The sequence below is a fragment of the Nocardia noduli genome (genome assembly GCF_019038455.1).
Lineage (GTDB): Bacteria > Actinomycetota > Actinomycetes > Mycobacteriales > Mycobacteriaceae > Nocardia > Nocardia noduli.
In genome coordinates this window covers 1-115,343 of record NZ_JAFMPL010000003.1, presented here as the reverse complement: position 1 = coordinate 115,343, position 115,343 = coordinate 1, and the positions used below count along the sequence as shown (strand labels likewise).

The window sequence follows — 115,343 nt, the reverse complement described above, 5'->3', positions numbered from 1 at the left end:
GCACGACATCGCGGTGAAACGGGCGGATCCGCCGCAAGGTTTGTGAGTTGTCACGAATTGTCGCGGAAATGCGGGCGCCGACCCCGCGGGAACTTCGGCGCAATATCCGGCGCGGAACGACCGGAGATAATCGAATAGTGTCCGAGCACAGTCCGATTCGAGCCGCGTCGTGACCGCCGACAAGCCTTCCACCAGCCCTGATCATGGCTGCTTGACCGCAGTTGAATCCAGGGTTACAAATGAATTCTCCGCCGACCCGAGCTGTTCGAACCGGCCGACGAGAATTGCACGCCAGTGGTTACCGATGTCATCGACGTGGTCGCGGAGTTCGCGATCGATCGCACCGCAGTATGGGATCTGTTGCTGGAGCCGCAGACGTATCCCAGGATTTTCCCCGGCATCGGAGCGTGCGAACCGCTGGAGAGCGTCGACGGACACACGATGCTGCGCTTCCGGGTCGGCACCGCCGAACTCGGCATCCGCACGCACACCGTGCGGGTCGTGATCGGCCGCATCCGCGACGGGTTCGAACTACAGTGCCCCACCGAGGGCAGTTTCGCCTCCGTGCGATTACTCGGAGACGACCAGCGCACCCGCGTGATCATCACCTTCTTCGCACCGACCCGCATGCATCCGGCGCTGGCGGACATGTCCAACGCCGTCGTCGCCGACTGGACCCACAACGGCTTACAGCGGATCGAGGATCTGGTACTCGGCGCGAACACCTCCGTCGTGGTCAACGGCGAGGATTCGCCGGTGCGCAGGCGTGCCGAGGTCGCCAAGCAGATCGTGTCGAGCGGAGTGATGCGCACCTACCGGATCGATCGCGGCATCAAACAACTGCGGCGACTGTCGGAGTGGGGTTTCAATCTCGCGGGCGGCTACGCGGCCGCGGCGGCCTACTCCCCTGCCCGGGCCGCGATGGTCGACGGACATGTCACCAGGACATTCGACGAGATGCACCGTCGCACGAACGCGCTCGCCGCCGCCATGCACGCGAACGGACTCGCCGCGGGCGACGCGATCGGCCTGCTGGCCAGGAATCACGGCGGCATGGTCGAGGTGATGGTCGCCGCGGGCAAACTCGGCGTCGACGTCGCCCTGCTCAACACCGGTCTGCCCACCCGCCGCATCGAGGAAGTCGTCCAGCGCGACAAACTGTCCGCACTGTTCGTCGATGCCGAATTCGATCACCTCGTGCAGTACCTGCACTCCGATATCGCACGCTACGCCAGCGATATCAGGGCACCAGGCACCGGCCACCTCACGGTGGACGACCTGATCGAACAGCGACACGAGACCTTTCCCAGGCCGACGCACCCGGGCAAGCTGATCGTGCTGACCTCGGGCACCTCGGGCACCCCGAAGGGCGCGCGCAGGCCGCATCCCAAGGGTTTCGCCACGGTCGCCGCCCTCCTGTCGCGCATACCGATGCGCATCGATGACACCATGCTCATCCCCGCCCCGCTGTTCCACACCTGGGGTCTGGCCGCGTTGCAGCTGAGCACCGCGCTGCGCGCGACGGTGGTACTCCCCGCCCAGTTCGATGCCGAGGACTGTCTGCGGCTCATCGCCGAACATCGGGTCACCACCTTCATCGCGGTGCCGATCATGGTGCACCGCATTCTCGAACTGCCGGTGCACATCCGAGAGCGCTACGACACCTCGAGTCTGCGGGTGGTCGCCAGTTGCGGTGCGCCGCTGGCGGCGAACACGGTGTTGCGTTTCATGGACGGCTTCGGCGACATCCTCTACAACGTCTACGGCTCCACCGAGGTGTCGTGGGCTTCCGTCGCGGACCCGTCCGATCTGCGCGCCGCGCCGACCACGGCGGGCAGACCTCCGCTCGGCACCAGGGTCGCGGTACTCGGCCCCGATCTGAAGCCGCTCCCGGTCGGCGCGACCGGCCATATCTTCGTGAGCAACCACATGCTCTTCGACGGCTACGTCAACTCGGCGCCGCCGAACGAAGCGGACGGCATGATCGACACCGGCGACCTGGGCTATCTCGACGCCACGGGTCGGCTCTACATCGACGGCCGCGATGACGAGATGATCATCTCCGGCGGCGAGAACGTCTTCCCGCGACCGGTGGAGGAGGCGCTCGCCTACCTGCCCCAGGTGAGCGAAGTCGCCGTGGTCGGCGTTCCCGACCTGGAGTACGGTCAACGTCTGGCCGCGTTCGTCGTCAAACACGAAGGTTCGGGCCTGGATTCGGATATGGTCCGCAGTTACATCCGGCATCGGCTGAGCAGATTCTCCGTGCCGCGCGATGTCACATTCCTCAGTTCGCTGCCGCGCGGTGAGACCGGCAAGATCCTCAAGCGGTTGCTCATCGGTCCCGGTGCCGCCGACCCGCCCATCATCGGCACGGTCGCGCCGGGCACACCCTGAGCGAAGGGCCGCCGCGCGCAGGCCGCGGCCTCCGGCATCCGTTGCGCTACTGTACATTTCATGACGCTCGAGCAGTGTCGCTGTGAGTACGACGAAAGTGTCCCGAACAGCGCCGATTCGACGGAACCGGCCTTAATCTCGAGATATGTCAGCCCTCGACCAGCTCGAAACATGAACGCGCACAGCTCACCGGGCATCATCGTCCGGAGCAACGAGATACTCAACTTCTTCGGCAAATGCCCGGCGTGCGGATATCCCGCGCGAGCGAGCGACGCCAGGGGCGTGCGGACCGTCAGCCCGCTGCGCGCGACGGTGTCGGCCACCTGCGAGCTGCCGTGCGGCTGGTCCGGGCAACTGCCGCTCACGATCATGACCTGATCGGCATGCGGTTGCGTACCTCCTTCGCGCAGCGGGTACTTCGCGTCGCGCTGCTGATCGGCTGCGTCGCGCTCGCCGGGTGCGGCGCCGCCACCGCACCGACCGCCGCGTCCGGCGCAGGTCCGTCCTGGGATCCCTGCGCCGAGATCCCCGACGCGATGATCGGCCGGGTCGGGTTGGACCCGGCGTCCGAGCGCAGGGATATCGCCATCGCGCCGGGACCGAAGTGGGCGGGGTGCGGCTGGAGCGGCGCGAGTACGGCGCTGCGGATCTTCTCGGCCGACCGCGAGTCGGCCCGGGATGTGCGCGAGGCACCCGGCGCACACGACTTCGCCGAGGTCACGGTGGCGGGACGCGCCGGGGTGCGCTACCGGCCGGACTACGCCGACCCCACCGCGGACTGCGGTCTGGCCTTCACCACGGCCACGGGCGGTCAGATCCGGCTGCGGCTGGACGTGCGGCCCGATCCGGCGACCGCCACTCCGGCCTGTGATCTGCTGACGCGCACCGCCGAGGTGCTGGTTCCCGTCCTGCCGTGATCGGGCCGGATCAGCGCAGCAGTACTTCGGCGGTGGCGCGTCCGAACAGTTTGCGCCGTTCGCACGTCGCCGTCAGTGCGATGGTGGCCGAGCGTCTGCCGACATCGATCGCCTTCACCCTGCCGCCGAATTCGATCGTGCTGTGCCGGTCCGATTCGACCGGAACGAATCCGGCGAACCGCACCGAGTACCCGGTCACCGCGGCCGGATCCCCGAGCCAGGACGTGAGGTAACCCGCGCCGAGACCCATGGTGAGCAGACCGTGCGAGATCACCGCGGGCAGTCCGGCCGCCTGGGCGACCTCGTCGCTGAAATGGATGGGGTTGGCATCACCGGAGACACCGGCGTAGTTGACCAGGTCACCACGGGTGAGCCGCACCCGTAGCGGTGGCAGCTCGGTGCCGACGGCGAGATCCTCGAAGGTGGGCATACTGCGTGAGCGGCGACCGGGCGGCAGCGCGAACAGCCGATCCGTGTCGACCTGCTCGTGATACTCGAGCAGGCCTGCCGCGCTCAACGGATCGATGTCGGCTCGCGCGTCGCGCCGGTCGCTCGATGATCCGCCGCTCAGGATCACCCCGTCGACGGCACGGGCGAGTTCGCCTGCCACGGTCGCCCCGGTCTGCGCGACCACGGTCGTGTGCGCGGATTGCACCGTTTCACCGTAGTGGTCGGTGAGGAGGTTCTCGACGACCATGAAATCCTTGTCGCCGAATCGCCGGAACGACTCGACGTGGGAATCGCAACGCAGCCGATCACCCGCGACGAGCGGGCGCCGCATCCGTATCCGCTGCTCGGTGTGGAGCACCTGGCCGAGGTCGTAGCCGGTGAGTACCGACTCGAACAACATGCGCTGCAAGGTGATCCAGAGGATCGCCGGAAAGGTCAGCGGCGCGATCAGGCCGTCGTACCCCAGCGCGGCGGCCGCGCCCTCGTCCCGGTGCGCCGGATGCTCGTCGCGTACCGCTCTGGCGAACTCGCGGATCTTCTCCCGGCCCACCTCGTAGTGATCGACCATCCGGTAGCGACGTCCGACCAGGGCTGCTGCCTGCTCGGACGGGGTCATGGCTGGGGTGACGGTGGTAGAGGCGCTCACGTGGGTAGATCGCGCGCCGACGCTCGAACGCAACGATCCACCCCGTTATCGGCCGTTCCGATCAGCACTCGTTCGGCGCGGGCACCCCTCGCAGACGCTCGTCCATCCAGAGGATCGCCTCGGGGAAACCGAGCCCGCCCGCGATGACGTGCTCCCCGAGCACACTGCGATAGACGGCGCTCACCCCCAGTGCGCACTGCTCTCGGAAAAGGTTCCGCGCGCCCTCGGCGGGGATCCACCACTCCTGCTCACCGTTGTAGATATACAGCGGCACCGGCGATTTGATGCCCTCCATCCTGGTCTCCCGATAGATCTGCGCCGCGAATTCCGAATTCAGCGGATCGGGGAAATTCGCCGCGACGTCGATCGGCAACAACAGCAGGCCAGCGGCGCCGAAGACGTCGGCGCACAGATCCTTCACCGGCGAGGTCGCGATCCATTGCGCGAGATTGTTCATCCGGCCGAGAATCTCGGTGCGCTCGCGGGCGATGCCGAGCACCGCGCCCATGAACACCCCCGAAGCCAGATTGGCGTTCATACTGCGCGACAGGATCTCGTAGTCGGCGGGCACTCCGCCGACGACGGCACCCACGACGACGTCGACCAATTCCGGTGCGTAGTCGGGCATCACCTTCACCGCGCCGTGCGTCGCGATCGCGCCTCCGGAGTAGCCGATCAACCCGAAGCCGCTGTGCCCGAAGTCGTCCGGAAGCAGTCCGCGCACCGCGCGAATCGAGTCGAGGATGGCGTGACCCGCGACGACCGGTTCGGCGTAGGCCATCCGCGGTCCCTCGTGGTCGGGAACCAGGACCGCGTATCCACGCAGCAGGGCGAGTTGGATCGCGGGCGGAATGTAGTCCGTCACGCTGATATCGCTGTCCCAGCCATTGGCCATCGTGTAGCCGGGCGTGCAGTCCCGGCCCAGTCCGTTGATCGGCAGATTGTTCACCAGCACCGGTCGACCGCCCGGCCCCGGCCACGCGCCCAGGGGCGTGACGAGTGTCGCGGTGGCGAAGGAGGGTCTGCCGTAGACATCGGTCGTACGGAATTTCAACAGCAGCGCCCGATCGAACGGCATCAGGACGAGCGCGCCCGCGGTGGCGCTGACATCACGCACCTCGATCAACTGTCCCGGCGCGAAAGTGTCGAGATCGGCGGGCCATTCGTCGAAGATCGGATCGCGCACCGGGGACGGCAGCACCGCCGCCCGCAGGGCCGCCAACTCGGGTTGGCCGTCCGCCACCTCCACCTGCGGTGAATTCGGTGGTGCGGCCGCGACGACGGGCGGTGCGGGAATCACCGCGTCGATCCACTGTTGCAGGCCCGGCAGGATCGAACCCGAGGTGTCGACCAGCGGCGGCAGGCCCGAAAGGTCGGGCAGCGCGGGCAATCCGGGAATCACGGGCGGCGGCGGCTCGGCATGGGCTCGACCGGACACGGCCGGGACGACGAGCAGCATCGTGAGGAACAGGACACGCAGAAATCTCATAGCACACGCCTCTGGGTGCGATTGCGGGTTCGCTGCGCCCCGGCGTGTGCGGATTTCGACCTCGAAATGCCCCCTTGTCGTGCCGGTCGCAGAGCACTCAGGCTAACCCGACACGCCCGGGCGCAGGCCCGACCGTTTTCGAGTTGTGCGTGTCACGACGCCGAATCGCAACAAGGAGAACCGAATTCCCGAAAACTGTGTCCCCAACAGTTACTCGGCGCACTCAACAGTTGGTCGGTGCCGACTCCCCCCGGAATCTGGCGTCCAGCCAGCTCAGCGCCGAGGGAATGCCGATGACGGCGGCGGTGAGATGGTCCGGCACCGGAATCTGTTCGGACTGCACCCGTACTCCGGCGGCACACCAGCGCCGATCGGTGTTCACCACCGAGTCGACCGGGATGAGGGCATCGATGGGCGAATGCCATTCGAAGACCGGGGTTCTCGGCACCCCGTCGTAGAGTTCGAGACTGTTCTCCTCCACCACCGCACGGGCGGTGCTGTTACCGATCATCGTGGTCGTCTTCGCGAAATCCACTGCGCCGTGTCCGGCGCCGGTCGCGATGATGTCGTTGGTGCAACTGTTCGCGATGGCGTCGCGCGCGGCCAGACCGCGTTCGTTGAGCTGCTCGCTGAGCGGAAACCGTTCGGGATATTCGCGTTCCAGTCCGAGACCGGCGGCCAGCGCCAATCCGAAGACCGGATGCGCACCGAGCCCGAGTCCTTCCATCATCTTCACCAGGTTCATCGGCACGCCACCCATCGCCGCGCCCGCGATCTCCAACTCCGGCGCGTAGCGCGGCGCCATGGCCGCCGCCCATGCCGTCGCCATGCCACCGCCGGAATAGCCCGCCATGGCGACCCGACTCTTCGCGACCCGCAATTCGGCGACCTGCTTGACCGCCTTGATCCCGTCGAGGGTGATCTGTCCGCCGAGTCTGGCCGCGCCGTAGGCGAATTGGGGCCCCAGATGGTCGGGTAGCGCGACACTCCAACCGCGCGCGAGCAGGACGTTCCACCCGGGCGCCTCGCGGACGACCAGATTCGGATCGCCGGTGTAGAGCACCCGCGACACCGAGCATTCCGCGCCGAGTCCGTTGATGATGTGCTGGAACGACAGCAGCGGACCGTCTTCGCGGTGCGCGCGTGGCGTGAGCACCGTCGTGGTCGCGGCGATCGGCTTGCCCTCGGAATTCGTCGAACGGAACCGCACGACGGTCACGCTGGTCTCGGGAAAGATCGACAGGGGCGGCATCGGGCGCACCGCGATCACATCGCCGGGCTTGCGATCCGCGAGATCCGCGGGCACCGCGTAGAAGGGATCCGGATCGGGCGCCGGATACAGCGGTGCACCGTGCCCGGGTGCCGCCGAGGCGATGAAGAGCAGCACGCCGAGAACGAATACGCGCAGAGCCCGCCGCCGACCACCGCGGCGCACATCACCGAATCGCACGACGTGCACCTCCCCATCGGCCGACGTCGTGGACAATCCTCGGTACCGGCCCACCCGAACGCCAGTGTTCGTGGGGTATGTGTTGACAATTCACAAGACGTCGCCGGTTCGATTGTGTGGATCGAAGAAGGGCCGCTGGTGAGTCTCCCAGCGCTCGCGGAGACGCGCTGTGACTTGTCAAGCGCTCCGGCAGGAACATGTTCCTCACCATGGTGTCGACCTACCTTCGTAGACAGCGGGCGATATCACGCCTGGTCGGAAGGGAGACCGTGGCATGGACGGCACTGCGACAACCGAGGCGACGAACGGCACGGCGATGATCAGCGCGGCGACGAACGGCGCGCGGGAAGTTCCGACCCAGCGGGTGACCGTCTACTTCGATGGCACGACTCCCGAGGACGCCCTCGTCCTGGAATACGCGGCGACCCGGACCGAGGCGTGGGAGTTCACCACGGCCGCGGTGCACGCGGGCCTCACCGTCACCGTGGACGGCATGATCCGCCCCGATCTGCGACGACTACCGTGCCGGTCGCTCTGGCGCTGAACACCTCACAGCCGGTCGAACAGCCCACGCAGGAACGCGAGCACATCGGGAAAGGCCTGGCTCGCGCCCCCCAGATGATCACCCGAATAGATGCCGACCCGCAGGTCCGCGCCGCCCGCCGTCAGGTCGGCGATCAACTTGGCGCCGAGCGGGGCGGGTACCTCGAGATCCGTCAGCCCCTGCCCGACGAACAACGGCGTCGCGTACCCGGTCGTCGGAATCTCCAGCATCGCCCGCACCGCCTCGAGCAGGGCCGGATCGCGAAGCGGACGCGCGAGCATGTCGCCGATGGCGATATCGCGGACGAGCGCGTCCGCGTCCGCGACGCAGTTCTCCTCCACCACGCGCACCACCGCGGCGCCGGTGGGCGTCAGATAACCATCGATATCCAATTCGGGCGCGGTCGCCCGTAGTCCCGCGACGATCATGGCGAAATAGGCGGTCGTGTTGCGCAGCGGCAGTCGCGGTATCCACGGACCGAACAGCGGGGCGAGCAGTTCCAGATTCGACGGGGCCCCGGTGGCTGCCGCGCCGCGGAAATCGAGTTCGGGGGCGTCGGCCGCGGCGGAATGCGCGGTGAACAGGGCGGTCTGGCCGCCCTGGGATTGTCCGAGCACCGCCCAGCGGGAACTCAGCTCGGGCGCCGTCGCGCGGGCGGCCCGCACCCCGTCGATGACACTGCGCGCCTGCGAAGGACCGTCCAGGTAAGGGTGCGTGCCCGGTGTGCCGAGACCGACGTAATCGGAGATCACGACGGCGTACCCCGCCGCCAGCAACGCCGGATAGACCGACTTCAGATAGTAGTCGCGCGGGCGCAGCGTGAAAACGCAATGATCGGCGATGCCGACGGTGCCGTGCGCGTAGGCCACGATCGGCCATCCACCCGGTGGCGGCGTTCCGGTCGGCAGATAGACCGCGCCTGCGCTCAGCATGGGACCGCGCGGACCGCGCGATCGGTAGATCAGGCGGTGCGCGGTACTCGCCTGCGGCACCGACGCCTCGTCCGGCAGCGGTCCCACCTCGATCACCGAACCCGGGTTGTCGGCCGGATCCGCCGACACCTGGCCGGACAGCGCGACCGTCACCGCCAGCGCCGTCGCCGCAGTGCCCGAAATTCTCCGAGTCCACTTCATCGATCGACTATCACCACCGCGAGCCCATTTCGGCAAGCCACCACATACTGTGGCTCGGCGTCGACGTTCACGGGTATGCCGGGGAATGGCTACGCTCGAGTAGGCACCGCCAGGATCGAGAGGATGGATGTGACACCGAGAGCCCGGGGCCGAGCCGGAACCCCCCGAACCCGCTCCCCGCGAGTTACCGCCGTGATGATGGCAGCGCTGGCGATGTCATCGGTCGCCGCCGGATGCGGTACCGGGAATTCCCACGATTCCGTCGCCGCCCCGGCACCGACGACAACGACGATCGTGGCGACGACATCGGCCGCCGCTCCCGTCGGCACCGACACGGTCGCCCTGCCGACATTCGACCCGTACGCCGACCTTCCGCTCGTCGATCACGTGGAGTGGACCGAGAGCGTGGACGGCCCCCGACTGCTGGTCTACCCGACCACCGCGGGTAGGCGCACCACGTCGGCGGGCAACGAGGAACGCGCATGGCAGGAAGTGCTCGCGCACTCACCCGACGCCGAAACCCCCGGCATGCGTGATCAATTCGTCTGCCATTGGGACTGGGCGAGGCTGGTCCAGCCGAACAAGCCGAGCTGGAATCTCGAACCGTGGCGACCGGCCGTCGGTTATCAGGGCACCGTTGCGGCGTCGTGTAATCCCGGCGGTCCCGAACGCTGAGCCCGGCGGCGCGGTCGATCCCCGGATACCGGAAGCACCGAAACCTACGACAGGAAGGATCGATCGATGCATATCGTCATCGCAGGCGGCCACGGAAAGATCGCGCTACTGCTGGCCGAGGCGGCCGCGCGGCGCGGGGACACCGTGGACGGTCTCATCCGCGACCCACGCCACGCCGACGAGGTCCTCGCCACCGGAGCCAGGCCCGTCGTGGTCGACCTGGAATCGACCACTTCCGCCGAACTCGCTGCGCTCGTGAAGGGTTCCGACGCAGTGGTTTTCGCGGCGGGAGCCGGTCCGGGCAGCGGCGTGGCGCGCAAGTACAGCGTCGACCGCGACGGTTCGGTACTGCTCGCCGACGCCGCCGAGGCGGCAGGTGTTCGCAGGTTCGTGCAGATCTCGTCCATGGGGGCGGGCGAGCCGCCCGCCGCGGGCACCGACGAGGTGTGGGCCGCCTATATCGACGCGAAAACGCAGGCCGAGAACGATCTCCGGCGCCGCGATCTCGACTGGACGATCGTGCGGCCGGGCCGCCTGGTCGATACCATCGGGACCGGACTGGTCCGGCTCGGTGCGCCGCCGATCGGCCGTGGCGATATACCGCGCGCCGATGTCGCCGCCACCATCGCCGAATTGCTGCACACCCCCGCGACCGCCGGCGCCACGCTCGAACTCGTCGGCGGCGACACCCCCTTCGCCGATGCGATCGCCGCAGCCATTAGCTGAAAGATAGCCATAGCCGTTGAGGTGGTGTCGGATTGCGGATGCCCCGGCATCGGCGTCACGCCGCCACCTCACCCGACGGACGGTCACCACCCTTCGGAGCCGGACGTCGCATCGACAGCGGCGGCGCAGCGCCCTCCTCCCGATCCACCCCCTGCCGGACAGGGTTATGTCACAAATCGACAGTCGATATTTCGACGAACCGTCCGGTTCGGCTGAGCAGACCTCATAATCCGCCCCGAAAAATGGTTCGTGCGAATGCAATCGATCGTGCAGATGCACTTGCATACCCACGGTCGACGGTCCTAAACTCAGTCCCGCAGAGCTTTACAGGGGACAACCAGGGGAGGCCGTGTGTGCGAACCGACGGCCGAGTCGCCAATGGTTTGCTGCCGCCACATGTCAGGGGTTTTCAGATGGACCGACCACTTTCCGGCGGCAGGCTCGGGTACGCCGACGCCGCACTGGCCGACCAGCCAGCGAACGGTATGACAACTATGAGCACATATGCGGCCCGCAACGGCCACAGGAATATCGCGTACTCGCGGGAGACCGCGGTCGCCTTCGTCATCGACGCGGTCGAATCCACCGGTGCCGCCACCCGGAACGATTTCGATATCGACCGGATCGTCTCCATCGCGCACGCGATGGCCGACGATTGGGATATGAAGGCCTTGCAGCCGGCCACGTTCTGGCGCATCGCCTCCAGTTTCATCAAACAGTAGCGTCATCCGACGCCGCCGCACGCCGTCGGGCTTCCACACCGCCGTGGAGGCCGATGAGCCTTTTCGTGTCGACATATCGACTATCGACGCGTCAGAGGCACGCGGAATAGCGCCGCGAGAATTTCGGCGGGACCGTTGTATGTCCCCGTTGCCCTGTGCAGCCACACGGTCCGAGAAAGTCGACGTGTGCCAAGAAAACCTCGCTCGTCACCGCACAAAGAAATTGGGTGTTTGCCGATTCGATCGGCAAACACCCAATTCTTTCAGGCAGGTATCAGCGCTCGGTCGCGTACTTCCGCAACATGTCGATCGACTTCTCCGGCGGCAATGCCTGGACGCTCAACCGGTCCATCACCGACAGATACTGGGCGAGATCCTGCCTGCGATCCAGATACAGGGCGCTGGTGAGATGTTCCAGGTAGACGATATCCGGAAGTTCCGGCTCGGCGAAACGCAGAATGCTGAATGAGCTTCCCGCGGCGGCATGTTCACCGGCCGAGTACGGAAGTACCTGGATGGTGATATTCGGAACGTCGGCCAGCTCGATGAGATGTTCCATCTGTTTGCGGTGCACGGCCGCGCCGCCGACGGGCCGTTGCAGCGCCGCCTCGTCGATGACCGCCCACACGATGGGCGGTTCGATGGGGCGGAACAGCAATTGCTGCCTGCGTTGGCGGACGGCGACGCGACGATCGGTGTCGGCGTCGTCGGTGCCCAGCGTGAGGACCGCCTTGGCGTATTCGGGCGTCTGCAACAGGCCGGGCACCAAATGCGCTTCGTAAGTACGGATCTTGCCCGCCGCCTGCTCCAGCCCCAGATAGGTACTGAACCAGGATGGCAGCAGATCGCTGTAGCGATGCCACCAGCCGGGTTCGTTCGCTTTCCGCGCCAGATCCAAGAATGCTTCGCGCTCTTCTGGATCGATGACGCCGTACAGCGTCAGCAGGTCGCGGATATCACGCTCTTTGAAGCCGGTGCGGCCCAATTCCAGGCGACTGATCTTCGCGTGCGATCCACGGATGGACTCACCGGCATCCTCTCGGGAGATACTCTTGCTCTCCCGGAGTCTGCGTAGTTGTCCACCGAGCGCGATCCGAAGCACTGTCGGACCACGTTCCGCGACAACTGATTGCGCACGACCGTCGTCATCGGGTTCTGCGATCATGGAGTTCGTCTCCGATACTCGAGGTTGCCCATCAGTGTGTCACATACGCACCCCTGTAGGACACACCGCACCGACCGCAATGTTACCTCTCAGCTAGTCAAATCGTCGAACTCTCCCGCTTTGGCACCGCGAACGAACGCGTCGATCTCCGGCCGGGTATAGAACAGCACGCTTCCCTCGGGATCGCGCGAGTTGCGCATGGCGACCATGCCACCCGACGCCTCGGCGACCTCCACGCAGTTCCCACCATTCGGACCGCTGAACGAACTCTTGCGCCAAGCGCTTTCGATCTTGCGCACAGATGTATCGGGCATTTTCCACTCCTCGGATCACACCGGTGTAGTGACGAATCATGTTTTCGGACTTGCAGATGCACGCTCAAACGTTCTTGCATCCGCACGGACGCGAGGACGATAGCACGGAGTTCACCGTGGCGCACCGAATAGATCAGACCTACCGGTCGGCTTTATTGGGCTATTCCGTTGCGGCCACACGAATCCCGTGCTCAGGTCACCGATCCGGGCCGCTCGAGTGACCCGAATCTTGTACTGTCACAGTGCACATCGGATGTACCAGCCATTCGCGACACCCTTCACGGCGTGCCGCCGAACACGCTTGTTGAGGAGCCAGAAGAATGTCAGAAGACAACTCCCCCTTGATCAGAACCGATATTCCCCATTCGGCCCGCATCTGGAACTACTGGATGGGCGGCAAGGACTACTACGAAATCGACCGCATCGCAGGTGATGCCGGCATCGAGGTCGACCCCGACATCACCACCATGGCGGTGCAGTCGCGCCAGTTCCTCATCCGCGCGGTCACCTACCTCGCGGGCGAGGTGGGCATCCGCCAGTTCCTCGATATCGGCACCGGGCTGCCGACCATGCAGAACACCCACCAGGTGGCGCAGAGCGTCGCACCCGAATCGAAGGTCGTCTACGTCGACAACGACCCCCTCGTCCTCACCCACGCCAGGGCGCTACTGACCAGCACCACCCCCGAAGGTGTGACCACCTACGTGGATTCGGACTACCACTTCCCCGAGCAGATCATCGCCGACGCCCGCAACGTGCTGAATTTCAACGAGCCGATCGCCGTCATGTTCATGGGCGTGCTCGGCCACGCCAAGTCCTACGACGAACTGCTGCGCATCGTGCACACCGTGCTCGACGCCGTCCCCGCAGGCAGCCATCTGGTGATGTGGGACGGCAGCGACGACAGTCCGGCCTACGTGACGCTGTGCGAGAACTACACCGGAACCGGTGGCACACCGTATGTTCCACGGCCTCAGGCCCAGATCCGCGCCGTCTTCGACGGCCTCGACCTGGTCGAGCCCGGCTTCACCTCGATCACCCAGTGGCGTGCCGCGGACACCGAAGTCGGCGAGACCCGTCCCATTTCGGCCTACGGCGCGGTCGCCCGCAAAGTCTGAGCTGCTTTCCCGCGAATTCGAAGCAGCCCGTGGCGGTTTCCGACCGGTAGGTCGGAAACCGCTATTTTCATACCAGGAGGTTTTTTCCGAATACCGTGGGCGTTCTTGCAAATGTACTTGCATCCGCAACGTGCGAACGCATAAACTCGTTCTCGTGAAACGGGGAGATAACGCCGAGACAACTCTCCGGCGTCATCGCGCACTTCGACTCCCCCGAGCCGCAAGCGAGGGGCGGTCGATATGAGCCAGGCATTTCGTGCTCCCCGTTCGTCCGGAATCAACGGCGTCGGTATTGATGTAGCACGGACCCACACCGTCGCGGAACGAGCGGTGACCGACTGCGGCGCCGAACCGGGCGGCCTCACCTACCGTCGCGCTCGCGAAATCCTCACCCTCCACGAGGTTCACGGACCACAGTGTCGCCAGTGGCTCGCGGCGGCCGCGTATCTCTCCGCCGGCCTCGACGACGAGTAGCTCGCAAATCCACTTGTGCACACCGATGTTCGTACAAATGTGCTTGCATTTGTACCACACACGGCCCTACACTCGAGCGCGTTAGATCAGGGGATTTCGCATCCGGAGCCCGCGCCGACGTCGCCGAGCGGATTTCGGGTGCGCCAGTAGTCCAGAGGCGCGCATGGACCAGTCACCACACCGTTCCCGCAGGCTCGGCATCGCCGACATCGCCGCCGTTTACGGCACGGAGGCCTTACATCACCGCATCGCCCAGTTGCGTGCGAGCGGTCAGCACTATGCCGCGGTAGCCATCGAGCACGAAATCCGCAGCGGCGGAGCGGCGGAGCGCGCCGGCGGGTAGGCCACACCCACCCCCTCGAGGGCCTCGGCGACCGCGGCAAGCCCGCGGCGCCGCGCTCTCGTCGGCGACGCCTCGATCCGATTCCCCCGCAACGGGTCCCGGGGGCCCTGCGAGAACTCTCCAGTACCAGAAGATGTCCCATGAACCCTCGCCAGGTTCATAACTATTTCGTATAGTGATGTAACAATTCGGACGCAGATGTATTACGCCCGAGAATCACTGGAGCGACGTATGACCTTCTCCACGCTGGACCTGTCCGCTGAAACGCCGGACTCGGCGCTCGAAATCGGCGGCCGACCCGCGTCGGTGCCGCTGCAGAACACAGACCGGGTCGCCTCACGCATGGTCGGATACTTCGCCACCTGTATGGCGCCGTGCCGAACCCTGCCGGGTGAGCAATTGCGCGGAGACGTCACCAAGATGACCAGGAGTTGTCTGGCATTGGCCGCCGAGATGTTCGACCGGCGCTCGGTCCCCGATGACGCGCGCCTGGGCGAAGTGCGCGAGGCCGCCGCGCAATGGGCGAGGGAGGCGGTACCGCTCGGCACCATCCTGCGCGCATACCACCAGGGCCTACGCATAGCGTTCGGCCTGGTCACCGCACGTGCCAAGGCCGACGACGTCGACGAACTCCTCGTCGCGACCGATCTCATGCTCGAACTGCTCGAGGCGATCACGGTCGCGGTGTCCGATGCCTACGTCGACGAACAGCACCTGGTCGCCAGGGAACATCAGACGGCATCCCAGACGCTTGCCTCGGCATTGCTGAGTGGGCGCCGCAGCTCGGCGCTGGCACGGCAGGCCGGAATTCCGATCGCGGACTCCTACGAGGTGGTGGCGCTGTCCATCCCCGAACACCCCGACGAGCGTGACCCGCGGGTGGACTCCCAGGTCGCCGCACGGCGCAAACTGCGCAGGTTACAGTCCGAACTCGCCACCTCGTTGGAATCGCGGGCGCTGACCCTGCTCTCCACCAAGGGCGGGACACTGCTCATCCCCGTCTCCGACGCGGGCCCGACCCTGACGGCCGAGGTCCTGGCCAGGCTCACCGAGGCCGCCGGGGTGCCGATCACCGCGACCGTGGTGGTCACCGAAACCGATCAGGTACCCGAGTCCGCGGATCAAGCCCACGAACTGCTCAATCTGGTGCGGGTCGGCGGACGCGAACCGGGCCTGTACCAGATGGACGATCTGGCGGTGGAGTATCAACTGACGCGCGGCGGACCCGCGGTGCGGCGGATCGCGACCATCCTGGAGCCGCTCGACGCCCACCAGGAATTGTTCGACACCATGCGCGCCTACCTCGGCAACGACATGAACCGACAGCTGACCGCGCGTCAGCTCTACGTCCATCCCAACACCGTCGACTATCGACTGCGCCGCATCGCCCAGCTCACCACGATCGACCTGGCGACCTCGTCGGGTATCTCGCAGGCGGCCATCGCGTTGCTCGCCCGCGACCTCGACCGCAGCGTGACCCGACGTCTCTGAGATATACCGTCTCGCTATACCGTGTCGAATTCGTGCTGGACGGCCACGGCGTAACGGGGGATCCTGGAACCCCGTGCCCCTGGATGGTGTGAATATGCGAATCGCCGAGATCCTGCGCAGGAAAGGCGCCGACGTCACGACCGTCGCGCCCGAGACAACGGTGCGCGCACTGCTCGCCACATTGGCCGCGCACAATATCGGAGCGGTGGTGGTCTCGTCCGACGGTCGCGCGATCGCGGGCATCGTCTCCGAGCGTGACGTCGTCCGCAGCATGTACGAACACGGCGCGCGACTACTCGATATCACCGTCGCGGAGATCATGACCGCGGATGTGCGGGTGTGCGCGCCCGACGACCGGGTCGACGGTCTGCGCCGGATCATGACCGACCATCGCATCCGGCATCTGCCGGTGGTCGACGACGGCCGATTGGTCGGGATCGTCAGTATCGGCGACGTGGTGAAGAGCGCCATCTCCGAACTGGCCACCGAACGCCAGCGCCTCGTCGAATACGTGCAGGGTCAGTACTGATCGGTGTCGTCGGCTCGTCGCGGGCATCGGACGCGGCGACCGGGTGCCGTGTGCGCGAAACATGTTGTCCACCTGAAATCTTCGATGGCCCACGGAAATGTGCGTATCGTTGGTGACGTCCAGCGCGTCCTGCGAAGGGAGCGTCACATTGCGGTCATCCGCGCCCGGGTCGCGCGCCGCCCCGCCCACGACCACGTCCACCGCCACGCGATGGCCGCCCGGGGATGCGCACTCCCCCGGTCTCACCGTGCCGGTCCGAGAGATGTTCCCCGCGTTGGCCGATTCGACCGAGGTCTACCTCGACAGCGCGGCCACCACCCAGAAACCCCTGGCCGTCATCGAATCCGTCCATCGCTATCACTCCTCGCACACCTCCAACGCCGGGCGCGGCACCTATCCGTGGGCGACGGCGCTCGGCACCAGACTGTCCCGGATCCGCACGCGCACCGCGGCATTCGTCGGCGCCGACCATCCCGACGAGATCGTGTTCACCTCCGGCGCGACCGCCGCGCTCAACGCGGTCGCCCTGTCGTGGGGTTTCGCCGAACTCCGCGATGGTGACGAGATCCTCTACAACCCGGGCGATCACGTGTCCAACGTCTACCCCTGGCATCATCTGCGCGAACTGCTGGCGCGCTCGGGGCGGCGGATCACCCTGATTCCGTATCGGATGACCGCGACGGGCGAGGCGGATACCGACGATATCCTCGCGAAGACCACGGCACGTACCCGCCTCGTCACCACGAGTCATCTGCACCACGTCTTCGGCGGCCGGACCACCCTGGAGGAGTTGCGCGGCCGGATCGACCCGTCGGTGCTGCTGTGTTTCGACTGTAGCCAGAGCGGCGGGCATCTGCCGGTCGACGTCACCGAACTCGGCGCGGATTTCGCGATCTTCTCCGCGCACAAGATGTTCGGCGCGCCGGGCACCGGAGTTCTCTACTGCCACCGCCGGATCCACGATCGCCTGCTGCCGTTCCTGCCCGGCGGCAACAGCGGTGTCCGCTTGACCGAAACCGGTCTCACCACGACCGGGATGCCGGAGTTGATGGAGGGCGGCACCCACAATATTCCCGGGATCCTGGCGCTCGGCGCGGCCCTGGATGTGTTGGAGTCCCTCGATCTCGCGGTGATCGCCGCGCACGATCGCGCACTCACCCTGCGGCTGATCGACGGACTGCGCCAAGTGCCCGGACTGGATTTCCTGCCGGGACCCGCCTATGCGGCCTGCGAGGTGGGGTACGGCATCGTCTCGTTCACGCTCACCGGAATCACTTCCGCCGACGCGGGTTTCGTCCTCAGCGAACTCGGTTTCCTGGTACGCACCGGCCTGCACTGCACCGTGTCCGACGAGGACGGCACGAGGGATGTCGACTCGGTGCGGGTCAGTACCCACATCTACAACACCGCCGAGGAGATCGACCGGTTCATCCGGTGCGTGCGGACCATCGCCCAGGAGGTTTCGTGAGCAGCGACGACCCGCGCTACGACAGGAGGGCCGCGTCCCGGATCCTGGCCGAACTCGCCCAGCCCGGCCTGTTCGACGGGCCGCCGGTCGCACCGGAGCCCCGGCGCATCCGATTCGGCAGCGCCGAATTGCGCACCGAACCGGGCAGCCATCTCACCTACTCGCAGCGGCTGTACCTCGAGCGGTTCATGCGTCCGTGCCGAGCCGCGCAGGTCACCACCGCGACCCACCGTATCTCGTGGACCGACAGTGACGGCATACCCAATACCGGCCACTACCGCGCGGACGGTCTCGGACCGATCGTCCCGATCGCCGTGCGCGAGACGGTGCTCGACCTCTGGCACACGCTCACCGCGAATTCCGCGCTGCACCGACGGGTGGCCGCGCTCGGCCCGCCCGAACACGTGGTCCTTGAGGCGACGACCACCGATCACGATCCGCTGGAGATCTTCCGGGTCGGGATCGAGGCGGCCGGTCGCGCGCTTGCCCAGCACGCGCTGCTGGCACGGCAGACCCCTTTTCGCGATGCTGTCGAATTCGCCGGGGGGATGCGCGATTCGGGGATCTTCCCCGCGGTCGCGACCCGATGGTATTGGGAGTTGCAGGCCTCGACCTACCGTCGCGGAATGATCCCGGTGACGTTCGCGCCCCAACCGGACGGGACCGTGCGCTACACCGCCGAATCCGTGGCGACGCTTCGTGCGATGAAGGATGCCACCATCGCCGACGCGCACGCGGTCATGCGGCGCGCGACCGGCGTCGAGGGGCTGAGTGTCACCGACGCGATCACGAAGTACCACGACGACCTCGACCTCATCTCCCGCCAGTACGCGCTGTTGCCCGCCGGCACCCGACCGGCCTGTCCGGCGGCCGTACCGCATCGACTCGGCGGTGCGCACTACAGCGTCCTTCCGGTGGTGGTGCGACACCTGGTGGCCGTTTTCGAGGAGATGGTCGTGCGATGCGATATCGACGAGATCGCGGGAGATATCGACGAGTCGACCGCCGAGGGCCCCGTCCTCGCCGAGGATCGGATCTTCTACATCCCCGATATGAACTGCAAACACTGCGTCCGAACGATCACCGGCGTCCTCGAGTCCATGGATATCGCGGTCGGTGAGGTCGATCTGATCAGCAAGCGGGTGGTCGCCGAATTCCGTAGCCCGCGCAACCGGGCGCGGGCCTTCGAGGCGATCCGCGACGGTGGATACAACCCGGTTTCCGAGGAGCCTTCCGTCACGCGGCCCGTCACCACGCACGTGTCGGAAACCGCGGTATGACCCCACCGCCGCCGACGTTACCGGCGAAACTGCACCCGATGGTGCGCGCGTTCCTCGACAGCCGAGACACGGTCGAGGCGATCGTGTCCACTTTCGGATCACCCGTGCATCTGTTGTTTCCGCAGGTCTACTCCGAGAATCTGGCGCGGCTGCGAGACGTGCTCGATCATCGCGTGCCGGGGCACCGGATCTGCTACGCGCACAAGGTGAACCAGTCGCGCGCGTTCGTCCGGGTCGCCGAGCGCGCGGGGATCTCGATCGACGTCGCTTCGCCGTGGGAGTGGGCCGAGGCGGTCGACGCGGGGTTCGGATCGGCGCGGATCGAAGTGACCGGTCCGAAGGGCGAGACATTCCTTCGGCATCTGGTCGGCACCGGGTCGACGATCAATGTCGACAATCTGTGGGAGTTGGGCCGGATCGCCGAACTCGCCGACGCGGCGGTGCCGGTCCTGCTGCGGATCTCGGGCTTCGACGGCACGCCGATCAGCCGATTCGGGGTGCCGCTGGCCCGGATGGACGAGGCGTTCGATCTGCTGCGCGCCCATCGGGACCGACTCGCTTTCCTCGGCTTCGCCTTCCATCTCGACTCCGGCGAACAGGCCGAACGGGTGCGCGCCTTCGACGTCTGTCTCGGTCTGGTCGAACAGGCGTACGGCCACGGACTCAGCCCCTCGGTCGTGAATGTCGGCGGCGGACTCCGGCAGGTCTTCACCGCCGACGCGGATCGATTCGACGCCTATGTCGGACTTCTGCGCGAATCCCTGCTCGGCCGGGGCGCGCCGATGAGCTGGGCGGGCAACATGTTCGGCTATCACGTCGACGGCGCCGCCGTGCACGGCGTACCCGTATTCCACAAGTACGCCAACACCGTCGCGGCCGATCGTCTGCTCGACGATCTGCTCACCGCGCCGTTGGACAACCACGGCGGGCGCAGCGTCGCGCAGGTCGCGACCGACAATCTGCTCACCCTGTGGACCGAGCCGGGTAAGGCGCTGGTCGACCATGCCGGAATCACCGTGGCCCGAGTGGAATTCACCAAGGAGACCGCCGACGGCACCGAATTGGCGCATGTCGACATCAGCCGCGACGCGGTGACACCCGCCGACCAGGAGGTCATGGTGGATCCGATCCTGCTGCCCCGGGTCGGGGACGAATTCGGCTCCACGCCCGCCGAATTCGACGGCACGTCGCCCTGGCGGTTGCGCGCCACCGCCGACACCGGTCCGGTCGGTTGCTACATCGCGGGACGCCTGTGCCTGGAACGGGATCTGATCACCAATCACAAGGTCTGGTTGCCGCGCCGACCACGGTCGGGTGATCTGCTGGTCTTCCCGAATACCGCCGCCTACCACATGGATCTGTCCGCGGCCGCCGCCTCCCGGCATCATCCGCCCGCGAAAGTGGCGGTGACGCGGCGGGACGGCGTCTTCCACGCCTGCCGGGACACCGACTACGAACCCGACGTGACGGTCACGGCCGAACGCGCCGGTGTTCCCCGGGTGAACGGGGCGATCTGATGCGCTACGACCACATCACCGAATTGATCGGCGACACCCCGCTGCTGCGCCTCGATCCCGGGGTGCACGGGCTGGAGAATGTCGAACTGTACGCGAAACTGGAGTCCTGCAACCCGTTCGGTTCGGTCAAGGACCGGGTCGCCTGGGCCATGATCCGCGACGAACTCGACGATATCGCCGCGAGCGGACGCGGCTTCATCGAGGCGTCGAGCGGAAACACCGCCAAGGCGCTGCGCGTCCTCGGGGCGATGCACGGTATCGGGTTGCGAGCGGTGACCAATCGGATCAAGGTCGGCGAGGTCCGTGATCTGCTGCGTATCCTCGGCACCGATATCGTCGAACTTCCCGGACTGTCCGAATGCCCGGATCCGACGACCCCGAACGACGTGTATTCGGTGATCGAGGCGACCATGGCCAAAGAGCCCGGCGCATACCATCATCCGTCGCAGTACACCAACGAGAAGAACGTCGAGGCGCACAGTATCGGCACCGGCCGGGAGATCCACGACGATCTGTCCGACGACGGCAGCGTGCGCGTCGACTATCTGATCGGCGGGCTCGGCACCACCGGCTCCACCCGGGGTGCGGCGACCTACCTGCGCAAACACAATCCCGAATTGCGCACCGTCGCCGTGGTCTCCGAACGGTCCGATTTCATCCCCGGCATCCGCTCCGAAACCGAGATGTGGGATGTCGGACTCTTCCGACCGGATTTCTACGATCACATCGTGACGGTGGAATCCGGCGCCGCGATCGACGCGACTCTGGAACTGGCCACCCGCTACGGCGTCCTGGCCGGGCCGACCAGCGGCGCGGCCTACGCGGCGGCGCTGGAAACCCTCGGCGCACTGGATCTCTCGGACCGCGCGGACGATCCGATCGTCGCCGTCGTCCTCGTCTGCGACCGCATCGAACCGTATCTGTCCTACATCAAGCGGCGCAGACCCGAACTCTTCGGCAAGCCCGAGCGGCGGACCCCGCCGAGCGCCGGGGAAATCGCCGTGACACCGGTGCTGACGCCTGCCGAACTGGTCCGGCTCGACGCGCGGGAACACCCCCTCGTCATCGATACCAGGGGGGCGATGGCCTACCGGATCGGCCACGTCCCCGGCGCGCTGAATATTCGCGATGATCAACTCGAGGACATGTTCGCCCAGGGTATGCCGTTCGCCCGGTCACGGCCCGTCGTATTCGTCTGTCCGGTCGGCGAGGTGTCGTTGCGGTTCGCCGCGCTCGCGCGTCGGGCAGGCATCGACGCGGCCGGTCTCGACGGCGGTATCACCGCGTGGCGCGACGCCGGACTTCCGATGGAAAGCGGTGCGTGAGGCAGGGCTGCCGGGCCCGCGACGCCAGGATTCGAGCGCACCCACCACGGCGCATTACTGTGAAACCGTGCAGACAGGTCAGGAATCAGAGGACGCCGGTCCCCGCATCTGGGGTGGGACGACGCTCACCGAGCGACGTGAGGCGCGTCGTATCGCGCTGTTGGAGGCGGCGCTCGACCTGATCGGTGAGGCCGGCGCCGCCGGGGTCACGATGCGCGCGGTCTGTCGGCGGGCCAATCTCACCGACCGCTACTTCTACGAGAGTTTCACCAGCCGCGACGAACTGCTCGACGTGCTGTACCGGCAGGTTGCCGACGAATTCCTCGAACCGATGACGGCGTTCGCGGTCGCCGACGATCCGACGAGGGATCGCGCCCTGTCGGAACTGCTGGTGGACAAGGTCCTGGAGGATCCGCGCAAATCCCGACTGTTCCTGGTCGAGCCCTATTCCAGCACCGGCCTCGGCCAGACCACGATCGCGGTGATGCCCGCCTTCACCCGGCTCATCCAGGACCACCTGTTCACCGGTATCGAGGATCCGGTACGACGCAGGCTCGCCGCGGTGACGATGGCCAGCGGTAACGCGGGCATGTTCTCCGCCTGGCTGAACGGATCGTTGCGAGCGGGCCGCGAACAGATCGTCGACCACTGCGTCGCCACCATCACCGCCTACCGCGGCATCTACGGCTAGATCCGGCTACGGCTCGAGACCCGGACGAACGTCACCCGTGTCGTGCCGGGGCCGTCGTAGCCGGGAAAGCTCTGTTCGGCCTCGGTGAAACCCATGCGCGCGTGGAACGCGCGCGAACCGGTGTTGGTCTCGGAGGTGATGGCCCGCACGACGGTGCGTCCGTGTCCGCGCACCGTATCGAAGAATCGACGGTAGAGCTCGCCCCCCAGACCGTGCCCGCGCAGCGCCGGATCGACGCCGACGAAGTGGATATAGGCCTCCTCCGGCCTGGACTGGGACAGGAATCCGATGAGGAACGCCACCAGGTGACCGTCGCGTTCGACGACGACGCTGGTGTCGGTGAAGTGCTGGAAGAACAGTCGTGGCAGCAGGCCCGCGCGCTGTCGGGCGCCGTCGTCGCCTCCCAGTCCACCCCACCACCGGTCGAGGACGGCGAGCACGCGGGCGTGGTCGTCCTCGGTGGGGGCGCGATAGGTCAGCGCCGGTGTCTGCGGCGCGGTGTCGGCGGGCGGCGACTCCATCACTTCTCCTCTTCTCTGTCTGTGTGCAGCCTTCCACAGTTCCTCGTGACGTCGGAAAGAGACCGGACGGCATTTGACGACGGCTGCCATCACTTCTAATGTGAGGGCAGCCGCCATCACATGTGGACAAGCCCGAGGAAAGGCAGTGCCGCCATGCCGTTGTTCAATCCGAGAACCGAGACCTTCGCGGAATTCGACCCGAAGACACGCGAACTGCTGACCGCCGTCGTCGGATTCTTCGAAGACAAGGGCAAAGTCGCGCTCACCGAGGACGCCCACCGCGCGGAGTGGTACGACGACTGGATGGCCTTCCTGGCCGAATCCCGAGTCCTGGCCTATATGGCGACGCCGAAAGCGCACGCGGGCGCCGATCCGGACAAACGCTGGGACACCGCGTTCATCTCCCGGTTCAACGAGATCACCGGCTTCTACGGCTCCCAGTACTGGTACGCGTGGGGCGTGTCGACCCTCGGGCTCGCCACCATCTGGCAGAGCCGCAACGGCAAGGCGCACGCTCGCGCGGCGGAGGAACTCGACCGCGGCGGCATCATCGGATTCGGTCTCTCCGAGAAGGACCACGGCGCCGATATCTACGCCACCGACATGCTGCTGACCCCCGACGGCGTCGGCGGATTCACCGCCACCGGCAGCAAGTACTACATCGGCAACGGCAATGTCGCGCGACTCGTACCGACCATCGGGCGACGGACCGACCTGGAGGGGCCCGACGCCTACGTGTGGTTTCTCGCCGACAGCGCGCACCCGGACTACGTCCTGGTCAAGAACGTGGTGCACGGCCAGAACTACGTCAGCGCCTACGATCTGGTGAACTATCCGGTCTCCGCCGAGGACGTCCTGCACACGGGACGGCGCGCGTTCGATGTCGCCCTCGCCGCCGTCAACTGCGGCAAATTCAATATCGGCATGGTGACGCTCGGCATCGTGCAGCACTGTTTCCACGAGACGATCAATCAGGCGTCGACGAAGATCCTCTTCGGTCATCCGGTCACCGAATTCGGTCAGGTGCGCCGGATCCTGTCCGAGTCCTATATCCGTATCAACGCGATGAAGCTCTACCACGAGCGCGCGATCGACTACATGCGCAGTTCCACGCCGGAGGATCGGCGCTTCGTGATGTTCAACTCCATCGGCAAGATGAAGGTCACCAGGGAGGGCGAACGGGTTTTCCGCGAACTCTCCGATGTCATCTCCGCCAGGGGTTTCGAGAAGGACAGCTACTTCGCCGTCGCACGCGCGACCATCGATTCCATGGCGCGACTGGAAGGTACGGCGCATGTGAACATGGCGCTCACGCTCAAGTTCATGCCGGGATTCCTCTACAACGCGGCAGAATTGCCCCCGGTCCCGGTGCGTCGTGACCCGGGTGACGACGAGGCGTTGTTCCGCCAGCCGGGAGCCGCCGGGCTCGGCAAAGTCCGATTCGCCGACTGGCGCACCGCGTTCGTCGGATTCCGGCACCTGCCGAATGTGGCGCTGTTCCTGGAACTGGCCGAGAGTTTCACCCAATTCCCGGTCCAGGCGCCGCCGACCGAGGAACAGATCGGCGACCTGGATTACCAACTGGCGGTGGGCGAATTGTTCACCCTGCTCCCCTACGGTCAGCTCATCCTGGAGCAGGCCGCGATCACCGGCACCTCCGACGATATCGTCGACTCGATCTTCGAGATCTTCGTGCGCGATTTCTCCCAGTACGCGATCGGCGTGTTCGGCAAGTCGTCATCGACCGTGGCGCAACAGGATTGGGCGACGAGCGTGTTGCGCAAGCCGATCATCGACGCCGATCGGTCCCGCCGCGTCGACGAGGAGGTGGCGGGTTACGCGGGCACGTATGAAATGAACCCGTGAACGTCGACGCTGTTCCGCACGGTGTTCACCGCATCGCCCTGCGGTAGGCGAGATTCTCGCGGGTGAACACGGTGTCGGGGTCGTTCGGTCCCAGCGCGCTGATCTGATCGGCGAGCAGCGTTTCGTATTCGGCGAGGGCGGTGCCGATATCACCGCCTTCGGCCCGATGGTGGGCCAGATTGTTGCGCGCCTGCAAGGTGGTGCGGTGTTCGGGTCCCAGAATCGCCAGCAGACCGTCGCACAGTTCTTCGAAATCGGCGATGGCCCCTGCGCGATCGCCGCTTTCGGCCCGCCACCGCGCCAGATCGTTGCGGGTGGCCAGGGTCGCCGGATGATCGGCGCCCACCAGCCGCAGCCGAGCATCGAGCAATTCCTCCAGTTCGGCGACAGCGCCCGCCGCGTCGCCGAGACGACCGCGCAGAAGGGCGAGTTGCTGCCTGGTGTCCAGGGTCGCGGGATGATCGGCCCCGAGGACGCGCAAGCGGTCGGTCAGCAGCCGCTCGAAATCGGCGAGCGCGATTTCCGCGTCGCCCTTGTCGGCCCGGTGACTCGCCAGCACGGTCCGGGTGACGAGCAGGCCGGGATGGTCGGCGCCGAGCGCCACGAGTTTGTCCGCGACGAGATCCTCCAGCCGATCGGTGACATCGTGGGCGTCGCGGACGAGCAGGCTGAAGGTCAGCAGATTGTGCCTGGCGTCGAGCACATTCGGATGATCGGGACCGAGGACGCGTAACTGATCGATGATCAGCACTTCCAATTCCGCGATGGCGGTGGCGAGATCGCCGCCCTCACCCCGGTTGAGCGCGATATTGTTGCGCGTGATCAGCGTATTGGGATGGTCGGGACCGAGCACCCGCAGCTGATCGCGGAGCAGATTCTCGAATTCGGCGGCGGCTCCGCGCGGATCGCCGCCGCGCGCTCGGCAGTAGGCGATATTGCTGCGCGTGGCCAGGGTGTCGGGGTGGTCGGGACCGAACACCCGGAGCCGATCGCTCAGTAACCGCTCGAATTCCCTTCCGGCACCGGCGAAATCGCCGACACTGCTGTGCACGCCCGCGAGGTTGCTCCGGATGACCAGGATCGCGGGATGATCGGGACCGAGCACCCGCAACTGATCCGGGATCAGGCGTTCGAATTCCGCGATCGCCGTCGCGTGATCACCGCTGTCGGCGCGGTAGGAGGCCAGACTGCCCCTGGTGCCGAGGGTTTCGGGGTGATCGGCGCCGAGTACTCGCAGCCGATCGGTGAGCAACGCCTCGTATTCGTGCACCGCGCCGGCCAGATCACCGGCTTTCCCGCGCGAGTAGGCGAGATGGTCCCTGGTCATCAGGGTGTCGGGGTGGTCGGGGCCGAGTACCCGGAGCTGATCGGTGAGCAGCCGCTGGAATTCGGCGACCGCGCCGCGCAGGTCACCGCTGCGGGCACGGCACCAGGCCAGGCTGTCCCTGGTGTCGAGGCTGACCGGGTGTTCGGTGCCGAGCACCCTGATCCGGTCGGCGAGCAGGCGCTCGTAATCGGCGATGGCCCCCGCCAGATCGCCGCTCTCGGCGCGGAAGGTCGCCAGATTGTCGCGAATACCGAGCGTCTCGGGATGATCGGCCCCGAATTGGACCAGGTGATCGTCGTAGAGACGTTCGAACTCATCGATCGCGCCCGCCAGATCGCCGCGATGCGCGCGGTAGTAGGCCAGATTGTTGCGGGTGCGGAAGAGATCGGGATGCCCGGGAGCCAGCGTGCGCCGCTGATCGGCGAGCAATCGCTCGAATTCCGCGACCGCGCCGTTGAGGTCGCCGCTCTCACCGCGCAACCACGCGAGATTGTTCCTGGTGGTCAGCGTGGTCGGATGGGTCGGACCGAGTAGGCGCTGTTCGTCGATGAGCAGGGCCTCGGTCTCCGCGATCGCGCCCGCGATATCGCCGCTGACCCCGCGCCAGCGCGCGAGGCTGCCCCGCGCGTGCAGGCTGTCCGGATGGTCGGGTCCGACCGCCGCCAGGAACGACGGCAGCCACGCCGCCCACAGATCCCGATTGTCCGCGGCGCGCGGGGTCTCCAACCGGATGAGGAACGCGACGGCGGCGGCGGAATCACCGTGCGCCAGGCTGTGCCGCGGACCGGAACTGCGGGCGTAGGCGACAGCGGACGGGTGCAGGCTCGACGCGATCGCACGGCCGATTGCCCAGTGCCCGTCGGCGAGATCCACACCGAGACGGTTGGTTTCGGCACGCAGGGCCGGGAGCAGCACACCGTGGGTGACGCCGAGAGTCTCGTATTCGGTACCGGGTCTGCTGCGTGTCACCAGCACACCGAGTCCCACCGCCAGGTCGCGGATACGCGAGGTGCCCAGGTCGGCGCCGAGCGAGGCCATGGCGCCGTCGAGCAATTCGATCGGCAGCACCGGGCCGACACCGGCCGCGACCAGGACGGCCAGTAGAGGTCCGAGCGCGCCGACCCCCTCGGGACCCGCCGCCCGCACCGCCTCCTCGACGCGCAGCGCGACGATGCCGTCCAACCCGACACCACCGGACACCTGGCCGCTGATATCGGAGGCGGTCTCCATGAGCAGCCGCGCCAGCAGCCAACCGCCCGCCGCCGCGCCCGCGTCACCCGATCCGCCGGGGGCGTCGACCAGCAGTCCGCCGATCCAGCGCACCCAGTCGGCCCGGTCGACATCGGCCGGGTCGGCACGCACGGTGCCGACGATCGAGGCGATATCGTCGGCGGCGGGTTCGACCACCGCGATACGGTGCATATGGGTCAGGGCCGGATCGTCCTCGACTCCCGCCCCCTCCCGGAAACCGATGATCACCCGCACGTGACGCAGCGCCGGACGCGTCGTCAACTGGGCGACGGCGCGGATCAGCAGCCGCCTGACCCCTTCTTCCGGCTGATTGAGCCCGTCGAGCACGATGGTGGTCCGCCTGCCGTCGCCCGCCAGTCGCGACAGCGGTCTGCACACCTCGATGTCGAAGGCGTCCAGTTCGGTGACGCTGGCCTCGGCCGCCCGCTTGATCGTCTCGACCGCGGCCGCGAAACCGGGCAGTCGCGCCGACAACTGCGCGGCCAGTTCGGCCGATACCGCGGCGAACGAACTGTTCACCGTGAGGAAGACGGCCGCGGTGATGTATTCCGGGGCGACCGGAAGGGTGTCGACCAGGCTGGGCCGGATCAGCATGGCCAGCAGTGTCGACTTGCCGACGCCGGGCGGGCCGACCACCGCGCGCAGCCGATACGCTCCGGATTCCACTATCTCGGTGAGTGTTTCGCGCACGGTGACCGTCAACAGCAGTCTTCTGGTCAGATGATCCACGAAACCCGCTGCGGCCCGGCCCGTTACGGCATCACCGCGCCGAGCCACGTTGGGCACCAGCCACAATCCCGGATCGCCGCCGTGCCCGGAGACGGCTCCGGAGGTGAACGACAGGTGCTGGGGCTGCTGCCTGGTACACGCCGTCGCGACCGGCCCGACGAGATCGGACGGCAGCAGGTTCTCACCCCGCGCGGGCAGGCCCGCGTCGAAGGTCTTCAGCAGGGTTCTGGTGAAACATCCCGCGAAAGCCGGTCCGTCACCCGCCGCGACCAGCAGTTCCATCCGTCCGGCCGATCTGGCCAGCAGATCCGTCCAGCGCCCCGCCGCGCCGAGCACGCCCTGTTCGGTCTCGCAGGCGTCGACCAGGACGACGAGACCGTCCAGGGTCGAGCGGTTCAACCGCTCCCTGATCTCCTGGGTCAGATGGAAGGCGGTGCGCGAGGTCGGCACCGGCGGCGAATCACGGCTCAGCAGATAGAAATCCGCGTCTCCGGTCGCCACACCGTGGCCGATGAAACCGATCAGCAGTGTCGCCTGTTGCGCGTCGGCCGCCGCGAACGCCTCGTCGACGGCGGAAATCAATTCCGCCGCTGTCGGATCGAGCAGCGGTCCGGAAACCGACCTCGCCGGAAGCCAGCCCCCGGATTCGGACAGATTCGCCTCGAGTCCGATCGCCAGTTCGGCGACGAAACCCAGCTCCCCCAACGCGGCGCACTCCGATCCCACGATCAGTGCCAGCCGTCCACCCATGCAAGGACGATACGTGAGACCACGTGTATCCACTTGCCACGGAGTCGATCATGCTCGGGCGCTGCGCGGCACGCCCCCGATGCCCGGAGTACACGTAGGCTGAGCGGGTTCCGGTGCCCATTGGAGGAGTTCCACGCGATGACCGATCCCGTGACGGGATTGACGGGTACGATGACGTCGCCGATTCGCAGTGCCGGGGGTTTGGGAGAAGTCCTGGTCGCGATTCGCGGGGGAACGGAATCGTATATCGCACGGGCGGACGAGCCGGTCGCGGCGGGGAGCACCGTGCTGATCATCGAGGCACATCCCGGACGCATCGTCGATGTCGTGCCGTGGATTCCGCTCGCGCCGGATCGGCGGCAGGATATCTGAGAGAAGGAGTTCGACGTGCTGGGCTACCACGTACCTGATCCCGACGAGGCGATGCTGGTCAGCGGCGCCAAGGTCGCGGACAACGCGCCGTTTCGGGTGATCATCGGGCGGGGCACGTGGGTGGTGCCACTGTTCCGCAAGGTCAGCTATCTGTCGCTGGCGATGTTCGAGGCCGAGATCAAGGAACGCTGCGTCACCAAACAGGCGATCCAGCTCGACGTCCGCGCCGTCATCGCGTTCAAGGTCGCCAACGACACCGTTTCCATCGTCAATGCCGCGCAACGATTCCTTTCCGAACAGGAAAAGGAGATGTCGGTGCTGACCGGGCGTATCTTCTCCGGTCATCTGCGCTCCATCGTCGGCTCGATGACGGTCGAGGAGATCATCCGGGAACGCCAGAAACTGGCCGACGAAGTACTCATCGCGTCCAAGGTCGAGATGGGCAATATCGGGCTGTGGGTGGATTCGTTCCAGATCCAGTCCATCGACGACGGTAATCTCGGCTACATCAATGCCCTCGCCGCGCCGCACAACGCCGCGGTGCAGCGGGACGCGCAGATCGCGCAGGCCCAGGCCGCGCAGCGGGCGGCCGAGGCCGAACAGGAATCGCTGCGCAGACAAGCCGAGTACCAGCGCGAAACCCTGATTCTCAAAGCCCAATATCAGCGCGATATCGACAAGGCGAACTCGGAGGCGGCGCAGTCAGGTCCGCTGGCCCAGGCGATCGCCATGCAGGAAGTGCTGACCGCGCAGGCCGAGCAGGCCCGCAAGGAGGCCGAACTGCGCGAACAACAGTTGCAGTACGAGGTCGTCAAACCCGCTCTCGCCGAGGCGGAACGGGTGCGCATCCTGGCCGAGGCGGAAGCCGGCCGGACCAGGATCCAGGCCGAGGCCGCCGCGTCGAACAATCGAATCGCGCTGGACCAGTTGCTGATCGAGCAGTTGCCCGAAATCGTCAAGCAGGCGGCGGCAGGTCTGTCCAATGCGAACCTGACGGTGCTCAACGGCCCCGACGGTGTGAGTGAATTGGTGAACGGAATGGTCGGCCAGGGATTGACGGTGTTCAACTCGCTTCAAAAGGCGCTTTCGAACAACGTCGAGGATAATGCGGGCTAAAGTGGCCCGGAAGTGACGGCGGCGGCGAGGAGCGGGTGTTGGTGTCCATCGGTAAGTTGGTGTCTTTCGACAGTTCGCGGGGTTTCGGGTTCATCAGGCCCGAAGACGGTGGGCCCGACGTGTTCGTCCATGTGAACGACATCGGGTTGGACGAGGACGAGTTACGTCAGGGCCGGGTTTTCGAATTCGACGTCACCGAGGGCGACCGCGGCCCGAAAGCGATCAACCTCACCGCCGTCGGCGGTGCGCCTTCCGGGCCGCCGCCCCGGCACAAGAAGGAAAAGTCGCACACCGGTCAGCTCACCGCCGTCGAACACCAGCGTCTCATCACCGAGTTGTTGCTCGATGCCAGTCCCGCCCTCACCGCGGGCGAGATTCTCACCATTCGTGAGCGCCTGACGACATTCGCCGAAGAACACGGCTGGCTCGACACCTGAGCCGCGTCACCCTCTCCTGACGACGTCCTCCAATTTCCAGCTGCGGTCGAAATAGGACTCGAGCGGACCGTAGCAGCGGAAATAGGTGAACCAGTGTCGGCCCGGCACCGTCTGCACCCAGTTGGTCGTGCCCGTCGCGGGCGGTGAGGGTCCGAAGAACAGGTCGACCGAGCCGTCGGCGTTGACGACCATATCGGTGTCGAGCGAGCCCCGGTCACCACGTTGCTGCTGGTTGTTGATCAGGCATCGGGTCGCGACGTCGTAGACGGTGACCGACCAGAACAATGCCGCGGGCGGGTCGGCGGGCACCCGCAGCGTGTAGAAGCCGCCGCCGTCGAGCCAGTCACCCGTGGTATCGCTGTAGGACGCCAGGTACGCCTGTCCCTTGCCCGGTGTCTGACTCTTCATCGCCTCGGAGAATCCGACCGCCTGGTAGAACCACGCGCTGCGCTCGAGCAACTGGTCGTAGTAGGGACCGCGCTGATCGGAGTGGTCAAGACGCAGCAGCAGTTCCCACCGCCGATCGTGCCAATACCGCGCCTCGGGTGAGCGCGTGGCGAACGAATTCGCCTGGGCCATCAACTCCCCCGCCATCGCGGCCTCGGTCAGCAGCCTGCGCAGCGATTCGTCCGGCTCGAACGGTGCATCGCGCTCGATGCCGAATCGGCGCAGCATGGCCAGGTAGAAGCGGTCGCGCTCGTCGACGATCTCACGCTGGTAGATATCGTGCAGCCGCGCCCAGTACTCGACTCCGCGCGGCTGCGCCCCACTCCATCGCCGGTCTTCGGGCGAGATGACCTGGGTCTGCGGCGCGTCGCCGGTCAGCGGCCGGATCCGGATACCGTGCACGAGTTCGGCGGCTTCGGCGGGGTCGGGATCCAGGGTCCGCAATCCGACCATCACGTGTGTGCCGGTGGCGCGGTGCACGAAATAGTCCTCGTCTGTCTCGGGCACCTCCTCGCCCACCGGGACGATCAGGTGCTGCCCGCCCTTGCCTTCGTCGGGGCCCATCTCGCCGATGACGCCGAATTCGCGCTGCCAGAAATCCGACATACCGCCCGCGACGGGGCCCGGCGGGATCTCGACCACGACCGGGCCGGTCACCGACAGGTCGAGGAAACCGATGACGTAGGGCGTCGTCGCGTTCGCGGTGATCAATCCGAGGCGGTCGGTGTAGGTCACGTAGTGGACGACGTCGTAGTCGCCCGCGCCGAAGACCTCGCGGTGCTGCTGTTGCCACTGCGCGTAGGAGACCAGTGGCAGCGCCCACAGGTAGGTCTGGCACGCCATCTGGTAGTCGAGTTCGTCGAACACCAGGGGCAGATCCACTCGGATCGGCAGTTCGCGGTACATCCGCACCGCCCCGAGTCGACCGGGAAGCCTGCGAACGCGCATGTCCTATCTCCTCTCCGACAGCGGGTGATCCGACCGCGCGGGACCTGAATTCACCTCGGTGGCTGTACTCATCGCAGTGCCGCCAATCCACGGCCGGTGAACAGCAGGCCGAAGCCGACGAATACGCAGACCGCGAGTATTCGATCGTGCTCGACCATCCACTGCTTGGCCGCGCCCAACCCGGAGCGCGCGCGGTCGCCCATCAGCACATACATGCCGATCGGGATCAGGAAATCGAGTGCGGCGGCGAGCAGCAGCAGACCCGTCGCGAAGATCGATACGGCGGGGCCGGAACCGGATTGGGCGATCACACTGATGCCGGACAGCATGATGAACAGATTCGGGTTGAGTACGGCCAGTACCAGTCCGGCGGCGAAAGCCCTGCGGGGGCCCGCCGATTCGAGTTCGGTGATCCACCGCGGCTTGCCGGGGGCTCGGCTCGGATGACGGAGCAGCAGCACCGCGCCGATCGCCAGGAACATCAGTCCGACCAGGAATCCGACCCAGTGCGCGACCGTCGTCGAGGTGGCGTGCGGGTCGGTGGCGCCACCGAGCAGCCCCGCCAGGCCGATCTGTAGATAGACGAGCAGAAACGCGGCGCCGAAGCTGAACGCGTTGCGCACCGCGTTGCCCGATTGCAGCAGCAGCACACAGCCGACGACGGCGGCGGGGGTGATGAGCAGCCCGATCATCTCCGGAACCAATTGCCCGAACAGCTCACTCATGGCCGCCGCCTTCCGGTGAAACGAAAGCCATCGGCCGCTCCTCCCGTCGACTCCAGGTCCGAAACGAGCCGGGTTCCGACCCGGCCACCCGTCGAATTTCGCATGCCCCACCCCCGCTGACCTCACCCGTTAGGGGTGAACGGTCGGCACCGATCGACGCACCGCGGCTCTCGGCGGTGAATGCGGCGTCGATGTCGGTCCCCGCGCATACGATCGTGCTCTGCGGCGTACCGATGAGTTCTCTCGGCCGTCGACGTCTACATGGGTGACCGACGACCCGAGGAGGAACGTGTGGACCTACCGGTGATGCCACCCGTTCGGCCGATGCTCGCCAAGACGGCGCCCTCGGTGCCGCGCGAGCCAGGGCTGAGCTACGAGCCGAAATGGGACGGATTTCGCTGCATCGTGTTCCGCGACGGCGACGAGGTGGAATTGGGCTCCCGTAACGATCGCCCGTTGACCCGCTACTTTCCCGAGGTCGCCGCCTTGCTGAAGCAGGCGCTACCCGACAGATGCGTCGTCGACGGCGAGATCGTGGTCGTCACCGATCAGGGCCTCGATTTCGACACACTCCAGAACCGGCTACATCCGGCCGCGTCCCGGGTCGCCAAACTGGCCGTGGAGACACCGGCCAGTTTCGTCGCGTTCGACCTGCTCGCCCTCGGCGACCGGGATCTGACCGAGGAGCCGTTCGCCGAGCGCAGGCGTCTGTTGGAGACGATCCTGGACACGGCGTTGGCGCGGGTGCACCTCACCCCGCTCACCCGTGATCCCGATGTCGCCCAGGATTGGTTCACCCGATTCGAGGGCGCGGGTTTCGACGGGGTGATCGCCAAATCCGACGCGGCGACCTACATGCAGGACAAGCGGATCATGCTCAAGATCAAACACGAACGCACGGCCGACTGCGTCGTCGCCGGATTCCGCTGGCACAAGGACGGCGAGGGTGTCGGCTCGCTGCTGCTCGGGCTCTTCGACGACGAGGGGCATATGCACCATGTCGGGGTCGCGAGCAGTTTCACCGCCGCCAGGCGCAAGGAGTTGGTCGACGAACTGGCGCCGCTGCGGGAGAACGCGCTCGAGAATCATCCGTGGCGGGAATGGGCGGACGCGGCGGCGCAGGCCAAGGCCGACGGCAAGATGCCGGGCGGAGTGAGCCGTTGGACCGGCGGCAAGGATCTGTCCTGGGAAGCGGTGCGCCCCGAACTCGTCGCCGAGGTGCGCTACGAGCACGTCCAGTCCGGGCGGCTGCGCCACGGCGGCAGGCTGGTGCGGTTCCGCGCCGATCGCACCCCGCGATCCTGTACCTACGCCCAGCTCGACGAGGTCGCACCGGCCGAGTTGAGCACCATCTTCGAGGAAGCGTCCACCGGATGAGCGAGTCGGTCGATATCGAGGTCGACGGCAGAACCGTCACGATCAGCAATCCGGACAAGGTCTACTTCACCAAACGCGGTGAGACGAAGCTGGATCTGGTCCGCTACTACCAGGCGGTCGCCGAACCGTTTCTCGGCGTCGTGCGCAACCGCCCGCTGTTGCTCGAACGCTATCCGGACGGCGCGTCGGGCAAGTCGTGGTTCCAGAAGCGGGTGCCGAAATCGGCGCCGGACTGGTTGCACACGGTGGAGGTCTCCACCCCCAACGGCACCACCAGCGACGCGCTGGTCGCCCACGATCTCGCGCATATCCTGTGGGCGGTCAACCAGGGCTGCCTGGGTTTCCACGTCTGGCCCAATCACGTGGACGATCTGACGATCGCCGACGAGTTGCGGATCGACCTCGATCCGTCCCCCGGCATCGCCTTCGATGATCTCCGCCGCGCCGCCGTCCGCACCCGGGAACTGTTCGGCGAACTCGGCATCGAATCCCGCGTCAAGACCTCGGGCTCGCGTGGATTGCACATCTACGTCGCCCTGGAGCAGAAATGGGACGGCTATCAGGTGCGGGCCGCGGCGGTGGCGCTCGCGCGCGAATTGGAACGACGACATCCCGAAGAGATCACGGCGCAATGGTGGAAGGAAGAACGCGGAACGCGCGTATTCGTCGACTTCAATCAGAACGCGCCGCACAAGACGGTATTCGGCGCATGGTGTGCGCGGCCCAAAGTGGGCGCTCAGGTGTCCACGCCGATCTCGTGGTCAGAACTCGACACCGTGGTCCCCGACGAACTGACCATCGCCACCGTCCCCGCCCGGTTGGCCGAATTCGGCGACCCGTGGGCGCGGCGCGCACCGCAATCGATCGAACCGCTGTTGGAGATGTCCGCACGCGATATGGCCTCGGGACTGATGGACGCGCCGTGGCCGCCGCAGTATCCGAAGATGCCCAACGAACCGCCGCGGGTGCAGCCGAGCCGGGCCAAGAAGGCGGAGTAGCCGGGTCGTGCGGACGGAGTGACTACTCCGTCCAGGCCGTCCATTTACCACTGCGCCCGGTGCCCTCGCACACCAGCGCGCGCCCGTCGGCGGTGCGGCCGGATTTCGACACCGTCGGATCGCAGGTGGTGCCCGCGTCGAACTGGCCGGTGCCGACGTTGTACGGACCGGCCCACTGGTATTTGCCGGTGGATCCGGTCACCGCCAGGCACAGCAGCGTGCCGCCGTCCGCGCCCTGGCCTATCGCTCCCACCTGCGCTTCGGCACAGCCGGTGCCTTTGGTGGCCGCGATCTGCGTGGTGGCGATGACCGCGGCGGTCGGTAGTGCGTTGGGCGTGGTCGGCGCGAGCGACGCCACCGTCGTGGTCGTCGCCACCGGCGACGCGTCGGTCTGCGCGGCGAAGGGCATGTCGTCCTTGCCGATCCCGTCGGCGAGCGACCCGCCGAGCACGATGAACGCGGCGACGGCCGTCACTTCGGCCAGCCCGAGCAGCACCGCCAACGTCGCCATGCCCTTGCCCTTGGGATGGCTGAAGGCGATGAGTCCGAAGATGATCGCGATGGGGAACAGTGCCAGCAACGCCGCGACGAGGGCGACGATCGCGTACGGATTGACGATCGGACGGAAGTCGCCGCCGTCGCGGTCCTCGGGCCGCACCTGCGGCCAGCGCTCCTCCTCCGGTTCGGCCCACCTCTCACGCTCGCGTTCGCGGTCCTCCCACTGCTGCACCCTTGCCATACTCACGTCCCTTTCGCGTCCAACCATTCGCGCAGGAACCTCGAGCTGCCCGAACCCCGCCTCGATAAGGTCACAGAATAGGGGCAGAACCCAACATTTGGCCCGAATTCCCGGATCAGCTGCTAGCGGATCCCCGGACGGATATCCGAAACAGACCCGAGGAGGCCGCGAGCGGACCGGCCGTAACGAACCGGCAAACTCTATTTTCGATGAATGCGGTGACGGTTGCTGAAATCGACCGACCCCGAAAGTTCGAATGGCCCGAAAAGGCGCGCGGTGCGTATTCGCATGCCGCGCACCGACGATCAGCGGCCGCTGTCGACCCGCGGCATCGTCTCGCTGACCAGAGTCGTCAGCATGTCGACCAACAGTGCGTGCACCTCGTCGCGGCGCAGCGTGCCACGGACGATCCATTCCCGGCCCGCGACTTTCACGAGTCCACCGAACGCGCGGACCAGTGCGCGCAATTGCGCACCGTGGGCCGAATCGGCCATGCCGACCATGAGCAGCATCCGTTCGGCGGCCGCGTCGTCGGCTTCGTCGAGGATCTGCTGCACCTCGGGATCGTTGCCGACGCCCTCGTGGCTGGTCACCTTGACCCACGTGTTGCCGTGTTCGGCGATGGTGTCGAGCAGCCAGTTCACGCTCGCCTCGACGCGTTCGCGCGCGGTGCCGGTCGGCACGACCATGTCGTCGATTCTCGGCAGTGTCACCATCCGGTGGACCACGGCGAGGTAGAGATCGCGTTTGTTGCCGAAATAGTGGTTGATCAGCCCGCGCGCCACTCCCGCGCGCTGGGCGAGCCCGGCCGTGGACACCGCCGCGTAGGGCCGCTCGCCGAACATGTCGATGGCGCAGGCGAGGATCTGCGCGCGGCGTTCGTCGGGTTCGAGCCTGCGCCTGCGCGGCGCGGGCTCGACGACGGCGTCCGGCGCCGCCGCCGGGTCGCGGATATCAGAGCGATCTGGCAATGAGATCCTTCATCACCTCGTTGCTGCCCGCCAGGATGCGCAGAACGCGGGCGCCGGTGTAGAGCTGCGAAATCGGATACTCCGTCATGTAGCCGTAGCCGCCGAACAGTTGCAGGCAGCGGTCGACAACGATACCGAGTTGGTCGGTGAGCCAGTACTTCGACATCGCCGCGGTCGGGATATCGAGTTCGCCGCGCAGGTGCCTGGTGATGCAATCGTCGAGAAAGATGCGGCTGACCCGCGCCAGCGTCGCGCATTCGGCCAGTTCGAATTTGGTGTTCTGCATGGCGAACAGCGGTTTGCCGAATGCCTCGCGGCCCTTGGTGTAATCGACGGTCAGCGCGACCGCCTTCTCCATCATCGCGACCGCGATGATGCCGGTGACCAGCCGCTCCTGGGCCAGCAACTGCATCATCTGATAGAAACCCTGGCCCTCGGCCTCGCCGAGCAGATTGGTGGCGGGCACGCGGAGACCGTCGAAGAACAGTTCGGCGGTGTCCTGGGCCTTGCCGCCGATCTTGTTCAGGATGCGGCCACGCTTGAAACCCGGGGTGTCGTCGGAGACCTCGGCGAAGATGAGCGAAACGCCCGCGGCGCCTTTGGTGGGGTCGGTCTTGGCGGCGATGATGATGCCGTCGCAGAGCCAGCCGTTGGTGATGAAGATCTTCGAGCCGGTGATGACGTACTCGTCGCCTTCGCGCACGGCCCTGGTCTTGATGTTCTGCAGATCCGAGCCGGTGCCGGGTTCGGTCATGCCGATGGAGAGCACCATCTCACCGCCGGCCGCCTTGGGCAGCACCCGCCGCTTGAGTTCCTCGGAACCGAAATGCTGGAGGTAGGGCGCGATGATGGTGCTGTGGACCGGCAGTCCGAGCGACCCGTCGCCCGCGAAGGCCTGCTCCTCGATGATCGCGGCCTCGTGCGCGAAGGTCCCGCCACCGCCACCGTATTCGGCCGGAACCGACGGGCAGAGCAGGCCGAGTTCGCCGGCCCGGTTGTACAGGTGACGATCCGGATGTCCCTGCGCGACGAATTTCTCCTCGTGCGGGACGACTTCCTTCTCGAAGAATGCCCGCGCGAGTTCGCGAACCGCCTCGACCTCGTCGTCACTCCATGCCGCACGTGCCATCTCGCCGATCCTTTGCCTCGCTGCCGGAACGCGGTGTCCCCACGGTCACGCGCGGGGACGACGCCACGGATCCGACCTCCGCGCCGGACCCTCGCCCTCAGATTCCACCACTATTGGCATGATGTCAACAAATCGTGGCAGAAGTCGGCGCGATCCGGATCCGGATGGGTGGGGACGCTCAGCCCGCGGGGTGGGCGAATCCGCCGATGGCGGCGAGAGTGGTCAGTATCGGGGTATCGGGATCGGCGGTGATGCCCTGCCGCCGCAGGAAACCGTCGATCATGCCCCACACGAATTCGGTGGCTTGATCCACGAATTCGGCCGTGCGTTCGGGCGCGGGCCGTCCGGCGTCACCGAGCCACAGATCGGTCACCGCCACGACGACCCCGACCACGGCGCGTGCGAGGTAGTCGATACCCGCCGGGTCGATCGGCAGCGATCGCGCGAATTCGCGAGCCTGCGTGGTGAGCCGGGCCGCGGCGGCCCGGCCGAGGTCGAATTGCAGGACCGAGCCGTCCGCCTGCTGGGTCACCTGCGCTTGGCCGAGGAAACGGAAAACGTCGGGATGGGCCAGGATGCTGTCGGCGTAACCGGTCAGCACCCGCCCGAGCGCGACGCGCGGCGGCGCGACGATGAGTGTCAGATCCCGGCCCGCGCCCACGGACGCCGCCTTGGCCATCCGGTCGCCGATCTCGGTGTAGAGGTCGGCCTTGTCGGCGAACCTGCGGTAGAGGCGCGGTTTGGTGATACCCGCCTCGCGGGCGATGTCGTCCATGCTCGGACGGGGGCCTTCCCTGTCGATCACCCGGATCGCGGCGTCGACGATCTCCTCGCGGGAAACCGTGCGCGACACGGGTCGGGCGTTGATGCGGGCCACAGCGCGAGCCTATCGTACCGCCGGTACGCTCGACCGGGTGCAAGCAGACCGGAAGCCTGTCGTTACCCGTCGAAACATTGCGGCAGATCGTTCGCACTGTCACTATCGGTGAACGTACCGGCGGTACACGCGGATGGATCGCATCCGCCGACGACAGCTCAGCGACCGAGGCGACACCGACATGAATCGACCGTTCGACACCCCCGATCCGGCGGGCACCCATCGTCCCGTTCGCACGACGACCGTGCGCGGGCACGGGGTGGACCTGGCCGTCTACGAATGGGGCAGGCGCGGTGACGAACCCCTGGTGCTGGTGCACGGACTCTCCGACACCCATCGGGTCTGGACCGACGTGGCGGTGCTGCTCGCCGACGGATTCCGGGTCATCACCTACGACGTGCGCGGACACGGACGCTCCTCGCGACCCGACGAACCGCACGGCTATCGGCTCGATCTGCTCGCCGAGGACTTCTTCGCCCTCGTCGACGCGGTCAGTCCGCATCGACCGGTGCACGTGTGCGGGCACGGCTGGGGAGCCGTACAGATCTGGGAGGCGGTCTGCGACGCGCGGGCCAACACCCGGATCGCCTCGTTCACCGCCATCGCCGGACCGAATCTCGACCACGTCGGCATCACCCTGCGCGAACTGATCCGCGATCCCGGTTACGCGGCGCAATTGCTGACCGACAGGAAGTTCTGGCGCCACAGCGCGAATTCGGCACAGATCGCGGCGCAGCGCATCGCGTTCCCGCCGCGGGTGCGCACCTGGGTCATCGAACAACTCGGCGGCATCGCCCGAGTCCACGCGACGACCGCGCCGACCTGGCGGACGGATCTGGCGACGGGCGCGCGGATCGCCTGCGTCAACCTCGCGCACCACCTGCTGCGCCCCCGGCAACGCCGTACCGCCGTGCCCGTACAACTGGTGGTCGACACCACCGACGTCTTCGTCCCGCCGTTCCTCTACTACGGCAGCGCACGCTGGGTGGACCGGCTCTGGCGCAATTCCATCCCGGCCGATCACTGGCTCCCGGTGACCGAACCACTTCTCGTCGCCGAGGCCATCGCCAATTTCGTGGAGGATCTGCTCGACGCGGACGTGCCCTACCCCGGCGCCGACGCCGCCGACCGGTAGCCGGACGAAAGCGGTGGACGGAGGCGTTCGGCCGGGCACGCAGGGCGAATGCGACAATGGACGCGCAAACCGCCCCCGTTCACGAAGGATCGCCCCGCATTCCGATGGCCGAGAACACCATGTCGCCGCTTCCGACCGACCCGGCCATCGATCCGGATGATCTTGCCGCCTGCCTGCGTGTTCTCGAACAGGCGGGACAACTGGACAAGGAACATCCGGATTCGGTCGCGGTGCAGCGCGCCGTCGGGCACATGTTCAAGAAGCTCAAGCAGCGCAGGCGCAACGAGGCCAGGGCCGCGATCTCGGAGGCCGACCGGGCCGTGGTCGCCTCGACGGCCACCGGCTCGCCCCATCGGATCGACGACGAGACCGCGGGTATCCCGCTCACCTCGTCGACCTCGGGTGCGAGCGCGGGCACCCTGATACGGTCGCGCCCCTGCTACATCTGCAAACAGCACTACACCAGGGTCGACGCGTTCTACCACCAGTTGTGCCCGGACTGCGCCGCCGACAGCCATGCCAAGCGCGACGCGCGAACCGATCTGTCCGGTCGACGGGCACTGCTCACCGGTGGCCGCGCCAAGATCGGCATGTACATCGCCTTGCGGTTGCTGCGCGACGGCGCGCACACCACCATCACCACCCGTTTCCCCAACGACGCCATCCGCCGCTTCGCCGCCATGGACGACAGTGCCGACTGGCTGGACCGGTTGCGCATCGTCGGCATCGACCTGCGCGATCCGGCCCAGGTGGTCGCCCTCGCCGACGATGTGGCCGCGCAGGGTCCGCTCGACATCCTGATCAACAACGCCGCCCAGACCGTGCGCCGGTCGACGGGCGCCTACAGCGCGCTGGTCGACGCGGAATCGGGTCCGCTGCCCGCGGGCGCGCTGCCCGACGTGGTCACCTTCGGCAAGACCATGCAGGCCCACCCCACCGCGCTCACCGCCTCCCTCGCGCCGACGCTCACCGCGGCCGATGTGGCGGAACTGGCGTTGGTCGCCGGGTCTGCCACCCCCGAGCGCATCGCACGCGGCGTCGCGATCGACGCGGGCGGTCTGCTGCCCGATCTCGCGCACAGCAACAGCTGGGTGCAGACGGTCACCGAGGTGGATCCCACCGAACTGCTCGAAGTGCAACTGTGCAATTCGGTCGCGCCGTTCATCCTGGTCTCCCGGCTGCGACCGGCGATGGCCGCGGCGGGGGCGCGCCGCAAGTACGTCGTGAACGTCTCCGCGATGGAGGGTCAGTTCTCCCGCGCGTACAAGGGGCCGGGTCACCCGCACACCAATATGGCGAAGGCCGCGCTGAACATGTTGACCCGCACCAGCGCTCGCGAGATGTTCGAAGAGGATTCGATCCTGATGACCGCGGTCGACACCGGGTGGATCACCGACGAGCGTCCGCACTACACCAAGATGCGCCTGGCCGAATCGGGTTTCCACGCACCGCTGGACCTGGTCGACGGCGCCGCCCGCGTCTACGACCCGATCGTGCAGGGCGAGAACGGCAACGACCTGTTCGGCTGCTTCCTGAAGGACTACCGGACCTCGCCCTGGTGACGCCTATGCTGGTGAGATGCTGTACCGGCTGTTGGCCGACGCCACCGCGGTCCTCCATTTCGCCTTCGTCGCCTACGTGGTCGTCGGCGGTTTCCTGGCGTGGCGGTGGCCGCGCACCCTCTGGTTGCATCTGCTCGCGGTCGGGTGGGGATTCGGCACGATCCTGGTCGGCTACGACTGCCCGCTGACCCACCTGGAGGATTGGTCGCGCCGCCGCGCGGGCGAGGACGGACTGCCCTCGAGCGGGTTCATCGATCACTACCTGACCGGCGTGATCTATCCGGAGAGCGCGCTGGGGCTGGTGCGCGTGCTGGTCGCCATCTGCGTCGTCACGTCCTGGGCGGGATATCTGCTGCTGCGCCGTCGGCGCGCGACCGAGGCATTGCACCGGGGTTGCCGGGCCTGACCGGCCGACTCGGGCTCCACGCTTCGGGTGGGGAACTACTACTGTCGTGGTGGTGAACGATCACGCACGGCTGGTCCACGACTACGAAGCCGGCATCGGTGTCCCCACTTCCGCCATCACCCCGGTCCCGGACCCTGGCGGTAATCTCGCTGCGACACTGCCGGTTTGGTCGTTGGCGGCCGGATCGATCGCGGCGTTGACCGCGGCGTCGAACCGCATCCGTGACGCGCACGGCCTCGCCCCCATGGCGCACCGGATCGATCCCGTGCGCATCGCCGCGGCCTTCTCCAGCGACCGACTAGTCCGCGCGAACGGCAGGCAGCCCGCCATGTTCGCCGACCTGTCCGGTTTCTTCCCCACCTTCGACGGCTGGGTGCGCACCCACGCCAACTATCCGCACCACAGAACTCGCTTACTTGCCGCGCTCGGTCTCGCGGAGAACGCGCCCATAGATCTGGCGGTAGCCCAGCTCGCCATGAGCCGGGCCACCGATGTGGAGGAGACCGCCGCCGCCTACGGCGCGATCGCGGTCCGGGTCCGTACCGAAGAGGAATGGGCGGGCACGCCCGAAGCGGAGGCGGCGGCCCACGGCCCGCTGGTCGCGATCGAAGCGCGCCACGACCGGGCGAGCAGTATCGCGCGTTCGGATGCCACCCCGTTCCAGCCCCTCCGTGGCATTCGCGTGCTCGACATGACCCGGGTCGTCGCGGGCCCGGTGGCGACGCGAACCCTGGCGCTGCTCGGCGCCGAGGTGCTGCGGGTGGATCCGCCGTTCCTGCCGGAGATTCCGTGGCAGTACGTGGATACCTGCCAGGGCAAACTCTCGACCAGGCTCGATCTGCGCGACCCGGCTTTCTACGATCTGCTGGTCTCGGCGGACGTCCTGGTGACCGGTTATCGCCCCGGCTGTCTCGAACGCGCGGGCCTGACCCCCGCGCAGCGACCGGGTCTGATCCACGGCCGGGTCTCCGCCTGGGGTGAAGGCGGTCCGTGGGGCGGACGGCGCGGATTCGACAGCATCGTGCAGGCCGCGACCGGTATCTCCATCACCGAGGGCGCGCCGTCGGTGCCGGGTACCCTGCCCGCGCAGGCACTCGACCACGCGTCCGGATATCTGCTGGCGGCGGGCATCATCGACGCGCTGGCCGCGCGCACCTACGACGGTGTCGGCCGGGATGTGCGGGTGTCGTTGGCGCGCACCGCGTCCTGGCTGCTGACCGCGCCGGGACGCACGCTCAACCATCCCCCGGCGACACCGCCCAACCCGGACACCGTGGTCAGGCACGGCAGTTTCACCACCGCGGCGCCCGCCCTCGTCGAATATCCGGACTACGCGTGGCCCGCCCCCGACTACGGCAGGAACTACCCGTCCTGGCCGGTGCGCACGCGCTGATCGGCCGGTAGAAAACCCTTTGCGAACGGTCGCCTTCCGGCGGTGCAATGGTGACTCGCCCGTCACCGTTCCCGGAAGGAGATAGCCTCGTGGATTCCGTCTCGCCCGTGCTCACCCCGGACGGGACGCTGCCGCGTGCCGGACGCACCGAATGGGTCGGGCTCACCGTGCTCGCACTGGCCTGTCTGGTCTACGCCATGGATATGACGGTCCTGCACCTGGCCGTGCCGATGATCAGCGCCGAGCTGCATCCGAGCAGCGCGCAACTGCTCTGGGTCATCGACATATACGGGTTCATGGTGGCGGGCCTGCTGATCACCATGGGCACCCTCGGCGACCGGATCGGCAGGCGACGGATTCTGCTGTTCGGCGCGGCGCTGTTCGCGGTGGTTTCGGTGGTCGCCGCGTTCGCGACCAGCACCGAGGTCCTCATAGCCTGTCGCGCGCTACTTGGTATCGCCGGGGCGACGGTCGCGCCGTCCACGCTGTCGCTGATCTTCAACATGTTCCGCGACGCCAGGCAGCGGTCGATCGCGGTCGGCGTGTGGGTCGGCGCGTATTCGACCGGCGGCGCGGTGGGGCCGATCTTCGGCGGCGTACTCCTCGAACACTTCTGGTGGGGCTCGGTCTTCCTGCTCGCGGTGCCGGTGATGGTGTTGTTGCTCGTCCTCGGCCCCAGGGTGCTGCCGGAATTCCGTGATCCGGGGGCCGGGCGGCTCGATCCGCTGAGCGCGGCACTGTGCGTGGCGACGATGATCGCCGTGGTTTTCGGTATGAAGGCGATCGCGCAGGACGGTCTCGGCCTCGGTCCGGCGCTGGCGCTGGCGGGCGGCGCGCTGCTCGCGGTGGTGTTCACCCGCAGACAGCTGCGCAGTTCCGATCCGATGCTCGACCTGCGGTTGTTCCGGCTTCCCACGTTCCGGATCGCACTGGTGATCAATATGATCGGCGTTTTCGTCGCGTTCGGGTATTTCCTGTTCGTCGCCCAGTACTTCCAACTCGTCCTCGGCATGAGCCCACTGGCGACCGGCCTGGTGATGGCGCCCTCGGGCCTGGGCTTCCTGATCGGTTCGCAACTGACCCCGCGCGTGATGCCGCTGGTGCGCCCCGCCTATCTGATCGGTGGCGGACTGGCGCTGACCGGCGTCGGTCTGCTGATGATGACGCGACTGAGCGCGGGCGACGGATACGGCCTCGCGCTGGCGGCGTCGGTGGTCTGTTCGCTCGGACTGGCACCGGTTTTCGGCATCACCACCGAGATGATCGTGGGGTCGGCGCCGCCCGAACAGGCGGGCGCGGCGTCGGGCGTCTCGGAGACCGGGGCCGAACTCGGTGGCGCACTGGGAATCTCGATCCTCGGCAGCGTCAGCATCGCGATCTACCGCGGTGACCTCGCCACGACGCTGCCCGCCGGACTGTCCGAGGACGACGTCCACTCGGTCCGTGACACGCTCGGCGCGGCCGCGCGGGTCGCGTCGGAACTGCCGGGTGACCTCGGTGACGCGGTCCTCGGCGCGGCGCGCACGGCATACCTGCACGGCGTCCACATCACCGCGGCCATCGCTGGTATCGCCTCGCTCGTCATCGCGGTGGTGGCCCTGCGGCAACTGTGGAATGTGCCGGTCCTCGATACCGGCGAGCAGGCCGGGGACCGCGACGATTAGGGCGTCGCGGTCCCGGCGACGGCGTGGAACGCCTCGACCAGTCGCCCGCCGCCGGGGACCGCGCCGCCGGGGTCGATGATCCACAGCACCGAGAATCCCTGTGTGATCGCGAAATACAGTTCCGCGACGGCGTCGGCCTGCGCGGCGTCGAGTTCGGGATGGGTTTCGCGAAGGGCAGTGGCGATATCGGCGTACGCGCCCGCCAGGTTGTCGGACATGAACGACTGTGGCCGGTCCGACCGCGCGACGCGCAGCAGGTTCTCCATACTCGCCAACATGCCCTCGCGATGTTCGGCGAAGATCGCGGGCAGACCGTCGACCAGCGCCGCGAACGTCTCGGTCATCGGCAGGTCGGCGGTGGTGCGGATCAACGCGTCCATGGCGTCGCCGATGCCGGTGCCCAGCGCCTCGGCCAGTGCCTCGGTGATGAGGCGTTCCTTGGAGCCGAAGTGGTAGCCGATGGCGGCGAGGCTGACGCCCGCCGCCGCGGCGATATCGCGCGCGGTGGTCTTGGCGACGCCGCGTTCCATGATCGCCTTGCGCGCTCCCGCCAGCAGGTCTTCCCGGTTGCCCATCCCCACAGCCTACAACACGTCTTAGACATATGTACCAGACGTATGTCCTAACGCTGGCGACGCCACCGGGCCGGGTTGTCCGGACGGTCGCTAGTCTCGTGCTGTGCGAGCGCGGATCATCCTGGACGTCGACACCGGCATCGACGACTCACTGGCCCTGCTGTACCTGCTGGCCTCCCCCGATGCCGAGATCGCCGGAATCGCCGCCACCGCGGGCAACGTTCCCGCCGACCGGGTGGCCGCGAACAATCTGGCGTGGCTGGACGTGTGCGGAGCCCCCGACATCGAGGTGGCGCTCGGCGCGCCGGAACCGCTGGCGATTCCGCTGCGAACCACCGAGGACACCCACGGTCCGCAGGGCATCGGCTATGCCGAACTTCCCGAATCGACGCGATCGCTCTCGGACCGATCCGCCGCGCGGATGTGGGTCGAGCTCGCCAGGGCGCATCCGGGCGAACTCATCGGACTGTGCACCGGCCCGTTGACCAATCTCGCGCTGGCGCTGCGGATCGAACCCGAACTCCCGACCCTGCTGCGACGACTCGTCGTGATGGGCGGCGCGTTCAACCATCCGGGCAACACCACGCCGACCAACGAATGGAATGTGCACGTCGACCCCGAGGCCGCCAAGGAGGTGTTCGACGCCTTCTCCTCGGCTCCCGCCGACCGCAGGCCCATCATCTGCGCCCTCGACATCACCGAAACCATCGAGATGTTCCCCGAGCATCTGCGCAGGCTCGCGGAGCGGGCGGGATGCCCTCCTGACCGACCCGTCTCGGCGCACGATCCGGACGGACTGCGCTCCACCTCGCCGAATCCGGTGGTGCGCCACATCGACGACGCGGTGCGGTTCTACTTCGAATTCCACCGTCATCACGACCAGGGGTACCTCGCGCACATGCACGATCCGTTCGCGGCCGCGGTGGCCATCGATCCCGCACTCGCGGTGCTGCGGCCCGCGACGGTGGACGTCGAACTGACCGGAACACTCACCAGGGCGACCACGGTCGCCGACTGGGCGGGGATGTGGGGCAGGCAACCCAACGCCGACATCGTGATCGGCACCGATCCGGTGGTCTTCTTCGATCGGCTGATCACCCGGGTCGGCGATTTCGCGCGGGCGGTGCATCCACCCGCACGCCAGGAGGTGTCATGACCGGCCACGACGACAACGCCTATCTCGCCGATTTCCGCTCCCGGCTCGAGCTGCCCGGCATCATCGACGTCCACACCCATTTCATGCCCGAACAGGTACTGCGCAAGGTATGGGCGTATTTCGACGCGGTGGGTCCGATGACGGGCAAGGACTGGCCGATCACCTATCGCGACGACGAACAGGTGCGCCTGAAGACCCTGCGCGACTTCGGTGTTCGCGCCTTCACCGCGCTGGTGTACCCGCACAAACCCGCGATGGCGGCGTGGCTCAACGAGTGGACCGCCGATTTCGCGCGACGGACACCGGACTGCCTGCACACCGCGACCTTCTATCCCGAGCCGGGCGCACCGGAATATGTGCGGACCGCGATCGACCGGGGCGCACGGGTTTTCAAGGTGCACATCCAGGTCGGCGACTTCGCCCCGAACGATCCCCTGCTCGACCCGGTGTGGGGCCTGCTGGAGGACAGCGGAATTCCCGCGCTCGTGCACTGCGGTTCCGGCCCCGCTCCCGGCACCTACACCGGACCCGAACCCATGGCCGCGCTGTTGCGGCGCTTCCCGCGCCTGCGCTTGATCGTCGCCCACATGGGCACCCCCGAATATTCCGAATTCCTGGACCTGGCACAGGAATACGTGGGCGTCCACCTCGACACCACGATGGTCTGGACCGACTTCAGCGAAGCGGACGCCCCCTACCCGGTCACCGAACGGGGACGGTTGCACGACCTGGGCGAGCGCATCCTCTTCGGCAGCGACTTCCCGAATATTCCGTATCCGTACGGACATTCGGTGTACGCGCTGGAACGGCTGGAGCTGGGCGAGGACTGGCTGCGGCAGGTCTGCTACCGGAACGCGGCGCGATTGTTCGACGTACGCTGAGCACGCTTCACCCGGTGCCCGCCGGTTCCTGGACACCGCGTCGCGACAGCCCGCTGGCGCGCAGCACCCGGCGAGCGATGGCGGCGCGAATGGATTCGTCGGTGCCGATGACGCGCACGTGGCGACGCGCCCTGGTGATCGCCGTATAGAGCAGTTCCCTGGTCAGCAGGGTGGATTCCGGTTCGGGCAGGACCACCGAGACCGTGTCGTACTGGCTGCCCTGGCTGCGATGGATGGTCATCGCGAATACCGTGACCACGGAGGGGAACTGGGTGGGATGCACCAGGTAGGGGGTGCTGCCGCGTTGCAGTGCCGCCCGCAGCGATCCGTCGGGCAGCCGCACGATGACACCGGTGTCGCCGTTGTAGATACGGGCCTCGTGGTCGTTGGCGGTAACCAGCAGCGGCTGGCCGGGATACCAGGGCGCGAGCGCGGATTCGGGACCCGCACCGCCCGCGGCGGCCCATTCCGCCGCCATCCGGTCCCACCGTTCGACACCGAACGGTCCCTGCCGGTGCGCGCACAGCAGCCGATGCGATTCCAGCGCGGTCAGCGCGCCCGCCGCGTCGCCCTCGAGCGCCGCCGAGGTCACCGCGGCGGCCGCGGCGACGACGTCGGCGCGGACGGCCCTGGTCTGATCGGGAGCGCACAGCGACAGTTCGGGTCCGCCCGCGCGCAGTAGTTCCAGGGCGGTGTCGGCGTCGCCAGCCCGGACCGCGACGGCGAGTTCGGCGATCCTGCCGCCGAATCGGCGACCGCGCGTCAACCGGACGATGCCACCGCGCAACCGGGTCCGCTCCAGCGCCGACAGCGCCTCCGCGTCGCGATCACCGTCGGTCGCCTGGCCGCCCAGGATGCGGTCCAGGATCGGATTGGGTTCGCCGACAACCGGTCCCGCGACGAGATCGGCCAGGACCGCGCCCGCGTCCACCGAGGCCAGCTGATCGGGATCACCGACAAGCACCACCCTCGTGTCGGGGCGCAGTGCGGCGAGCAGACTCGCCATCATGGTCAGCGAGACCATCGAGGTCTCGTCCACCACGATCACGTCGTAGGGCAGCCGATTGAACTCGTGGTAGCGGAACCGGGCGGTGCGGCCGCGCTGCCAGCCGAGCAGGCGGTGCAGGGTGGCCGCGGTGAGTTCGGGCAGACCGAGTTCGCCCGCCTGTTCACGCACCGCCTCCTGCAATCGGGCCGCGGCCTTACCCGTGGGCGCGGCCAGGGCGATGCGCAGTGCGGGGGCCTTCGGATCGGCCTTGCGGTGCGCGTCGAGCAAGGCCAGGATGCGCGCGATGGTGTGAGTCTTCCCGGTGCCGGGACCGCCCGCGACCACCGTGGTCCAGTGCGTGGCCGCCAACGCGGCGGCCAGCCGCTGACGATCGGTCGCGATGCCGTGCGGACCGTCGAAGAGCCGATCCAGTTCCACGCGCACGATATCGGGATCGACGACCGGATGGTGGGCGGCCCGTTCGGTGAGCACCAGGCGGATCGTCTGCTCCTGCTGGAAATACCTGTCCAGATAGAGCAGCGGTCCCGCGTCGGAACCGGCCTCGGCCGGGACGACCCGCAGCGGGGTGAGCGGCCCGCCCGAGCCGCCGACGACCAGCGGACTCACCCGCAACGCCGCGACCACCGCCTCGATATCGGGCCACGGCAACGCGGTCGGATCGATACCGGCCGTCTCGCGGTCCTCGTCGGCGTCGACACCGATATCGCGCATGCGGTAGAGCTCGAGGCATACCGATCCCGAGCGCACCGCCCGCACCGCCAGCGCGGCCGCGAAGAGCACCTCCTCGGACGATTCGCGCCCGAGCCTGCCCAACCGCAGCGCGACGTGCACGTCCGCCGCCGACAGCACGCCCGCCTCGTTGAATATTCGCAGCAGACCGGTGCCGCGCTGGGCCACCTGGATCGATGTCACCGGCGCACCGGAACCTTCCGTATCGCGGTGGTTCCGCCGGACTCCGACACCCGGATCCGCCGCAGCCGCACCTCGGCCACCGCGCTCACGAGATCTCCCCCGCGAGCAGATCCGACAGCGCCAGGATCAACGCGGGCGGGGGATCCCAGTCGAAGACGCCGCATCCGGGCGGGGTCGCCGGGCCGATCATGCCGCGCACGAACAGGTAGGCGCAGCCGCCCAGATGCCGCTCGGGATCGTAGCCGGGCAACCGCCAGCGCAGATACCGGTGCAGGGCCACCGAATACAGCAGCGCCTGGAGCGGATAGTGCGAGCGCAGCATCTCCGCCGCCATGCGTTCGCGCGTGTAGTGATCGACGGTCAGGTCGCCGGTGCCGAGCCGGTTGGTCTTGTAGTCGACGACGACGAAACGAGGTGCCGCGCCGTCGGTGACACGCAGGACCGCGTCGATACTGCCGGTGAGATAGCCGCGCAGCGGGGTGTCCTCCAGGGTTTCCACCTGGTCGGCGTAGGTGTGGAAGATGTCGTCGGCGCCGAGATGCGCGCGCAGCAGATCCGCGATCCGGCGCAGCGTGGAAGGGCGCGTCGCGAGCACGTCGCCACCGGCCAGCGGCAGTTCGAAATCGAGTTCGGCGAGTCGGTCGCGACCGGCGAAATCGGCGAGCGCGCCGCATCCGAGCGGCGTGCGCAGCACGGCGCCCAGCGCGGCGCCCAGCAGTTCCGGATCGAAATCGGCCATCGACTCCTCGACGGCGTGACGGCACCGGGCATGTACTTCGGCGTCGAGATCTGCGGCGTCGGTGTCGACACGTTCGAGGACCGAATGCACCAGGGTGCCGAATTCCGCGCCGTAGGGCAGCGCGTTCATCAGCGACGACGCCCCGGCGACCGGCTCGTCCTCGAGGATCGGCGCGTCGGCGGGTTCGTCGCCGGGTCCGCGTTCGTCCTCGGGCTCGCTGTCGGTCACGAATTCGTGGGCGCCCGCGGTCAACGCCGAGTAGGAGGTGCGCCGCCAATGCTGATCCAGGACGCGGTCGAACCGCGCCGCCGCCAGTTCACCGGTCGCGGCCTCGGTGCGCACCCGCCGGATCTCGACGGAGTCGGTGGCCCGCACCGCGGTCACCGACACGGCGTCGGCGGCCGTGGCCGCCCAGGCCGACAGTGTCTGCGCGGCCACGGCGTCGGCGGGTACCGTCGCCCGGTTCGGCACCGTGTCGCCGCCGTCGGGCCTGCCGAAGATCATGCGGTGCAGCGGGGCCGCCGCGGTGGTGGCCGCGGGCGCCCACCAGGCGACGACCTGACATTCTGCCCTGGTCAGCGCCACATACAGCAGACGCAGTTCCTCGCCCGCCTCCTCGGCCTCGGCACGTTGCCTGCGCTCGGCGTATCCGGCGGCGTCCGGTCCGCCGACGTCGAGTACCCGCGCGCCGTCCTCGTCGTGGAACAGCAGCGTGGCCGGATACGGATTCTTCGCGCTGTCCCACGCGAAAGGCAGGTAGACGAGCGGGAATTCGAGTCCCTTACTGGCGTGCACCGTCGCGATCTGGACCGCGGCGGCGTCACGGTCGAGGCGACGGCTGCGGTCGGCGACGCTGCCGGAGGCCGGATCGCGCACCCGGTCGCCGAGCCACCGGGTCAGCGCGGTGAGCCCGAATCCCTCGGTGAGCGCGACCTGGTCGAGCAGTTGCGCGATATGGCGCAGGTCGGTCAGTTGCCGTTCACCGTTCTCGACGGTCAGCAATCGGGACGCGAGATTCGCTTCCGCGGACAGTTTCTCGAAGACCGCCGCGAATCCGGCCCGGGCGAAGAGCCGGGACGCGTCGCGCAACTGGGCGCTCACACGGCCGACCAGATCGGCTCCGCCGCTGTCGATTTCGGCGGCGCTCACCCCGAGGATCGGGGTGCAGGCGGCCAGTCGGACACGGTCGGATCGGTGCGGTTGTTCCAGCGCACGCAACAGCCACAGCCAGTCGGTGGCGCTGGGGGTGGCGAAGACGCTGGTGCCGCCCGCCAGGACCGAGGCGACTCCGACGCGGTCCAAAGCCGCGCGCACGACGTCGATCTGGGAGCGGGTGCGAACCAGGACGGCGATATCGCCGGGGCCGATCGGGCGGCTCGCCGTCGCGGCGGTGTCGGGCGGAGTCGCCGCGGAATCGGTCGCGACGCCCGCGTCGATGCGCGATCCCGATTCGAGCAGCTGGACGATATCGGCGGCCAGATCGTCGGCGACCCGAGCGCGCTGCCGACCGACCACGGGGAAACCGGATTTGTTCAGCGGCCCCGCGCCCGTGCGCGGCAGGCATCGCACCCGCAGCGGGGTGAGGAGTTCGGCGGGACCTGTCAATCGAGTCCACGGCCGGGTCGCGGCGACCGGATACACCGAGATGTCGTGATGGCCCAGTGCCGCACCACCGTAGAGGTGGTCGAGCGCGGCGAGCAGCCCGGCGTCGCTGCGCCAGTTGGTGGTGAGGCCGAGGCGGCTGTCGGCGTGGGCGACGGCGTCGAGATAACTCAGCACCTCCGCACCCCGGAAGGCGTAGATGGCCTGTTTCGGATCCCCGACCAGGACCATGGTGGTGTGGCCGTGGAAGGACCGGCGCAGGATGTCCCATTGCAGTGGATCGGTGTCCTGGAACTCGTCCACCAGGGCCACCCGGTAGCGGTCCCTGATCCGGGCACACGCGCGTTCGCCGTGCGCCGGGTCGGCGAGCACGTCGTGCAGCAGTACGAGCAGATCGTCGAAATCGCGCAGTCCGGCCAACCGTTTGCGCCGCTCGGTCTCGGCGCGCACCGCGGCCACGAACGCGGCCCGCTCGCCGATCCGGCCCTCGTCCCTCGGGATCAGCGCGGCGTGGCGGTCACCCACGGCGGCGAGCGCGAGGGTGTGCGCGTCGGAGAGCGGGAACGGCGGTTCGGTCCGGGCGTACCGGTGCAGGTAGAGGTCGTCGGCGACGGTGCGGACGAGTTCGTCGACGGTGTCGACCAGTCGCGCGCCGGGATCGTGCTCACCCGCCAGGCCGAGTTCGTCGAGCATGCGCTGACAGAAGCTGTGGGTGGTCACGATGGTGCCCGCGTCGAACTCGGACAGGGCGACCAGCAGCCGGGCCCGCCTGCGCCACACCTGCTCGGCGTCGACCTGCGCCAGATGCCGAACGAGTCCGTCGTCGCAGGTACGGGCGGTCTCGGGATCGGCCAGTGCCGCCGCGACCGCGACGAACCGATCCCTGGCGCGTTCCCGCAGTTCCTGGGTCGCCGCGCGACTGAAGGTGACGAGCAGCAACTGCGAGATATCGATGCCGATCTCGGCGACGTAGCGCACCGCGAGTCCGACGATCGCGTGGGTTTTACCGGTACCCGCGCTCGCCTCCAGCACGGTGGTTCCGGTGGGCAACGGCCCGAAGGGATCGAACGATTCCGCCGACTTCACGGCCCCCGGCACCGGCAACGCGAGATCCGCGTCCTGCACCGTCATTCCGGATCCCTGCTTCCACCGTCTACCGACCGCCCCCGAACACTCCCCCGCGCCGCGCACAGCCTACTGCGCATGGGCCGCCACCCACGGGAACCTGCCCGCGCGTCGCGGCGCTCGATACCGGCGCCCGGCGGGGCCGTACCGCCGCGCGTGTCCGTTCGGCCCTGCCGTGTCGTGCCGTCGGGCCCGGTCACGGGCTGCCCTGGATCTCGGCGGCCAGCAACGGGGCCCACAGGCGGCGGGCGAGCGCGCCGAAGCGGGTGCTCTCGGCGGTTTCGCCCGCGGGGGCGGGGACGGCGGTCAGGTCGTCCAGGTGCGGGGCCGCGCCCCAGATGTAGCGCAGGTGGCGGTCGGTGTGGTCGCCGAATTTCCCCGGACCGTTGGCGCCGCCGTTGAATTCGCGTTCGGCGGCGGCGAACGACTCTTCGGTGCTCGCACCGCGGAAGCGACGTTCGGCGTACGCGGCGGTGGCTGTGGGCGCGATCGGCAGCGGTTCGGTCAGCCCGGCGTCGCGCAGTCTGACGATTTCCCGCAGGATCTCCACCGCGGCGGGCGCGGTCGGCGCGGTGAGCGCGGAACGCCATGCGGGACGGCTGAACTGGCCTCGTCCGGTGGTGATCGCCTGCCAGGTGCGGTCCTCGGTCGCGGCGAGCGCGAGCACCGAAACCCACGCGGTGATCCGATGTTTGGGGGCGAGGCGCGAATAGGTGGTGCGCACGAGGGTTTCCCCGCGCACCTCGGGCACCGTTCCGGTCAGCCTGCGTCCCTTGCCCAGATCGATCGCGATATCCACCGCCCGCGCGGGAACCTGGTAGTCGGCGGCCGACGCGCGCACCAATTTGTCGACCGTGCGCTCGATCTCGTCGAGTACGGCCGCGCCGAGCGCGAACGGCGGGATGACCCCGCGCCGCCATTCCGCGGCCCGAAGACCGGCGGGATCGGCGCCGGTCAGCCGGGCGTTCAGCATACGTTCGCCCAGTTCCCATTTCGCCAGGCCGTCCAATTCGATCGGAAGGCGATCGGCGATGTCCTCCTGGTGTTCGGGTACCCGCAGGCCGAGCCGTTGCCACAGGAACGCGCGGATCGGGTGTTCGACGAACGACACCAGATCGGCCAGCGCCACGTCACCGAGTTCGGGGGTCGGCAACGGGTCGGGCAGAAATGCCGGGCGCGGGTGGGCGGGGCGGTCGGCCGCCCGCGCGCCCGCCAGCGCGACCGCGTCGAAACTGAACGGGCGGTCGGCGCGGAAGTTGCGGCGGTCGAAACTCTGGAGCGGATGGCGGATCGCGACCTCGGACAGGTCGCCGCCGAGATAGCCGCGCAGCACGTCCAGCAGTTCGGCCACCGGAATCGCGGGCGGCCGTGGCGCGCCACTGACCGGATCGGCGCCGGTGTGCAACAGCAGCAACTTCTCCCGCGCCGCCGTGATCGCGTCGAGCAGTAGTTGCCGGTCCTCGCTGCGGGCATCCCGTTCCCCCGGCAGCGGGTCGCGGGCGAGGACATCGTCGCCGTCCACCCCGCCCGCACGCGGGAACACGTCGTCGTCCAGGCCGAGCAGCACGACCACCCGGTGCGGCACCGACCGCATCGGGACCATGGTGCAGACGGTGAGTTCGCCGGTGCGGAAATTCGCGCGGGTCGGCCGGGCCGCGAGCCGCCCGGCCAGCAGCACGCCGACATCGGGCAGCCGCAGCGACACGTCGCCCGCGTGTTCGGTGGCTGCGGCGAGTTCGCGCCTGGCCTCGGCCCGGACCCACGCCTGACTCTCCGGCACGTCGGTGAGCAGGTCGAGCGCGCGGCCCAGCGCCGCGGCCCATTCGTGCGCGGGCCTGGGCCCGCGCAGATCACGCAGACAGACCGCGAGCCGGTCGATGAATTCCGCGAAGCGGCCCGCCAGATCGACGTCGTTGCTGTCGACATCACCCAGCGGCAGGGCCAGATCCAGCCAGTCGTCGGTGCTCTCGTCGGCGGTGACGCCGAGCAGGATCCGGTCCACCGCGCCGTTGAGGGTGTTCTGCCCGAAATCCGCGAGACCGAACGCCTGGCGCTGTCGCTGCCCGATCCCCCACCTGGCACCCGATTCGGCCGCCCACTCGCGCAGCCGCTCGATCCCGTCGTCATCGAATCCGCAACGCCTGCGCACGGTTTCCGACGACGCCAGATCCAGCACCTGGGTGACCGTCACCCGGCCGTCGGCGAGTTCGAGCAGGACCGCGATCACCGAGAGCAGTGGATTGGTGACACCGCGCCCGCGATCGGCGAGCCGCACCCGCAGGAGCTGCGCCGGATGCGCGGCGTCGGGATCCCCCGACCCCGCCGACCGGGCCCCGAAGGCTGCCCTGACCAGTGGCGCGTAGACCTCCACCTCGGGGCACATGATCAGCACATCGCGCGGTTCGAGCGTCGGATCGGCGGCGAACAGTCCGAGCAACGCTTCCCGCAGCACCTCCACCTGCCGCGTCGGGCCGTGGCAGGCGTGGATGCGCAGGCTGTCGTCCGCGCTGTCGCGGACGCTCGGCGGCCACCGGTCGTCACGGATATCGTCCTGCACCGCGGCCAGCAGGGTCGGCGCGGGCCGGGAAGGCTCTGCGGGCACCGCACCGCCGAGGTATTCGTCGGAGCCGGTGACGCCGGACAGGCGCTGCTGCAATTCGCGTACATCGCGACCGAGGGCCGAGAGCAACGGGTGACGCACCGAGGTCGCGGAGGTGTCGGCGGCGCGTGTGGTCGCGACGGGCGACCCGTCGAGAGCCGACCACATGGCCCGGCTCGGGTGCGCGAGCCACACGTGCACGTCCCGCGCCGCCGCGACGGCGTCGAGTACCTCGAGCTGGTCGGCGGGCAATCGGGTCACCCCGAACAGCGAGATCCGTTGCGGCAGTTCGACCAGACCGGGTTCCGCGCGCAGCCGGTCGCACGCGGGGGCGAGCCGTTCGGCCGGACTCGGCGCACCGGACTCGGCCCGCAACCGCCGCCACAACTCGGGCTGCCACAGCAGATCCGACGGCACCGGCCTGCCCGCGCCGTCGGTGTCCGATCCCGCCGCCCACTCGGCGATCATGGCCGGACGCTGGGCGGCGTAACTCTCGAAGAGCCCGCACAGATGGGCGGCGGTGGAGTAGCGCCTGCCCGCGCGATGGTCGGCGCCCGCCGGGTCGGCGACACCGAGGTGACGCGACAGGACCGCGGCCCACGGCTCGGACACGGCCGCGTCGATCACCCGCAGCATCGCCCACACCACGCGCTCGCGCGCCCACGGATCGTCCTCGGGACGGATACCGCCCGCGGCCGCGAGCGCCGAGGTCACCAGCGTCGACGGCGAGGGGAAAGCGATATTCGCGGCGACACTGTCGCGGGCGGCACCGCCCGGGGTGACCCCGAGCACCGCCGACAGACGTTGCGTCAGCCACCGTTCCACACCTTTGGCGGGCACCGCGACCACCTCGGCGGCGAACGGATCCGCGAGCGGCGTCGCCAGCAGCGCGGCGAGCCCGTCCGCCAGGGCGTCGGCGCGCTCGGCCCGGTGGATGTGCAGCGGCATTGGTCGTTTATACGCCAGCGACCGTCGCGCAACCGAGCCGCCCCGTCCGGCGCGAAGTGACATGAGCCACAGGTGAACGCGCCACTCGGCCGTGTCGCGCGAAGCCCGTCGACCCGTATGCGACAGTGCTGCCCCGGGGAGGAACGGCAGAGCTGGATCGAAAGGCTGGTTTCGCGTTTCATGCAGACGAGGGTGATTCCCTTGGTGCCCCGAGGTGGTTTCACGGTGCGCCGGATCGGTGACCGGTGGGAACTGGTCAACTCGGGTTTCTACGGCCGCGGCGTCGTCGTGAACAGTTGGCCGCGCGAGCGCCACGCGGAGGCCTTCGCGCACTGCTACCGTCTCAACGGTCGCACCGTCGAGGAATTGCTCGCCGCGTTCCGGTGAACCCGCCGCGCGAAACCGCGGCGGCGAAAACCACTGCGGTGCAATGCGCGACGATCTTCGCTAGCACAGCGGGCGAACTAGCTCAAGACGTGCGTCCGGAGCGCCGATGTGCCATTGTGAACCCTCGTGCGTTACCCCTCGACCGTCACCCGGACACCGTCCCGCGTGGCCGCATCCGCCTGTGTCCTCGCCACCGCCGCGATTCTGCTGTCGAGCGCGCCCGCGCTGATTCCCGCTTCGGGACTATCCAGAGCCCAGGCGGTGCCGCTCACCCCCGTGCGCGGCTGCCTGGCGGGATTCGACTGCGATATGAGTTCACGGATCGACGCGGCGGACAACTACCTGCGCACCCGGCCCGGTGTCACCGGGTACGTGCTGCGCGATCGGGTCAGCGGCGGGGTGTACGCGAACGAGAGCGCCGAGAACGCCGTCTGGACCGCGTCGACGATCAAATTGGCCATCGCGGTCGATCTGCTCAATCGCGCCAGGGTCGGCGCGATCGCACTGGGCCCCGACGATCGCGGCCTGATGGAATCCATGCTCGCGACCTCGAACGACCAGGCCACCGATGTGCTGTGGAACAAGTACGCCGGTCTGGACCGGATGGCGTTCAACAACGCCTTCCGCGCCAACGGCATGTCCTCGCTGGTTCCGCAGCCGACCAATACCGCGTTGTTCCCGGACTGGTCGTTCCAGAAATGCACGGCGGCCGATCTGGACCGGCTGATGGACTACGTGCTCAACCGCATGCACCCCGACGACAAGAACTACCTGCTCGACCGCATGCGCGCGGTGGACTACAACCAGCACTGGGGTGTCTGGGGCGCGGGCGCGCGGATGCGTCCCGGCCTCAAGAACGGCTGGTCGGCCGAACAGGGCGGCTGGGTGGTCAACTCGGTCGGGTTCGCCGGACCCGGTGAGCGCTACACCCTGGCCATCATGAGTTCGCTCGGCGGCGACGGCGGCTACACCGAGGGCGCCGATACCGACACCAAGGTCGCGGAGTTGCTGCTCTCGGGCCGCTGACTCCTCCCGGAACCGGGGTTTCCGCCTGAATTCGGGCCGTGCGCGCGTCCTCGCCACGCGCGGCCCGATTCGTGAGGTCAGCCGGACGCGCGGTTCACCGTGGACGCCCGCCGCCGGTGAGTTCGGCCCGAAACCGAAGATCACGAACCGGGTGCTCGTCGTGCCGGTCGGATTCGAGCCGACTACCGTTGGTCGGGTCAAGGAATACGTCCGCCGGGGAAGAGCCCCAGGTCTGTCTAGGAGCACGACGATGAGCACACAGGATGTCGAGACCCGACGTCACCGGGTGGTGGTGATCGGATCGGGATTCGGTGGCCTGTTCGGCACCAAACATCTCAAGCGCGCCGACGTCGACGTCACCCTGATTTCCAAGACTTCCACTCATCTGTTCCAGCCGTTGCTCTACCAGGTCGCCACCGGCATCCTGTCCGTCGGTGAGATCGCGCCCGCGACGCGGCTGGTGCTGCGCAAGCAGAAGAACTCGCGCGTGCTGCTCGGTGACGTGATCGATATCGATCTCGAATCCAGGACGGTCACGTCGCGGATGCTGAACCAGAACACCGTCACCCCCTTCGACAGCTTGATCGTCGCCACCGGCGCGCAGCAGTCGTATTTCGGCAACGACCGCTTCGCCACCTACGCCCCCGGCATGAAGACCATCGACGACGCGCTCGAACTGCGCGCGCGCATTCTCGGCGCGTTCGAGGGCGCCGAATTGGCCACCACGCAGGAGATGCGCGACCGCCTGCTCACCTTCGTGGTGATCGGCGCGGGCCCGACCGGCGTGGAATTGGCCGGGCAGATCGCCGAACTGTCCGACCGCACGCTGGAGGGCACTTTCCACAATATCGATCCGCGTGACGCGCGGGTCGTCCTCATCGAGGGCGCGGGCGCGGTACTCGGTCCGATGGGACCGAAACTCGGCGGCAAGGCGCAGCGGCGACTGGAGAAGATGGGCGTCGAGATCCAACTCAACGCCATGGTCACCGATATCGACGCGCACGGCGTCACGGTGAAGGACGCCGACGGCACGATCCGCCGCATCGAATCCTCGTGCAAGGTGTGGTCGGCGGGTGTGCAGGGCAGTCCGCTCGGCAAGATGCTCGCCGAACGCTCCGACGGCACCACGACCGATCGCGCCGGACGCGTCATCGTGGAGCCCGACCTCACCATCAAGGGCCATCCGAACGTCTTCGTGGTCGGTGACCTGATGTCGGTGCCGGATGTGCCGGGCCAGGCCCAGGGCGCGATCCAGGGCGCCACCTACGCGGCCAAGCAGATCAAGGCGGGCCTGAAAGGCCAAGCGCCGCAGGATCGTAAGCCGTTCAAGTACTTCAACAAGGGCAGTATGGCCACGGTGTCGCGTTTCAGCGCCGTCTGCCAGATCGGCAAGCTGGAATTCGGCGGGTTCATCGCGTGGCTGGCGTGGCTGGCGCTGCACCTGTACTACCTGGTCGGATACCGCAGCCGCATCGTGACCGTCATCCAGTGGTTCGTGACGTTCCTCGGCCGCAGCAGGGGCCAGATGGCGGCCACCGAGCAGTGGGTTTTCGCCCGGCTCGCGGTCGAAGCGGTCCAGGCCGATCAGGAGGACGCCGACGAACTCGCGGCGGCACTGGGTGCGCCACCCGCCGAGAACGGGCGTCTCGCGACCGAGAAGGCCGCCGACCGCCGAGCGGGCTGACGGTCACAGGTACCGAACAGGGTGGGCGCCGGCGAGTATGCCGGATCCCACCCTGTGCTCGTTCGGCGACGCACCCGCCGGTCGCGGCAGCGACCTGGGCGCGCGAACGGCGCCCGAACTGCCGCGCGGCTCCGATCCGGGCCCCACGAGCGAACCGGTCACACTTCCAGTTCCTCCTCGATGCCCTTGAGACGGTGGCGCGCCAGCGCGAGGTTCGCCCGGCTGCGGTCGAGTGCGAGGTAGAGGAACAGACCCTTGGATTTGCGGCCGGTCATCGGCCGGATGATGTGGTACTGGGCGGACAGCGTGATCAGCATGTCCTCGATGTCCTCGTTGAGCCCGAGCTGTTCGATGGTGCGCATCTTCGCCCGCACCACCTCGGTATTGCCCGCGCTGGCGACCTGGAGGTCGAGGGCCTTGGAGCTGCCCAGCGTGCCGAGCGCCATACCGCTGTTGTAGTCGACGACCGCGGCGCCGAGCGCACCGTCGATCACCATCATGTTCTTCAATGACAGATCCATATTGGACATGCCGATTCCTTTCTCATACTTCGGTATTCGTTACCTGAACTTTTCGGGAATCGTTGGACGCGGCCGCGAGATGGTCCGCGATCGTGCGCGCGACAGGACGCGACTCGAGGTGCAGCCTGCCGACATTGGCATCCGGTCCGGCCAGCACGGTCAATGAGGTCCAACCGGCCGCGTAGACGACGACGTGGCCTTCGGTGCCGCGCACCACGACCTCGTGGAATCCACCGCCGTGCGCGGTGGTCGCCAGCCGGTAGGACAGGGCGAGCTGGGAGGCGGACAGCGCGGCCATCCCGTTGGGTTCGATATTCTCGGGCAGGTCGTGCGCGATCAACAGACCGTCGCTCGACGCGACCAGCGCGCCGGTCAATTGCGGTACCCGCTCGCGCAATGCCTTCAGTTCTCCCAGCACCACCGAATTCGGATCGGGTTCGGGCACCGCCACCTTGGTCAACCTTCCCATCAGATCGCCGAGCAGTCTTCTCCGCGCGGTCACGCAAGCTCCTCCAACGCCGCGAGAATGCGGGTCAGCACGTCGCGGTCGACCGGTTCCCACCGGTCACGAACGGATTCCGGCACCGCGGAGCGCACACGGCGCCGCGGCAGCGGAGTGGTCATGACACCACCCGGGGCGACCGCCACCTGGCCCGCGATCACCCGCTCGGTGTTCCAGCGCGACTGTTCGGTCGGCGCAGCGTCGGTCAGCGCCCTCTCGGTCAGCGCGGCGTCAGTCGGTGCAACGTCGGTCAGCGCCCTCTCGGTCAGCGCGGCGTCAGTCGGTGCAACGTCGGGGAGCACGCCGCCGGTGAGCAAAGCACCGGGACGCACGTCGGTGGCGCGCAAATCGTCGGCGGGCTCGACCGTCCGATGCGGCACCGGCGCTTCGATCAGGCCCGCCGCGGTCAGATCCCGTACCGCCACCAGACATCCGTAGGTGGTGCGGCCGAGCGCACGGGCGATACCGGCGACACTGCGACGGGAATCCGCGGCGGCGAGTACCTCGGCCTGGCCGCACGGGAGAGCCCGACGACGCCGACGGCCCGCGCGGACCGGCACCACCGGCGCTCGATCCACCAGATCCGCGGGCCACGGCCCGGATTCCTGATCGCCGCGGCGCGCGCATTCGCGAACGAGCTCTCGTGGTGGAATCCGGCAGACCGGGGCCAACCAGTGCGCGGGCGCGGGCCGGAATTCGGGCACCGAGGGCGAGGCGAGCAGGAAGTACGCGGCGTCGTACACCGACAGCATCGCCAGTGCCTCCAGCCGTGGCCGACCGACGAGTTTGCCCGCGTCACCCGCGCCCGCGCGCTGCCAGTCCTCGGCCGAGACCACCCCCGAGTCGACGACCAGGCGATCCAAACCCGTTGTGCGCCTGCAATCGACGAACGCGATCGCTCCGCCCGCGAGGTGGAACGTGCCGTCGCCCGCGCGCAGCGTTCCGGTCCGCTCCTCTCGTTCCAACCGGCGCAACTCGCCCGCGAGTTCAACGCCCATGACCGACCTCGGCGAAATCGGCGAGGATGCCGCGCAGCTGGAAACGCGCCATGGCCAGGTTCCCGGTATCGCCGTCGAAGACGACGTGGACGAAGAGCCGCCCGTCGAAATCCCCCGGCACCGGATTCAATAGGTGGTAGCCGAGTGTGCCGCAGACGATCAGTTCGGTGATGTCGTCACCTTCGCGCGCGGTCGTCAACGCCGGACATCCGACCACCGCTCGAATCACGTCCGTGGTCGCCGCCGCGTCCTCGTGTTGGTCAACCAATTCGTGCCTACCCGCCGCCGCGATCGCGAGACCGCTCGCACCGTCCACCAGCGTCACGCTGCTCGCCCCCGGGATCTCCATGATGCGTTGCAGGCAGCCGTCTATTCCGATCACCGCGCTCCGGCCCTGTCCTGTAAAGGGTTTCAGGGTTCGAGACGCTACACAATGCGCGCGACGCATGTAAAGGAATCGGCAAAGAATTCTCGGTACCCAAAGCATTTTCCCAGCAACCGCCGTAAGAAAACCTTCCGGTATCAACATTTTTCGACGCCGTAGAACGGCGCGATTTCGAATACCGAACGGTATGAATACCTTTCGGTCTCGGATGCGCGCGACACAATGCGACGGAGCCGCCCTCGGGCGACGAGACGTCCACCGGGAGGCGCCGACGACCCGCCGCAGCCGCTCCGCTATCCTCCGCCCCGACGCGCCGGTCGGGATTTCCGCTCACATCGGCGCGACCGGGCAAACGTCGACCCGCCGTCCCGCGACAGGCAACGGGCGCAACGACTTCGGCTACGACGGCGCACACGCCGCCCATAGCCCGCAACAGAACTCGACGGAATCCGGGGTCGTGGCCTCGCGGTTCACACGTCACGACCGACCCGCGCCGACCACCGTCGGCAAAGAACGCATAATTGCGATCGCCCGATCGGTACCTCGTCCGGCACCGCGTATCAGTTACCGGCGGCCCGAACTCCACGTACCCGAATCAACCGGGGCCGCGGCCCGCTCCCGATCGCATCGACACCGCGCTGGCCAGCGCGTATCGGACATATCGCCGATCTTGGTCCGAATCCTCGAAACGGCATGTCCATTTATCGGAACGAAATAGTAATCGGGGCCGTGAATCCTATTGTTCCGCTCTCGTCGTCGAGATTCCGCAAATAACTTCGTACAAATAGAATGCGCGGCGCGAGCGGATTACGAAAACCCGTGACGAACCATATTCGGCCATATGTTTCGACTGTGGACCGGGCACGATTCCGAACACGCGCACCGCGTCGACCCCGTCGTCGACCTCGTCGGTGTGGACTGCGAACCGCGGGCGAACCGAGCGTCAGCGCGGCACGACGGCGGCGGGACGCGGTTCGCCGAGAGGACCTGTCGGCCCCCGCCCTGACCGATTCTCGGTGAGAACCCGGCCAACCCTGGTGAACAGCGTGCCGCCCGCGGCCAACGGCAGCCGGGAGGTGACCAGACCGTCGGTGAACGCGGGGCGGTCGTCAGGGTAGACGAGTTCGCTGTCGAGCGCGCGCGGTGCGGCGATCCCGTCCTCGCACGCGCTGTCGGCGCCCAGTTCGAGACGATGACGCAGCAGCGGCACGGCGCCGACATCGGCGATCACATCGCCGATCCAGCCCCCCGATTCCTCGCCCGAGCGCCCGATCTGGACGCGCTCGCGCACCCGGATCCCGGCGTCGGGCGCGATCAGCACCGTGGTGCGGGCGTGGTGCCGGGCACCACCCGCGACGATCATCGGCTCGGGATCGATATCGAGGCTGCCGCCCTCGGCGACCTCGTAGCGCCAGTGCGAACGGGAGAACGTCGTCGCGGGTGACGGCAGGGCGATGGTCGCCGCCACCGAGCGCACCACGAGACTCGCACCCGGACCGACCACGATCGTGATGTCGAGTTCGTCGCCACCGAGCGGCGTGGCCGCGGTGCCGATCAGATGAACCGTGTCGCGCCCGGTCCTGCGCGCCGCGAGGCCGCCGCAGGCATGGATCTCCGGCAGCACGCCCAGGGCGGCGACGATGCGTAACTCAGTGCGCAACAGCGGATTCGGGTTGTTCGTTCACCAGACGCAGCTGCTCGCGGACCCAGGCGAGTACCGGAGTCGCCGCCGGATCGGCCGTCAGGGAGATCAGCGCGGTCGGCCTGCCGTCGCGCACCTTCGCCGCGTCGCGTTCCATGACCCCGAGGTCGGCCCCGACCAACGGCGCGAGATCGGTCTTGTTGACCACGAGCAGATCAGAGAAGGTCACCCCCGGCCCGCCCTTGCGCGGCACCTTGTCACCACCGGCGACGTCGATGACGAAGATCTGCACGTCGATCAGGCCGGAGGAGAAGGTCGCGGTGAGGTTGTCACCGCCCGATTCGACCAGGATCAGATCCAGCGGCGGATTCGCGGCGATCAGATCATCGATGGCGTCGAGGTTGGCCGTGATGTCGTCGCGGATGGCGGTGTGCGGGCAGCCGCCGGTCTGCACGGCGGTGATGCGCTCGTCCGGCAGCACCGCGTGCTTGCGCAGGAAATCGGCGTCCTCGGTGGTGTAGATGTCGTTGGTCAACACCGCCAGCGACAATTCCTCGCGCAATTGCCTGCACAGCGCGGCCACCAGCGCGGTCTTTCCCGATCCGACCGGACCGCCGATGCCGATGCGCAGCGCCTCGCCGGGAGTGCGCTCCCGTTTCGGCCGATCGTGTGAATGATCGTGCGGTTCACCGTCGATCAGGTGCGGAGGCATGTGGCGGTTCCCTTTCTCGATGAGGTCAGCTGGCGAAGAGCGGCATATCGCGGTGGGTGTGCCGCTCGGTCAGTACATCTTGCAGCGGGTCGGACAATGCCGCGAGTCCGGTGACGGCCTCGGCGGCCGTGCGGTCACACAGCTCCGCCAAACGCACCGTGCAGGCCGCGACGGCGGCGGGATCCAGGGCGAGCAGCCGCTGTGCGGCGGTGGCCGCACCCGTCAACGTGGTGTAGACGACGACGCCCGCGATCTCGGTCGGCGTGACCTCGCAGGCCGTACCCACCACGCCGAAAACCGTCGACAGATGCGGACGTGGACCGAGTGCGACCCAATCACTGTGCGGCCACAGCTGTTTGGCCAGCCGCAGCAATCCCCTGCCCTGCGCCCGCGACGCCGCCCGCGCCGCCGGTGACGGCGTGCGCGCGTCGGCCTCGGCTTCGGCCACGGTCGCGGTCAGTTCGCCCGAACACACCGCCGCGGCGAGCGAGGCCGCGATCAGGCCCGACGTGCGCACGCGCCGCCGCAGATACAGTTCGACGGTCGTGACATCGCGAACCACACCGCTGGACACGGCCTCCTCGATCCCACCGGAATGCACGTGCCCGCCGATCGGCAGTCGCGAATCGGCGAGGGCGAACAGCATCGCCCGACTCGTCACATCGCTCTCCCGCACCGCACGATCCTAAGCCTCGGCGTGTCGCCACGGCGCGCCAGATGGATGGACGCGGAATCGCGCGGCGGCGACGGACGGACCCGCCCGCCGCCGGAGAACGAGTATTTCTACTCCGACGCGTCGGAGTAGTAGGGCGGTTTTCGGCACGCGACGATCCGCGCGAAGATGGACCGATGTCGACACAGGGGGGCTCTTCCGACCCCACTTCTCCGGGTCAGTGGATCGCGCGCGCCATCGCGGTCGTGATCCTCATACCGCTGCGGTTGGTCTGGGAGGGCCTGAAACTGCTCGGCCGCGTTTTCGTCGCGGTGCTCGTGTTCTTCCTCGAATATCTGTTCGCGCCGTTGTGCGGGTTCGTGTGGCACTGGGTGATCCGTCCCGCCTGGTATTTACTGAAGAACATCCTCTGGGATCTGGTACTGCACCAGGTGCTGTGGGGACTCGTCCTGACCCCGCTGTTCGCGCTGATTCTCGATTTCGTCCTGCGGCCACTGCGACGCGCGGTCGAGGAATGGCTGTGGCGGCGGGTACTTCGTCCCGCCGCGAGCTGGTTGTGGCGGCGGGTGTTGCGCCCGGTGGCGAAATTCGTCGCCGGGGTCTGCTGGCTGATCTTCGACTACCTCGTCTATCGCCCGCTGCGCGCGCTGTGGCGCTGGGTACTGCTTCCGCTGTGGCGCGCACTGCGCGCGACCCTGCGCTTCGGCTGGCGGATCGCGACCATCGTGGTCGGCGTTCTCGTGGTCGCGCCGTGCGCGTTCGTCTACCGCACGATCCTGCGGCCGGTCTTCGGTGCGCTGGCCGTCGTGTGGGACGTGCTGGTCACCCGGCCGGTCCGCTGGACCTACCGCACGATCGTGGTGCCGATGAACCGGTGGGCCGCCGATATCGTCTCGACGGTGTTCGGGCGCTGACGGGCCGGGTCGGTGCGCGCCGTCAGTGCGCCGACGCGGTCGCCGGGCGGTCGTGCTTCCCGGTCGCCACCAATGCGACGGCCGCCATCGCCACGAGCAGGAGCGCGCCGACCGTCGTGGCGACATGCATTCCGCTCACGAAGGATTCGCGCGCCGACTCGATCACCGCCGGATCACCGGAATGCTGGATCGTCTCCCCGAGCGTCGGGGAGTAGTCGCCACCCGAACGGAACACCAGTGCCGCGAGGGAGCCGAGCAGCGCGAGGCCGAGGGCATTGCCGAGTTCGAAACTGGTCTCCGAGATGCCGACCGCCGACCCCGCGCGCTCGGGCGGGACCGACGACACCGCCACATCCGATACCAGGGTGAAGGCCAGGCCGTATCCGACGCCCGCGATGGTCGAGCCGACGAGATACCAGGCGATGCCGCCGTCGACGCCGACACCGAGCAGCATCAGATTGCCGAGCGCGCTCGCCAGTAGCGCCGCCGCGAAGGTCGCGCGAGTCCCGACGCGGTGCGCGACGCGCGCACCGCTCATCGAGAAGACGAAAACCGCCGCCGCCATCGGGATGCCGAGCAGCGCGGCCTGCAACGGATCGCGCCCGGTCACCGATTGCAGATAGACGCTGGTGAGGTAGCTCAGCGCCGCCAGCGACATCATGCCGACCAGGCTGGAACCGATCGCGACCGAGAACTGCGCGCGCCGGAACAGCCGCAGGTCCAGCAGCGGTTCGGCGAGGTGGCGCTGCCGCCGCACGAACAGCGTGAGCAGGACGACGCCGATCACCAGGATGACCGCGCCCTCGACATCGACGCCGTCGGCCGCCGCGTGCTTGATCGCGTAGACCAACGGCAGGATGCCGCCGATCGACAGCGCGACGCTCGGCAGATCGAGCGGACCGAGCGAGCCCTGCCGTTGTTCGGGCAGCAGGAACGGGCCGAAGGCCAGCAGGATGAGCAGCACCGGAATGTTGATGAGGAAGACCGCGCCCCACCAGAAATGGTGCAGCAGCAGCCCGCCGATGATGGGCCCGACCGCCGAACCGCCCGCGAAGAAGGCCGTCCACACCCCGATGGCCGCGGCACGTTCGCGCGCGTCGGGGAACAGACCGGAGATGAGCGACAGACTCGACGGCAGCAGGGTCGCGCCGCCGACGCCCATCAGCGCGCGGGCGACGATCAGCACACCGGCGCTGGGCGCGAACGCCGCGAGGACCGAGGCGATACCGAATACCGTCGCGCCCGCGAGCAGGATATTGCGCCGCCCGACCCGGTCACCGAGATTGCCCATGGTGATGAGCAGGCCCGCGATCAGGAAGCCGTAGATATCGAGGATCCAGAGCTGCTGCGCCGCGGACGGGTCCAGATCCAGGGTCAGGGTCGGCATGGCGAGGAACAGGACCGAGATATCCATCGACACCAGCAGCACCGGCAGCAACAGCACCGCGAGACCGAGCCGGGCGTGGCGGGTTCCGGAACCCGTGGGCTCCTTCGGCCGCACTGCCTCCACCTGTGTCATCGCGTCATCCTCTCCCGTGTCGCGTACGGCGTACGCATCCGACGAGTACAGTGTACGCATGCGGACCGAGAAGCGAAAGCGAGTCATGGGATGACCGAGCACAAGCTCACCCGAGACGCGATCGTCGACACCGCCATCGCGCTCGCCGACACCGAGGGGATCGACGCGCTGTCCATGCGTCGCATCGCCGACCGCCTGGGTGTCGGCGCGATGTCGCTGTACCGGCATGTCGCGAACAAGGACGAACTCCTCGCCGCGATGACCGACGAGGTGTCGCGGCTCAACCCCTACCCCGATCCCACCGGCCGCGACTGGACGTGGCGCGATCGGGTGCGTATCGCCGCGGAGATCGACTGGGCGCTGTACCAGCACCACCCGTGGGTGATCCTCGCCTTCGCGACGCCCCGCTACAGCTTCGGACCCGCCGGACTCGCCTGCCTGGCGTGGCTGGTCGAGGGATTCAGAGAACTCGACGTCACCCCGCGCGAGGCGATGCAGATGTCGTTCTCGGTCTGGAACTACATCTCCGGCGCGACCCTCCCCCAGATCAGCCAGGCGCTGATGACCCGCAAGGGCATCGAGCCGGACACCAACAACGGGCTACGCGCGTTGCTCGACGGCAGTCCGATGTGGACTCCGCCACCCGCGCTCGCCGATCTGGAGGGTGCCGGGGTCAGCGAGCTCACCTCCGAAGAACTGCTCTATGCCGGATTGACCACTCTCTGTGACGGTTTCGAGGCTCGTGTACGGGCGCGGGCACCCCTGTTCACACCGGACACCCCGGCTTGACCCCAACCTCGGTTCAGGTTGCACAGTGGGGTTCATGTACGCGATCAGGCTCCACGCCTTCGGGCCCGCCGACAACCTCCGCTACGAGACCGTCCCCGATCCGGCGCCCGGCCCGGGCCAGGTGCGAATCTCGGTGGCGGCGGCCGGGGTTCACGTTGTCGATACCGTCTTGCGCCGGGGTCTGCCCGGACCGTTTCCGGTACCGGAACTGCCCACGATTCCCGGGCGCGAAGTAGCCGGGATCGTCGATCGCGTGGGCGCGGACGTCGACGCGGCCCTGCTCGGCCGATCGGTCGTGACCCACCTCGGCGGCGCACCGGGCGGCTATGCCGCACTGGCGGTCGCCGAGGTCGCACGGCTGCACGATATTCCGGACGATCTCGATGCGGCCGAGGCCGTCGCGATGATCGGCACCGGCCGAACCACCGTGGGGATCCTGCAATTCGCCGACCTCGGCCCGCGGAGCGTGGTGGCGGTGACCGCCGCGGCCGGCGGAATCGGGACACTGCTGGTGCAGTACGCGAAGAATGCCGGGGCGACCGTCGTCGGACTCGCGGGCGGACCGGACAAAGTCGAGCGCGTGGCCGCCAACGGCGCGGATGTGGCCGTCGACTATCTGCTGCCGGACTGGCCGGATCAGGTCCGGGCCCGATTGGACGGTCGCGGACTCACCGAGGTCTTCGACGCCGTCGGCGGCCCGACCGCACGCGCCGCCATCGATCTGCTCGACAAGGGCGGTCTCCATCTGATCTACGGATACGCCGGACAGGGGCCGAACGACATCGTCTTCACCGAGGACGAACTCGCCGAGCGGGGGATCACCTCGCAGACGGTGCTCGGGCCACCCATGTTGCAACGCGTCGGCGGCGATATCCGCGTGCTGGAGGAACGGGCACTGGCGGAGGCCGCGGCGGGACGGCTGCGTCCTGCCGTGCAACGGTTCCCGCTCTCCGACGCGGCGGGCGCGCACCGGGCGCTCGAAAACCGAGCCACGATGGGGAAAGTCGTACTCGTTCCCTGAACACGTTCGCTGGGTGCGTGATTCGACGATCCGCCTACCGGATCGGTCGGCGTGATCGTCGACTTCGTCACCGCGACGGTCGCGCCGACACGGTCGTGTCGGCGCGACCCCGGTGCGTCGCTACTCGTCGCCGACCACGGCGTACGCGAATCCGTCCCATCCCTTCGACCCCACCGTCTGCACGACGGTCGCGTCCAATCGCGGTTCCGCCGCGAGGTATTCGACCAGTTCGCGGCTCGCGCGGACAGCCGGGTCGGTCGACTCGGCTTCCGCCAGCTTGCCACCGCGCACCACGTTGTCGACGATGATCACCGAACCCGGACGCGTCAACCGCAGCGCCCAGCGCACATAGTTCGCGTTGTTCACCTTGTCGGCATCGATGAAGACCAGGTCGAACGGTTCCGGCTTCTCCTCCGCCAGAACCGGGAGGTTGTCCAGCGCCGCGCCGACCCGGATATCGACCCGGTCGCCGACGCCCGCCTTCTCCAGATTCTCCCGCGCGACCTTCGCGTGCAGCGATTCGTACTCGAAGGTGACCACCCGGCCCGACTCCCCCACCGCCCTGGCCAGCCAGATGGTGCTGAATCCGCCGAGTGTGCCGATCTCGAGCACCCGTCGCGCTCCCGTCGACTGCGCGAGCAGATGCAAGAACTTGCCCTGCGCCGCCGAGACATCGATCGCGGGCAGTCCGGCTTCGGCGTTCGCCACCAAGGCCGCCTCGGTGTCCGGATCCCGCACCACGCTGTTCACGATGTAGCCGTCTACGTCCGCCCAGTCAGGTGTTGTCATATTCGCAGTCTGCCACCGAGGCGGGCGTCGGCGTTGCGACAGAATCAGTGGGCGCGCAACCATGGTGGACTGTCGCGTGTCGCGTCGGGTCGGGCTCCCGGGAGTCGCGATTTATAGGTGTCGAAGCTCGCGCGGCTCGGGGGTGATGTCCTCTGCCGGTTCTTCATACGTGACATCGAAGATCGGCGGGGTGAAGCTTTTCGCGCGCGTACATGTTTTAATGCGCATATCTACGTAGGGCGATGTTGATGTACCGGTAGCTCCGACCTGTTCAGATCGTGCTCAATCCGATCTACCTCGCACTGGCGGTTTTCGTGCTGTGGGGCCGCACGGTCGCCGAGCCCTTCGGCGGCTGAGGATCTCGCCCCCGCAGCCGACCCGCGCTCTGCCCATGACCCTCACGATTCGGCCGAGCGAGTCCACCGAACCCCCTCCCCCGAGAGCCGCGCGGCGGTAGCGTACGAATAAGAGGAACTATTTGGTTTCACTTTCAACGACGACTCACGGAGCACGACCCATGAAGACGAACCGCAGGCGCATCGGCATACTGACCGCAGGCTTGCTGATGCTGGTCGCCGCGCTCGCGACCCCCGCCGCCTCCGCCGACAACGGCGGCGCCGAATACGTCGCCCTCGGCGACTCGGGCGCGGCGACCACCGGCGTGCAGCATTTCGATACCGGCGCACCCCTGCAATGCGCGCAGTCCACGGTGAACACGCCGAAACTGGTGGCCGAGGACCTCGGACTCCGCGTCGACGACCGTAGTTGCAGTTCCGCCAAGATCAAGGACCTCACCGGTTCCCAGGCGGCGGGCATCGCACCGCAATTCGACGCGCTCGGCCCAGCGACCCGCCTGGTGACCGTCCATATCGGCGCCAACGACACCGAGATGACCAGGTATGTGCTCGGCTGCCACCTCGCGGGCATACGCGGAGGCAGTTGCGCCGACCCGTCGTGGGATCCGTCCATCGACGCCATCGCGCCCGCGTACTCCGCCGCACTGCGACGCGTCGCCGAACTCGCCCCGAACGCGAGAGTCTTCGTCGACGGCTGGCCCCTGTATGTCCGCGACGGTGGATGCCCGGAACTCGTCGGTCTGCGCCCCTCCGACGCCTCGACCATCCAGCGCGCGTTCGATCGGTTGAACACCGTCGTCGCCCGCGCCGCCGCCGAACAGGGCGCGACCTACATCGATACCAAGCCCGCCTCGCTCGGGCACGATATGTGCGCCCCGGTCGGCGTCCGTTGGTTCGACCCGGTCGTCGCCAGCGAGACGCTGACGCCCTATCACCCGACGGTGCAGGGTATGCGCGGAGTCGCGGACGTCGTCACCGCCGCCATCCGCGCGGCGTCCCAGGGTCAGCGGTAGCTGGGGTCGTGCTCTTCGCGGTGACTCGTCACCGTGAAGCGGACGACACGCTCCAGATCGATCTGCAATCCCATCCGGTCGACCGGCACCGCCTGCAGGGTGGTGCCGTTGCGGACCAGATAACGCCCGTCCGGATAGTCCATCACGTGGAATCCGCGCGACGGCGCGGGCCGGTTGTCCCACGCGGGCCCCGCATAGGCCGCGACGTGTACGACCAGGTCACGCGGGCGTTCGAAGAATCGCTTCGCGCGCACGAGCGAGGATCGTGCGGCACCGTCGTGGTCGAGCCGGTACACCCCGCCGTCCTCGGCCTCCAGATCGAAGCGGGAGATCTCCAGTCCGGGACCGCGCCCGCGCGGCGCGTTCGGCAACAAGGTCACGATGCGGTGCGACAGTCGGCGGGCATCGAACATCGTCATCCGCACGGTGCCGCCCCGATACGGCGACCCGGTCGGTTCCTGCTCCAGCAGCACCGCGTGCTGGTAGTGCAGCGCCGCGTGCACCCGCAACCGGTCACCGTTCACCGCACCCGCGACCTCGACCCTGGCCTCCGGCTCGGCCAGCACCCGCAGTGCTCCGTACAGTTCCTCGTCGAGAATTCGGTGCAGACCGTTGGCTTCCGTTTTCCAGGCCTCGTCATGCTCCGCGACCGTCTCGAAAGTCGAGCGATATTGCAGCGGATAGGGCAGAACATCCCTGTCCGCGGCACGCCACAATACTTTGAAGGCCAACGGGGAGAAGACCCATTCCCGTGGTCTCATTCGCCGATCACCGGCGGCACCGTTCTCGCGCGGCTCGCCTCATCCAATCCCGTCAGTTCCTCACCGTTCTGCTGATCGATCAAATAATCCTTCGTCCGGCGTTCTTTGTCATCCTCGCCCTTACCGCGCGGCGACATACCGCCCATCCCCGGTGTGCCCGTCGTTCCCGAACGACCGGTGCCGGAGCGCCCACCATTGTTGGCCGAAGAGGCGATCCCCGCTACCCCCGGAGTGCCGGAAACGCCGCGTCCCGGTGCGGCGACGTTCGGTGAGCCCGACCCGGCCGGTGTGCCCGAGATTCCCGGACCCGGTGACGCCGAATTCCCGCGTGAACCGTCATTCCCGCGTGAACCGTCGCCCGTTCGCGTCGGATTCTGATCCGTGGTCGACGCGGACGCGGCCGATGCCGGATCGGTGGACGCCGGGGTGGTCCCGGACGGATCCGTCGCCGTCCGGTCCCCGGCGGATTGCTGTTCTCCGTTCGCGGGCACGGAGGAATTCGGAGTGCCCTCCCCCGTCTTCGCGCCATCGGCCGGAGTGTTCTCGGCCGCTCGTTCTCCGGTGCCCGGGGACGGCTGCCGTACGGGCTGCTCGCCCGTCGGGCGCGACGAGATCGGCTGTTCGGGCGACTCGTGGATCGGGTTGTACGGTTTCGGAACCAGGGGGACCTGGGTGTCGGCCTCGCGGACGGCGGGATAGAAGACGTTCCGTACGACGTTCACATTGGCGTCGTGGAACTGTTCCGAACGATGCTGGTTCAGTTTCCACGTCGGCCCAGGAACCCAACTCGCGACGTTGCTACTCCACGTCGTGTCCGGAGTCTGTTGCACCGCGGCCTTCGTGATATCCACGGCGGATCGGACAAGCTTGACCTTCTCCGAGACCAACTGAACCGAACCAACGAGATCAGCCGACCTGTCGACATACTTGGTGATTCCCTCGGCGGCCTTGTCGCCCGCCGAACCCTGCCACTTTTCCGCGACCGCCGCCAGAATCTCGGTCTTGAACGTCGGAAGACTCGAATCGAGCTTGTTCCGGATGTTTTCCCAGCGATCGAGGAGCGCCGCGAGTTGCTCTGGTCTCATTTCCTGGACGCGGTCGTACAGATCTCCCAGACCGTCCGGATCACGGTAGGCGTTCTCGGGAACCTTGGGCCCTTGGTACTCGACTCCGTCGACGGTCTGCATGACTTCTCGAATCCGGTTGCGCGCCTGAGTCGCTTCCACACTCTCGTCTCTGGAGACATCGGGCGGCCCCGACTTTCCCTCTTCGAGTAGCACCGCGGCAATCGCCACCATGAACGGCAAGCCCATCTGTCCCCCCGATCAGTTCAGCAACTTGTCTTGGCCTGCTGCGGCCGCCTGCTGCTGCGCTTCGTATCGCTCGACCGAAATCTGGATCGTATCGCGAATCAGACCGAGCACCTCGATATGCTCGATCAACGCGGTATGCACATCTCCATCACCACTGATTGCCTTCTGCCCGAACATCTTCGCCAGTTCGTCGGAACAGTCGAATCTTCCGAATCCGCTGACGGCACTCATGATCTGTAGATCTTTGAGCAGATCTTCGTATATCCCGATCTGCTCGTTGCACGCGTCGCGACAACTCTTGGCCACCGACTCGTCGAGATACAGGCGGCCTTCCTCGGCCTCCCCCGACAGATACCGCCACAGTGGGACTTCGTCTTCGACCGCCATCAGAAAATCCTCCCGATCAGCCCGGGAACACCGGCAGCAGCGTCGCTGCGGCAGCGTCGGCGCGGACACATGGATCGACCTTGTTCTTGGATGAGACACGATTGGAGACCATGACGCTCACCGTGCCTTGCTCTACCGGGAACACGAGATCGCAGATGTAGCCGCCTTTATCGGATGACCGGTGATATCGAACCCCGCTTCGTTCACCGACCCTTACGTCCGCGAAGTCGACATTCCCACTCTTACTCGTGAATTCATCGACATCGATTCCCGTCGAGAAGACCGCGATATTGAAATCGGAGTTGTCCCAAGAACATATCTTCCAACCAGGCTCTTCCACACCCGCGGCGCCCGATTCCTTCGATGACGGCTCCACACCGACCTTCAGCAACACCGAGTCCGGGATCGCGGTGCACGGATCCCACAGTGCGGCAGTGGCGGTCGACGTATCGGTCGATGTGCTCGGCGTCGCCTTTCCCGCACTGTCCGTCCCGCACGCGGCGACCAGCAACATCCCGCCCAGCACCGCCATCGCTGCCGTCGTCCGTCGTCCCACCGATGCCTCCCGTCCGGGCCCAACAGTTGCCCCACAGTGTAGGACGCGACTCGGGGCCGACCGGTTCCCTCGGCAGGGTGACGATCGGCCGCACTGCTGCTCGGGGGGCAGAACGGTGCGCGTAGGCTCGTTAGGTGAAGCAACTATCCGTCGGTGTCGTAGCAACATCCCGCAAGGACGACGAGCACCGGCTGGCGATCCACCCGGCGCACCTGGACCGGATCGACCCGGGGCTTCGCGAGCGCATCTACCTCGAGCACGGCTACGGCGATCGGTTCGGTTATTCCGACGAGCGTCTCGCGCCGCTGGTCGCGGGGCATCGCACCCGCGAACAGTTGTTCGCCGAGTGCGACATCGTGCTGTTGCCCAAACCGCTGGCCGAAGACCTGGAGCACCTCCGCCCGGGGCAGGTCGTCTGGGGGTGGCCGCATTGCGTGCAGGACGAGCGGATGACGCAGCTGGCCGTCGACCGCGGCCTGACCCTGATCGCCTGGGAGGCGATGAATCACTGGACGAAGGAAGGTAATTTCAGCGTCCACGTCTTCCACAAGAACAACGAACTCGCCGGGTACTGCTCGGTTCTGCACGCGCTCCAGCTGCGGGGGTCCAGTGGAGACTACGGGCGGCGGATGCGCGCGGCGGTCATCAGTTTCGGCGCCACCGCCCGCGGTGCGGTGCGTGCGCTCTCGGCGCTCGGCATCAGTGACGTGACGGTTCTGACGCAACGCAGTGTCTCGGCGGTGGCCTCACCGTTCGCGTCGGTGCGGATGCAGCATTTCGTGCGCGACCCGGCCAATCCGACCCGGATCCTGGCGTTGAAGGAACCGGAACCGGGGCCGCTGGCGGAGATGCTCGCGAATTACGACGTCGTCGTGAACTGCATCCTCCAGGACACCGAGGAGCCGTTGATGTTCGTGATGAACGAGGATCTGCCCCTGTTTCCGCGCGGGACGTTGTTCATCGATGTCTCCTGCGACAGCGGCATGGGCTTCGAATGGGCGCGTCCGACCTCGTTCGCGGAACCGATGTTCGACGTCGGCGAGGGTCTGCACTACTACGGCGTCGATCACAGTCCCTCGTACCTGTGGAATTCCGCCACCTGGGAGAATTCCGAGGCGCTGCTGGAATTCCTGCCGATCGTCATGGCGGGCCCCGACGCTTGGGACGGCAACGAAACCGTGCGTCGCGCGATCGAGATCCGCGAGGGCCGGGTCCAGAACCTGAAGATCCTGTCCTTCCAAGGCCGTGCGGCCGCGCACCCGTACGCGATCGTCTGACCGAGCGGTTCGGCGGCGCGGGCCGACGTCGCCGAACCGGTCGTTCAGAACAGGAAGTAGCGCTGCGCCATCGGCAGTTCGGTGGCGGGCTGTTCGGTCCAGACCTCACCGTCGATGCGCACGGTGAAGGTGTCGGGGTCGACCTCGATGCGGGGCATGGCGTCGTTGCGGGGCATGTCCGTTTTCGTGACGGCGCGAACGTTCTTGACCGGCACCAGTTTCCGGCGCACGTCGAGACGGTCGGCGAGCCCGTCGGCGATCGCCTGTTCGGAGACGAAATGCAGCGAGGTCGCGGCGGCGGCGGCGGGCGCGGCACCGAACATGGGGCGCGGCAGGACGGGTTGCGGGGTGGGGATGGAGGCGTTCGCGTCGCCCATCGCGGCCCAGGCGATCATGCCGCCCTTGAGCACCGCGTGCGGGCGGACGCCGAAGAAGGCCGGTTCCCACAGCACCAGGTCGGCGAGTTTGCCGACTTCGACGGAACCGATCTCGTGATCGAGACCGTGCGCGACGGCCGGGCAGATGGTGTATTTCGCGACGTAGCGCTGTGCCCGGGCGTTGTCGGCCGCGCCGTCGCCCGGCAGCGCGCCGCGACGACGTTTCATGACGTGGGCGGTCTGCCAGGTGCGCATGACGACCTCGCCGATCCGGCCCATGGCCTGGGAGTCGCTGCCGATCATGGAGATCGCGCCCAGATCGTGCAGCAGATCCTCGGCGGCGATGGTGGAGGGGCGGATTCGGCTCTCGGCGAAGGCCAGGTCCTCCGGGATGGACGCGCTGAGGTGGTGGCACACCATCAACATGTCCAGATGTTCGTCGAGGGTGTTGACCGTGTGCGGGCGGGTCGGGTTGGTCGAACTCGGCAGGACGTTGAGATGTGAGGCGACGGTGATGATGTCGGGCGCGTGGCCGCCGCCCGCGCCTTCGGTGTGGTAGGCGTGGATGCCGCGGTTCGCGATCGCGGCGAGGGTGTCCTCGACGAATCCGGCCTCGTTGAGGGTGTCCGAATGCAGGGCCACCTGCACGCCGGACGCCTCAGCCACGCGCAGGCACGCGTCGATGGCCGCCGGGGTGGAACCCCAGTCCTCGTGCAGTTTGAAACCCGATGCGCCGGCGCGCAATTGCTCCCACATGGCTTCTTCGCTGACCGTGTTGCCCTTGCCGAGCAGCACGATGTTCAGCGGCCAGTGGTCGGTCGCCTCCAGCATGCGGGCCAGATGCCAGGCGCCGGGGGTCACCGTGGTCGCCTTGGAACCCTCGGCCGGGCCGGTGCCGCCGCCGATGAGGGTGGTGATGCCGCCGCCGAGCGCCTCGTCCATGAGTTGCGGGCAGATGAAGTGGACGTGGCAGTCGATCGCGCCCGCGGTGACGATGCGGCCGTTGCCCGCGATGATCTCGGTGGAGGGTCCGACGACCAGATCCGGGTGCACACCCGACATGGTGTCGGGGTTGCCCGCCTTGCCGATGCCGCAGATGCGCCCGTCGCGAATTCCGAGGTCGGCCTTGATGATTCCCCAGTGATCGAGGATCACGACGCCGGTGATGACCGTGTCCGCCGCGCCGTCGGCACGGGTCGCGCGGGACTGGCCCATGGATTCGCGCAGCACCTTGCCGCCGCCGAAGACGGCTTCGTCGCCTGCGAGTCCCGGTCCGCCGCTGCGATCTTCGGTGATCTCGATCAACAGATCGGTATCCGCCAGCCGGATCCGGTCTCCGGTGGTCGGCCCGAACAGCTCGGCGTACCGAGCCCGACTCAGCTCACTCATGCCCTGCCTTCCGAGATGCCGTGCCGCACAGAGACGACCGGAGTAGTTCCGTCGCGGCCACCGCCGTGGCGGGTACGCGCGCTAGGCATCGAGGCGACCGGGCGGCGTAGGACCGATGCCGTGGACCTCGCGCAGGCCGCCGAGGGGTACCAGGCGGATCCGCTGCGCCAGGCCGGGTTCGAATCGCACGGCGGTGCCCGCCGGGATGTCGAGGCGAAGGCCGTGCGCGGCGTCGCGGTCGAAGGCCAGCGCGGCGTTGGCCTGCGGGAAATGCACGTGGCTGCCGACCTGCACAGGCCGATCACCGGTGTTGACGACATCGAGTTCCACGCGAGGCGCGCCCGCGTTCAGCTCGATACTGCCCTCGGCGCAGAGGTATTCGCCCGGAATCATGCTCGCCCCTAGCCGATCGGATGGTGCACGGTGACGAGTTTGGTGCCGTCGGGGAAGGTCGCCTCGACCTGCACGTCGTGGATCATCTCGGGGACGCCTTCCATGACGTCCGCGCGGGCGAGCACCGTGCGGCCCGACGACATCAGTTCCGCGACCGAACGCCCGTCGCGCGCGCCCTCGAGCACATGATCGGTGATCAACGCGATCGCCTCGGGATGGTTCAGTTTGAGCCCGCGCGCCTTCCTGCGCCGTGCCAGCTCGGCCGCGTAGCTCAACAGCAGCCGTTCCTGCTCGTGCGGCGACAGTCGCATCCGGGCTCCTCACCGGTTCGGACGAAAGGGGTGGACGGTCATTTTGGCACGCCCGTTCCCAGGATGCGTACCGAGCGTCAGTCCGTCTTCGCCAGGTTCTGCAGTCGCACCTGGCCGCGTGCGACCACGCGGGACTGTTCATCGGTGATGACGACCTGCCAGAGTTGTTGGGTACGTCCGCGATGCACGGGGGTGGCCTCGCCGTAGAGCGTGCCCTCGCGGACCGCGCGCAGGAAGTCGGTGTTGTTGTTCACCCCGACGACGGTGCCGCGCTCGCCGAACCACACCCCGCCCGCGATACTGGCCAAGGTCTCGATGACGGTGCAGTACACGCCGCCGTTCACGATCCCCGCGGGCTGGTGCAGATGCGGTTTCACGATCCACTCGCCGCGCACCTTGTCGGGGCCGATCTCGGTGTAGCGGAGTCCGACCACGTCGGCGAAACTGCCTTCGCTGGCCTTGGTCATGAACTCGGGCGTGACATCCGCGAGGGAGCTGATGCCCTGGTACTCCTGTTGCGTCATATATCCACCTTGGCATCCCCCGGCGAACCGCCCGCACACCGGGCTCGTCCGTGATAGGGCCTCCGGGAACAGAGCGGCGGGCCTCCACCGAAGTGGAGGCCCGCCGCGGCAGTTGGATCGGGGGTCACCGCAGCCCTCGGGACTCTCGCTCGATCCTTACGCCGAACTCAGTATAGGTCAGGCTTACCTAACTAAGCAAGTGCCTCGCCTGATCGGTAGTCCCCGATCCTCCAGCGCGGTCATCAGCCCCTGTCCGCGCCGCGCGCCCGCCACCGAATCGGTGCGCGCCAGATCCGGCACGTAGGTCGCCGCGCCGACGATGGATTCGCCTACCAGCGACCAGAACCGACGGGCATTGAGACCCGAACACCGGGCGAGCCCGTGTTGGACCAGCGACAGCGACGCGACACAGCGATGCGCCAGCCACACCGACATCGCCTGCTCGCAGGGCAGTACGACGACTCCAGGCTCACCGGCCCTGCGGTCACCGTCGATCACCCGAATCGTCGTGTCCGACAGACCCGCCCAATCGATGCCGCCGTCGTTGTCGTTGTGCACCCACAGGTTCTCCAGTCCCGGGTCCCATGCCGCGCCCTCGGCGACCAACAGCGCCGCGACCCGACCGACGATCGCGTGGATCAGCGCGGTGGCGACCACGTCGGCCGCGGTGTCGGCGCTGATCATCTCGGCGGCGTGACGCCGGAACATCAGGTCGATCCGGCCCTCCTGCAATCCGTCCGACAATTTCCACCACCGGCGCTTGCCCTGCTCCGCCATCGCCGCGACGGCATAGACACGGGGGTGCTCGGGCTGGAGAGCTCGCAGCCGATTACAGGAGTGCCCGAACACCTGCTGGGTACGGCGGGCAGTGCAGGCAGTCAAGGGCTCGATCATCGAACCTCCTCGGGGTCGGCCACATCATGGAGTCGTTTCAAAAGATAGGTTAGGCTTACCAGACCTAGCAACCCCGGGATCACCTTCGAGGCAGGATAAGTTTGTCGCCGTGACACCCATTGGCACCATGAGGCGGCGTCGCCTGATCGGACTCCTGGCACTCGCGGCGCTGCTGCTGCTCGCCACCGTGGCGAGCGTCGCCATCGGCACCCGACTGCTGCCGCCGTCGACCGTGTTCGACGCCGTGCGCGACGGATTGACCTGCCCCGGCGGACCTTTCCACTGCCCCGCGGGCTCGACCGAGGCGGAAATCGTCCGCGGCCTCCGACTCCCGCGCACCGCGCTCGCGCTGGTCTGCGGACTCGCACTCGGCATCACCGGCGCGCTGATCCAGGGTTACACCCGCAATCCGCTCTCCGACGCGGGTCTGCTCGGATTGAACTCCGGCGCCGCGTTTCTCGCGGCGTTGAGCATGCACCTGTTCGCGTTCACCGCCCCCGAGCAGTACATCTGGTTCGCCTTCGCCGGGGCGCTGATCGCGGGCGTCGTGGTGTTCTCCGCGGCCTCCATCGGCGGCGGCAAGGCCAGTCCGCTGAGTCTGGTGCTGGCGGGCGCGGCGGTGGCCGCGTTCCTCCAGGCCATGACCAACGCGGTGGTGCTCATGGACGCGACAGCCCTCGACACCTACCGCTTCTGGGTGGTCGGCAGCGTCGCGGGCCGCGATGCCGAGGTGTTCTGGCAGGTACTGCCGTTCCTCGTGGTCGGGGTGCTGCTCGCCGTCGCGGCCGGGCCGGGCCTGAACCTGCTCAGCCTCGGCGACGACGTGGCACGCGGACTCGGGGTCGACATCGGCCGCAGCCGTGCCCTCGGACTGGCCGCGATCGTCCTGCTGTGTGGCGCCGCGACGGCCGCGATCGGTCCGATCGCCTTTCTGGGCCTGGTGGTACCGCATCTGGCACGTGGAATCAGCGGACCCGACTATCGATGGCTGATTCCGTACTCGGGTCTGTTCGGCGCGCTTCTGTTGTTGAGCGCCGATATCGTCGGACGTGTCGTCGCACGGCCGGGCGAACTCGAGGTCGGCATCATGCTCGCGGTGGTGGGTGCCCCGTTCTTCATCGCCTTCGTCCGCCGCCGGAAGCTGGCGAGCCTGTGATCATGATCGAACTCACAGCGACCGCGCGGAGCGAGAGGGGGGTGCGTTCGTGACAACCACCGTAGGAACAGAGGCCGCGCCGTTGCGCAAGGCCAGACCGGCGCTGCGGATCGGACCGATATCGCTGGTGCTGCGCCCGACCATGGTCCTCATCACCGTCGCGCTCGCCGTACTGGTCTTCGTACTCTTCTGTGTCGACATCACCACGGGTGACTCGCATATCCCGCTCGGACGCGTACTCGACGTATTGTCCGGCGGCGGCACCCGCTCGCAGCGCTTCATCATCCTCGAGTCGCGGATGCCGCGCGCCATGACCGCGGTGGTGGTCGGCGCCGCCCTCGGACTGGCGGGCGCGATCACCCAGTCGATACTGCACAACCCGCTCGCCAGTCCCGACATGCTCGGTATCACCTCGGGCGCGAGCCTGGGCGCGGTCGCCATCATCGGCACCGGCGGGGTGTCGGGGTTCGCCGCGAGTGTCGGCGTATCGCTGGCCGCGCTTCTGGGCGGGTTGCTCACGGCGCTGGCGATCTACGTATTGGCGTGGGGACGTTCGGCTTCCGGTGAATCCGGTGCGACCGGACTGCGCCTGGTCCTGATCGGCATCGGCGTCAACGCGCTCCTCGTCGCGGGGATCAACTGGGTGATCACCCGGGCTTCGCTCACCGACGCGTCACGAGCGCAGATGTGGCTCAACGGTTCTCTGAACAGCGCCGACCGCGACGGTCTGATCCCGGCGGCCATCGCGCTCGCGGTCGTCCTCACGGTGGCGACGATGTCGGCGCGCACCCTGGCCGCACTGCGGCTCGGCCCGGAGACCACCCGGGTGCTCGGCGTGCGGATCCAGTCCCAGCAGGCCCTGCTGCTCGGCGCGTCCGTGGTCGCGGCCTCGATGGCCACCGCGGCGGCAGGTCCGATCGTGTTCGTCGCGTTGGCGGCGCCGCAGATCGCGCGCCGGGTGCTGCGCACGCCCGGCGAACCGATGATCGGTTCGGCGCTGTTCGGCGCCCTTCTCGTGGTCGGTTCGGATATCGCCTCGCGCACGGTGTTCCCGGTGGATGTTCCGGTGGGCATCGTCACCGCCGCCGTCGGCGGTCCGTTCCTGCTCTACCTGCTCGTGCGTATGAATCGGAAGGCGACCCTGTCATGACCACCGCACCCGAATCGGACGCGTCCAGGCTCGTCGCCGACGACATCACCCTCGGCTACGGCGACCGCGTCATCATCGACGGGCTGACCCTGGAAATCGCCTCCGGCGTCGTCACCACCGTGATCGGACCGAACGGCTGCGGCAAATCGACCCTGCTGCGCTCGCTCGGCCGACTGCTCCGGCCCCGAGAGGGCCGGGTGGTGCTCGACGGCAAGGCCATCTCCACGATGAAGACCAAGGACGTGGCACAGGTGATCGGCATGCTGCCGCAGACACCGGTAGCGCCGGAGGGGCTGACGGTCGCGGATCTGGTCGCGCGCGGCAGACATCCGCATCAGACCTGGTTCCGGCAGTGGTCCTCGGGCGACGAGGCCGAGGTGATGACCGCGCTCGAGCAGACCGGGATCGCCGATCTCGCCGATCGCCCCCTCGACGAACTCTCCGGCGGTCAGCGTCAGCGCGCCTGGATTTCGATGGCGCTGGCGCAGGGCACCGACATCCTGCTGCTCGACGAGCCGACGACCTACCTGGATCTCGCGCATTCGCTGGAAGTGCTGGATCTGGTCGATCAATTGCACGACGATATGGGCCGCACCGTCGTGATGGTGCTGCACGACCTGAACCTGGCGATCCGCTACAGCGACCGGTTGGTCGTCATGCACGCCGGACGAGTGGTCGCCCAGGGCGCGCCCTCGGAGATCATCGACGCCGAGTTGCTGCTCGAGGTCTTCGGATTGCGCGCGTCGGTGCTCGAGGATCCGGTCTCGGGTAGACCCATGATCGTTCCGATCGGAGCCAGGCATGTGCTGGAGTCGGGCCGTCCTTTCTGACCGTTCCTCCCCGGACTATGACCAATACCACACAGCTACCGGACAGTTACGACAAGGTGTAGTACGCAATTGCGTCGTTGGGTCCGTAAACTCAGGGGATGGCAGGTCTTGGTGAACTCGAGAAAGCGGTCATGGACCAGTTGTGGTCCAGCGACGAACCGCAGACGGTCCGGCAGGTGCACGAGGCCTTGGCCGCACGTCGTGAGCTCGCCTACACCACGGTGATGACGGTGTTGCAGCGACTCGCGAAGAAGAATCTGGTGGTGCAGCGGCGTGACGATCGCGCGCACCGCTACGCCCCCGTGCACACCCGCGACGAATTGGTGGCGAGTCTCATGGTCGACGCGTTGCAGCAGGCCGACGCGGCGGGCAGTCGTGCCGCCGCGCTGGTGCATTTCGTGGAACAGGTCGGCCCGGACGAGGCGGATGCGTTGCGCGAGGCGCTCGCTAAGCTCGAAGCAACCGAAGGTTCCTGATACCGTCGGCGCGACGTTCACAACGCCGTGGACGTTCTGGCCCCACAACGCAGTGAGCTGAGTCGATGAACGCAACCGCGCCGGTTTTCGCCGGTCTCGCTTTGCTTCTCGCGGGGCCTGCTCCAGCGCTGCTCAGCCGAGCGAAATGGCCGTACCGGACACCACGTGCGGCTCTGGTTCTGTGGCAGGCCATCGCGCTCGCCGCCGTGCTCAGCGCCTTCGGCTCCGGCCTGGCGATCGCGGCGGAACTTCTCGTCCCCGGCCCCGACGGCCGACCGACCACGTCACCGACGCGCGAGATCGACGCGCTCGGACTCCCCCTGTGGCTCGCCTATGTCTTCGTCTTCGCCCTCACCCTGCTGGTCGGCGCGCGGCTGATCTTCTCGGTCGTCCGGGTCGGCGTCCACACCCGGCGTAGACGCGCCCGTCACCGCATGCTGGTCGACCTGCTGGACCAGAGCGGACCGCATCGTCGCGCGGCCGATATCCGCGTGCTGGCCGCGACCGAACCCATCGCCTACTGCCTGCCCGGCCTGCGCCAGCGCGTCGTCCTCAGCGAGGGCACGCTCACCAATCTCGACGACGCCGAAGTCACCGCGATCGTGAGCCACGAACGTTCCCATCTGCGAGCAAGGCACGATCTCGTGCTGGAGGCGTTCACCGCGGTGCACGAGGCGTTTCCCGTCGTCGTGCGTAGCCGGGCGGCGCTCGGCTCGGTGAAATTACTCATAGAACTGCTCGCCGACGATTCGGCGGTCAAGGTCACCGGACCGGCGCCGCTGGCCCGTGCTCTGGTCGCCTGCGCCAAGTCGACCGCACCGCAGGGCGCGCTCGCGGCGGGCGGTCCGACCACCCTCATCCGCATCCAGCGACTCGGGGGCCGAATCGGCGATCTGCGCATCGCCGCGGCCGCGTATCTGGGGTCGGTGGCCATCCTGGTGGTTCCCACTCAGGCTGTCGCGGTACCCTGGTTGGTCGAACTCAGTCGGCTTTTCCACGGCTGACTTCGCGGCCGGGTCGTCCGGCCGAAAATTTTCGCGACACGAGTGCCCACAGTGGCGCACCGTGCGGTGGGCACGGTGTCCACCACTCCGGACCCAGCGCCGACTATCGCGCTGCTCACGAAAGGCACCCGTTGACCTCCTCTCCCCCTGCCGCCTCGGCATCCGCCGTGACCTTCGCGGACTTGGGCCTCCCCGCCGTGCTCGTGCAGGCACTGCACCGCAGCGGCATCGAGGCCCCGTTCCCGATCCAGGCCGCGACCGTGCCCGATGCGCTCGCGGGCAAGGACGTCCTCGGACGCGGTCCGACCGGTTCCGGCAAGACCCTGGCTTTCGGCCTTCCGATGCTGACCACGCTGGCGGGCGGATCCAGCGCCCCCCGTCGTCCGCGCGGCCTGGTCCTGGTGCCGACACGTGAACTCGCCGCCCAGATCGAGAAGGCGCTGGACGAACCGGCGCTCGCACTCGGGCTACGGGTGGCCTCCGTCGTGGGCGGTGCGCCGATCAAACGCCAGGCCGACCGCCTCGCGCGCGGCGTCGATCTGTTGATCGCGACCCCGGGCCGGCTGGAGGATCTGATCGCCCAGCGGTGCGCGGATCTGTCGGACGTGCGGATCACGGCACTCGACGAAGCCGACCACATGGCCGACATGGGCTTCCTGCCCCAGGTCACCAAACTGCTCGACCGGACGCCCAAAGACGGTCAGCGCCTGCTGTTCTCGGCCACGCTCGACGGCGAGGTCGACAAACTGGTCAAGCGCTACCTGCGTTCGCCGGTCACCCATTCCACCGCGCCGGCGTCGGCGTCGGTGTCGACCATGTCGCACCACCTGCTGTACGTGCGCGACAAATTCGACAAGCGCGCCGTCGTCGCCGAGATCGCCGCGCGCGAGGGCCTGACGATCATGTTCGTCCGCACCAAACACGGCGCGGACCGGCTGGCCAAGCAGTTGCGCGGCGTCGGAATCGCCACGGGCGCACTGCACGGCGGCAAGGCCCAGAACAACCGCACCAGGACCCTGGCGGCCTTCGCCGACGGCAGCACCCCCGTGCTCGTCACCACCGATGTGGCCGCGCGCGGCATCCACGTCGACGGCATCTCGCTGGTCGTACACGTCGATCCGCCCGCCGAATCGAAGGCGTACCTGCATCGCGCGGGCCGTACCGCCCGTGCCGGTGAGGACGGTGTCGTCGTCACGCTGGTCTCGGCCGAGGAGCGCGCCGAGGTCGAGAAGATGACAAGGAAGGCGGGCGTCGACATCGTCGGTGTCGACGTGAGACCGGGCGATCGGAAACTGGCGCAGATCACCGGGGCGCGCACGCCCTCCGGTATCGCGCTGGTCGCGCCCGCTCCCCCGCAGCAGCCCGCCCGTCAGGGCGCTGCCACCAAGCGGCGCTCGTCCGGAACCGGTCGGCGCGGCGGCGCGACGGGCGCCGATATCGATGATCCGAGCGGCGGCTGGTCGCCCGAGGGCACACCGGACGCTTCCGGCCGTGGCGGGCGACGTCCGTCCTCGGGACGATCCGGCGCTCGCGGCGCGGGCGCGGCTTCGCGTCGCGGCGGCGACGGTTCGGCGCGGACGGGCGGACGTGACTCCGGTTCGGCCCAGCGCTCGACCGGTCACGCCGACACACGCGCCACCCGATCCAACGGTGTGCGCGGCGAAGGCGCGGCACCCTCGTCGAGTCGGGCCGCCGCCACGGCAACCGCCGGGCGGGGCTCGGGCGCGGCATCCGGACATACGGCAGGCGCGGCCCATACGGCCCGCCCGACCCGCTCCGACACGCCGGGCCAGGGACGCCGACGCGCCGGACGTCCGCAGGGGTCCGCCGCACAGGGCAATCGGCGGGCGAACTAGCTCGCGAGGAGAACCACCGGTGCGGCGCCGGCCTCGGCGTGCTGACGCCGTGGTCCGATGTCCGGATCGACCGCGTACCGGTGGGTGAGGATTCGCGGCGCGTCCGACGGGGACGACGCGCCGCGGGACGCCTTCTGCCAACGATCGCCGTCGACCGGGCACACTGAGCGGTGTGTCACATCATCCGCTCGGTGCCGTCGTCTGCGCGTTGGTCGCGGCCGCGCTGTTCGCCGTGGCGGCAGTGGCGCAGCAACGCGCGGCGGCCGCGGTCCCCGAGGGATCGGGCCTGATCCGGGCGCTGATGCGCAATCCGCGGTGGTGGGCCGCGATCGTCGGGGATGTGGGCGGATACGCGATGCAGGTCGTCGCGTTGGCGTTGGGTTCGGTCCTGCTCGTACAGCCGTTGCTGGTCAGCATGCTCGTGTTCGCCCTGCCGCTGTCGGCCCGGTTGAACGGACGCCGGATCACCGGGCGCACCTGGGCCACCGCACTGGCGTTGACGGCGGCGCTCGCGGTCTTCCTGCTCATCGGTGATCCGACCGAGGGCAATTCCACCGCGCCGCTGCGTGATTGGAGTGTCACGCTGATCGTGCTGCTCTGCGCGATCGGCGGCGCCGTCGCGATCGGCACGGGAAGTTCCGATCCGGGGCGGCGCGCGATGCTGTTCGGTGCGGCGGGTGGAGCGCTGTTCGGTCTGGCCGCCGCGCTGACCACCGGTGTCACCGATCTCGCCGATCACGGTCTCGGGCCGATGCTGTCGAGTTGGCAGCTGTGGGCGCTGGTCGCGGCCGGGGCCGCGGGCATCTACCTCCAGCAACGCGCGTATCAGGTCGGCCCGCTCGCGGCGTCCCTGCCCGCGGTCACCATCGCCGAACCGATGGTCGCCGCGCTCATCGGCGCGACGGTGCTCGATGAACGTCTCCGTACCAACACCTTCGGGCTCGTCGTCGTCGCCGTGTCGGTAGTCGTCATGTGCGCCACCACGATTCGGCTCTCCCGCGTGCAGGCCGAGGTCTGAGCATTACCCGGGTGTGATCTATCTCCCGAATCGAATGCTGAAGAATTGCACGTCGGGATCGGCGGCCGGTTAGTATCGTTCAAGTGCAGTTTCTCCCCGGGCATCAGCCGCCGTACGACCTGACCTACGACGACATCTTCCTGGTTCCGAATCGGACCGATGTCGCGTCCCGGTTCGATGTGGATCTGTCGACCACCGACGGGTCGGGCACCACCATCCCGATCGTCGTAGCCAATATGACGGCGGTCGCCGGTCGCAGGATGGCGGAAACCGTCGCCCGCCGCGGCGGCATCGTCGTCCTGCCGCAGGATCTGCCGATCAGCGCCGCGTCGGACACCATCGCCTTCGTGAAGAGCCGCTCGCTCACCGCCGACACTCCCGTCACGCTCGATCCGGAACGGTCGGTGTCCGAGGCCGTCGCGCTGATGCACAAGCGCGCGCACGGCGCGGTGGTCGTCGTCGAGTCGGGTAAGCCGATCGGCGTCGTCACCGAGAGTTCGTGCGCCGACGTGGACCGCTTCGCGCGGTTGCGCGATGTCGCCGTCACCGATTTCGTCCAGGCCCCGGCGTCACTCTCGCCTCGCGAGATCTTCGACCGGCTCGACGCCGCGCACGCCGACCTCGCGGTGCTCACCGGCTCGGACGGCACGCTGACCGGCGTCATGACCCGCACCGGGGCCATTCGCGCAGGCATCTACCAGCCCAATATCGATGAGCGTGAGCAGTTGCGGATCGCCGCCGCGGTCGGCATCAACGGCGATATCGCGGCCAAGTCGAAATCCCTGGTCGACGCGGGCGCCGATCTGCTCGTCATCGATACCGCGCACGGTCACCAGGCCAAGATGCTCGAGGCGTTGCGGGCCGTCTCCGATCTGGGGCTCGGGGTACCGCTGGCGGCGGGCAACGTGGTGTCGGCGCAGGGCACCCGCGATCTGGCCGAGGCGGGCGCGACCATCATCAAGGTCGGCGTCGGACCCGGCGCCATGTGCACCACCCGCATGATGACCGGCGTCGGTCGCCCGCAGTTCTCCGCGGTCGCCGAATGCGCGAGCGCGGCGAAGGAACTCGGCGTGAGCATCTGGGCCGACGGCGGCGTGCGCCATCCGCGCGACGTGGCGCTGGCCCTGGCCGCGGGCGCGGCCAACGTGATGATCGGCTCCTGGTTCGCCGGCACCTACGAATCACCCGGCGACCTGCGTGTCGACCGCGACGGCAATGCCTACAAGGAGAGTTTCGGGATGGCGTCCAAACGCGCCGTCGCCGCACGCACCGCGACCGACAGCGGCTTCGACCGCGCGCGCAAGGCGCTGTTCGAGGAGGGCATCTCCAGTTCCAGGATGCGGCTCGATCCCGAGCGCCCCGGTGTCGAAGATCTCATCGACCACATCTGCTCCGGCGTGCGCAGTGCCTGCACCTACGCGGGCGCCCGCAGCCTCGAGGAATTGCACGACAAGGCGGTGCTCGGCGTGCAGTCGGCGGCCGGTTTCGCGGAGGGACGCCCGCTGCCGAGCGGTTGGTAGAGCGACACACGGCAGTGGACACACAACACCGGCCCACACGTCACGACGAGTGGGCCGGTAACATGGTGCCGGTAACATGGTGATTGCCGGTCTCTCCCGGCAACGGAACTCCCGCATGCCGAAAGGAACAAGTTGTCACCCGCGTCCGAGGGCGCCGCACAGGAGGGCTCCTCTACCGAGCCGGGTGACGAACCCGGCGCTCTCCTTCCCGCAGCAGTCCACGCAATCCCCCCTGTATCAGCCCCCAGCAGAGCGCTCTGTCCGCTCGACGAGCGGTGTTGATCGTGGCCGTCGTACTCACCGTTCTCAGCCTGCTCGGGTTCATCGCCCTCACCGCGGGCACCGCGCTGTTCGTCGCGGCCGAGTTCTCCCTCACCGCCCTGGAACGCAGCACCGTCGAGTCGCACGCCCGCGACGGTGACGCGCCGGCGCGCATGGTCCGCCGAGCGCATCGCACACTGTCGTTCCAGCTGTCCGGCGCTCAGCTCGGCATCACGATCACCACGCTCATCACCGGCTATATCGCCGAACCCGTGCTGGCCGAACTGCTGTCGCCGCTGCTGGGCGCGACCGGTATGAGCGAAGGGGCCCGGAACGGGATCTCACTGGCCCTCGCGTTGGTGCTGGCCACCTCGCTGTCGATGATCTACGGCGAATTGGTGCCGAAGAACATCGCCATCGCCAAACCGCTCGCGACCGCGCGGATGACCGCCGGACCGATGATCGCCTTCTCGACGGCGTTCAAATGGATGATCCATTTCCTGAACAATTCCGCGAACTGGGTGGTGCGTCATCTCGGCGTCGAACCCGCCGAGGAATTGCGTTCGGCCCGTTCACCCCAGGAACTCGGTTCGCTGGTGCGCACCTCCGCGCTGCGCGGCGCGCTCGACCAGCGCACCGCCCAGGTGATGGACCGTTCGCTGCAATTCGGTGAGCGCAGCGCCGAGGAACTGATGACGCCGCGCGTGAAAATCGAATCGCTGGACAAATCCGACACCATCGCCGACCTCATCGCCGCCGCGAGCCGCACCGGCTACTCGCGATTCCCGGTGATCGACGGCGATCTCGACAACACCCTCGGGGTGGTGCACGTCAAGCAGGCGTTCACCCATCCGGCGAGCGAGCGCCGCAGCATCGCGTTGCAGACCCTGGCGCGTCCGGTGCCGATCGTGCCCGCCAGCCTCGACGGTGACGAAGTGCTCGAGCGGGTACGCGCGGACGGCATGCAGATCGCGCTCGTGGTCGACGAATACGGCGGTACCGCGGGTTTCGTCACCATGGAGGATCTGATCGAGGAGATCCTCGGTGACGTGCGCGACGAGCACGACGAGGAGGAACGCGACGTCCGGCGCGTCGGCGACGGCTGGGACTGTTCCGGACTACTCCGCATCGACGAGGTCTCCCGTGCCACCGGATACGACGCACCCGAGGGCGAGTACGAAACCCTCGGCGGCTTGGTGCTGACCCGCCTGGGCCGGATCCCGGAAACCGGCGACGAGGTGGTGCTGCCGAATTCGCCCGCGCACAACCGGCATCCGTACGAGACCGATCACGGCGGCTGGATCGCCCGGGTGGAACGGATGGACGGCAGACGTATCGACCGGGTGCGCCTGATCCCGGTCACCGCGGACGTGTTGCGCGCGAGCAACGCGATCCCGGACGACGAGCGGTCCGACACGGCCGATACCGCGACACACACCATCCCCGACCACGTGAACGACACGGAGCACAGCAATGGGTGATCTGCTCGCCGTCCTGCTCACGGTCGTACTGCTCGCGAGTAACGCGTTCTTCGTCGCCGCCGAGTTCGCGTTGATCTCGGCACGCCGCGATCGCCTGGAAGCGCTCGCCGCACAGGGCAAACGCAATGCCGACACCGTCATACGCGCGGGTGAGAACCTGTCGATGATGCTGGCTGCCGCTCAGCTCGGCATCACCATCTGCTCGATTCTGCTCGGCCGGGTCGGTGAACCGGCCGTCGCGCACCTACTCGAAGTGCCGTTCGAGGTGGTCGGACTGCCCGATCAGCTCCTGCATCCGGTCTCCTTCGCGCTGGCGCTGACCATCGTGGTCATCCTGCACATCCTGTTCGGCGAGATGATCCCGAAGAACATCGCCCTCGCCGGGCCCGAACGCAGTGCGTTGCTGTTGGTTCCGGTCCACCTGATGTGGTTGCGGCTGGCCCGCCCGCTGATCGCCTTCTACAACCTGGCGGCGAATCTGAGCCTGCGACTGCTGCGCGTCGAGCCCAAGGACGAATTGGACGCGACCGTGTCCAGCGTGGAACTCGCCGAGATGATCGGCGAATCCCGGTCGGAGGGGCTGCTCGACGAAGAGGAGCACCGCAGGCTCACCCAGGCGCTGGGCACCTCCGACCGCACCGTCGCCGATGTGATGGTTCCGCTCGGCTCCACGCGCTCGGTGCCGCTACGCGGCAGTGGGACCACGCTCGGGGATATCGAGTCGGCGGTGGGCGAGACCGGTTTCTCCCGCTTCCCGGTGCAGACCACCGACGGCTCGCTCGTCGGCTACCTCCATGTCAAGGATGTGCTGGACAAGGTCGCCGACGAGAGCGCGGGCCCGAACACCCCCATCCCGCGCACCGATATTCGCCCGTTGCCGACCGTCAGCACCGGCACCACCCTCTACGAGGCGCTGGCCAGGCTGCGCCGTACCAACAGTCATCTGGGACGGGTGGTCGACAGCCGGGGCAATACCGTCGGCATCGTCGCGCTGGAGGATCTGGTCGAGGAATTCGTCGGCACCGTGCGGGATGTGACGCACCGGGGCGCGGAATGATTCCGGATCCGGGCCTCGCGTCGACGATGCGGCGGTGCGCGCCGGTCGCCGCGGTGCCGATCGCGCACGGCGACCGGCGAGTTCGCCGCGGCCGGTGAGCGCGGTGCGGGTACTGGGTCGATCCGAGTGGCGTGCGCGCGCGCAGGCGCACGCCGCCGCGGTCGACGAACTCGTCGGGCCCTATGTTCGCCGCCGGGCGGCGGGCTCGACCCACCCGGTGATCGATTTCCTGTTCACCTACTACGGACACAAACCGGCCCAACTACGCCGGTGGCACCCGGGATTCGGTGTCGCGCTCACCGACGCGAAGGAATACGACGGCGCCCGCGGGTACGTCCGTCTCGATCGCGACGAGTCGACGGGGTTCTCGTCGGCACACCGGGGCGCGCACACCGCCGATCCCGCCTATCTCGAGCGGCGGGCCGACACCGTCGAATTCGTCGCGAACCTGTTGCGCGCCACCGCTTCCCGCCCGGCACAGCTGTCCTGTTTCGGTCTGCACGAGTGGGCGATGGTGTACCGCACCGACGACGTCCGTCATCAGCAGGTGCCGCTGCGTCTGGGACACAAGGGAACCGACGCGGTCGTCGAATCGATGTCGTTGCGCTGCACCCATTTCGACGCCTTCCGCTTCTTCACCCCGGAAGCCTTGCCCCGCAACGCGATCCCGCTCACCCGCGAGGACCAGGTGGCCCGCGAACAACCCGGCTGCCTGCACGCGAACATGGATCTGTACAAATGGGGTTTCAAGCTGGTGCCGCTGATCCCCTCGGATCTGTTGCTCGAATGTTTCCAGCTCGCCTGCGCGGCGCGCGAACTCGATATGCGGGCCAGCCCCTACGACCTCGCGGAATTCGGATACGAACCGGTTCGAATCGAGACCCCGGCCGGACGCGCGGAATACGCTCGTACGCAGGCGGTGCTGGCCGAGCGTGCCGCCGAGCTGCGCGAATCCCTGCTCGCGTGCTGCGAATCCTTGCTCGCGAGGCGACCGCGGACCGTGGACAGCGTCTGAAAACCCTCCACTGCCCGATTTCGCCGAATTCGGCCCCGAAGTTACCGGCTGTTACTACCATTCAGTTCCTGGAGTAACTGTCCCAGTCAGATGGCTCCGGAAGTGCCGACGACGACATCGGAGGAGCCGCGATGATGCGCTCACTGACCACCATGGGCCGGGCCAGACCGCTCGCCCTGCTCGTCGCGGGCGTCCTCGCCGCGATGATGCTGCCCGGTAGCGTCTCCGCGAATCCGCAATTCATCGGCGGCGACGCCGTGCGCGAATTCCTCGACGTGGGCCGCACCGCGGTTCCCCGCGCGGAGTGCGGGCCGGGGTCCATGCCGGAATCCGGTCTCCAGGGCGACGTTCCGGCCGCCGATCGGGACAGCGGTCGCAGCACCCAGGGCTACCGGTGCAATATGTCGATGGTCGGTAGCTACACCGGCCGGGGCGCGGGCATCACCTCCACGAGTTTCGAGCACTGCGCGTACATGGGGTCGTTCTTCCCCGGGAATTTGTTCGCCGAGGGACGCGGTGTCCAGGTACTCGATGTCTCCGATCCCGCGAATCCCCGCCCCACCGTGACACTCACCGAACCCGCGATGCTCGGCGGCACGTGGGAGAGCCTCAAAGTCCACGCCGATCGCAAACTGCTGGTCGGTACCGGGGTACCCGCGGGAGTCGGTGTCGGTTACCTGTCCGTCTACGACATCTCCGACTGCGCGTATCCGCGGCTGCTGAATCCCGGAGCGGGAACGAATCTGCTGATGCCGCTGCCGATCACCACCCACGAGGCGGGATTCTCCCCGGACGGCAGGACCTATTGGGCTTCGGGTCTGACGCCCGGTTTCGTGAGCGCCGTCGACATCTCAGATCCGGTGCAGCCACGGGTCATCTGGCAGGGGCTCACCGGAATCGAATCGCACGGAATGGGTTTCAGCCCGGACGGCACCCGCATGTACATCTCCGCGCTGAGCGGTTTCACCGTGCTCGACGTCGGCGCGATCCAGCGTCGCGAACCGGCGCCGCAGGTGCGGCATCTGGGACGGATCTTCTGGACCGACGGCCAGGCGACCCAGCACAGCATCGCGGTCACCTACGACGGCCGACCCTATCTCTACACGGTCGACGAGGGCGGTTCCGGCGGGGTGAAACTCATCGATGTCTCCGACGACACCGCGCCGAAGGTGACGACGAAGATCAAACTCGAGATCAACCTGCCGCAGAACCAGGACGCGGCGATCGGATCGTCCATGGGCGGCGGTGCGTTCGCCTACGAATCGCACTACTGCGCGGCCGACCGCCCCGACGATCCCACGGCGCTGGCCTGCGGATGGATCTCCTCCGGTATCAGGGTCTTCGATGTGCGCGATCCGGAGAACATCCACGAGATCGCCTACTTCAATCCACCGGCCCGCACCGGACGCTTCGCCGATCTGTGGAATTCGCCGCACGCGCTGGCATCGGTCATCGGATTCCCGGCCCTCGGCGTGATTCCGGCCGTACGAGCCGTCCTCGAGGGCGATTTCGATCCGTCGACGGCACTGACTTCGCGCACCGACAACATCTTCGGCGACCTGTCGACCGACTGGTGTATGTCGCCGCCGGAATGGCGCGGCGACCAACTCTACGTCGCGTGCGCCGACAACGGTTTCATGGTGCTGCAACTGCGCAACGACGTCTACAGTCCGCCCGCGAACCAACAGTCCACCGTCGGATCCTGATATGTCCCACCGGTTCCCGCCGTTCCGGGTAGCCGCCGCTGTCGCCGTCGCCTTCACCCTGGTGGTGCTCGGCGCGGCGCTGCGGCCGGTCGTGCTGCCCGAACGGCACACCGACACACCGATTCTCACCGCGGTGGAAATCGGCTTCGCCCAGGATATGACCGCCCACCACGAGCAAGCCCTGCGGATGACGCAACGGCTCGATCCCGATGTCGACCCGAATATCCGCAGGCTCGCCGATCAACTCGCCGACGCGCAGCGGACCGAGATCGGCACCATGCTCGGCTGGCTCCGACTCGCCGACGCGAGTCCGCTGTCACCGCAGCCGATGCTGTGGATGCACACCGAATCCGCGGGGCACGACCACGCGGCGCGTACCGAGCCGGACCCCTCGACCGGCATGCCAGGGATGGCGACCACCGCCGAACTCGACGCGCTGGCCGCCGCCCGAGGACGGGAGGCCGAAATACTGTTCCTGCGGTTGATGATTCGCCACCATCGGGGCGGCCTGCGGATGGCCGTCGCGGCGGACGCCCTGCTCACCCACGGCGCGGTGAAGGAGGCCGCGCGGGCGACATTGCAGTCGCAGAGTCAGGAGATCGGGATCATGGGCGTCATGCTCGTCCAACTCGGCGGACAGGTTCCCGCCTGATCGGAAAGGCCGCTCCCTCAGGAATTGTCGACGAAGCGGTACCACGGAATGTGGTAGGGCTCGTAGCCGATGCCGCGCTCGGCGGGCGGGCCGATATACGGCGGCGGGCTGTCGGGGAAATATCCGAACCCCTCGGAATTCTTCTCGTCCCCTTCGAAATAGAAGAGGCAGCCGCCGTCGCGGCGGTCGACATAGCGGATGCTGTACACCCCGAGCCGGGTGCGCTCGCCGGGATTGACACAGTCGACGGCCTGATCCTCCAGAATGCCGTGCGACAGCTGCCACGCGCCCTTCTGCGGAATCTCGTACCAGACCGCCGCCGCCAGCAGACCGATGAGCAACGGGGCGGTCAGGCTCAGCACGACCGCGCGATAGCGGAACAGTCCGACGAGGGCGGACAGGGCCGCGATCCCCGCCGCGACAGCCAGCAGGGCCGACAGCACCACCTTGCTCGTCTGCGTTCCCTCGGTGGCGATCACCCACACCGAGACCAGGCACAGCACCAACACGACGCCGATGACCAGAACCATCCACCAGACGAACCAGAACGGGACACGTACACGGGTCCGTTCACCGACGCTCATACACAGAAGATAACGGCGTCGTGGCCACCGCGCTCGACATAGCCCCGACCCGACGAAAAACCCCCGGCCACGATCCCGAGGGGTGGACGGGGGTTTCCGGTTCGATCGGCACTCTCAGAGCGGGGGGAATCCCGCCGATCCGGTCGCGATCCAATTCCAGAAGGACGCGGCGCGGTTGGTGACCAGAGCGACAATGTCGAGAACAACGCTTCCCATACTTACCCAATCTCCGACGATCTCCAGTGTCGCGACCAGGGTAACGGATAGGTATCGGTATCTGTGCAGCCGGTGAACACACAACCCCCGGCCGGATCGTCCGGCCGGGGGTCGCACGGTGTCACATCACGTGGACCAGCGGTTTCACAGGCAGTTCAGTGCCTTGGCCTCGCGGCGTCGCCGGTGCAGGATGGGCTCGGTGTAGCCGTTGGGCTGCTTGGTGCCTTCCAGCACCAGTTCCTTGGCCGCCTGGAAGGCGACGCTGCCCGCGAAATCCGGCGCGAGCGGCCGGTAGTTCGGGTCGCCCGCGTTCTGCTTGTCGACAACCGGGGCCATCCGCTCCAGGCTGGCGGTCACCTCGTCGGCGGTGACGATGCCGTGGCGCAGCCAGTTGGCCATGAGCTGGCTCGAGATGCGCAGGGTGGCGCGGTCTTCCATCAGGCCGACATCGCGGATGTCGGGCACCTTGGAGCAGCCGACGCCCTGGTCGATCCAGCGCACCACGTAGCCGAGGATGCTCTGGGAGTTGTTGTCCAGTTCCTGCTGCTTGTCCTGCGCCGACCAGTTCGGATCGGCGGCGAGCGGGATCTCGAGGATCTGATCGACGGTGGCGCGCGCGCCGCCCTTGGCGATCTCGCTCTGCCGCTTGAACACGTCGACCAGGTGGTAGTGGGTCGCGTGCAGGGTGGCGGCGGTGGGCGAGGGCACCCAGGCGGTGTTCGCGCCCGCCTTCGGGTGGCCGATCTTCTGCACCAGCATGTCGGCCATCAGATCCGGCATGGCCCACATGCCCTTGCCGATCTGCGCCTTGCCGGGCAGGCCGGTGGCCAGGCCGGTGTCGACGTTCCAGTCCTCGTAGGAGGTGATCCACTGCTGGGATTTCATATCGGCCTTGCGGACCATCGGCCCGGCCTCCATGGAGGTGTGGATCTCGTCGCCGGTGCGGTCGAGGAAGCCGGTGTTGATGAACACGACCCGCTCGGCGGCGGCCTGGATGCAGGCCTTCAGGTTCACCGTGGTGCGGCGCTCCTCGTCCATGATGCCGACCTTGAGGGTGTTGCGGGGCAGGCCGAGCACATCCTCGACGCGTCCGAACAGCTCGTTGGTGAAGGCGACCTCGTCGGGGCCGTGCATCTTGGGCTTGACGATGTAGACCGAGCCGGTGCGGCTGTTCTTCAGCTCGGTGTTCGCGTCGAGCGAGTGGACGGCGACCAGCGAGGTGATCAGGCCGTCGAGGATGCCCTCGGGCACCTCGTTGCCGTCCTTGTCGATGATGGCGTCGGAGGTCATCAGATGACCGACGTTGCGCACGAACAGCAGCGAACGGCCGTGCAGCACCAGGTCACTGCCGTCGAGTGCGGTGTAGACCCGATCCGGGTTCATCGTCCGGGTGAAGGTCTTGTCGCCCTTGACGACCTTCTCGCTGAGATCGCCCTTCATCAGGCCGAGCCAGTTGTGGTAGCAGAGGACCTTGTCCTCGGCGTCGACCGCGGCGACCGAATCCTCGAAATCCATGATCGTGGTGACCGCGGATTCCAGCACGACATCCTTGATGCCCGCGCTGTCGGTGCTGCCGATCGGCGATTCGGGATCGATCTGGATCTCGATGTGCAAACCGTTGTGCTTCAACAGGATCGAGGTCGGGGATGCCGGATCGCCGAGGTAGCCGACCAGCTGCGACGCGTCGGCGAGGCCGATGCTCGTGCCGTCCTCGAGGCCGACCTCCAGTTCGCCGTCCACGATCGTGTACGACGACGATCCGATATGCGAACCGGTGATGAGCGTCACCGAATCATCGAGGAAGTTGCGCGCCCACTCGATGACCTTGTCACCGCGAACCCTGTTGTAGCCCTTGCCCTTCTCGGCGCCGCCGGTCTCCGGGATGGCGTCGGTGCCGTAGAGCGCGTCGTAGAGCGAGCCCCAGCGCGCGTTCGCGGCGTTGATGGCGAACCGCGCGTTCATGACCGGCACCACCAGCTGCGGGCCCGCGGTGCTCGCGATCTCGGTGTCCACGTTCTGGGTGGTGATCTGGAATCCGGCCGGTTCGGGGCGTAGATACCCGATCTCGGTCAGGTAGCTCTTGTACGCGGCCTTGTCGTAGTTCGCGCCGGGGTGCTCGGCATGCCAGGCGTCGAGTTTTCCCTGGATCTCGTCGCGTTCGGCCAGCAGGGCACGGTTGCGCGGCGCCAAATCGTTGATCACCTGTTCGGCACCGGCCCAGAACGCGGCGGAGTCCACGCCGGTCCCGGGAAGCGCCTCGTTCTCGATGAACTCGTGAAGAACGCTGGCCACCTGGAGCCCGCCGACCTGAATCCGCTCTGTCATCTACTGCCTCACTTCTGAGAAAGCCGGGTGTGAAAAGACGGGATCAATGTTACCCGTCGGTAGTGGTTACTCGGCGCGATGGGTGACGGAAGCCCCGTGCGCGTCCGGTCGGCGCGCTGCCAGCACATTCTCGTCCGCGATGCCGGTACCCGATGGTCCTTCGGTCGGCGCGTCGCGCGGGTTGTCGGCGGTCGGCCGAACAATCGCGTCGATCCTATCGCTCGCGCGGTGACCCACCGATATCGGCTGTGGGTACGGGTTACCGGCCCGGTCGGTCCCGCCTGATCGCCGCCGCGGCGGCCGCGCGGGATCGGACGCCGAGTTTGGTACGGGCGTTGGCGATGTGACGGTGGACGGTGTGCGGACTCAGCGTCAGCCGTTCGCCGATCTGGACGTCGGTCAATCCGTCCGCGACCAGGCGCAGGATCTCCCGCTCGCGATCGGTCACCGCCTCGGGACCGGGAAGGGCGGGACGTGACCGCACGGGATGTCCGAGTCCGCGCAGGGTCGCGTCGGCGACGGCGGTGGCGTCGCCGCGCCACGGGAAATGATCCTCGCCGTGCAGTTCGACCAGGGTCGCCCGACGGACCCGGCGTGCCACGTCGACGCCGAGCGCGAACGGCACCGCGCGGTCGCCCCTGCGGTGCAGGACCGTCGTCGGGGCGGTGACGGCGGTCAGATACTCGGTCGCGTCGATCTCGTAGGTGGCGGCCAACGATCTCGCGGCCTGCTCGGCGGTGGCGGACAGGCGCTGGAAGCGGGCGAAACGTTCGCGCTCGGCATTGTCGGCGTCGGGGACGAACACGTCGGCGAGCAGCCGCGAGCCCAGCCCCCAGTGCGCGGAGACGGCGTTCACCATCGCGCGGCGCGCGCTTTCCGGCGCGATATCGGCCCCGTCGGCGAACGCGCCGTAGAGCACGAGCCGGTGTACCCGGTCCGGCAGCAGCGCGGCCAGGCCCGCCGCGACGGCGGCGCCGGAGGACGCGCCGAGCACGGCGAAGCGGTCCACTCCGAGCGCGTCGACGATCTCGGCCGTCGCGGTGATCTCGTCCTCCAGATCGCGCGGATACCCGGCGGCGGCGGACAGGCCCCGCCCCGGCTGGTCGTACCTGACGACGGTGAATCGTTCGGCCAGCCGGGAGACGTAGGCGCGGAAGAGCGGGTCCTCCCAGTTGAGGGTGAGGTGGCCGCACCACCAGCCGCCGATCAGCAGCGGCGGACCACTGCCGACCTCGGCACAGGCGATATCGCCGTGGCCGGTCTTCACGTAGCGCACGACCTGATCCTCGACGCGCAGCATCACATCACCTTCCCGAATCCCGGATCACCTGTTCGGGCCATCGATGATGGCCCGAAACGGCCATGACGGCGGGGGGACCCGCGCAGCAGACTTCCACCATGACCACCACAACGTTCGGCGAACGCTTCTTCGCGAGCTGGTATCCCCGTTTCATGGCCCGCGTCGAGCGGGCGGGTCAGGCCGGTGTGCGTCGCGCCCAACTCGCCGGCGCGCAGGGCCGGACCCTCGAGATCGGCGCGGGAAGCGGTCTTTCCGTGCCGCACTACCCCGACGATCTGACCGAACTGGTTCTGCTCGAACCGAATCCGGCGCTGCGCACCCGGCTCACGGCACTCGCCCACTCCCCCGCCGCCCCGATCACCGTGGTGGACGGTGACGCGCACGCCCTGGAGTTCCCCGACGGCAGCTTCGACACCGTCACCGCGTCCCTGGTCTTCTGCTCGGTGCACGACCCGGCCCGCGCCCTGGCCGAGGTACACCGGGTGCTGCGACCGGGGGGACAGTTCCTGTTCCACGAACACGTCCGAGGCACCGGCGTGCGCGCCGCGGTCCAGGACCTGCTCACCCCGGTACAACGACGCCTCGCCGACGGTTGCCACGCCAACCGCGACTTCGAATCCCTGCTCGGCGCGACCGATTTCCACCTCGAGGCGATCCTGCGTACCCGTATGCCGACACGAATGCCGACCATCGTGCCCCTCGTCGTCGGCACGGCGCGTCGACGATGACGCCGTTCGTCGGTGTCGTGCCGGAAGGTGTCACGCCGGAACGCTGCTCAGCCGCGCGTCGAACGCGGATTCCGTATACGGGGCGATGGGGCTCAACCGCAGCACCGAGGACATCCTGCGGGTCAGCGCGGGCGGGCCGCTGAACTGGAGCAGGCCGGTGCGCTGGGCGTGGGCGACCGGGATCCGTCCGAGCCACACCTCGTAGAGCGAACCCACGTCCGAGGTGATCGTGACGTCGACGGGGTAGCCGGGGTCGGCGGAACAGACCGACGGGTCACCCGCTTCGATCACGATCCAGTAGCGGCGGATGTCATCGGTGAAGCGGACGGCGAGTACCTGCCGCTTACCGGGGAACGACGAGGTGTCCAGACGGGTGTGCATCCACCACACCAGCAGGTCGGCGTCGAGCTCCCGCGGATCCGGCTCGCCGAAGGTCCAGCGGGCGCCCCACTCACCGAGGCCGAAGAGAATCGGCTCCAACTCCCGGCCCGAGTCGGTCATCACGTAGTTCGTGCCCAGTTTCTCGATGAGCCCGGAGCGCTCGAACTGACGCAGGCGTTTGGTGAGCAGGCTGCGCGACAGGCCGGGCAGGCCGCGGGCCAGGTCGTTGAACCGGGTGGTGCCCAGGAGTAGATCGCGCAGGATCAACAGGGACCAGCGATCACCGAGCACATCCAGCGCGCGCGAGATCGGACAGTACTGGCCGTAGCTCTGGGTCGTTTCCGACACGATCACCTCCGGGGTCGCGGGGTCCACTTTCTGAACCGGGTAAGTCCACTTTCTGGACTATTCGGTTATCGCGGGAATTCGTAGCTTCGAAACATGACGACTTCCACGATTCCCGAGACCACCACCGACTGGGCCGCCTCGGCGCGCCGGATCGGTGAAACGCTGCGCCCCGGGGTCGCCGAACGCGACCGAACCGGCGAGATCGACACCGCGGCCTTCGACCGGCTGCGCGAGGCCGGACTCGCGGCCGCGCTGGTGCCGACCGAATTCGGCGGCGGCGGCGCGACCCACCGCGAGGCGGGCGAGATCCTGCGCGAACTCGGCAGGCACGATCCCTCCACCGCGGTCACCTTCGCCATGCATTCGCATCTGGTCGCCACCCAGGTGTGGCGGCACAATCACGGCGCGGACGCGACGCCGGTCTTCCGGAAGGTCGCCGACGGCGCGATCCTGGTCAGCACCGGCGCCTCGGACTGGGTGGGCTCGAGCGGCACGGCCGAGCGCGTCGACGGCGGCTACCGGGTGAGCGCGCGCAAATCGCCCGCCAGCGGCTGCGAGGTGGGCACCGTGCTGGTGACCAGTATCCGCTGGGACGACGCGCCGGACGGGCCGCAGGTGCTGCACTGCGCGGTGCCGATGGCCGCCCCCGGCATCCGGATCGAGAAGACCTGGGACACACTGGGTCTGCGGGCGACCGGATCGCATTCGGTCGTGATGGAGGATGTCTTCGTGCCGGACGCGGCGGTATCGCTGATCCGTCCCGCCGAGCTCTGGCCGCCGCTGCTGAACGTGGTAATCGGCGCGGCCATGCCGTTGGTGATGGCCGCCTACCTCGGAATCGCCGACGGCGCGGTCGAACTGGCGACCGCGCTCGTCGCCGGACGCACCGATCCGCATCTGTGCCAACTGGCGGGCGAGATGACCAACGCCCACATCACGGCGCAGGATCTCGTCGACGCGATGTTCGCCACGTCGGACAATCTGGGTTTCGCCAACACCGACGATCACGCGGCGCGCACCCTCGGCCGCAAGACCGTCGCGGCCGAGAACCTCATCGACACGGTCCGTCTCGCCATCGAAACCGTCGGCGGCGTCGGCTACTCGCGCACCTGCGAACTCGAGATGCGCTACCGCGACGTGCACGGCAGCCTGTTCCATCCGCTGCCGAGGGCCAAGCAGACACAGTTCACCGGCCGGGTCGTTCTCGGAAGCGGACCGCTCGGCTGAGGACCGATGACGGAACCGTGACCATCGGGGCCGAATCACGACACACGCGGTGTCCACGCGGTTCGATGGTGTCGACAGCGATGGTCACGAATTCGAGGAGTGCGTCATGGTTTCGGTAGCAAGGGTGGTCCGGTCACCGCTCGCGTGGATCGTCGCCGCGGTGGTCGTCGCGTTCGGCGCGACGGCGATCGTGCTGCTCGAACCGTGGAAGCTGATCGTCGACACCACGGTGAACGAGGCCGCGCCCACCGCGGCGGTCGCCACCGGGCCCGGCACCACTCCGGTCGCGGGCCCGGTCGTCCTGGCCGAGGGGACCTTCGTCTCGCACGAACACCACACCTCCGGCACCGTGCGCGTCCTGCGCCTGCCCGACGGCAGCCGCGTGCTGCGCCTCGAGGATCTCGACACCTCCGATGGACCCGACGTGCGAGTCTGGCTCACCGACCAGACCGTCACCGACGACTGGTTCACCTTCGACGACGGACATCACGTCGACCTCGGAAGTCTCAAGGGCAACAAGGGAAACCAGAACTACGCCGTTCCGGCGGAACTGGATCTCGCCGCGTTCGTCAGCGCGGATCTGTGGTGCGACCGCTTCAACGTCTCCTTCGGCGCCGCCACGCTGGTACGCACCGGCAACTGAGACCGGGCGCGATCCGGCCGGAAATAAATGGGCCGACAACGGCACGACCCGTGTGCCACCATGTAATTCGTCGACGATCACCCCGATCAGCGGGGTGATCTTTTCGAGCATCAGGAGAGGAGGAGGTGGCTTGTCGAATTCACAGAACCCGAACGTGATCGGCCTGGCGGATCCGGTATCCGGCCACCTCCGGTCCGGTCGCTGACCGAAGCCGTTCCCCCGGCAATATCCGCTGCTCTTCACGAAACATGGTGATCCCCATGATATTCCGCCATGCCACCGATCGGGTGGCGTTGACCGCGTCCAACTGGATACACACCGGCGTCCTCGTCCTGAACGCGTCCTACGAGGCGCTCGACGAGATCGGCGCCGACCGTGCCGTGGTACTGGTGACCAGCGGCGCCGCGGAATCGATCGCCGACCACGAGCCCTACTTCCCGATCCGGTCCAAGGATCTGGAGATCGCGCTGCCGGAGACGATCCGCCTGCTGCGCTACGTCTACATCGAGCACACCGTGCTCGTCCACGACGAGAGCCGCGCCACCCTGGCCGGCGTGCTGCGTCGCGACAACCACCGCTGCGGGTACTGCGCGAACTGGGCCCGCACCGTCGACCACATCCGACCGCGCAGCCGGGGCGGCCCGAACACCTGGAGCAATCTGGTCGCCTGCTGCGCGCCGTGCAATTCGGCCAAGGCCGACCGCACACCGGAGGAAGCGGGCATGCGGTTGCTGTGGCAGCCCAAGGCCCCCGACCACCTGGCCAAGCGGCAGCGCCGCGTCTGGAAGCAGTTGGCCACCACCTGACCGATCCGAGAGGAGCAAGGATATGACCGTCCGTACCCAGCCGACCCGCACCGACGAGTTGACGCTCGTCGACCTGCTCCCGGTTTCGGACAGCCGGGAGTGGCACCGCGCCGCGTGCCGGGGCGACCCGAATCACGAGGCCTGGTTTCCGTACCCGTCGCAGGATTTCGAATACGCCCGAGAGATCTGCGCCGGGTGCCCGATCCGCACGGCCTGCGGCGAATTCGCCTCCGGCACCGGACAATCCGGTGTCTGGGGAGGGCACGAATTCGATCGCGGGCGGGTCATCCGCGAGTGAGACGACTCGCGGCGCGGCGGGCCGCCGTCCTCGCGCGAGCGCGCGGCGGCGGCCCGTACCCGCCCGTACCGATGACCTGGGCCTCCCCGTAGAGCGCCGGTCGAGGTGAACATACACTGACCGTCGTGGGCACTCATCGCAGCGGAATCAACTCCCGGGGCGTCAGCAAAGGTCCGGTTATCGCAGCGGTGACAGTCGTGCTGCTGGTGGTAGCCGTCTTCGCCTGGTTCCAGTTCCGGGATCGCGCCACCGACCGCGACAGCGCGGCGGCGGCCGAATGCGTCGAAGGCGAATCGACGCTGTTCGTCACCGTCGACCCCGATATCGAAGCGCCGGTGCGCGCGATCGCGGACCGATACAACGCGACCGCGCCGCAGATCCGCGACCATTGCGCGAAAGTACTGGTCACGGCGCGCCCCACCGCGTCGATCAGCGCCGGTTTCATCGCGGGCGGAGTGTGGAACGGCACGCTCGGACCGCAGCCCGCGCTGTGGATCCCGACCTCCTCGCGTTCCATCGAGGCGACACGGGTGCCCGGACTGATCGAGGGTGAGCCGACGTCGGTCGCGGCCAGTCCCGTCGCGCTGGCGGTCACCGAGGAACTGCGGCAGTCGATGGAGCAGGCGCAGGTCGCCTGGAGCGATCTGCCCACGCTGCAACAGGGCTCACTCGACCAGATCGGGCTCTCCGGCTGGGGTGGCCTGCGCATGGCGCTGCCCGAGGGTGACGCCACCGTTGCCGCGGCGGCGGCGGTCGCCGCGACGGTCTCCGGCACCGATCCGCTCACCACCGAGGCCGCGCAGTCCGGCCAGGTCGTCGCGGCGGTCTCCGGATTGGCCGCCGGCGCACCGCAGGCGACGAGCACCGGCGATGCGCTCGACGCCATCGCGACGGCGCTGCCGCAGCAGAAGGCCGATATCCACGCGGTAGCCGCTACCGAACAGCAACTGCGGACCCGGCCGGGCCTGGTCGCCTATCGACCGGCGGGAGCGGCGCCGGTCGCCGACCATCCCGCCGCGATGATGTCCGGATCGTGGGTGGACCAGACCCAGAATCTGATCGCGAGCGTGTTCGCCGAATACCTGCGCGCGCCACAACAGGCGACGCTGTTCACCGATGCCGGTTTCACCGTGCCGCCGACGACCGCGACGGGGACCGGCGCTACGCGCGAAGCGCTCGACAAGGTCGCCGCGACCCTCGCCGATCCGGTCCTCGGCGTGCAGTCGACGGTGGTGCTCGATATCTCGGCCTCGATGTCGACCTCGGAGGGTTCTGGCACCAGGCTTTCCAACAGTCTGGGCGCACTGCGTTCCACCATGAACGTGATGCCGCCGGATTTCGGCCTGGGAGTGTGGACCTTCGCCGAGAACCTCGACGGGGCCGAACCCTATGACGTGCTCGCCTCTACCGCGCCGCTCACCACCACCCAGCGCACCGCCATCGACACCGCGCTCGGCAAGGTGCGCGCCAGTGACAGCCGCACCGATCAGGCCTACCCGACCGTGCTGGCCGCCTATCGCGCCGCGATCGCGAACTACGCGGCGGGCCGCACCAATTCGCTGCTCGTCGTCACCGACGGCCCCGACGACGATTCCAGCATGACCGGCGCGCAACTGCTCGCCGATATCGCCGCCGCCACCGACAAATCCCGGCCGGTGCGCATCGATATCGTCGTCATCGGCGGTACCGCCACCGAAACCATGCGGGATCTCGCCGAGAAGACGGGCGGCACGTACACCCGGGTCGCCACCTCCGACAACCTCACCTTCGCCAGCACGGTGGTGAAAGCCCTGACCAGCCCCTAGCCGACGGCCCGGCCATCGACCCGCGGGCGAAGCGAGTCGATGGCCGAAACGACCCGCTCAGTCGGCGTAGGCCTCCGGCGGCGGGCAGGAGCACACCAGGTTGCGGTCGCCGTAGGCGCCGTCGATACGCCGCACCGAGGGCCACACCTTGGCCCGCGCGTGCGCGAGACCGCGCGGGTAGACCGCGGTCTCGCGGCTGTAGGGGTGATCCCACTCCCCGACCAGGCTGGCCGCGGTGTGCGGCGAGCCGCGCAACGGATTGTCGGTGACCGGCCAGACACCGGCGGCGACCTGATCGATCTCCGCGCGGATCGCGATCATCGCCTCGATGAATTCGTCGATCTCGGCGAGGTTCTCGCTCTCGGTCGGCTCCACCATCAACGTGCCCGCGACCGGGAAACTCATGGTCGGCGCGTGGAAGCCGTAGTCGGCCAGACGTTTGGCCACGTCGTCGACGGTCACACCGGTCCGTTTGGTGATCTCGCGCAGATCCAGGATGCATTCGTGCGCGACCATGCCGTTGTCGCCGGTGTAGAGCACCGGGAAGTACTCGTCGAGCCTGCGCGCGATGTAGTTGGCCGAGGCGATGGCCGACAACGTGGCGCGACGCAGGCCGTCGGCTCCCATCATCCGGATGTAGGCCCAGGTGATCGGCAGGATCGAGGCCGAACCGTATTTCGCGGCCGACACCGCGTGCGAACCGGATTCCAGCGGGTCGCCGGGCAGGTACCCGGTCAGATGCGAGCGCACGGCGACCGGACCGACGCCGGGACCGCCACCGCCGTGCGGGATGCAGAAGGTCTTGTGCAGATTCAGGTGGCTGACGTCACCGCCGAAATGTCCGGGCCGCGCCAGTCCGACCAGCGCGTTCAGATTCGCGCCGTCGACGTAGACCTGGCCGCCCGCCTCGTGCACCAGGGCGCACAACTCGGCGACCTCGTGTTCGTAGACACCGTGCGTGGACGGGTAGGTGATCATGATGCACGACAGCCGTTCGGCGTGGTCGGCGATCTTGGCGCGCAGGTCGTCCAGATCGACGTCGCCGTTGTCGCGGCACCGGACCACCTCGACCCGCATGCCGACCATGGCCGCCGAGGCCGCGTTGGTGCCGTGCGCGCTGGACGGGATCAGGCAGGTGTCGCGGTGCGCGTCGCCGCGATCGAGGTGGTAGCGGCGGATGGCGAGCAGGCCCGCGTACTCGCCCTGGCTACCCGCGTTCGGTTGCAGGCTCACCGCGTCGTAGCCGGTGATCTCGGCCAGCCAGTTCTCCAGATCGGAGACGACCTTCAGCAGACCGGGCGCGTCCTCGACCGGCGCGTAGGGGTGCACACGCGCGAATCCGGGCCAGGTGATGGGCTCCATCTCCGCGGTCGCGTTGAGTTTCATGGTGCACGATCCGAGCGGAATCATGCTGCGGTCCAGGGCGATATCCTTGTCCGAGAGCCTGCGCAGGTACCGCAGCATCGCGGTTTCCGTGTGATAGCTGGTGAACGCCGGGTGGGTCAGGAATTCGGTGGTTCGGGTCTCGATCGCGGCGCGAGGACTCTGCGCCGGTGCCGCCGCGTCCAATGAGCGCGCGGTGCCGAAGGATTCGAGTACGGCCGTGACGTGCGCGGTGGTCGTCGCCTCGTCACAGGCGATGCCGACGTGGTCGGCATCGACCAGACGCAGATTGATACCGCGCGCTTTGGCCTTGGCGACAACGGCTTCCGCGCCGCCCGGCACGTGGGCGAGCACGGTGTCGAAGAAATCGCCGTGCACGAGCGCGCCGCCGAGTCCCGCGGCGACGGCCGCCGCGTGCGCGTGCACCCGGCGCGCGATCGCCCGCAGCCCGTCGGCACCGTGGTAGCTGGCGTACATCGCGGCGACGATGGCGAGCAGCACCTGTGCGGTACAGATGTTCGAGGTGGCCTTCTCGCGGCGAATGTGCTGCTCACGGGTCTGCAACGCGAGCCGGTAGGCCGGATCCCCGTCGGCGTCGACCGAGACGCCGACCAGTCGTCCCGGCAGTTGGCGCGCGAAGGCCTGCCGCACCGCGAGGTAACCGGCGTGCGGGCCGCCGAAACCGAGCGGCACGCCGAAACGCTGGGTGGTGCCGAAACAGACGTCCGCGCCCTGTTCGCCCGGCGAGGTGATCAGTGTCAGCGCCAGCAGATCCGCGCCGACCGCGACGAGTGCGCCGCGCTCGTGGCCCGCCGCGACGACCTCGCGCCAATCGACCACGCGGCCCGACGCCCCCGGCGCCTGCACGAGCACACCGAAGAAATCACCCTCGGGCAGCGCGCCCGAGGACAGATCCGCCGCCACGAGTTCGATGCCGAGCGGTTCGGCCCGGGTCTCGAGCACGGTTCTGGTCTGCGGGAACAGATCGGTGTCGATGAGCAGCCTGGTGGATTTCGACTTACCCGCGCGACGCAGCAGCGTCATCGCCTCGGCAGCAGCGGTCGCCTCGTCCAGCATGGACGCGTTCGCGACATCCATTCCGGTCAGATCCGACACCATCGTCTGGAAATTGAGCAGCGCCTCGAGCCTGCCCTGACTGATCTCGGGCTGATACGGCGTGTAGGCGGTGTACCAGGCCGGATTCTCCAGCAGACTGCGCACCAGGACGGGCGGGGTGAGCGTGTCGTAGTATCCGAGCCCGATCATCGACGTGGCCACCGTATTGGAGTGGGCCAGCGCCGCCAGTTCGGCGAGCACCTCGTGTTCGCTCACCGCGGCGGGCAACCCGGCCAGGGCGGTGGCGGTGTCGTCGAGAATGCGCGCGGGGATCGCGGCCGTCGCCAGGTCGTCCAGCGAGCCGACGCCGACCACCGGCAGCATTCGGGCGAGTTCCGCCCGGTCCGGTCCGATATGGCGGTCGGCGAAAGATCGAGTCACGTCAGCTCCAAGGGTCGGGCGGGTCGACCACGTGGCCGACGGGTACCAGCCCTCCCCCTCTGTCGTGGAGCCTGAGAGATTCGGGACCTGTCGTCCCTTTCCCCATGGGCGGGCGGCACGCGGCCACCGCTTTCCAGAGGCGCCGAAGCCCGTACGGTCCCGGTTGCCTGAGAGATTGACGGGGAGGTGCTGCTCCTTCGGCGCCCGGACTCATGTCGAGACCGGAACTCTCCCGCACGGCGGCGACGCATCGCCCAGTTTATGCGGAAGGGCCGCCGAACACGGCCTCCAGGTCTGTGTCGCCCTCGTCACTCGGTGCCGCGAGGGCGATCACGACAGAAAGACCGCCCCGGTGACATCCGGGACGGTCCGAACCGGATCTAGCCGGTTTTGGCGTTCATCCGCGCCTTGCGCCGGTAGGCCAGTTCGTCCTCCGGCCGCTCGGTCGCCGATACCGCTCGTTCGGCGGGGAAATTGGCGATCGCGCCGGTCAGCTCACGCATGGCGCCGCTGACCGCGATACCGAAGACGCCCTGACCGCCCTGCAGTAAATCGACGACCTCCTCGGGCGAGGCGCACTCGTAGACCGAGGTGCCGTCGGAGAACAGGGTGATACCCGCCAGATCCTGAACGCCCCGGCTGCGCAGGTGATCCACCGCGATCCGGATGTTCTGTAGCGAGATGCCCGCGTCGAGCAGTCGCTTCACGATCTTCAGGACCAATATGTCCTTGAACGAGTACAGCCGCTGACTTCCGGATCCCGCCGCGCCGCGAATCGAGGGCACGACCAGTCCGGTGCGCGCCCAGTAATCGAGCTGCCGGTAGGTGATGCCTGCCACCTGACACGCGCTGGGGACGCGATAGCCGACTAGATCATCGGGTACCGAATCATCCGGGAACAGGCCTGGCTGTACCACATCCTGCGATTGCTCTGCCACTGACCACTCCCTTGCTTCGCCGACGCCTTGCCTCATCGATGACCCGGCTCCGTGACGACCATCTACCCGCCGTAACGGACATGGCCCAACTATCGAGATTACTCCCACTGATTCTCCTGGGAGCAGCATCATCGATCCAAACGCGACGCGCGGTAAAAGTCTCGACCTGTAGTTCAGGGCTAGAAGATAGCCATACCGTTCAGCTATCGGTTGCCTTGAAATCATCGGGCGAAACCGACTCGAGGAACTCCTTGAACTTCTCCACCTCGTCCTCGCGCTCGTCCGGCATCACCAGCCCCGCCTCCTCCAGCACCGCCTCTTCGGCGTAGATCGGGCAACCGACCCGCAAGGCGATCGCAACCGAATCGGAGGGACGCGCGGAGATGGTCAACTCGTTGTCGAACACCAGATCCGCGTAGAAGGTGCCCTCCTGTAGATCCACGATCCGCACTTCCTTGAGGGTGTGCCCGAGCTCGGCGATCAAGATCTTGATCAGATCGTGAGTCAGCGGGCGGATCGGGGTCACCCCCTCCTGCTCCAGCACGATCGCCGTCGCCTCGGCCTGCCCGATCCAGATCGGCAGATACCGGTCCCCGGACACTTCGCGCAGCAAGAGCACGGGCTGGTTCTGCGGCTGCTCGACACGAATGCCGATTACGCGCATCTCACTCATCGCACTGCCTCCCATACTCGCCGGCCGCCCGGCATGACCGCTGCGGAGCTCGCCGTAATACCGAGTCTAAGCGAACTCGGAGCAGTGCTGCGATCGGTGTACGGAGCCGAAACCGGCGTGTTGTCACGGTGGAATACACGCGGGAACCCGGGCTCGACCGCGCGGTGCGCGACCGCGTCCCGCGAGGTGGGATCGGCAGCGCCGTTCAGCCGCCGAGCGAATTGCGCACCGACGCCTTGACCAGGCACGTGTGCAAGGTCAGAGACAGGGCCGCGAGCTCACGCGCGGTCTCCTCGGCCCGTGCCCTCGCACCGGCGTCACGACTCTTGGCGATCGGCGCGACGATCTGCGCCACCAGGGCCGCCTCGCGGTCGGCCGCCAGTTTGAAGGCGCGCAAATGCCGTGCCTCCAAGCCGAATTCGGCCATCGCCTTGGCCGTTCGGGCCAAGGTGACCGCTTCGGAGTCGAAGAACCCGGCGGCGCCGGGAACGATCAGATTCGCCCGGATCAGGTCGTTGAGGAATTTCTCGTCGATCGCCGCCTGCTGGAGCAGATCGGCACGAGTGAGCCGGATTTCGTGATCGAACCGCAGTTCGTCGGGTGAAATCTCACCGGGCACGACGCCGAGCCTACGGGGTGGCGCGTGACCCGCAACCCGAGCGGAACGGTCGCCCGATTCGGCCGGATATTCGGAATCGTCCGACCGCACCGGCTCGACGCCGCCGCGACCGACGGCCCTGGCCCGCGCCTCACGGACACCGAGCGTCGCCGCACCGCTGTCGATGGCCTCGAGCTGTTCCTTGATGACCTTCAACGGCAGGTACTGATCTCGCTGCGCGGTCAGCACGAACCGCAGCCGTTCGCAGTCGGCGACCGAGAACCTGCGGTATCCCGACGGAGTCCGTTCGGGCCGGATCAGGCCCTCGGCCTCGAGGAAGCGGATCTTCGAGATGGTGACATCGGGAAAGTCGGGACGCAGCAGATCCAGGACGGAGCCGATGGACATACCTCCGCGCGCCCACTGCGCCGCACCTGTCACAGTGCCGAGCCTTTCATGATCGCCGACACCGTCCCGCCCTTGTCACTGCCCCGATTGTCTCCACCCGGCCTGCGCTCGGCGGCGTCACGCGCGCCGTGCGCAGGCATCCGATTCACTCGTCGCGCGTGCTCATAGCGAGCCCGCACCCGCCGACGGCTCGTTGACCTGTGCGCGCGGACCGGTCAGGAAGACGAGCCGGAACTTTCCGATCTGAACCTCGTCACCGTTCTGCAGTTCCGAGGAGTCGACCGGCTCCCGATTCACATAGGTGCCGTTCAAGCTGCCCACATCCACGACCTGGAACGTGTCGTCGTCCTGCCGGAACTCGGCGTGCCGACGACTGACGGTGACGTCGTCGAGAAAGATGTCACTGTCGGGGTGACGACCGGCCGACGTGGTCGGCTGATCGAGCAGGAACCGCGAGCCCGCGTTCGGACCACGTTTGACGACCAGGAGGGCCGCGCCGACGGGCAGTCCCTCGACCCCTTGGACCGGCTGTTCGCCGGTCGGCTCTGCGGAGCGCGACGCGTCGACCTCGTTCAGGAAATCCGCGCGGAAGACCGACGTCGTCTCGGCCGCGGTCTCCTGGTAACCCGGGTCTTTGTTCTCGCTCACCGTTTCTCTCCTCCTCGAACCTGATTATCCATACAAGCAGGTGATGCCTTCATTGACACGACGCGTCGTGTCACGAGAACACCGGCATCGACCGCCGGACTCTGTTGGCATTGACCGTACCCTGCCGGGCCGTGCCCGTGCAGGTAGAACAGGGAAGGCTGATTCAGCCCCCGATAACTCCTTGATAACCCGCGGCATCCAGCAGGTCGGCAAGCGTGTCGTCGAGGCCGGCGGCGTCGGCGACCTCCAATTCGAACAGCCATCCGTCACCGTAGGGATCGCTGTTCAGCGACTCCGGTGACTGCGTCAGTTCCTCGTTCACCGCAACGACTTTCGCGGTCAGCGGGGCGTAGATATCGGAAACGCTCTTGGTCGATTCCACCTCGGCGATGCTGTCTCCCGAGGCGACGTCCTTGTCCGCGTCCGGCAGCTGCACGAACACGACGTCACCGAGCTGTGACTGGGCGTAGTCGGTGATGCCGACCCGGACTATCGTCGGGCCGATCCGGCGCACCCATTCGTGCTCCTCGGTGTAGCGCAGATCCTCGGGGGTCTGGGTCACAAGGCCGTCCTTTCTTCGTCAAGGTCGCACGCAACTCTATTCGAGACCCGAGCGTCGGGCCGACCCGACGCCTCGGTTACGGGGAGCGCTGTGGCACAGCCGGTATCGCACGCGCCACCGCGACCGCTTTGCCCAGGTACAGCAGACCCGTCCAGACGTAGACCGCGGTACCCCAGATCAGGAAGGCGCCGCCGAAGGCACGACCGAAACCGTCCAGCGGCCAGTCCATCTCTCCGGCCAGCAGCCACGGCAGCGCCGACATCAGCGCGAACGTCGCCGCTTTGCCCAGATAGATCACCTCGGGCGGTTCCAGGTCGCGGCGCCGGTAGACGCCCAGGGTCAGGGTGAGCACCAGATCGCGTCCGACCAGGATCACCGCCACCCACCACGGGATGAGCCCGCGGATGACGAAGGCGACCAGCGTCGTCACCAGATACAGCCGGTCCACCAGCGGATCGAGCAGCGCGCCCAGGCGCGAGGACTGGTCGAGCAGCCTGGCCAGTTTGCCGTCGAGGAAGTCGGTGACCGGGCTGGCGATCAGCAGGGCGAACGCCCAGCCGTCGGCTCGCACGACCAGCAGCAACCACAGGAACAGAGGAATACTGAGCAGCCGCAGCACGCTCAGCACGTTCGGGACGGTCAGGACGCGGTCGGCGAATACGGCCCGGATGCCGGTGGGCGCGTCGGCGTCCCCGTGCGGTTCCGTCGTTCCCGGTTCGGTTGTCACAGCCCAGTGCATACCGCACCGCCCCCGCCCGCCGCCATCCGGGCGCGCCTACTCCCTCGCGGAATCCGCCCGGATCGGCGGGTTATGTCACATTCGCCATGGTGAAAGAATGACTGTGAAACCACCTCAGCTGGCCTGTCAGCCGAACGGGAGGAAACCCATGACCGCATACGACTACGACGTGGTGGTGATCGGTTCCGGATTCGGCGGCAGCGTGAGCGCGCTGCGGCTGACCGAGAAGGGGTACCGGGTCGGCGTACTCGAGGCGGGCAGGCGCTGGGATCCGGAGGATCTGCCGCGCACCAATTGGAATGTGCGCAAATCCATCTGGGCGCCGCGCCTGGGCCTCACCGGCACCCAGCGCATCAGCGTCCTCGGCAAATGCGCGGTGTTCTCCGGCGCCGGTGTGGGCGGCGGCTCGCTCATCTACGGCAACACGCTCTACGAACCGCTGCCGAATTTCTACACCGACCGGCAGTGGGCCCACATCACCGACTGGCGTGACGAACTCGCGCCCTACTACGACCAGGCCCAGCGCATGCTCGGGGTGACGACGAATCCGCGGATGACCCCCGCCGACCGGGTCATCCGGGAGATCGCCGACGATCTCGGCGTCGGTGACACCTTCCACCCCACCCGCGTCGGGGTGTACTTCAACGAGGACGATCCGGGCGCCGAGGTCGACGACCCCTACTTCGGCGGTGTCGGCCCGCGCAGACGCGGCTGCGTGCACTGCGCGCAGTGCTTCACCGGCTGTCCGCACAACGCGAAGAACACCACCCCGAAGAATTACCTGTACCTGGCCGAGCAGGCGGGCGCCGAAGTACATCCGCTGACCACGGCCACCGAGGTCAGGCCGTTACCCGGCGGCGGATACGCGGTGCGGACCGAGCGTTCGGACCGCTGGATCCGCAAGCAGCGCACCACGTTCACCGCCGAGCAGGTCGTCTTCGCGGGCGCGGCGCTCGGTACCCAGAAGTTGCTGCACACGATGCGCGACAAGCGGGTGCTCCCCCACCTCTCGCCGCGTCTGGGCGAGCTGACCAGGAGTAATTCCGAGGCCATCCTGAATGTGGTCAGCCGTTCGCGCGCCGATTTCGCCGAAGGCATCGCGATCACGTCCTCCATCCATCCCGAGGCCGACACCCACGTCGAGGTCTGCCACTACGGCAAGGGACAGAACGCGCTGTTCCCGATGTCGGTGCCGATCGTGGACGGCGGCGCCTTCCGCTTCCTGCGGTTCCTGCTCGCGATGGTGGCGCACCCGGTGGTGTTCGCGCGCAGCCTCGACGCCAGGCGCGCCTCGGAGAAATCGGTGATCCTGCTGGTGATGCAGTCGCTGGACAATTCGCTCACCTCCTACCGCAAGCGCGGACTGCTGAAGACCAGGGCGGGCGGCGGCGAGCCGAATCCGAGCTGGATCCCCCTCGCCCACGACATCGGCCGCCGCTTCGGCGCGAAGGTCGACGGCGATACGCACGGTCTGGTGATGGATGTGTTCAACATCCCCGCCACCGCCCACTACATCGGCGGCTGTGTCATCGGCGACACCCCCGACACCGGCGTCGTCGACCCCTACCAGCGGGTGTTCGGGCACCCCGGCCTGCATATCGCCGACGGTTCGGCCGTCACGGCCAATCTCGGCGTCAACCCGTCGCTGACCATCACCGCCCAGGCCGAACGCGCCATGGCCTTCTGGCCCAACAAGGACGAGCCCGACCCGCGCCCGACCCTCGGCGCCCCGTACCACCGCATCGACCCGGTGCCTCCCGGCCGTCCCGCGGTGCCCGATACGGCCCCCGGCGC

The 115,343-nt window shown here is 67.7% G+C and carries 103 protein-coding genes, 1 pseudogene and 1 riboswitch; of the genes and pseudogenes, 57 read left to right on the top strand and 47 right to left on the bottom strand.

Going from position 1 to position 115,343, the window contains the following annotated elements; genetic code table 11:
- The first annotated feature begins 294 nt into the window (after nt 1–294).
- From JZ792_RS03735 to JZ792_RS03725, 3 genes are all read left to right on the top strand, one after another.
- Complete coding sequence (locus JZ792_RS03735; protein ID WP_216906837.1) at nt 295–2,394, top strand: AMP-binding protein; 2,100 nt, start codon at nt 295–297, stop codon at nt 2,392–2,394.
- A gap of 171 nt (nt 2,395–2,565) precedes the next feature.
- A complete protein-coding gene (locus tag JZ792_RS03730) occupies nt 2,566–2,772 on the top strand; it encodes a hypothetical protein (RefSeq protein ID WP_216906835.1) in 207 nt (68 codons plus the stop codon).
- Between the two features lie 5 nt (nt 2,773–2,777).
- Nucleotides 2,778–3,311, top strand: coding sequence for a DUF3558 domain-containing protein (locus JZ792_RS03725; protein ID WP_216906833.1), 534 nt, complete (start codon nt 2,778–2,780; stop codon nt 3,309–3,311).
- A gap of 10 nt (nt 3,312–3,321) precedes the next feature.
- Here the strand turns inward: JZ792_RS03725 and JZ792_RS03720 are convergent, their stop codons facing one another.
- The 3 genes from JZ792_RS03720 to JZ792_RS03710 all read right to left on the bottom strand — a co-directional run bounded on the left by JZ792_RS03720 (nt 3,322) and on the right by JZ792_RS03710 (nt 7,283).
- Entirely contained in the window at nt 3,322–4,407 is a 1,086-nt protein-coding gene (locus JZ792_RS03720; RefSeq protein WP_308165128.1) for a fused (3R)-hydroxyacyl-ACP dehydratase subunits HadA/HadB, read from the bottom strand.
- A gap of 61 nt (nt 4,408–4,468) precedes the next feature.
- The gene (locus JZ792_RS03715; protein WP_216906831.1) at nt 4,469–5,896 is read right to left on the bottom strand and encodes a lipase family protein; all 1,428 of its coding nucleotides are present in this window, start codon (nt 5,894–5,896) and stop codon (nt 4,469–4,471) included.
- 223 nt (nt 5,897–6,119) lie between these two features.
- Nucleotides 6,120–7,283 (bottom strand): lipase family protein, encoded by a 1,164-nt coding sequence (locus tag JZ792_RS03710; RefSeq protein ID WP_308165138.1) that lies wholly within the window; start codon nt 7,281–7,283, stop codon nt 6,120–6,122.
- A gap of 337 nt (nt 7,284–7,620) precedes the next feature.
- Here JZ792_RS03710 and JZ792_RS03705 point away from each other — a divergent pair, with 337 nt between their 5' ends.
- Nucleotides 7,621–7,890, top strand: coding sequence for a hypothetical protein (locus tag JZ792_RS03705; RefSeq protein ID WP_254189230.1), 270 nt, complete (start codon nt 7,621–7,623; stop codon nt 7,888–7,890).
- Nucleotides 7,891–7,895: 5 nt separating this feature from the next.
- On the opposite strand, the gene JZ792_RS03700 is transcribed toward JZ792_RS03705, so the two are convergent.
- Nucleotides 7,896–9,023 carry a lipase family protein gene (locus JZ792_RS03700; RefSeq protein ID WP_216906829.1) on the bottom strand — a complete coding sequence of 376 codons (1,128 nt, stop codon included), beginning with the start codon at nt 9,021–9,023 and terminating at the stop codon, nt 7,896–7,898.
- A 198-nt stretch (nt 9,024–9,221) separates the two neighbouring features.
- Here JZ792_RS03700 and JZ792_RS03695 point away from each other — a divergent pair, with 198 nt between their 5' ends.
- The 3 genes from JZ792_RS03695 (at nt 9,222) to JZ792_RS03685 (ending at nt 11,146) form a co-directional block, all read left to right on the top strand.
- A complete protein-coding gene (locus JZ792_RS03695) occupies nt 9,222–9,698 on the top strand; it encodes a DUF2599 domain-containing protein (protein ID WP_216906827.1) in 477 nt (158 codons plus the stop codon).
- A gap of 66 nt (nt 9,699–9,764) precedes the next feature.
- Nucleotides 9,765–10,424 carry an SDR family oxidoreductase gene (locus JZ792_RS03690; protein WP_216906826.1) on the top strand — a complete coding sequence of 220 codons (660 nt, stop codon included), beginning with the start codon at nt 9,765–9,767 and terminating at the stop codon, nt 10,422–10,424.
- Nucleotides 10,425–10,837: 413 nt separating this feature from the next.
- Complete coding sequence (locus JZ792_RS03685; RefSeq protein ID WP_109524354.1) at nt 10,838–11,146, top strand: hypothetical protein; 309 nt, start codon at nt 10,838–10,840, stop codon at nt 11,144–11,146.
- Nucleotides 11,147–11,420: 274 nt separating this feature from the next.
- Here the strand turns inward: JZ792_RS03685 and JZ792_RS03680 are convergent, their stop codons facing one another.
- Both JZ792_RS03680 and JZ792_RS03675 read right to left on the bottom strand, forming a co-directional pair.
- Nucleotides 11,421–12,311 carry a Sco1979 family transcriptional regulator gene (locus JZ792_RS03680; RefSeq protein WP_216906825.1) on the bottom strand — a complete coding sequence of 297 codons (891 nt, stop codon included), beginning with the start codon at nt 12,309–12,311 and terminating at the stop codon, nt 11,421–11,423.
- Nucleotides 12,312–12,400: 89 nt separating this feature from the next.
- The gene (locus tag JZ792_RS03675; RefSeq protein ID WP_216906824.1) at nt 12,401–12,625 is read right to left on the bottom strand and encodes a DUF397 domain-containing protein; all 225 of its coding nucleotides are present in this window, start codon (nt 12,623–12,625) and stop codon (nt 12,401–12,403) included.
- Between the two features lie 320 nt (nt 12,626–12,945).
- Between JZ792_RS03675 and JZ792_RS03670 the strand changes: the two genes are divergently transcribed.
- From JZ792_RS03670 to JZ792_RS03630, 9 genes are all read left to right on the top strand, one after another.
- Nucleotides 12,946–13,743, top strand: coding sequence for an SAM-dependent methyltransferase (locus JZ792_RS03670; RefSeq protein ID WP_216906823.1), 798 nt, complete (start codon nt 12,946–12,948; stop codon nt 13,741–13,743).
- 637 nt (nt 13,744–14,380) lie between these two features.
- Nucleotides 14,381–14,560 carry a hypothetical protein gene (locus tag JZ792_RS03665; RefSeq protein WP_109524349.1) on the top strand — a complete coding sequence of 60 codons (180 nt, stop codon included), beginning with the start codon at nt 14,381–14,383 and terminating at the stop codon, nt 14,558–14,560.
- A 231-nt stretch (nt 14,561–14,791) separates the two neighbouring features.
- Nucleotides 14,792–16,051: a PucR family transcriptional regulator gene (locus JZ792_RS03660; RefSeq protein WP_216906822.1), complete on the top strand. Its 1,260-nt coding sequence runs from the start codon at nt 14,792–14,794 to the stop codon at nt 16,049–16,051.
- 94 nt (nt 16,052–16,145) lie between these two features.
- Complete coding sequence (locus tag JZ792_RS03655) at nt 16,146–16,580, top strand: CBS domain-containing protein (RefSeq protein WP_109524524.1); 435 nt, start codon at nt 16,146–16,148, stop codon at nt 16,578–16,580.
- A 274-nt stretch (nt 16,581–16,854) separates the two neighbouring features.
- A complete protein-coding gene (locus JZ792_RS03650; RefSeq protein WP_254189229.1) occupies nt 16,855–18,048 on the top strand; it encodes an aminotransferase class V-fold PLP-dependent enzyme in 1,194 nt (397 codons plus the stop codon).
- On the top strand, nt 18,045–19,328 hold the full coding sequence (locus tag JZ792_RS03645) for a heavy-metal-associated domain-containing protein (protein ID WP_216906819.1): 1,284 nt from the start codon (nt 18,045–18,047) through the stop codon (nt 19,326–19,328). Before JZ792_RS03650 ends, JZ792_RS03645 begins: the two co-directional genes overlap by 4 nt.
- On the top strand, nt 19,325–20,845 hold the full coding sequence (locus JZ792_RS03640; RefSeq protein WP_216906817.1) for a type III PLP-dependent enzyme domain-containing protein: 1,521 nt from the start codon (nt 19,325–19,327) through the stop codon (nt 20,843–20,845). Before JZ792_RS03645 ends, JZ792_RS03640 begins: the two co-directional genes overlap by 4 nt.
- Nucleotides 20,845–22,170, top strand: coding sequence for a pyridoxal-phosphate dependent enzyme (locus JZ792_RS03635; RefSeq protein WP_216906815.1), 1,326 nt, complete (start codon nt 20,845–20,847; stop codon nt 22,168–22,170). Before JZ792_RS03640 ends, JZ792_RS03635 begins: the two co-directional genes overlap by 1 nt.
- 67 nt (nt 22,171–22,237) lie before the next feature.
- The gene (locus JZ792_RS03630) at nt 22,238–22,861 is read left to right on the top strand and encodes a TetR/AcrR family transcriptional regulator (RefSeq protein WP_216906813.1); all 624 of its coding nucleotides are present in this window, start codon (nt 22,238–22,240) and stop codon (nt 22,859–22,861) included.
- Here JZ792_RS03630 and JZ792_RS03625 read toward each other — a convergent pair.
- Complete coding sequence (locus JZ792_RS03625; protein ID WP_216906811.1) at nt 22,858–23,382, bottom strand: GNAT family N-acetyltransferase; 525 nt, start codon at nt 23,380–23,382, stop codon at nt 22,858–22,860. The genes JZ792_RS03630 and JZ792_RS03625 overlap by 4 nt on opposite strands.
- Nucleotides 23,383–23,535: 153 nt before the next feature.
- On the opposite strand from JZ792_RS03625, the gene JZ792_RS03620 reads away from it, so the two are divergent.
- Nucleotides 23,536–25,248 carry an acyl-CoA dehydrogenase family protein gene (locus JZ792_RS03620; protein ID WP_216906809.1) on the top strand — a complete coding sequence of 571 codons (1,713 nt, stop codon included), beginning with the start codon at nt 23,536–23,538 and terminating at the stop codon, nt 25,246–25,248.
- A gap of 25 nt (nt 25,249–25,273) precedes the next feature.
- On the opposite strand, the gene JZ792_RS03615 is transcribed toward JZ792_RS03620, so the two are convergent.
- Complete coding sequence (locus JZ792_RS03615) at nt 25,274–29,305, bottom strand: ATP-binding protein (protein ID WP_216906807.1); 4,032 nt, start codon at nt 29,303–29,305, stop codon at nt 25,274–25,276.
- Between the two features lie 138 nt (nt 29,306–29,443).
- On the opposite strand from JZ792_RS03615, the gene JZ792_RS03610 reads away from it, so the two are divergent.
- From JZ792_RS03610 to JZ792_RS03600, 3 genes are read left to right on the top strand one after another with little or no spacing between them, the layout of a single operon-like run.
- The gene (locus JZ792_RS03610) at nt 29,444–29,677 is read left to right on the top strand and encodes an NfeD C-terminal domain-containing protein (protein WP_216906805.1); all 234 of its coding nucleotides are present in this window, start codon (nt 29,444–29,446) and stop codon (nt 29,675–29,677) included.
- A 15-nt stretch (nt 29,678–29,692) separates the two neighbouring features.
- Complete coding sequence (locus JZ792_RS03605) at nt 29,693–30,793, top strand: SPFH domain-containing protein (protein WP_216906804.1); 1,101 nt, start codon at nt 29,693–29,695, stop codon at nt 30,791–30,793.
- 35 nt (nt 30,794–30,828) lie between these two features.
- Nucleotides 30,829–31,230 (top strand): cold-shock protein, encoded by a 402-nt coding sequence (locus JZ792_RS03600; protein ID WP_216906803.1) that lies wholly within the window; start codon nt 30,829–30,831, stop codon nt 31,228–31,230.
- 6 nt (nt 31,231–31,236) lie between these two features.
- On the opposite strand, the gene JZ792_RS03595 is transcribed toward JZ792_RS03600, so the two are convergent.
- Nucleotides 31,237–32,625 carry a DUF1254 domain-containing protein gene (locus tag JZ792_RS03595; RefSeq protein ID WP_216906801.1) on the bottom strand — a complete coding sequence of 463 codons (1,389 nt, stop codon included), beginning with the start codon at nt 32,623–32,625 and terminating at the stop codon, nt 31,237–31,239.
- Nucleotides 32,626–32,693: 68 nt separating this feature from the next.
- The gene (locus tag JZ792_RS03590; protein WP_216906799.1) at nt 32,694–33,350 is read right to left on the bottom strand and encodes a GAP family protein; all 657 of its coding nucleotides are present in this window, start codon (nt 33,348–33,350) and stop codon (nt 32,694–32,696) included.
- 291 nt (nt 33,351–33,641) lie between these two features.
- Here JZ792_RS03590 and JZ792_RS03585 point away from each other — a divergent pair, with 291 nt between their 5' ends.
- Nucleotides 33,642–34,727, top strand: a complete 1,086-nt coding sequence (locus tag JZ792_RS03585; protein WP_216906797.1) for an ATP-dependent DNA ligase — start codon at nt 33,642–33,644, stop codon at nt 34,725–34,727.
- On the top strand, nt 34,724–35,725 hold the full coding sequence (ligD, locus tag JZ792_RS03580; RefSeq protein ID WP_216906795.1) for a non-homologous end-joining DNA ligase: 1,002 nt from the start codon (nt 34,724–34,726) through the stop codon (nt 35,723–35,725). The genes JZ792_RS03585 and ligD overlap by 4 nt, the downstream gene beginning before the upstream one ends.
- Nucleotides 35,726–35,747: 22 nt before the next feature.
- On the opposite strand, the gene JZ792_RS03575 is transcribed toward ligD, so the two are convergent.
- The 4 genes from JZ792_RS03575 to JZ792_RS03560 form a co-directional block, all read right to left on the bottom strand.
- Nucleotides 35,748–36,464 carry a hypothetical protein gene (locus tag JZ792_RS03575; protein ID WP_216906793.1) on the bottom strand — a complete coding sequence of 239 codons (717 nt, stop codon included), beginning with the start codon at nt 36,462–36,464 and terminating at the stop codon, nt 35,748–35,750.
- Nucleotides 36,465–36,769: 305 nt separating this feature from the next.
- Nucleotides 36,770–37,435: a TetR/AcrR family transcriptional regulator gene (locus JZ792_RS03570; RefSeq protein ID WP_254189227.1), complete on the bottom strand. Its 666-nt coding sequence runs from the start codon at nt 37,433–37,435 to the stop codon at nt 36,770–36,772.
- Nucleotides 37,419–38,564, bottom strand: coding sequence for an acyl-CoA dehydrogenase family protein (locus JZ792_RS03565; protein WP_216906791.1), 1,146 nt, complete (start codon nt 38,562–38,564; stop codon nt 37,419–37,421). The genes JZ792_RS03570 and JZ792_RS03565 overlap by 17 nt, the downstream gene beginning before the upstream one ends.
- A gap of 178 nt (nt 38,565–38,742) precedes the next feature.
- On the bottom strand, nt 38,743–39,441 hold the full coding sequence (locus JZ792_RS03560; RefSeq protein WP_216906789.1) for a TetR/AcrR family transcriptional regulator: 699 nt from the start codon (nt 39,439–39,441) through the stop codon (nt 38,743–38,745).
- Nucleotides 39,442–39,622: 181 nt separating this feature from the next.
- On the opposite strand from JZ792_RS03560, the gene JZ792_RS03555 reads away from it, so the two are divergent.
- The 5 genes from JZ792_RS03555 (at nt 39,623) to JZ792_RS03535 (ending at nt 45,601) form a co-directional block, all read left to right on the top strand.
- Nucleotides 39,623–40,576, top strand: a complete 954-nt coding sequence (locus JZ792_RS03555; RefSeq protein WP_216906787.1) for an alpha/beta fold hydrolase — start codon at nt 39,623–39,625, stop codon at nt 40,574–40,576.
- A 104-nt stretch (nt 40,577–40,680) separates the two neighbouring features.
- Entirely contained in the window at nt 40,681–42,138 is a 1,458-nt protein-coding gene (locus tag JZ792_RS03550; protein WP_216906785.1) for an SDR family NAD(P)-dependent oxidoreductase, read from the top strand.
- 16 nt (nt 42,139–42,154) lie between these two features.
- Nucleotides 42,155–42,544 carry a DUF2784 domain-containing protein gene (locus JZ792_RS03545; protein WP_216906783.1) on the top strand — a complete coding sequence of 130 codons (390 nt, stop codon included), beginning with the start codon at nt 42,155–42,157 and terminating at the stop codon, nt 42,542–42,544.
- A gap of 52 nt (nt 42,545–42,596) precedes the next feature.
- Entirely contained in the window at nt 42,597–43,937 is a 1,341-nt protein-coding gene (locus tag JZ792_RS03540; RefSeq protein WP_216906781.1) for a CoA transferase, read from the top strand.
- 47 nt (nt 43,938–43,984) lie between these two features.
- Entirely contained in the window at nt 43,985–45,601 is a 1,617-nt protein-coding gene (locus tag JZ792_RS03535) for an MFS transporter (protein WP_216906779.1), read from the top strand.
- On the opposite strand, the gene JZ792_RS03530 is transcribed toward JZ792_RS03535, so the two are convergent.
- A complete protein-coding gene (locus JZ792_RS03530) occupies nt 45,598–46,176 on the bottom strand; it encodes a TetR/AcrR family transcriptional regulator (RefSeq protein WP_216906776.1) in 579 nt (192 codons plus the stop codon). The two genes, JZ792_RS03535 and JZ792_RS03530, sit on opposite strands and share 4 nt — an antisense overlap.
- Nucleotides 46,177–46,279: 103 nt before the next feature.
- On the opposite strand from JZ792_RS03530, the gene JZ792_RS03525 reads away from it, so the two are divergent.
- Together JZ792_RS03525 and JZ792_RS03520 are read left to right on the top strand one after the other, a co-directional pair.
- Entirely contained in the window at nt 46,280–47,332 is a 1,053-nt protein-coding gene (locus JZ792_RS03525; protein WP_216906774.1) for a nucleoside hydrolase, read from the top strand.
- Nucleotides 47,329–48,213, top strand: coding sequence for an amidohydrolase family protein (locus JZ792_RS03520; protein WP_216906772.1), 885 nt, complete (start codon nt 47,329–47,331; stop codon nt 48,211–48,213). The genes JZ792_RS03525 and JZ792_RS03520 overlap by 4 nt, the downstream gene beginning before the upstream one ends.
- Nucleotides 48,214–48,220: 7 nt before the next feature.
- On the opposite strand, the gene recD is transcribed toward JZ792_RS03520, so the two are convergent.
- From recD to recC, 3 genes are all read right to left on the bottom strand, one after another.
- On the bottom strand, nt 48,221–50,134 hold the full coding sequence (recD, locus tag JZ792_RS03515; protein ID WP_216906770.1) for an exodeoxyribonuclease V subunit alpha: 1,914 nt from the start codon (nt 50,132–50,134) through the stop codon (nt 48,221–48,223).
- An 85-nt stretch (nt 50,135–50,219) separates the two neighbouring features.
- Nucleotides 50,220–53,606 (bottom strand): UvrD-helicase domain-containing protein, encoded by a 3,387-nt coding sequence (locus JZ792_RS03510; protein WP_216906768.1) that lies wholly within the window; start codon nt 53,604–53,606, stop codon nt 50,220–50,222.
- Between the two features lie 190 nt (nt 53,607–53,796).
- Nucleotides 53,797–57,147 (bottom strand): exodeoxyribonuclease V subunit gamma, encoded by a 3,351-nt coding sequence (gene recC / locus JZ792_RS03505; RefSeq protein WP_216906766.1) that lies wholly within the window; start codon nt 57,145–57,147, stop codon nt 53,797–53,799.
- 204 nt (nt 57,148–57,351) lie between these two features.
- Here recC and JZ792_RS03500 point away from each other — a divergent pair, with 204 nt between their 5' ends.
- From JZ792_RS03500 to JZ792_RS03490, 3 genes are all read left to right on the top strand, one after another.
- Entirely contained in the window at nt 57,352–57,534 is a 183-nt protein-coding gene (locus JZ792_RS03500; RefSeq protein ID WP_308165137.1) for a hypothetical protein, read from the top strand.
- Between the two features lie 165 nt (nt 57,535–57,699).
- The gene (locus tag JZ792_RS03495) at nt 57,700–58,560 is read left to right on the top strand and encodes a serine hydrolase (protein ID WP_216906762.1); all 861 of its coding nucleotides are present in this window, start codon (nt 57,700–57,702) and stop codon (nt 58,558–58,560) included.
- A gap of 250 nt (nt 58,561–58,810) precedes the next feature.
- Complete coding sequence (locus JZ792_RS03490; protein WP_216906760.1) at nt 58,811–60,244, top strand: NAD(P)/FAD-dependent oxidoreductase; 1,434 nt, start codon at nt 58,811–58,813, stop codon at nt 60,242–60,244.
- A 158-nt stretch (nt 60,245–60,402) separates the two neighbouring features.
- Here the strand turns inward: JZ792_RS03490 and JZ792_RS03485 are convergent, their stop codons facing one another.
- From JZ792_RS03485 to JZ792_RS03455, 7 genes are all read right to left on the bottom strand, one after another.
- Nucleotides 60,403–60,774 (bottom strand): hypothetical protein, encoded by a 372-nt coding sequence (locus tag JZ792_RS03485; protein WP_196148605.1) that lies wholly within the window; start codon nt 60,772–60,774, stop codon nt 60,403–60,405.
- Nucleotides 60,775–60,787: 13 nt separating this feature from the next.
- Nucleotides 60,788–61,267 (bottom strand): roadblock/LC7 domain-containing protein, encoded by a 480-nt coding sequence (locus tag JZ792_RS03480; RefSeq protein WP_308165125.1) that lies wholly within the window; start codon nt 61,265–61,267, stop codon nt 60,788–60,790.
- Nucleotides 61,264–62,265 carry a hypothetical protein gene (locus JZ792_RS03475; RefSeq protein WP_216906758.1) on the bottom strand — a complete coding sequence of 334 codons (1,002 nt, stop codon included), beginning with the start codon at nt 62,263–62,265 and terminating at the stop codon, nt 61,264–61,266. The genes JZ792_RS03480 and JZ792_RS03475 overlap by 4 nt, the downstream gene beginning before the upstream one ends.
- On the bottom strand, nt 62,255–62,647 hold the full coding sequence (locus tag JZ792_RS03470; protein ID WP_109524321.1) for a hypothetical protein: 393 nt from the start codon (nt 62,645–62,647) through the stop codon (nt 62,255–62,257). The genes JZ792_RS03475 and JZ792_RS03470 overlap by 11 nt, the downstream gene beginning before the upstream one ends.
- Before the next feature lie 946 nt (nt 62,648–63,593).
- Nucleotides 63,594–64,310 (bottom strand): urease accessory protein UreD, encoded by a 717-nt coding sequence (locus JZ792_RS03465; protein ID WP_216906756.1) that lies wholly within the window; start codon nt 64,308–64,310, stop codon nt 63,594–63,596.
- The gene (gene ureG / locus JZ792_RS03460) at nt 64,300–65,004 is read right to left on the bottom strand and encodes an urease accessory protein UreG (RefSeq protein ID WP_109524319.1); all 705 of its coding nucleotides are present in this window, start codon (nt 65,002–65,004) and stop codon (nt 64,300–64,302) included. The genes JZ792_RS03465 and ureG overlap by 11 nt, the downstream gene beginning before the upstream one ends.
- Before the next feature lie 25 nt (nt 65,005–65,029).
- Nucleotides 65,030–65,650, bottom strand: a complete 621-nt coding sequence (locus JZ792_RS03455; protein WP_216906962.1) for an urease accessory protein UreF — start codon at nt 65,648–65,650, stop codon at nt 65,030–65,032.
- Nucleotides 65,651–65,853: 203 nt separating this feature from the next.
- Between JZ792_RS03455 and JZ792_RS03450 the strand changes: the two genes are divergently transcribed.
- Nucleotides 65,854–66,591 (top strand): hypothetical protein, encoded by a 738-nt coding sequence (locus tag JZ792_RS03450; protein WP_216906754.1) that lies wholly within the window; start codon nt 65,854–65,856, stop codon nt 66,589–66,591.
- Between the two features lie 22 nt (nt 66,592–66,613).
- On the opposite strand, the gene JZ792_RS03445 is transcribed toward JZ792_RS03450, so the two are convergent.
- The gene (locus tag JZ792_RS03445; protein ID WP_216906752.1) at nt 66,614–68,110 is read right to left on the bottom strand and encodes an MFS transporter; all 1,497 of its coding nucleotides are present in this window, start codon (nt 68,108–68,110) and stop codon (nt 66,614–66,616) included.
- A gap of 90 nt (nt 68,111–68,200) precedes the next feature.
- Between JZ792_RS03445 and JZ792_RS03440 the strand changes: the two genes are divergently transcribed.
- Both JZ792_RS03440 and JZ792_RS03435 read left to right on the top strand, forming a co-directional pair.
- Nucleotides 68,201–68,899, top strand: a complete 699-nt coding sequence (locus JZ792_RS03440; RefSeq protein WP_109524316.1) for a TetR/AcrR family transcriptional regulator — start codon at nt 68,201–68,203, stop codon at nt 68,897–68,899.
- A gap of 34 nt (nt 68,900–68,933) precedes the next feature.
- Entirely contained in the window at nt 68,934–69,920 is a 987-nt protein-coding gene (locus JZ792_RS03435; protein ID WP_216906750.1) for a zinc-binding dehydrogenase, read from the top strand.
- Between the two features lie 120 nt (nt 69,921–70,040).
- On the opposite strand, the gene JZ792_RS03430 is transcribed toward JZ792_RS03435, so the two are convergent.
- A complete protein-coding gene (locus tag JZ792_RS03430; RefSeq protein ID WP_216906748.1) occupies nt 70,041–70,709 on the bottom strand; it encodes an O-methyltransferase in 669 nt (222 codons plus the stop codon).
- A 517-nt stretch (nt 70,710–71,226) separates the two neighbouring features.
- Here JZ792_RS03430 and JZ792_RS03425 point away from each other — a divergent pair.
- Nucleotides 71,227–72,078, top strand: coding sequence for an SGNH/GDSL hydrolase family protein (locus tag JZ792_RS03425; protein WP_216906746.1), 852 nt, complete (start codon nt 71,227–71,229; stop codon nt 72,076–72,078).
- Here the strand turns inward: JZ792_RS03425 and JZ792_RS03420 are convergent.
- Genes JZ792_RS03420 through JZ792_RS03405 form a run of 4 tightly spaced genes read right to left on the bottom strand, consistent with a single transcriptional unit; the run spans nt 72,069 to nt 75,071 of the window.
- Complete coding sequence (locus tag JZ792_RS03420) at nt 72,069–72,839, bottom strand: ESX secretion-associated protein EspG (RefSeq protein WP_216906744.1); 771 nt, start codon at nt 72,837–72,839, stop codon at nt 72,069–72,071. The genes JZ792_RS03425 and JZ792_RS03420 overlap by 10 nt on opposite strands.
- Entirely contained in the window at nt 72,836–74,152 is a 1,317-nt protein-coding gene (locus tag JZ792_RS03415) for a hypothetical protein (protein ID WP_216906742.1), read from the bottom strand. Before JZ792_RS03415 ends, JZ792_RS03420 begins: the two co-directional genes overlap by 4 nt.
- A gap of 12 nt (nt 74,153–74,164) precedes the next feature.
- A complete protein-coding gene (locus JZ792_RS03410) occupies nt 74,165–74,539 on the bottom strand; it encodes a hypothetical protein (RefSeq protein ID WP_216906739.1) in 375 nt (124 codons plus the stop codon).
- 16 nt (nt 74,540–74,555) lie between these two features.
- A complete protein-coding gene (locus JZ792_RS03405; protein ID WP_216906737.1) occupies nt 74,556–75,071 on the bottom strand; it encodes a DUF3558 domain-containing protein in 516 nt (171 codons plus the stop codon).
- A 158-nt stretch (nt 75,072–75,229) separates the two neighbouring features.
- Here JZ792_RS03405 and JZ792_RS03400 point away from each other — a divergent pair, with 158 nt between their 5' ends.
- The gene (locus tag JZ792_RS03400) at nt 75,230–76,372 is read left to right on the top strand and encodes a N(5)-(carboxyethyl)ornithine synthase (RefSeq protein ID WP_216906735.1); all 1,143 of its coding nucleotides are present in this window, start codon (nt 75,230–75,232) and stop codon (nt 76,370–76,372) included.
- Between the two features lie 44 nt (nt 76,373–76,416).
- On the opposite strand, the gene JZ792_RS03395 is transcribed toward JZ792_RS03400, so the two are convergent.
- The 5 genes from JZ792_RS03395 to JZ792_RS03375 form a co-directional block, all read right to left on the bottom strand.
- A complete protein-coding gene (locus tag JZ792_RS03395; protein ID WP_216906733.1) occupies nt 76,417–78,138 on the bottom strand; it encodes an urease subunit alpha in 1,722 nt (573 codons plus the stop codon).
- An 81-nt stretch (nt 78,139–78,219) separates the two neighbouring features.
- Nucleotides 78,220–78,531, bottom strand: coding sequence for an urease subunit beta (locus JZ792_RS03390; RefSeq protein ID WP_216906731.1), 312 nt, complete (start codon nt 78,529–78,531; stop codon nt 78,220–78,222).
- An 8-nt stretch (nt 78,532–78,539) separates the two neighbouring features.
- A complete protein-coding gene (locus JZ792_RS03385) occupies nt 78,540–78,842 on the bottom strand; it encodes an urease subunit gamma (RefSeq protein ID WP_216906729.1) in 303 nt (100 codons plus the stop codon).
- A gap of 77 nt (nt 78,843–78,919) precedes the next feature.
- Nucleotides 78,920–79,309, bottom strand: a complete 390-nt coding sequence (locus JZ792_RS03380) for a PaaI family thioesterase (protein ID WP_232839646.1) — start codon at nt 79,307–79,309, stop codon at nt 78,920–78,922.
- Nucleotides 79,310–79,549: 240 nt separating this feature from the next.
- Nucleotides 79,550–80,260 (bottom strand): hypothetical protein, encoded by a 711-nt coding sequence (locus JZ792_RS03375; RefSeq protein WP_216906726.1) that lies wholly within the window; start codon nt 80,258–80,260, stop codon nt 79,550–79,552.
- 109 nt (nt 80,261–80,369) lie between these two features.
- On the opposite strand from JZ792_RS03375, the gene JZ792_RS03370 reads away from it, so the two are divergent.
- The 13 genes and pseudogenes from JZ792_RS03370 (at nt 80,370) to JZ792_RS03310 (ending at nt 95,442) form a co-directional block, all read left to right on the top strand.
- Nucleotides 80,370–81,416 carry a FecCD family ABC transporter permease gene (locus JZ792_RS03370; protein WP_308165124.1) on the top strand — a complete coding sequence of 349 codons (1,047 nt, stop codon included), beginning with the start codon at nt 80,370–80,372 and terminating at the stop codon, nt 81,414–81,416.
- Nucleotides 81,417–81,465: 49 nt separating this feature from the next.
- Complete coding sequence (locus tag JZ792_RS03365) at nt 81,466–82,566, top strand: FecCD family ABC transporter permease (RefSeq protein WP_438804290.1); 1,101 nt, start codon at nt 81,466–81,468, stop codon at nt 82,564–82,566.
- On the top strand, nt 82,563–83,396 hold the full coding sequence (locus JZ792_RS03360; RefSeq protein ID WP_216906724.1) for an ABC transporter ATP-binding protein: 834 nt from the start codon (nt 82,563–82,565) through the stop codon (nt 83,394–83,396). Before JZ792_RS03365 ends, JZ792_RS03360 begins: the two co-directional genes overlap by 4 nt.
- 98 nt (nt 83,397–83,494) lie before the next feature.
- Nucleotides 83,495–83,872, top strand: a complete 378-nt coding sequence (locus JZ792_RS03355; protein ID WP_109524300.1) for a BlaI/MecI/CopY family transcriptional regulator — start codon at nt 83,495–83,497, stop codon at nt 83,870–83,872.
- A 65-nt stretch (nt 83,873–83,937) separates the two neighbouring features.
- Nucleotides 83,938–84,876 (top strand): M56 family metallopeptidase, encoded by a 939-nt coding sequence (locus JZ792_RS03350; protein ID WP_216906722.1) that lies wholly within the window; start codon nt 83,938–83,940, stop codon nt 84,874–84,876.
- Nucleotides 84,877–85,007: 131 nt separating this feature from the next.
- Nucleotides 85,008–86,477: pseudogene (locus JZ792_RS03345) on the top strand (DEAD/DEAH box helicase); the annotation flags it as partial.
- Nucleotides 86,478–86,904: 427 nt separating this feature from the next.
- Entirely contained in the window at nt 86,905–87,750 is an 846-nt protein-coding gene (locus JZ792_RS03340) for a DMT family transporter (protein ID WP_216906718.1), read from the top strand.
- 83 nt (nt 87,751–87,833) lie between these two features.
- Nucleotides 87,834–89,270 carry a GuaB1 family IMP dehydrogenase-related protein gene (locus JZ792_RS03335; protein ID WP_216906716.1) on the top strand — a complete coding sequence of 479 codons (1,437 nt, stop codon included), beginning with the start codon at nt 87,834–87,836 and terminating at the stop codon, nt 89,268–89,270.
- A 284-nt stretch (nt 89,271–89,554) separates the two neighbouring features.
- Nucleotides 89,555–91,012 carry a hemolysin family protein gene (locus JZ792_RS03330; protein WP_216906714.1) on the top strand — a complete coding sequence of 486 codons (1,458 nt, stop codon included), beginning with the start codon at nt 89,555–89,557 and terminating at the stop codon, nt 91,010–91,012.
- On the top strand, nt 91,005–92,069 hold the full coding sequence (locus tag JZ792_RS03325) for a hemolysin family protein (RefSeq protein ID WP_216906712.1): 1,065 nt from the start codon (nt 91,005–91,007) through the stop codon (nt 92,067–92,069). The genes JZ792_RS03330 and JZ792_RS03325 overlap by 8 nt, the downstream gene beginning before the upstream one ends.
- Before the next feature lie 103 nt (nt 92,070–92,172).
- Nucleotides 92,173–93,084 carry a 3-methyladenine DNA glycosylase gene (locus JZ792_RS03320; RefSeq protein WP_438804292.1) on the top strand — a complete coding sequence of 304 codons (912 nt, stop codon included), beginning with the start codon at nt 92,173–92,175 and terminating at the stop codon, nt 93,082–93,084.
- Nucleotides 93,085–93,218: 134 nt separating this feature from the next.
- Nucleotides 93,219–94,790, top strand: coding sequence for an LVIVD repeat-containing protein (locus JZ792_RS03315; RefSeq protein ID WP_216906955.1), 1,572 nt, complete (start codon nt 93,219–93,221; stop codon nt 94,788–94,790).
- A gap of 1 nt (nt 94,791) precedes the next feature.
- Entirely contained in the window at nt 94,792–95,442 is a 651-nt protein-coding gene (locus JZ792_RS03310; RefSeq protein WP_216906710.1) for a DUF305 domain-containing protein, read from the top strand.
- A 17-nt stretch (nt 95,443–95,459) separates the two neighbouring features.
- Here JZ792_RS03310 and JZ792_RS03305 read toward each other — a convergent pair whose 3' ends face one another.
- The 3 genes from JZ792_RS03305 to JZ792_RS03295 all read right to left on the bottom strand — a co-directional run bounded on the left by JZ792_RS03305 (nt 95,460) and on the right by JZ792_RS03295 (nt 99,867).
- Nucleotides 95,460–96,026 carry a hypothetical protein gene (locus JZ792_RS03305; protein ID WP_216906709.1) on the bottom strand — a complete coding sequence of 189 codons (567 nt, stop codon included), beginning with the start codon at nt 96,024–96,026 and terminating at the stop codon, nt 95,460–95,462.
- 360 nt (nt 96,027–96,386) lie between these two features.
- A complete protein-coding gene (locus tag JZ792_RS03300; RefSeq protein WP_216906707.1) occupies nt 96,387–98,567 on the bottom strand; it encodes a malate synthase G in 2,181 nt (726 codons plus the stop codon).
- A 259-nt stretch (nt 98,568–98,826) separates the two neighbouring features.
- Nucleotides 98,827–99,867: an alpha/beta fold hydrolase gene (locus tag JZ792_RS03295; RefSeq protein WP_216906705.1), complete on the bottom strand. Its 1,041-nt coding sequence runs from the start codon at nt 99,865–99,867 to the stop codon at nt 98,827–98,829.
- 98 nt (nt 99,868–99,965) lie between these two features.
- On the opposite strand from JZ792_RS03295, the gene JZ792_RS03290 reads away from it, so the two are divergent.
- On the top strand, nt 99,966–100,595 hold the full coding sequence (locus JZ792_RS03290) for a class I SAM-dependent methyltransferase (RefSeq protein ID WP_216906703.1): 630 nt from the start codon (nt 99,966–99,968) through the stop codon (nt 100,593–100,595).
- A gap of 30 nt (nt 100,596–100,625) precedes the next feature.
- Here JZ792_RS03290 and JZ792_RS03285 read toward each other — a convergent pair whose 3' ends face one another.
- Nucleotides 100,626–101,324: a winged helix-turn-helix transcriptional regulator gene (locus JZ792_RS03285; RefSeq protein ID WP_216906701.1), complete on the bottom strand. Its 699-nt coding sequence runs from the start codon at nt 101,322–101,324 to the stop codon at nt 100,626–100,628.
- A 93-nt stretch (nt 101,325–101,417) separates the two neighbouring features.
- On the opposite strand from JZ792_RS03285, the gene JZ792_RS03280 reads away from it, so the two are divergent.
- The 5 genes from JZ792_RS03280 to JZ792_RS03260 all read left to right on the top strand — a co-directional run bounded on the left by JZ792_RS03280 (nt 101,418) and on the right by JZ792_RS03260 (nt 106,103).
- Nucleotides 101,418–102,551, top strand: coding sequence for an acyl-CoA dehydrogenase family protein (locus JZ792_RS03280; RefSeq protein WP_216906700.1), 1,134 nt, complete (start codon nt 101,418–101,420; stop codon nt 102,549–102,551).
- Nucleotides 102,552–102,657: 106 nt separating this feature from the next.
- Entirely contained in the window at nt 102,658–103,194 is a 537-nt protein-coding gene (locus tag JZ792_RS03275; RefSeq protein WP_216906699.1) for a DM13 domain-containing protein, read from the top strand.
- Nucleotides 103,195–103,454: 260 nt separating this feature from the next.
- Nucleotides 103,455–104,000 carry an HNH endonuclease gene (locus JZ792_RS03270; RefSeq protein WP_216906697.1) on the top strand — a complete coding sequence of 182 codons (546 nt, stop codon included), beginning with the start codon at nt 103,455–103,457 and terminating at the stop codon, nt 103,998–104,000.
- A 22-nt stretch (nt 104,001–104,022) separates the two neighbouring features.
- Nucleotides 104,023–104,298, top strand: a complete 276-nt coding sequence (locus JZ792_RS03265; RefSeq protein WP_109524287.1) for a WhiB family transcriptional regulator — start codon at nt 104,023–104,025, stop codon at nt 104,296–104,298.
- 125 nt (nt 104,299–104,423) lie between these two features.
- Entirely contained in the window at nt 104,424–106,103 is a 1,680-nt protein-coding gene (locus JZ792_RS03260) for a VWA domain-containing protein (RefSeq protein ID WP_216906694.1), read from the top strand.
- Between the two features lie 57 nt (nt 106,104–106,160).
- On the opposite strand, the gene gcvP is transcribed toward JZ792_RS03260, so the two are convergent.
- The 7 genes from gcvP to JZ792_RS03225 all read right to left on the bottom strand — a co-directional run bounded on the left by gcvP (nt 106,161) and on the right by JZ792_RS03225 (nt 113,480).
- Nucleotides 106,161–108,926 carry an aminomethyl-transferring glycine dehydrogenase gene (gcvP, locus tag JZ792_RS03255; protein ID WP_254189236.1) on the bottom strand — a complete coding sequence of 922 codons (2,766 nt, stop codon included), beginning with the start codon at nt 108,924–108,926 and terminating at the stop codon, nt 106,161–106,163.
- 201 nt (nt 108,927–109,127) lie between these two features.
- A riboswitch (glycine riboswitch) is annotated at nt 109,128–109,228 on the bottom strand.
- Between the two features lie 135 nt (nt 109,229–109,363).
- Entirely contained in the window at nt 109,364–109,957 is a 594-nt protein-coding gene (locus JZ792_RS03250) for a MerR family transcriptional regulator (RefSeq protein ID WP_109524283.1), read from the bottom strand.
- 163 nt (nt 109,958–110,120) lie between these two features.
- Nucleotides 110,121–110,594, bottom strand: coding sequence for a bifunctional nuclease family protein (locus JZ792_RS03245; RefSeq protein ID WP_109524282.1), 474 nt, complete (start codon nt 110,592–110,594; stop codon nt 110,121–110,123).
- Nucleotides 110,595–110,799: 205 nt separating this feature from the next.
- Complete coding sequence (ftsR, locus tag JZ792_RS03240; RefSeq protein WP_216906690.1) at nt 110,800–111,600, bottom strand: transcriptional regulator FtsR; 801 nt, start codon at nt 111,598–111,600, stop codon at nt 110,800–110,802.
- A 162-nt stretch (nt 111,601–111,762) separates the two neighbouring features.
- Nucleotides 111,763–112,248: an oxoglutarate dehydrogenase inhibitor Odhl gene (gene odhI, locus JZ792_RS03235; RefSeq protein WP_109524280.1), complete on the bottom strand. Its 486-nt coding sequence runs from the start codon at nt 112,246–112,248 to the stop codon at nt 111,763–111,765.
- A 163-nt stretch (nt 112,249–112,411) separates the two neighbouring features.
- A complete protein-coding gene (gene gcvH / locus JZ792_RS03230; RefSeq protein ID WP_216906688.1) occupies nt 112,412–112,810 on the bottom strand; it encodes a glycine cleavage system protein GcvH in 399 nt (132 codons plus the stop codon).
- 76 nt (nt 112,811–112,886) lie between these two features.
- Nucleotides 112,887–113,480, bottom strand: coding sequence for a CDP-alcohol phosphatidyltransferase family protein (locus tag JZ792_RS03225; protein ID WP_308165136.1), 594 nt, complete (start codon nt 113,478–113,480; stop codon nt 112,887–112,889).
- 217 nt (nt 113,481–113,697) lie between these two features.
- Here JZ792_RS03225 and JZ792_RS03220 point away from each other — a divergent pair.
- On the top strand, nt 113,698–115,343 hold a 1,646-nt coding region (locus JZ792_RS03220), incomplete at its 3' end, for a GMC oxidoreductase (protein ID WP_216906684.1).

Excerpts from the sequence above, each read along its gene's own strand:
- JZ792_RS03275 (WP_216906699.1), top strand. The coding sequence starts at position 102,658 with ATGGTTTCGGTAGCAAGGGTGGTCCGGTCACCGCTCGCGTGGATCGTC.
- JZ792_RS03635 (WP_216906815.1), top strand. The coding sequence starts at position 20,845 with ATGCGCTACGACCACATCACCGAATTGATCGGCGACACCCCGCTGCTG.
- JZ792_RS03395 (WP_216906733.1), bottom strand. The coding sequence starts at position 78,138 with ATGAGTGAGCTGAGTCGGGCTCGGTACGCCGAGCTGTTCGGGCCGACC.
- JZ792_RS03670 (WP_216906823.1), top strand. The coding sequence starts at position 12,946 with ATGTCAGAAGACAACTCCCCCTTGATCAGAACCGATATTCCCCATTCG.
- ligD (WP_216906795.1), top strand. The coding sequence starts at position 34,724 with ATGAGCGAGTCGGTCGATATCGAGGTCGACGGCAGAACCGTCACGATC.
- JZ792_RS03725 (WP_216906833.1), top strand. The coding sequence starts at position 2,778 with ATGCGGTTGCGTACCTCCTTCGCGCAGCGGGTACTTCGCGTCGCGCTG.
- JZ792_RS03390 (WP_216906731.1), bottom strand. The coding sequence starts at position 78,531 with ATGATTCCGGGCGAATACCTCTGCGCCGAGGGCAGTATCGAGCTGAAC.
- JZ792_RS03555 (WP_216906787.1), top strand. The coding sequence starts at position 39,623 with ATGAATCGACCGTTCGACACCCCCGATCCGGCGGGCACCCATCGTCCC.
- JZ792_RS03675 (WP_216906824.1), bottom strand. The coding sequence starts at position 12,625 with ATGCCCGATACATCTGTGCGCAAGATCGAAAGCGCTTGGCGCAAGAGT.
- JZ792_RS03350 (WP_216906722.1), top strand. The coding sequence starts at position 83,938 with ATGAACGCAACCGCGCCGGTTTTCGCCGGTCTCGCTTTGCTTCTCGCG.
- JZ792_RS03245 (WP_109524282.1), bottom strand. The coding sequence starts at position 110,594 with ATGAGTGAGATGCGCGTAATCGGCATTCGTGTCGAGCAGCCGCAGAAC.
- JZ792_RS03450 (WP_216906754.1), top strand. The coding sequence starts at position 65,854 with ATGTCGACACAGGGGGGCTCTTCCGACCCCACTTCTCCGGGTCAGTGG.
- JZ792_RS03475 (WP_216906758.1), bottom strand. The coding sequence starts at position 62,265 with ATGGGCGTTGAACTCGCGGGCGAGTTGCGCCGGTTGGAACGAGAGGAG.
- JZ792_RS03530 (WP_216906776.1), bottom strand. The coding sequence starts at position 46,176 with ATGGGCAACCGGGAAGACCTGCTGGCGGGAGCGCGCAAGGCGATCATG.
- JZ792_RS03565 (WP_216906791.1), bottom strand. The coding sequence starts at position 38,564 with ATGGCACGTGCGGCATGGAGTGACGACGAGGTCGAGGCGGTTCGCGAA.
- JZ792_RS03655 (WP_109524524.1), top strand. The coding sequence starts at position 16,146 with ATGCGAATCGCCGAGATCCTGCGCAGGAAAGGCGCCGACGTCACGACC.
- JZ792_RS03425 (WP_216906746.1), top strand. The coding sequence starts at position 71,227 with ATGAAGACGAACCGCAGGCGCATCGGCATACTGACCGCAGGCTTGCTG.
- JZ792_RS03545 (WP_216906783.1), top strand. The coding sequence starts at position 42,155 with ATGCTGTACCGGCTGTTGGCCGACGCCACCGCGGTCCTCCATTTCGCC.
- JZ792_RS03730 (WP_216906835.1), top strand. The coding sequence starts at position 2,566 with ATGAACGCGCACAGCTCACCGGGCATCATCGTCCGGAGCAACGAGATA.
- JZ792_RS03420 (WP_216906744.1), bottom strand. The coding sequence starts at position 72,839 with ATGAGACCACGGGAATGGGTCTTCTCCCCGTTGGCCTTCAAAGTATTG.
- JZ792_RS03385 (WP_216906729.1), bottom strand. The coding sequence starts at position 78,842 with ATGCGACTGTCGCCGCACGAGCAGGAACGGCTGCTGTTGAGCTACGCG.
- JZ792_RS03410 (WP_216906739.1), bottom strand. The coding sequence starts at position 74,539 with ATGGCGGTCGAAGACGAAGTCCCACTGTGGCGGTATCTGTCGGGGGAG.
- JZ792_RS03380 (WP_232839646.1), bottom strand. The coding sequence starts at position 79,309 with ATGACCAAGGCCAGCGAAGGCAGTTTCGCCGACGTGGTCGGACTCCGC.
- JZ792_RS03550 (WP_216906785.1), top strand. The coding sequence starts at position 40,681 with ATGGCCGAGAACACCATGTCGCCGCTTCCGACCGACCCGGCCATCGAT.
- JZ792_RS03700 (WP_216906829.1), bottom strand. The coding sequence starts at position 9,023 with ATGAAGTGGACTCGGAGAATTTCGGGCACTGCGGCGACGGCGCTGGCG.
- JZ792_RS03625 (WP_216906811.1), bottom strand. The coding sequence starts at position 23,382 with ATGGAGTCGCCGCCCGCCGACACCGCGCCGCAGACACCGGCGCTGACC.
- JZ792_RS03575 (WP_216906793.1), bottom strand. The coding sequence starts at position 36,464 with ATGGCAAGGGTGCAGCAGTGGGAGGACCGCGAACGCGAGCGTGAGAGG.
- JZ792_RS03310 (WP_216906710.1), top strand. The coding sequence starts at position 94,792 with ATGTCCCACCGGTTCCCGCCGTTCCGGGTAGCCGCCGCTGTCGCCGTC.
- JZ792_RS03680 (WP_216906825.1), bottom strand. The coding sequence starts at position 12,311 with ATGATCGCAGAACCCGATGACGACGGTCGTGCGCAATCAGTTGTCGCG.
- JZ792_RS03295 (WP_216906705.1), bottom strand. The coding sequence starts at position 99,867 with ATGCTGCGCGTCGAGGATCAGGTCGTGCGCTACGTGAAGACCGGCCAC.
- recC (WP_216906766.1), bottom strand. The coding sequence starts at position 57,147 with ATGCCGCTGCACATCCACCGGGCCGAGCGCGCCGACGCCCTGGCGGAC.
- JZ792_RS03375 (WP_216906726.1), bottom strand. The coding sequence starts at position 80,260 with ATGATCGAGCCCTTGACTGCCTGCACTGCCCGCCGTACCCAGCAGGTG.
- JZ792_RS03695 (WP_216906827.1), top strand. The coding sequence starts at position 9,222 with ATGGCAGCGCTGGCGATGTCATCGGTCGCCGCCGGATGCGGTACCGGG.
- JZ792_RS03640 (WP_216906817.1), top strand. The coding sequence starts at position 19,325 with ATGACCCCACCGCCGCCGACGTTACCGGCGAAACTGCACCCGATGGTG.
- JZ792_RS03590 (WP_216906799.1), bottom strand. The coding sequence starts at position 33,350 with ATGAGTGAGCTGTTCGGGCAATTGGTTCCGGAGATGATCGGGCTGCTC.
- JZ792_RS03485 (WP_196148605.1), bottom strand. The coding sequence starts at position 60,774 with ATGTCCAATATGGATCTGTCATTGAAGAACATGATGGTGATCGACGGT.
- JZ792_RS03610 (WP_216906805.1), top strand. The coding sequence starts at position 29,444 with ATGACCGATCCCGTGACGGGATTGACGGGTACGATGACGTCGCCGATT.
- JZ792_RS03510 (WP_216906768.1), bottom strand. The coding sequence starts at position 53,606 with ATGACGGTGCAGGACGCGGATCTCGCGTTGCCGGTGCCGGGGGCCGTG.
- JZ792_RS03595 (WP_216906801.1), bottom strand. The coding sequence starts at position 32,625 with ATGCGCGTTCGCAGGCTTCCCGGTCGACTCGGGGCGGTGCGGATGTAC.
- JZ792_RS03615 (WP_216906807.1), bottom strand. The coding sequence starts at position 29,305 with ATGGGTGGACGGCTGGCACTGATCGTGGGATCGGAGTGCGCCGCGTTG.
- JZ792_RS03435 (WP_216906750.1), top strand. The coding sequence starts at position 68,934 with ATGTACGCGATCAGGCTCCACGCCTTCGGGCCCGCCGACAACCTCCGC.
- JZ792_RS03270 (WP_216906697.1), top strand. The coding sequence starts at position 103,455 with ATGATATTCCGCCATGCCACCGATCGGGTGGCGTTGACCGCGTCCAAC.
- JZ792_RS03360 (WP_216906724.1), top strand. The coding sequence starts at position 82,563 with ATGACCACCGCACCCGAATCGGACGCGTCCAGGCTCGTCGCCGACGAC.
- JZ792_RS03490 (WP_216906760.1), top strand. The coding sequence starts at position 58,811 with ATGAGCACACAGGATGTCGAGACCCGACGTCACCGGGTGGTGGTGATC.
- JZ792_RS03355 (WP_109524300.1), top strand. The coding sequence starts at position 83,495 with ATGGCAGGTCTTGGTGAACTCGAGAAAGCGGTCATGGACCAGTTGTGG.
- JZ792_RS03660 (WP_216906822.1), top strand. The coding sequence starts at position 14,792 with ATGACCTTCTCCACGCTGGACCTGTCCGCTGAAACGCCGGACTCGGCG.
- gcvP (WP_254189236.1), bottom strand. The coding sequence starts at position 108,926 with ATGCTGCCGGTGGTCGGCGTCGGCTCGCTGGACGACCTGGCGACGGCC.
- JZ792_RS03520 (WP_216906772.1), top strand. The coding sequence starts at position 47,329 with ATGACCGGCCACGACGACAACGCCTATCTCGCCGATTTCCGCTCCCGG.
- JZ792_RS03405 (WP_216906737.1), bottom strand. The coding sequence starts at position 75,071 with ATGGCGGTGCTGGGCGGGATGTTGCTGGTCGCCGCGTGCGGGACGGAC.
- JZ792_RS03280 (WP_216906700.1), top strand. The coding sequence starts at position 101,418 with ATGACGACTTCCACGATTCCCGAGACCACCACCGACTGGGCCGCCTCG.
- JZ792_RS03690 (WP_216906826.1), top strand. The coding sequence starts at position 9,765 with ATGCATATCGTCATCGCAGGCGGCCACGGAAAGATCGCGCTACTGCTG.
- JZ792_RS03620 (WP_216906809.1), top strand. The coding sequence starts at position 23,536 with ATGCCGTTGTTCAATCCGAGAACCGAGACCTTCGCGGAATTCGACCCG.
- JZ792_RS03705 (WP_254189230.1), top strand. The coding sequence starts at position 7,621 with ATGGACGGCACTGCGACAACCGAGGCGACGAACGGCACGGCGATGATC.
- JZ792_RS03685 (WP_109524354.1), top strand. The coding sequence starts at position 10,838 with ATGGACCGACCACTTTCCGGCGGCAGGCTCGGGTACGCCGACGCCGCA.
- JZ792_RS03265 (WP_109524287.1), top strand. The coding sequence starts at position 104,023 with ATGACCGTCCGTACCCAGCCGACCCGCACCGACGAGTTGACGCTCGTC.
- JZ792_RS03445 (WP_216906752.1), bottom strand. The coding sequence starts at position 68,110 with ATGACACAGGTGGAGGCAGTGCGGCCGAAGGAGCCCACGGGTTCCGGA.
- JZ792_RS03665 (WP_109524349.1), top strand. The coding sequence starts at position 14,381 with ATGGACCAGTCACCACACCGTTCCCGCAGGCTCGGCATCGCCGACATC.
- JZ792_RS03430 (WP_216906748.1), bottom strand. The coding sequence starts at position 70,709 with ATGACAACACCTGACTGGGCGGACGTAGACGGCTACATCGTGAACAGC.
- JZ792_RS03325 (WP_216906712.1), top strand. The coding sequence starts at position 91,005 with ATGGGTGATCTGCTCGCCGTCCTGCTCACGGTCGTACTGCTCGCGAGT.
- JZ792_RS03455 (WP_216906962.1), bottom strand. The coding sequence starts at position 65,650 with ATGCTGTTCGCCCTCGCCGATTCGCGACTGCCGATCGGCGGGCACGTG.
- JZ792_RS03535 (WP_216906779.1), top strand. The coding sequence starts at position 43,985 with ATGGTGACTCGCCCGTCACCGTTCCCGGAAGGAGATAGCCTCGTGGAT.
- JZ792_RS03315 (WP_216906955.1), top strand. The coding sequence starts at position 93,219 with ATGCGCTCACTGACCACCATGGGCCGGGCCAGACCGCTCGCCCTGCTC.
- JZ792_RS03305 (WP_216906709.1), bottom strand. The coding sequence starts at position 96,026 with ATGAGCGTCGGTGAACGGACCCGTGTACGTGTCCCGTTCTGGTTCGTC.
- JZ792_RS03415 (WP_216906742.1), bottom strand. The coding sequence starts at position 74,152 with ATGGGCTTGCCGTTCATGGTGGCGATTGCCGCGGTGCTACTCGAAGAG.
- JZ792_RS03250 (WP_109524283.1), bottom strand. The coding sequence starts at position 109,957 with ATGAGGCAAGGCGTCGGCGAAGCAAGGGAGTGGTCAGTGGCAGAGCAA.
- ureG (WP_109524319.1), bottom strand. The coding sequence starts at position 65,004 with ATGCCTCCGCACCTGATCGACGGTGAACCGCACGATCATTCACACGAT.
- JZ792_RS03440 (WP_109524316.1), top strand. The coding sequence starts at position 68,201 with ATGACCGAGCACAAGCTCACCCGAGACGCGATCGTCGACACCGCCATC.
- ftsR (WP_216906690.1), bottom strand. The coding sequence starts at position 111,600 with ATGTCCATCGGCTCCGTCCTGGATCTGCTGCGTCCCGACTTTCCCGAT.
- JZ792_RS03290 (WP_216906703.1), top strand. The coding sequence starts at position 99,966 with ATGACCACCACAACGTTCGGCGAACGCTTCTTCGCGAGCTGGTATCCC.
- JZ792_RS03715 (WP_216906831.1), bottom strand. The coding sequence starts at position 5,896 with ATGAGATTTCTGCGTGTCCTGTTCCTCACGATGCTGCTCGTCGTCCCG.
- JZ792_RS03300 (WP_216906707.1), bottom strand. The coding sequence starts at position 98,567 with ATGACAGAGCGGATTCAGGTCGGCGGGCTCCAGGTGGCCAGCGTTCTT.